The 115,343-nt window shown below is 36.3% G+C and carries 109 protein-coding genes and 17 tRNA genes (2 of these 126 cut by a window edge); 41 read left to right on the forward strand and 85 right to left on the reverse strand.

What is annotated here, in order from left to right:
- From LIV57_RS08625 to recG, 5 genes are all read left to right on the forward strand, one after another.
- On the forward strand, positions 1 to 1,609 hold the 3' portion of the coding sequence (locus tag LIV57_RS08625) for a peptide MFS transporter (protein ID WP_227942289.1). Its footprint begins 146 nt before the window's first position; the window shows 1,609 of its 1,755 coding nt (coding positions 147-1,755); its start codon lies beyond the left edge, outside the window; it ends in the stop codon at positions 1,607 to 1,609.
- Positions 1,610 to 1,666: 57 nt separating this feature from the next.
- On the forward strand, positions 1,667 to 2,653 hold the full coding sequence (locus LIV57_RS08630; protein WP_227942290.1) for a YhcG family protein: 987 nt from the start codon (positions 1,667 to 1,669) through the stop codon (positions 2,651 to 2,653).
- Positions 2,654 to 2,676: 23 nt separating this feature from the next.
- Positions 2,677 to 4,212, forward strand: coding sequence for a peptide MFS transporter (locus LIV57_RS08635; RefSeq protein ID WP_227942291.1), 1,536 nt, complete (start codon positions 2,677 to 2,679; stop codon positions 4,210 to 4,212).
- A 41-nt stretch (positions 4,213 to 4,253) separates the two neighbouring features.
- Complete coding sequence (locus LIV57_RS08640; RefSeq protein ID WP_227942292.1) at positions 4,254 to 4,787, forward strand: thioredoxin family protein; 534 nt, start codon at positions 4,254 to 4,256, stop codon at positions 4,785 to 4,787.
- 167 nt (positions 4,788 to 4,954) lie between these two features.
- A complete protein-coding gene (recG, locus tag LIV57_RS08645; protein WP_227942293.1) occupies positions 4,955 to 7,042 on the forward strand; it encodes an ATP-dependent DNA helicase RecG in 2,088 nt (695 codons plus the stop codon).
- 613 nt (positions 7,043 to 7,655) lie between these two features.
- On the opposite strand, the gene LIV57_RS08650 is transcribed toward recG, so the two are convergent.
- From LIV57_RS08650 to dapA, 4 genes are all read right to left on the reverse strand, one after another.
- Entirely contained in the window at positions 7,656 to 8,102 is a 447-nt protein-coding gene (locus LIV57_RS08650; RefSeq protein ID WP_227942294.1) for a response regulator, read from the reverse strand.
- A complete protein-coding gene (locus LIV57_RS08655; protein ID WP_110009546.1) occupies positions 8,095 to 8,676 on the reverse strand; it encodes a helix-turn-helix domain-containing protein in 582 nt (193 codons plus the stop codon). Before LIV57_RS08655 ends, LIV57_RS08650 begins: the two co-directional genes overlap by 8 nt.
- Positions 8,677 to 8,969: 293 nt before the next feature.
- Positions 8,970 to 9,473 (reverse strand): GNAT family N-acetyltransferase, encoded by a 504-nt coding sequence (locus LIV57_RS08660; protein WP_227942295.1) that lies wholly within the window; start codon positions 9,471 to 9,473, stop codon positions 8,970 to 8,972.
- Between the two features lie 190 nt (positions 9,474 to 9,663).
- Positions 9,664 to 10,536: a 4-hydroxy-tetrahydrodipicolinate synthase gene (dapA, locus tag LIV57_RS08665; RefSeq protein ID WP_227942296.1), complete on the reverse strand. Its 873-nt coding sequence runs from the start codon at positions 10,534 to 10,536 to the stop codon at positions 9,664 to 9,666.
- Between the two features lie 107 nt (positions 10,537 to 10,643).
- On the opposite strand from dapA, the gene LIV57_RS08670 reads away from it, so the two are divergent.
- From LIV57_RS08670 to recO, 4 genes are read left to right on the forward strand one after another with little or no spacing between them, the layout of a single operon-like run.
- Positions 10,644 to 11,399 carry a 5'-nucleotidase C-terminal domain-containing protein gene (locus LIV57_RS08670; protein ID WP_227942297.1) on the forward strand — a complete coding sequence of 252 codons (756 nt, stop codon included), beginning with the start codon at positions 10,644 to 10,646 and terminating at the stop codon, positions 11,397 to 11,399.
- Positions 11,400 to 11,401: 2 nt separating this feature from the next.
- Entirely contained in the window at positions 11,402 to 12,352 is a 951-nt protein-coding gene (locus LIV57_RS08675; protein WP_227942298.1) for a bifunctional metallophosphatase/5'-nucleotidase, read from the forward strand.
- Position 12,353: 1 nt separating this feature from the next.
- The gene (locus LIV57_RS08680; RefSeq protein ID WP_227942299.1) at positions 12,354 to 14,618 is read left to right on the forward strand and encodes a T9SS type A sorting domain-containing protein; all 2,265 of its coding nucleotides are present in this window, start codon (positions 12,354 to 12,356) and stop codon (positions 14,616 to 14,618) included.
- On the forward strand, positions 14,618 to 15,304 hold the full coding sequence (recO, locus tag LIV57_RS08685; RefSeq protein WP_227942300.1) for a DNA repair protein RecO: 687 nt from the start codon (positions 14,618 to 14,620) through the stop codon (positions 15,302 to 15,304). The genes LIV57_RS08680 and recO overlap by 1 nt, the downstream gene beginning before the upstream one ends.
- Positions 15,305 to 15,310: 6 nt before the next feature.
- Here recO and LIV57_RS08690 read toward each other — a convergent pair whose 3' ends face one another.
- From LIV57_RS08690 to LIV57_RS08705, 4 genes are all read right to left on the reverse strand, one after another.
- The gene (locus LIV57_RS08690; protein WP_227942301.1) at positions 15,311 to 17,971 is read right to left on the reverse strand and encodes an MGH1-like glycoside hydrolase domain-containing protein; all 2,661 of its coding nucleotides are present in this window, start codon (positions 17,969 to 17,971) and stop codon (positions 15,311 to 15,313) included.
- Positions 17,972 to 18,106: 135 nt separating this feature from the next.
- The gene (locus tag LIV57_RS08695; protein ID WP_227942302.1) at positions 18,107 to 18,916 is read right to left on the reverse strand and encodes a glucose 1-dehydrogenase; all 810 of its coding nucleotides are present in this window, start codon (positions 18,914 to 18,916) and stop codon (positions 18,107 to 18,109) included.
- A gap of 73 nt (positions 18,917 to 18,989) precedes the next feature.
- Positions 18,990 to 19,463, reverse strand: a complete 474-nt coding sequence (locus LIV57_RS08700) for a GNAT family N-acetyltransferase (RefSeq protein ID WP_227942303.1) — start codon at positions 19,461 to 19,463, stop codon at positions 18,990 to 18,992.
- A 4-nt stretch (positions 19,464 to 19,467) separates the two neighbouring features.
- Positions 19,468 to 20,085, reverse strand: a complete 618-nt coding sequence (locus LIV57_RS08705) for a DUF1684 domain-containing protein (RefSeq protein ID WP_227942304.1) — start codon at positions 20,083 to 20,085, stop codon at positions 19,468 to 19,470.
- A gap of 130 nt (positions 20,086 to 20,215) precedes the next feature.
- Here LIV57_RS08705 and LIV57_RS08710 point away from each other — a divergent pair, with 130 nt between their 5' ends.
- Positions 20,216 to 21,796: a GMC family oxidoreductase N-terminal domain-containing protein gene (locus tag LIV57_RS08710; RefSeq protein WP_227942305.1), complete on the forward strand. Its 1,581-nt coding sequence runs from the start codon at positions 20,216 to 20,218 to the stop codon at positions 21,794 to 21,796.
- 2 nt (positions 21,797 to 21,798) lie between these two features.
- Here LIV57_RS08710 and LIV57_RS08715 read toward each other — a convergent pair whose 3' ends face one another.
- The 4 genes from LIV57_RS08715 to LIV57_RS08730 all read right to left on the reverse strand — a co-directional run bounded on the left by LIV57_RS08715 (position 21,799) and on the right by LIV57_RS08730 (position 25,939).
- A complete protein-coding gene (locus LIV57_RS08715; RefSeq protein ID WP_227942306.1) occupies positions 21,799 to 22,665 on the reverse strand; it encodes an AadS family aminoglycoside 6-adenylyltransferase in 867 nt (288 codons plus the stop codon).
- A gap of 6 nt (positions 22,666 to 22,671) precedes the next feature.
- A complete protein-coding gene (locus tag LIV57_RS08720) occupies positions 22,672 to 23,073 on the reverse strand; it encodes a hypothetical protein (RefSeq protein ID WP_114820683.1) in 402 nt (133 codons plus the stop codon).
- Positions 23,074 to 23,136: 63 nt separating this feature from the next.
- Positions 23,137 to 24,642 carry a malate dehydrogenase (quinone) gene (mqo, locus tag LIV57_RS08725; RefSeq protein ID WP_227942307.1) on the reverse strand — a complete coding sequence of 502 codons (1,506 nt, stop codon included), beginning with the start codon at positions 24,640 to 24,642 and terminating at the stop codon, positions 23,137 to 23,139.
- A gap of 256 nt (positions 24,643 to 24,898) precedes the next feature.
- A complete protein-coding gene (locus tag LIV57_RS08730) occupies positions 24,899 to 25,939 on the reverse strand; it encodes an NAD(P)H-dependent glycerol-3-phosphate dehydrogenase (protein ID WP_227942308.1) in 1,041 nt (346 codons plus the stop codon).
- 225 nt (positions 25,940 to 26,164) lie between these two features.
- Between LIV57_RS08730 and LIV57_RS08735 the strand changes: the two genes are divergently transcribed.
- Positions 26,165 to 27,196: a M23 family metallopeptidase gene (locus LIV57_RS08735; RefSeq protein ID WP_227942309.1), complete on the forward strand. Its 1,032-nt coding sequence runs from the start codon at positions 26,165 to 26,167 to the stop codon at positions 27,194 to 27,196.
- Between the two features lie 304 nt (positions 27,197 to 27,500).
- On the opposite strand, the gene LIV57_RS08740 is transcribed toward LIV57_RS08735, so the two are convergent.
- The 5 genes from LIV57_RS08740 to LIV57_RS08760 form a co-directional block, all read right to left on the reverse strand.
- Positions 27,501 to 28,673, reverse strand: coding sequence for an MBL fold metallo-hydrolase (locus tag LIV57_RS08740; RefSeq protein WP_227942310.1), 1,173 nt, complete (start codon positions 28,671 to 28,673; stop codon positions 27,501 to 27,503).
- A 17-nt stretch (positions 28,674 to 28,690) separates the two neighbouring features.
- Positions 28,691 to 29,344 carry an NAD(P)-dependent oxidoreductase gene (locus LIV57_RS08745; RefSeq protein ID WP_227942311.1) on the reverse strand — a complete coding sequence of 218 codons (654 nt, stop codon included), beginning with the start codon at positions 29,342 to 29,344 and terminating at the stop codon, positions 28,691 to 28,693.
- Positions 29,345 to 29,403: 59 nt separating this feature from the next.
- Positions 29,404 to 29,814: an Rrf2 family transcriptional regulator gene (locus LIV57_RS08750; protein ID WP_227942312.1), complete on the reverse strand. Its 411-nt coding sequence runs from the start codon at positions 29,812 to 29,814 to the stop codon at positions 29,404 to 29,406.
- Positions 29,815 to 29,879: 65 nt separating this feature from the next.
- The gene (locus tag LIV57_RS08755; RefSeq protein ID WP_110009569.1) at positions 29,880 to 30,830 is read right to left on the reverse strand and encodes a hypothetical protein; all 951 of its coding nucleotides are present in this window, start codon (positions 30,828 to 30,830) and stop codon (positions 29,880 to 29,882) included.
- A gap of 134 nt (positions 30,831 to 30,964) precedes the next feature.
- Positions 30,965 to 31,399 (reverse strand): FKBP-type peptidyl-prolyl cis-trans isomerase, encoded by a 435-nt coding sequence (locus LIV57_RS08760; protein WP_052198510.1) that lies wholly within the window; start codon positions 31,397 to 31,399, stop codon positions 30,965 to 30,967.
- A gap of 296 nt (positions 31,400 to 31,695) precedes the next feature.
- On the opposite strand from LIV57_RS08760, the gene LIV57_RS08765 reads away from it, so the two are divergent.
- Positions 31,696 to 32,703: a catalase gene (locus LIV57_RS08765; protein WP_227942313.1), complete on the forward strand. Its 1,008-nt coding sequence runs from the start codon at positions 31,696 to 31,698 to the stop codon at positions 32,701 to 32,703.
- Positions 32,704 to 33,314: 611 nt separating this feature from the next.
- Here LIV57_RS08765 and LIV57_RS08770 read toward each other — a convergent pair.
- The 10 genes from LIV57_RS08770 to LIV57_RS08815 all read right to left on the reverse strand — a co-directional run bounded on the left by LIV57_RS08770 (position 33,315) and on the right by LIV57_RS08815 (position 42,579).
- Entirely contained in the window at positions 33,315 to 33,728 is a 414-nt protein-coding gene (locus LIV57_RS08770) for a DUF1348 family protein (protein ID WP_227942314.1), read from the reverse strand.
- Positions 33,729 to 33,731: 3 nt separating this feature from the next.
- Positions 33,732 to 34,259 carry a TetR/AcrR family transcriptional regulator gene (locus LIV57_RS08775; RefSeq protein ID WP_227942315.1) on the reverse strand — a complete coding sequence of 176 codons (528 nt, stop codon included), beginning with the start codon at positions 34,257 to 34,259 and terminating at the stop codon, positions 33,732 to 33,734.
- 364 nt (positions 34,260 to 34,623) lie between these two features.
- Positions 34,624 to 35,664 carry a TerC/Alx family metal homeostasis membrane protein gene (locus LIV57_RS08780; RefSeq protein WP_227942316.1) on the reverse strand — a complete coding sequence of 347 codons (1,041 nt, stop codon included), beginning with the start codon at positions 35,662 to 35,664 and terminating at the stop codon, positions 34,624 to 34,626.
- An 85-nt stretch (positions 35,665 to 35,749) separates the two neighbouring features.
- The gene (locus LIV57_RS08785; protein ID WP_047428248.1) at positions 35,750 to 36,358 is read right to left on the reverse strand and encodes a TerD family protein; all 609 of its coding nucleotides are present in this window, start codon (positions 36,356 to 36,358) and stop codon (positions 35,750 to 35,752) included.
- Positions 36,359 to 36,427: 69 nt separating this feature from the next.
- Complete coding sequence (locus LIV57_RS08790; RefSeq protein ID WP_110009575.1) at positions 36,428 to 37,375, reverse strand: hypothetical protein; 948 nt, start codon at positions 37,373 to 37,375, stop codon at positions 36,428 to 36,430.
- Between the two features lie 16 nt (positions 37,376 to 37,391).
- A complete protein-coding gene (locus LIV57_RS08795; RefSeq protein ID WP_227942318.1) occupies positions 37,392 to 38,567 on the reverse strand; it encodes a toxic anion resistance protein in 1,176 nt (391 codons plus the stop codon).
- A gap of 2 nt (positions 38,568 to 38,569) precedes the next feature.
- Positions 38,570 to 39,127, reverse strand: a complete 558-nt coding sequence (locus LIV57_RS08800) for a TerD family protein (RefSeq protein WP_202843564.1) — start codon at positions 39,125 to 39,127, stop codon at positions 38,570 to 38,572.
- Complete coding sequence (locus tag LIV57_RS08805; RefSeq protein ID WP_227942319.1) at positions 39,117 to 39,941, reverse strand: phosphoribosyltransferase family protein; 825 nt, start codon at positions 39,939 to 39,941, stop codon at positions 39,117 to 39,119. Before LIV57_RS08805 ends, LIV57_RS08800 begins: the two co-directional genes overlap by 11 nt.
- Positions 39,942 to 39,949: 8 nt before the next feature.
- Positions 39,950 to 40,618, reverse strand: a complete 669-nt coding sequence (locus LIV57_RS08810) for an HAD family hydrolase (protein WP_227942320.1) — start codon at positions 40,616 to 40,618, stop codon at positions 39,950 to 39,952.
- 422 nt (positions 40,619 to 41,040) lie between these two features.
- Positions 41,041 to 42,579, reverse strand: a complete 1,539-nt coding sequence (locus LIV57_RS08815) for a SulP family inorganic anion transporter (protein ID WP_227942321.1) — start codon at positions 42,577 to 42,579, stop codon at positions 41,041 to 41,043.
- Positions 42,580 to 43,207: 628 nt separating this feature from the next.
- Between LIV57_RS08815 and LIV57_RS08820 the strand changes: the two genes are divergently transcribed.
- Both LIV57_RS08820 and LIV57_RS08825 read left to right on the forward strand, forming a co-directional pair.
- Positions 43,208 to 43,633 (forward strand): transposase, encoded by a 426-nt coding sequence (locus LIV57_RS08820; protein WP_110009579.1) that lies wholly within the window; start codon positions 43,208 to 43,210, stop codon positions 43,631 to 43,633.
- A 14-nt stretch (positions 43,634 to 43,647) separates the two neighbouring features.
- Positions 43,648 to 43,986, forward strand: a complete 339-nt coding sequence (locus LIV57_RS08825; protein WP_110009580.1) for a hypothetical protein — start codon at positions 43,648 to 43,650, stop codon at positions 43,984 to 43,986.
- A gap of 427 nt (positions 43,987 to 44,413) precedes the next feature.
- Here LIV57_RS08825 and LIV57_RS08830 read toward each other — a convergent pair whose 3' ends face one another.
- The 5 genes from LIV57_RS08830 to LIV57_RS08850 all read right to left on the reverse strand — a co-directional run bounded on the left by LIV57_RS08830 (position 44,414) and on the right by LIV57_RS08850 (position 49,289).
- Complete coding sequence (locus tag LIV57_RS08830) at positions 44,414 to 45,253, reverse strand: hypothetical protein (RefSeq protein ID WP_227942322.1); 840 nt, start codon at positions 45,251 to 45,253, stop codon at positions 44,414 to 44,416.
- A gap of 883 nt (positions 45,254 to 46,136) precedes the next feature.
- A complete protein-coding gene (locus LIV57_RS08835; RefSeq protein ID WP_227942323.1) occupies positions 46,137 to 46,358 on the reverse strand; it encodes a phosphate ABC transporter substrate-binding protein in 222 nt (73 codons plus the stop codon).
- Positions 46,359 to 46,483: 125 nt separating this feature from the next.
- On the reverse strand, positions 46,484 to 47,011 hold the full coding sequence (locus tag LIV57_RS08840; RefSeq protein ID WP_227942324.1) for a DUF6584 family protein: 528 nt from the start codon (positions 47,009 to 47,011) through the stop codon (positions 46,484 to 46,486).
- 28 nt (positions 47,012 to 47,039) lie between these two features.
- Positions 47,040 to 47,723, reverse strand: coding sequence for a hypothetical protein (locus tag LIV57_RS08845; RefSeq protein ID WP_227942325.1), 684 nt, complete (start codon positions 47,721 to 47,723; stop codon positions 47,040 to 47,042).
- Between the two features lie 48 nt (positions 47,724 to 47,771).
- Positions 47,772 to 49,289, reverse strand: coding sequence for a TROVE domain-containing protein (locus tag LIV57_RS08850; protein ID WP_227942326.1), 1,518 nt, complete (start codon positions 49,287 to 49,289; stop codon positions 47,772 to 47,774).
- 420 nt (positions 49,290 to 49,709) lie between these two features.
- On the opposite strand from LIV57_RS08850, the gene LIV57_RS08855 reads away from it, so the two are divergent.
- Complete coding sequence (locus tag LIV57_RS08855) at positions 49,710 to 50,162, forward strand: VOC family protein (protein ID WP_227942327.1); 453 nt, start codon at positions 49,710 to 49,712, stop codon at positions 50,160 to 50,162.
- An 80-nt stretch (positions 50,163 to 50,242) separates the two neighbouring features.
- Here LIV57_RS08855 and LIV57_RS08860 read toward each other — a convergent pair whose 3' ends face one another.
- Genes LIV57_RS08860 through LIV57_RS08870 form a run of 3 tightly spaced genes read right to left on the reverse strand, consistent with a single transcriptional unit; the run spans position 50,243 to position 54,606 of the window.
- Entirely contained in the window at positions 50,243 to 51,586 is a 1,344-nt protein-coding gene (locus tag LIV57_RS08860; RefSeq protein ID WP_227942328.1) for an SWIM zinc finger family protein, read from the reverse strand.
- 3 nt (positions 51,587 to 51,589) lie between these two features.
- Positions 51,590 to 54,286, reverse strand: a complete 2,697-nt coding sequence (locus tag LIV57_RS08865; RefSeq protein WP_227942329.1) for a DUF6493 family protein — start codon at positions 54,284 to 54,286, stop codon at positions 51,590 to 51,592.
- Between the two features lie 5 nt (positions 54,287 to 54,291).
- Positions 54,292 to 54,606, reverse strand: coding sequence for a hypothetical protein (locus LIV57_RS08870; RefSeq protein ID WP_227942330.1), 315 nt, complete (start codon positions 54,604 to 54,606; stop codon positions 54,292 to 54,294).
- Positions 54,607 to 55,290: 684 nt separating this feature from the next.
- On the opposite strand from LIV57_RS08870, the gene LIV57_RS08875 reads away from it, so the two are divergent.
- From LIV57_RS08875 to LIV57_RS08890, 4 genes are read left to right on the forward strand one after another with little or no spacing between them, the layout of a single operon-like run.
- Positions 55,291 to 55,716, forward strand: coding sequence for a MarR family winged helix-turn-helix transcriptional regulator (locus LIV57_RS08875; protein ID WP_202843587.1), 426 nt, complete (start codon positions 55,291 to 55,293; stop codon positions 55,714 to 55,716).
- 7 nt (positions 55,717 to 55,723) lie between these two features.
- Positions 55,724 to 56,062, forward strand: a complete 339-nt coding sequence (locus LIV57_RS08880; protein ID WP_227942331.1) for a GIY-YIG nuclease family protein — start codon at positions 55,724 to 55,726, stop codon at positions 56,060 to 56,062.
- Between the two features lie 4 nt (positions 56,063 to 56,066).
- The gene (locus LIV57_RS08885; protein WP_202843591.1) at positions 56,067 to 56,504 is read left to right on the forward strand and encodes a DUF1330 domain-containing protein; all 438 of its coding nucleotides are present in this window, start codon (positions 56,067 to 56,069) and stop codon (positions 56,502 to 56,504) included.
- A complete protein-coding gene (locus tag LIV57_RS08890; protein ID WP_227942332.1) occupies positions 56,505 to 57,389 on the forward strand; it encodes an alpha/beta fold hydrolase in 885 nt (294 codons plus the stop codon). It abuts the gene before it with no gap.
- 64 nt (positions 57,390 to 57,453) lie between these two features.
- Here the strand turns inward: LIV57_RS08890 and LIV57_RS08895 are convergent, their stop codons facing one another.
- The 33 genes from LIV57_RS08895 to LIV57_RS09055 form a co-directional block, all read right to left on the reverse strand.
- Positions 57,454 to 58,005, reverse strand: a complete 552-nt coding sequence (locus tag LIV57_RS08895) for an exonuclease domain-containing protein (protein WP_227942333.1) — start codon at positions 58,003 to 58,005, stop codon at positions 57,454 to 57,456.
- Positions 58,006 to 58,118: 113 nt separating this feature from the next.
- Positions 58,119 to 58,661 carry a 3'-5' exonuclease gene (locus LIV57_RS08900; RefSeq protein WP_202843597.1) on the reverse strand — a complete coding sequence of 181 codons (543 nt, stop codon included), beginning with the start codon at positions 58,659 to 58,661 and terminating at the stop codon, positions 58,119 to 58,121.
- A 98-nt stretch (positions 58,662 to 58,759) separates the two neighbouring features.
- Positions 58,760 to 59,323, reverse strand: a complete 564-nt coding sequence (locus LIV57_RS08905; RefSeq protein ID WP_227942334.1) for a metallophosphoesterase family protein — start codon at positions 59,321 to 59,323, stop codon at positions 58,760 to 58,762.
- A 193-nt stretch (positions 59,324 to 59,516) separates the two neighbouring features.
- A complete protein-coding gene (locus tag LIV57_RS08910; RefSeq protein ID WP_227942335.1) occupies positions 59,517 to 60,533 on the reverse strand; it encodes an RNA ligase, Rnl2 family in 1,017 nt (338 codons plus the stop codon).
- A gap of 5 nt (positions 60,534 to 60,538) precedes the next feature.
- Positions 60,539 to 61,102: a DinB family protein gene (locus LIV57_RS08915; RefSeq protein ID WP_227942336.1), complete on the reverse strand. Its 564-nt coding sequence runs from the start codon at positions 61,100 to 61,102 to the stop codon at positions 60,539 to 60,541.
- Positions 61,102 to 61,473: a cyclic-phosphate processing receiver domain-containing protein gene (locus tag LIV57_RS08920; protein ID WP_227942337.1), complete on the reverse strand. Its 372-nt coding sequence runs from the start codon at positions 61,471 to 61,473 to the stop codon at positions 61,102 to 61,104. Before LIV57_RS08920 ends, LIV57_RS08915 begins: the two co-directional genes overlap by 1 nt.
- Positions 61,474 to 61,532: 59 nt before the next feature.
- Positions 61,533 to 62,018, reverse strand: a complete 486-nt coding sequence (locus LIV57_RS08925; RefSeq protein WP_227942338.1) for a ribonuclease H-like YkuK family protein — start codon at positions 62,016 to 62,018, stop codon at positions 61,533 to 61,535.
- 122 nt (positions 62,019 to 62,140) lie between these two features.
- Positions 62,141 to 62,214 (reverse strand) — tRNA-Trp (locus LIV57_RS08930).
- Positions 62,215 to 62,221: 7 nt separating this feature from the next.
- Positions 62,222 to 62,292 (reverse strand) — tRNA-Gln (locus LIV57_RS08935).
- A 97-nt stretch (positions 62,293 to 62,389) separates the two neighbouring features.
- Positions 62,390 to 62,462: transfer RNA gene (locus tag LIV57_RS08940), tRNA-Phe, on the reverse strand.
- 87 nt (positions 62,463 to 62,549) lie between these two features.
- Positions 62,550 to 62,625 (reverse strand) — tRNA-Leu (locus LIV57_RS08945).
- A 75-nt stretch (positions 62,626 to 62,700) separates the two neighbouring features.
- Positions 62,701 to 62,774, reverse strand: a tRNA-Leu gene (locus LIV57_RS08950).
- Positions 62,775 to 63,139: 365 nt separating this feature from the next.
- A tRNA-Glu gene (locus tag LIV57_RS08955) sits at positions 63,140 to 63,211 on the reverse strand.
- A gap of 77 nt (positions 63,212 to 63,288) precedes the next feature.
- Positions 63,289 to 63,375, reverse strand: a tRNA-Tyr gene (locus LIV57_RS08960).
- Between the two features lie 206 nt (positions 63,376 to 63,581).
- A tRNA-Cys gene (locus tag LIV57_RS08965) sits at positions 63,582 to 63,663 on the reverse strand.
- A 217-nt stretch (positions 63,664 to 63,880) separates the two neighbouring features.
- Positions 63,881 to 63,952, reverse strand: a tRNA-Asn gene (locus tag LIV57_RS08970).
- 4 nt (positions 63,953 to 63,956) lie between these two features.
- A tRNA-Ile gene (locus LIV57_RS08975) sits at positions 63,957 to 64,030 on the reverse strand.
- Between the two features lie 5 nt (positions 64,031 to 64,035).
- A tRNA-Glu gene (locus tag LIV57_RS08980) sits at positions 64,036 to 64,107 on the reverse strand.
- A 6-nt stretch (positions 64,108 to 64,113) separates the two neighbouring features.
- Positions 64,114 to 64,185: transfer RNA gene (locus tag LIV57_RS08985), tRNA-Pro, on the reverse strand.
- A 67-nt stretch (positions 64,186 to 64,252) separates the two neighbouring features.
- Positions 64,253 to 64,326, reverse strand: a tRNA-Arg gene (locus LIV57_RS08990).
- A 7-nt stretch (positions 64,327 to 64,333) separates the two neighbouring features.
- Positions 64,334 to 64,407, reverse strand: a tRNA-Lys gene (locus LIV57_RS08995).
- Between the two features lie 68 nt (positions 64,408 to 64,475).
- Positions 64,476 to 64,549: transfer RNA gene (locus LIV57_RS09000), tRNA-Arg, on the reverse strand.
- Between the two features lie 8 nt (positions 64,550 to 64,557).
- Positions 64,558 to 64,625, reverse strand: a tRNA-His gene (locus tag LIV57_RS09005).
- Between the two features lie 568 nt (positions 64,626 to 65,193).
- Positions 65,194 to 65,331, reverse strand: coding sequence for a penicillin-binding protein (locus LIV57_RS09010; protein ID WP_227942339.1), 138 nt, complete (start codon positions 65,329 to 65,331; stop codon positions 65,194 to 65,196).
- A 220-nt stretch (positions 65,332 to 65,551) separates the two neighbouring features.
- Positions 65,552 to 65,812 (reverse strand): hypothetical protein, encoded by a 261-nt coding sequence (locus tag LIV57_RS09015; protein ID WP_227942340.1) that lies wholly within the window; start codon positions 65,810 to 65,812, stop codon positions 65,552 to 65,554.
- A gap of 12 nt (positions 65,813 to 65,824) precedes the next feature.
- A complete protein-coding gene (locus LIV57_RS09020; RefSeq protein ID WP_227942341.1) occupies positions 65,825 to 66,844 on the reverse strand; it encodes a soluble NSF attachment family protein in 1,020 nt (339 codons plus the stop codon).
- Positions 66,837 to 68,534, reverse strand: a complete 1,698-nt coding sequence (locus tag LIV57_RS09025; protein ID WP_227942342.1) for an APC family permease — start codon at positions 68,532 to 68,534, stop codon at positions 66,837 to 66,839. The genes LIV57_RS09020 and LIV57_RS09025 overlap by 8 nt, the downstream gene beginning before the upstream one ends.
- Positions 68,524 to 70,902: a hypothetical protein gene (locus LIV57_RS09030; protein WP_227942343.1), complete on the reverse strand. Its 2,379-nt coding sequence runs from the start codon at positions 70,900 to 70,902 to the stop codon at positions 68,524 to 68,526. The genes LIV57_RS09025 and LIV57_RS09030 overlap by 11 nt, the downstream gene beginning before the upstream one ends.
- Positions 70,893 to 71,633, reverse strand: coding sequence for a hypothetical protein (locus tag LIV57_RS09035; RefSeq protein ID WP_227942344.1), 741 nt, complete (start codon positions 71,631 to 71,633; stop codon positions 70,893 to 70,895). Before LIV57_RS09035 ends, LIV57_RS09030 begins: the two co-directional genes overlap by 10 nt.
- On the reverse strand, positions 71,606 to 72,739 hold the full coding sequence (locus LIV57_RS09040) for an AAA family ATPase (protein WP_227942345.1): 1,134 nt from the start codon (positions 72,737 to 72,739) through the stop codon (positions 71,606 to 71,608). Before LIV57_RS09040 ends, LIV57_RS09035 begins: the two co-directional genes overlap by 28 nt.
- Positions 72,740 to 72,751: 12 nt before the next feature.
- On the reverse strand, positions 72,752 to 73,333 hold the full coding sequence (locus LIV57_RS09045; RefSeq protein ID WP_202843622.1) for a DUF4919 domain-containing protein: 582 nt from the start codon (positions 73,331 to 73,333) through the stop codon (positions 72,752 to 72,754).
- Positions 73,320 to 73,976 (reverse strand): hypothetical protein, encoded by a 657-nt coding sequence (locus tag LIV57_RS09050; RefSeq protein WP_227942346.1) that lies wholly within the window; start codon positions 73,974 to 73,976, stop codon positions 73,320 to 73,322. The genes LIV57_RS09045 and LIV57_RS09050 overlap by 14 nt, the downstream gene beginning before the upstream one ends.
- A gap of 258 nt (positions 73,977 to 74,234) precedes the next feature.
- On the reverse strand, positions 74,235 to 74,627 hold the full coding sequence (locus tag LIV57_RS09055) for a VOC family protein (protein WP_227942347.1): 393 nt from the start codon (positions 74,625 to 74,627) through the stop codon (positions 74,235 to 74,237).
- Between the two features lie 262 nt (positions 74,628 to 74,889).
- Between LIV57_RS09055 and deoD the strand changes: the two genes are divergently transcribed.
- Entirely contained in the window at positions 74,890 to 75,600 is a 711-nt protein-coding gene (gene deoD, locus LIV57_RS09060; protein ID WP_227942348.1) for a purine-nucleoside phosphorylase, read from the forward strand.
- 51 nt (positions 75,601 to 75,651) lie between these two features.
- Here deoD and LIV57_RS09065 read toward each other — a convergent pair whose 3' ends face one another.
- The 3 genes from LIV57_RS09065 to LIV57_RS09075 all read right to left on the reverse strand — a co-directional run bounded on the left by LIV57_RS09065 (position 75,652) and on the right by LIV57_RS09075 (position 77,998).
- Entirely contained in the window at positions 75,652 to 76,437 is a 786-nt protein-coding gene (locus tag LIV57_RS09065; RefSeq protein ID WP_227942349.1) for a TatD family hydrolase, read from the reverse strand.
- A gap of 194 nt (positions 76,438 to 76,631) precedes the next feature.
- Positions 76,632 to 77,282, reverse strand: coding sequence for a hypothetical protein (locus LIV57_RS09070; RefSeq protein WP_227942350.1), 651 nt, complete (start codon positions 77,280 to 77,282; stop codon positions 76,632 to 76,634).
- 2 nt (positions 77,283 to 77,284) lie between these two features.
- Positions 77,285 to 77,998 (reverse strand): DUF434 domain-containing protein, encoded by a 714-nt coding sequence (locus tag LIV57_RS09075; RefSeq protein ID WP_227942351.1) that lies wholly within the window; start codon positions 77,996 to 77,998, stop codon positions 77,285 to 77,287.
- A gap of 237 nt (positions 77,999 to 78,235) precedes the next feature.
- Here LIV57_RS09075 and LIV57_RS09080 point away from each other — a divergent pair, with 237 nt between their 5' ends.
- Positions 78,236 to 79,075, forward strand: a complete 840-nt coding sequence (locus LIV57_RS09080; RefSeq protein WP_227942352.1) for a DUF4822 domain-containing protein — start codon at positions 78,236 to 78,238, stop codon at positions 79,073 to 79,075.
- Positions 79,076 to 79,167: 92 nt separating this feature from the next.
- On the opposite strand, the gene LIV57_RS09085 is transcribed toward LIV57_RS09080, so the two are convergent.
- The 11 genes from LIV57_RS09085 to LIV57_RS09135 all read right to left on the reverse strand — a co-directional run bounded on the left by LIV57_RS09085 (position 79,168) and on the right by LIV57_RS09135 (position 91,313).
- A complete protein-coding gene (locus LIV57_RS09085) occupies positions 79,168 to 80,217 on the reverse strand; it encodes an MBL fold metallo-hydrolase (RefSeq protein ID WP_227942353.1) in 1,050 nt (349 codons plus the stop codon).
- A gap of 157 nt (positions 80,218 to 80,374) precedes the next feature.
- Positions 80,375 to 81,013 (reverse strand): hypothetical protein, encoded by a 639-nt coding sequence (locus LIV57_RS09090; protein WP_227942354.1) that lies wholly within the window; start codon positions 81,011 to 81,013, stop codon positions 80,375 to 80,377.
- Positions 81,014 to 81,353: 340 nt separating this feature from the next.
- On the reverse strand, positions 81,354 to 83,105 hold the full coding sequence (locus LIV57_RS09095; RefSeq protein WP_227942355.1) for an alkaline phosphatase D family protein: 1,752 nt from the start codon (positions 83,103 to 83,105) through the stop codon (positions 81,354 to 81,356).
- Positions 83,106 to 83,330: 225 nt separating this feature from the next.
- Complete coding sequence (locus LIV57_RS22950) at positions 83,331 to 85,517, reverse strand: peptidase domain-containing ABC transporter (protein WP_227942356.1); 2,187 nt, start codon at positions 85,515 to 85,517, stop codon at positions 83,331 to 83,333.
- A gap of 9 nt (positions 85,518 to 85,526) precedes the next feature.
- On the reverse strand, positions 85,527 to 86,444 hold the full coding sequence (locus LIV57_RS09105) for a hypothetical protein (protein ID WP_227942357.1): 918 nt from the start codon (positions 86,442 to 86,444) through the stop codon (positions 85,527 to 85,529).
- A gap of 10 nt (positions 86,445 to 86,454) precedes the next feature.
- Positions 86,455 to 87,810 (reverse strand): radical SAM/SPASM domain-containing protein, encoded by a 1,356-nt coding sequence (locus tag LIV57_RS09110; RefSeq protein WP_002983497.1) that lies wholly within the window; start codon positions 87,808 to 87,810, stop codon positions 86,455 to 86,457.
- A 56-nt stretch (positions 87,811 to 87,866) separates the two neighbouring features.
- Positions 87,867 to 88,043 (reverse strand): ecotin, encoded by a 177-nt coding sequence (locus tag LIV57_RS09115; protein ID WP_227942358.1) that lies wholly within the window; start codon positions 88,041 to 88,043, stop codon positions 87,867 to 87,869.
- Positions 88,044 to 88,158: 115 nt separating this feature from the next.
- The gene (locus LIV57_RS09120) at positions 88,159 to 88,359 is read right to left on the reverse strand and encodes a hypothetical protein (protein ID WP_002983500.1); all 201 of its coding nucleotides are present in this window, start codon (positions 88,357 to 88,359) and stop codon (positions 88,159 to 88,161) included.
- A gap of 329 nt (positions 88,360 to 88,688) precedes the next feature.
- A complete protein-coding gene (locus tag LIV57_RS09125; protein ID WP_202843656.1) occupies positions 88,689 to 88,895 on the reverse strand; it encodes an ecotin in 207 nt (68 codons plus the stop codon).
- A 69-nt stretch (positions 88,896 to 88,964) separates the two neighbouring features.
- Positions 88,965 to 89,156 carry an ecotin gene (locus LIV57_RS09130; protein ID WP_202843658.1) on the reverse strand — a complete coding sequence of 64 codons (192 nt, stop codon included), beginning with the start codon at positions 89,154 to 89,156 and terminating at the stop codon, positions 88,965 to 88,967.
- 30 nt (positions 89,157 to 89,186) lie between these two features.
- Positions 89,187 to 91,313, reverse strand: coding sequence for an outer membrane beta-barrel family protein (locus tag LIV57_RS09135; RefSeq protein WP_227942359.1), 2,127 nt, complete (start codon positions 91,311 to 91,313; stop codon positions 89,187 to 89,189).
- A 210-nt stretch (positions 91,314 to 91,523) separates the two neighbouring features.
- Here LIV57_RS09135 and LIV57_RS09140 point away from each other — a divergent pair, with 210 nt between their 5' ends.
- The 5 genes from LIV57_RS09140 (at position 91,524) to LIV57_RS09160 (ending at position 98,940) form a co-directional block, all read left to right on the forward strand.
- Entirely contained in the window at positions 91,524 to 93,254 is a 1,731-nt protein-coding gene (locus LIV57_RS09140; protein WP_227942360.1) for a helix-turn-helix domain-containing protein, read from the forward strand.
- Between the two features lie 200 nt (positions 93,255 to 93,454).
- Positions 93,455 to 93,598: a hypothetical protein gene (locus tag LIV57_RS09145; RefSeq protein WP_227942361.1), complete on the forward strand. Its 144-nt coding sequence runs from the start codon at positions 93,455 to 93,457 to the stop codon at positions 93,596 to 93,598.
- A 64-nt stretch (positions 93,599 to 93,662) separates the two neighbouring features.
- Positions 93,663 to 95,888 carry a CocE/NonD family hydrolase gene (locus tag LIV57_RS09150; protein ID WP_227942362.1) on the forward strand — a complete coding sequence of 742 codons (2,226 nt, stop codon included), beginning with the start codon at positions 93,663 to 93,665 and terminating at the stop codon, positions 95,886 to 95,888.
- Positions 95,888 to 98,083 (forward strand): lantibiotic dehydratase family protein, encoded by a 2,196-nt coding sequence (locus tag LIV57_RS09155; RefSeq protein ID WP_227942363.1) that lies wholly within the window; start codon positions 95,888 to 95,890, stop codon positions 98,081 to 98,083. Before LIV57_RS09150 ends, LIV57_RS09155 begins: the two co-directional genes overlap by 1 nt.
- 5 nt (positions 98,084 to 98,088) lie before the next feature.
- Positions 98,089 to 98,940 carry a thiopeptide-type bacteriocin biosynthesis protein gene (locus tag LIV57_RS09160; RefSeq protein WP_227942364.1) on the forward strand — a complete coding sequence of 284 codons (852 nt, stop codon included), beginning with the start codon at positions 98,089 to 98,091 and terminating at the stop codon, positions 98,938 to 98,940.
- 57 nt (positions 98,941 to 98,997) lie between these two features.
- On the opposite strand, the gene LIV57_RS09165 is transcribed toward LIV57_RS09160, so the two are convergent.
- Positions 98,998 to 99,071 (reverse strand) — tRNA-Ile (locus tag LIV57_RS09165).
- 62 nt (positions 99,072 to 99,133) lie between these two features.
- Positions 99,134 to 99,532, reverse strand: a complete 399-nt coding sequence (mce, locus tag LIV57_RS09170) for a methylmalonyl-CoA epimerase (protein ID WP_137905486.1) — start codon at positions 99,530 to 99,532, stop codon at positions 99,134 to 99,136.
- A 92-nt stretch (positions 99,533 to 99,624) separates the two neighbouring features.
- Between mce and rbfA the strand changes: the two genes are divergently transcribed.
- The 7 genes from rbfA (at position 99,625) to LIV57_RS09205 (ending at position 107,532) form a co-directional block, all read left to right on the forward strand.
- Complete coding sequence (rbfA, locus tag LIV57_RS09175) at positions 99,625 to 99,984, forward strand: 30S ribosome-binding factor RbfA (protein ID WP_002983518.1); 360 nt, start codon at positions 99,625 to 99,627, stop codon at positions 99,982 to 99,984.
- A 3-nt stretch (positions 99,985 to 99,987) separates the two neighbouring features.
- The gene (locus LIV57_RS09180; RefSeq protein WP_227942365.1) at positions 99,988 to 101,193 is read left to right on the forward strand and encodes an ABC transporter permease; all 1,206 of its coding nucleotides are present in this window, start codon (positions 99,988 to 99,990) and stop codon (positions 101,191 to 101,193) included.
- Between the two features lie 79 nt (positions 101,194 to 101,272).
- Entirely contained in the window at positions 101,273 to 103,066 is a 1,794-nt protein-coding gene (locus LIV57_RS09185) for an endonuclease (RefSeq protein ID WP_227942366.1), read from the forward strand.
- Positions 103,067 to 103,129: 63 nt separating this feature from the next.
- Complete coding sequence (locus LIV57_RS09190) at positions 103,130 to 103,867, forward strand: shikimate dehydrogenase family protein (protein ID WP_227942367.1); 738 nt, start codon at positions 103,130 to 103,132, stop codon at positions 103,865 to 103,867.
- 74 nt (positions 103,868 to 103,941) lie between these two features.
- Positions 103,942 to 105,741, forward strand: a complete 1,800-nt coding sequence (locus LIV57_RS09195) for a DUF349 domain-containing protein (RefSeq protein ID WP_227942368.1) — start codon at positions 103,942 to 103,944, stop codon at positions 105,739 to 105,741.
- A 64-nt stretch (positions 105,742 to 105,805) separates the two neighbouring features.
- Complete coding sequence (gene ribD, locus LIV57_RS09200) at positions 105,806 to 106,831, forward strand: bifunctional diaminohydroxyphosphoribosylaminopyrimidine deaminase/5-amino-6-(5-phosphoribosylamino)uracil reductase RibD (protein ID WP_227942369.1); 1,026 nt, start codon at positions 105,806 to 105,808, stop codon at positions 106,829 to 106,831.
- A gap of 95 nt (positions 106,832 to 106,926) precedes the next feature.
- Complete coding sequence (locus tag LIV57_RS09205) at positions 106,927 to 107,532, forward strand: IMPACT family protein (protein ID WP_227942420.1); 606 nt, start codon at positions 106,927 to 106,929, stop codon at positions 107,530 to 107,532.
- On the opposite strand, the gene LIV57_RS09210 is transcribed toward LIV57_RS09205, so the two are convergent.
- On the reverse strand, positions 107,529 to 108,239 hold the full coding sequence (locus tag LIV57_RS09210; RefSeq protein WP_171006330.1) for a zinc metallopeptidase: 711 nt from the start codon (positions 108,237 to 108,239) through the stop codon (positions 107,529 to 107,531). The two genes, LIV57_RS09205 and LIV57_RS09210, sit on opposite strands and share 4 nt — an antisense overlap.
- 104 nt (positions 108,240 to 108,343) lie before the next feature.
- On the opposite strand from LIV57_RS09210, the gene LIV57_RS09215 reads away from it, so the two are divergent.
- The 8 genes from LIV57_RS09215 to LIV57_RS09250 form a co-directional block, all read left to right on the forward strand.
- A complete protein-coding gene (locus LIV57_RS09215; RefSeq protein ID WP_227942370.1) occupies positions 108,344 to 109,471 on the forward strand; it encodes a GNAT family N-acetyltransferase in 1,128 nt (375 codons plus the stop codon).
- A 488-nt stretch (positions 109,472 to 109,959) separates the two neighbouring features.
- On the forward strand, positions 109,960 to 110,331 hold the full coding sequence (locus tag LIV57_RS09220; RefSeq protein WP_034693436.1) for an NADH-quinone oxidoreductase subunit A: 372 nt from the start codon (positions 109,960 to 109,962) through the stop codon (positions 110,329 to 110,331).
- 103 nt (positions 110,332 to 110,434) lie between these two features.
- On the forward strand, positions 110,435 to 110,995 hold the full coding sequence (locus LIV57_RS09225) for an NADH-quinone oxidoreductase subunit B (protein WP_002983540.1): 561 nt from the start codon (positions 110,435 to 110,437) through the stop codon (positions 110,993 to 110,995).
- Positions 110,996 to 111,001: 6 nt separating this feature from the next.
- A complete protein-coding gene (locus LIV57_RS09230; RefSeq protein WP_110009632.1) occupies positions 111,002 to 111,496 on the forward strand; it encodes an NADH-quinone oxidoreductase subunit C in 495 nt (164 codons plus the stop codon).
- A 62-nt stretch (positions 111,497 to 111,558) separates the two neighbouring features.
- Positions 111,559 to 112,782: an NADH dehydrogenase (quinone) subunit D gene (gene nuoD, locus LIV57_RS09235; protein WP_002983543.1), complete on the forward strand. Its 1,224-nt coding sequence runs from the start codon at positions 111,559 to 111,561 to the stop codon at positions 112,780 to 112,782.
- A 104-nt stretch (positions 112,783 to 112,886) separates the two neighbouring features.
- Complete coding sequence (nuoE, locus tag LIV57_RS09240; protein ID WP_062675585.1) at positions 112,887 to 113,396, forward strand: complex I 24 kDa subunit family protein; 510 nt, start codon at positions 112,887 to 112,889, stop codon at positions 113,394 to 113,396.
- Positions 113,397 to 113,498: 102 nt separating this feature from the next.
- A complete protein-coding gene (gene nuoF, locus LIV57_RS09245; RefSeq protein WP_089697000.1) occupies positions 113,499 to 114,857 on the forward strand; it encodes an NADH-quinone oxidoreductase subunit NuoF in 1,359 nt (452 codons plus the stop codon).
- Between the two features lie 7 nt (positions 114,858 to 114,864).
- On the forward strand, positions 114,865 to 115,343 hold the 5' portion of the coding sequence (locus LIV57_RS09250) for a hypothetical protein (RefSeq protein ID WP_137905480.1). Its footprint extends 433 nt past the window's final position; the window shows 479 of its 912 coding nt (coding positions 1-479); it begins with the start codon at positions 114,865 to 114,867; the stop codon falls past the right edge of the window.

Genomic DNA, 115,343 nt, shown 5'->3' on the forward strand with positions numbered 1-115,343 from the left:
CTTCATGGTAAATTCCTTATTAATAAAAGAAGCTGATGCAGCGATCATCTATGGTGGATTTCTAGCTTTATGTTATTTAACACCTCTTTTGGGAGGATTTATTGCTGATAAATATATCGGAAACAGATATGCGATCATCATTGGTGGATCGTTAATGGCTATTGGCCAGTTCTTATTATTCATCAGTGCCTCAACTTTTTCAGCGGATATTGGTAGTGCCAAACTTATCATGTGGCTGGCATTATTCGTGATCATTTTTGGTAACGGATTCTTCAAACCGAATATTTCTTCAATGGTGGGAAGCCTTTATCCAAAACAGGAAAAGTCTAAACTGGATTCTGCCTTCACTATTTTCTACATGGGGATCAACATCGGGGCTTTCCTTGGTCAGTTTATCTGTCCATACGTAGGAGACGTAAAAGATGCAGCAACAGGAGTAAGAGATATCTTCGCTTTCAAATGGGGATTCCTGGCAGCTTCTATCGCAATGGTTATCGGAACGGTAACATTCTTTATCCTTAAAAACAAATATGTAGTAACTCCGGAAGGAAGACCTATCGGAGGATTACCAAAAAATAATACAAGTGCTGACTTTGAAGAAGGAGAAACGCAGACTGCTAAATTCTCTGGCCAGGCTTTAGGAATCACTGGTGGAATATTTGTAGTTTTATTCTTCCTTTTCAGATATCTTCTTGTAGGTGAGTTTGGATTCAATTCTGTAGAAATGGGGCAATTGATTAAAGGAATCATTTATCCATTCATCTATTCAGCTGGTATTTCTCTTGCCTTCTTAATTATGTCTTCTGCTGAAAATAAGGTAGAAAGACAGAGAATCTGGGTAATCTATATCGTATCATTCTTTATTATTTTCTTCTGGGCTGCATTCGAACAGGCAGGATCTTCATTAACATTTATTGCAGATAACCAAACAGACAGAAACATTTTAGGATGGAATATGCCGCCTTCAATGGTTCAGATCTTCAACGGAATCTTCGTTGTTATTCTGGCAGTTCCTTTCAGTTTAATCTGGGATAAATTAAGAGCTAAAGGCAAAGAACCGGTATCTCCGTTCAAACAGGCAATGGGATTAGCTTTGATTGCTCTTTCTTATTTCATCATTGCACACAATGTAAAAGATCTTGGAAACTCAGGTTTATTAGCCATCAAATGGTTAATGCTACTATACTTCATCCAGACATGTGGTGAGCTTTGTCTTTCTCCGATTGGTTTATCATTGGTTGGTAAGCTGGCTCCGAAAAGATTTGCTTCATTACTATATGGTGTTTTCTTCATTTCTAACGCTGCCGGTTATGCATTAGCAGGTTCATTAGGAGCACTTATCCCTGCAACAGGTGATAAATTCAAAAAAGCTCAAGAAATGGGTGTTAATTTACAGGATGTTTTGGATAAAAAAGTAACCCTGACAGCTGATCAGGTTGCCGCTTTTGATAAAGCTCAGTTACCACTACACAACCCTACTTTTGTAGGATTTGAAATTCACAATCTATTCGAATTCTTCATGGTATTCGTAGTACTTTGTGGGATTGCTTCTGTAATTTTAGGATTAATTTCACCTATCTTAAAGAAAATGATGCATGGTGTAAACTAATGTATCAACAAAATATCATAAAACCTCTGCCAAGTCAGAGGTTTTTTTTATTTTCGTATGATGGAAATTTCCGAAGATTCTTTATTCCAATCCGTAAAGGAAATCATTAGACAATCGCGCGAAAAAGTGTTTCGTATAGCGAATTCTACTCTACTGCTCACGTACTGGCAGATTGGAAAGTTGATTGTTGAAGATGAACAACAGGGAAAAGAACGGGCAGAATACGGAAAATATACGCTGAAAAAACTTTCTCAGAAACTTACCTTAGAATTTGGGAAGGGATTTGATGAAAGTAACTTAAGAAACATGCGCTCTTTTTATCATGCATTTCCAATATGTGACGCATTGCGTCACGAATTGAGCTGGACCCATTACAGATTACTGATAAGGCTTGACAATGCTGATAAAATGAATTACTATCTCAATGAATCCGTTCAAAATAACTGGAATTACAGAGATCTTAAAAGACAAATCAATTCGCTTGCTTACGAAAGGGTTTTGGAACATAAAAAATCTTCTCCGGAAACTATTCACAGTGTTTTAAAAGATCCTTATATTTTTGAATTCCTTGGATTAAAAGCTGATGAACAATTTTCTGAAAAAGAAACAGCCATTATTGACCATATTCAAAAGTTTTTGCTTGAATTTGGGAAAGGATTCGCTTTTGTAGCCAGACAACAACATATTTCAACAGATACATCGGATTTTTATATCGACCTTGTCTTCTATAATTACATCTTAAAATGCTTTGTCATTATTGATTTAAAAACAGGAGAACTTTCTCATCAGGATATAGGACAGATTGATATGTATGTAAGAATGTATGATGATCTGAAACGCGGTGAAGGAGATAACCCAACCATCGGAATTTTATTATGTTCAGAAAAAGATGAGACCATTGTAAAATATTCCGTTTTGAATGATAAAAACAATTTATTTGCCAGCAAATACCTGCTGTACCTCCCCAAAGAAGAAGAATTAAAACAAATTATTGACCAGGACAGAATCCGTTTTGAACTGGATCAAGAAAATAAAAACCCTTAATTAGAACTTAATCATATATCATTATGAGCTTAACTTTAGATGAAATACAAAATTTCAAAGGAAAATATCCCAGACAGATCTGGAGTCTGTTTTTCTCTGAAATGTGGGAACGTTTCTGTTTCTACGGAATGCGTGGAATGCTGGTTTTCTTTATGATTTCACAGCTTAATTTCCATGAAAAAGAAGCCAACCTTCAATACGGTGCCACTCAGGCCTTTGTATATGCCTTTACCTTTGTAGGAGGTCTTTTTGCTGATAAAATTTTAGGATTCCGAAAATCCCTGTTCTGGGGCGGGCTGCTGATGATCGTAGGAAGTTTAATCCTGGCTACCGATCCCCATAAATTCTTTTTCTTAGGAATAGCTTTCACTGTCGTAGGAACAGGTTTCTTCAAACCTAATATTTCATCTATGGTAGGACAGCTTTACAAACCTAATGATTCAAGAGCAGATGCAGGTTTCTCACTTTTCTATGCGGGAATTAATCTTGGAGCTTTACTAGGTGGTTACGCTTGTATTTCTATTGGTAAAACTGGATATATAGAATTAGGAATATTACAATTAGGTAAAGGATTGATACCCGAAAACCTTCAATGGCATGTAGCTTTTGGTTTAGCGGCAATTGTAATGGTAATAAGTTTAATTAACTTCATTTTTACCCAACGAAGATTAGGACCAATTGGTTTACAGCCCGGACATCCTTTAGCAGAGGTAAAAGCAGCTCCAATTCCAAAATGGAAAGAATACGGAGTATATGTTTTGTCATTGGTTTTTGTACCCATCATCATGACCATGGTAGCCAAGACTGAGTATACAGATTATTTTATGTGGACCATCGGGCCTTTAACTTTGATCTATTTATTCTATGAAATGTCTAAAGTAACGGCTTCAGAGCGCAAAAAACTTTGGGCAGCTTTGGTTTTCATTATATTTTCAATCATATTTTGGGGAATCTATGAGCAAAGCGGAGGTTCTTTGAGCATTTTCGCAGCTAAAAACCTGAATAAGGATCTTTTTGGATTAGACCCAAATGGGGTGAATAACTCAGGAGGCGCTTTCTTCATTATTTTCCTTGCTCCATTGATCGGACTTCTATGGATCTGGCTGAACAAAAGAAAAATTGAACCCAACACGATTATCAAATTCGGATTAGGATTTATTTTCTTAGGATTAGGATATTATGTTTTATTTGCAACACGCCTGTTTGCAGACCTTCAGGGAATCACTTCACTGAATTTCTTTACCCTGGCACTGCTTATCATTACACTTGGAGAATTATGCCTCTCTCCTATCGGTTTATCCATCATGACCAAGCTTTCTACCAAGAATCTTCAGGGAATGATGATGGGAATGTGGTTCCTTGCATCGGCCTATGGACAGTACGTTGCCGGGATTATCGGGGCAAGTCTTGCTACTTCAAAAGAAGGTTCCACCAACTATGATGCTTTGATCACTTATACTGATGGATATAAACAATTGGGATTGTATGCAGTAATTGCCGGAGTGGTATTAATTTTGATATCTCCGTACGTGAAAAAATTAATGCAGGATGTAAAATAAAAAATAAGTAATTATGCTTATTTTTACATAAATATCACAATATGAAGAAAATTTTAAGCATAGTTCTCTTACTTTTATTAAATTTTAGTTTTGCGCAGGTAAAGTGGATGACCATCGAAGAAGCTTTAAAAGCTCAAAAAGAAAGTCCAAAAAAAATATTGATTGATTTCTACGCAGATTGGTGTGGTCCATGCAAAATCATGGATAAAAAAACGTACGGCCACCCTGTACTGGCTCAGATATTAAATGAGAATTATTATCCTGTAAAGTTTAATGCAGAAGAAAAAAAGAGCATTGAAATTTTCGGAAGAACATTTTCCAATCCCAATACTGAACATAGAAAGGGAAAAAATTCTCTGCATGAGTTTACCCAATATATGAATGTAGGAGCCGTTCCAAGTACAGTATTTCTGGATGAACATGGCGATCCCATCACCATTCTTCAGGGAGAATTGTCTGCCAAAGAACTGGAACCTTATCTGGAACTGATTTCCAAAGATCTGTTTAAAAAGATTAAGACCAGAGAACAATGGGAGGATTACCAGAAAAAATTCAAATCTAAAATCAAAAATTAATTCAGAACTTTGAAACACCGATTTTCTGTTTCAATGCTAAAAAATTCATTATAGAGACTTCCAATTTTTTTGGAAGTCTTTTTTATTTTACCGAAATTCGGACCTTTATTTTTATTATCCGAAATAAGAATCAAAAAGTTCGAAAAACAGTATCCTGAAACCTGACAATGAATCTCGAAACCTCCATAGAATATGTAAAAGGAATAGGTCCGGAAAGAGCCAAACTCATCAAAAGTGTGTTGGGCTTATCTACTGTAGAAGATATGTTGAATTTCTATCCTATCCGTTATCTGGACAAAAGTAAAATCTATACTGTTTCTCAGCTTAGAGAAGAAACCAGTCTGGAAATACAGCTGAAGGGAAGAATTACTCAGGTACAGGAAATTCAGACCGGGAAAACCAAAAGATTATCTGCAAAATTCAATGATGAAACCGGCAGTATGGATCTGGTTTGGTTTCAGTATTCCAAGTGGCTGAAAGAACAGCTTCCCATCAACAAGGAAGTTTATATTTTCGGAAAGATCAATGTTTTCAACCGCCAGTTTTCTATGCCGCATCCGGAAATTGAAGCGGAAGAGAGAAAAGAGGGCGACACCCGCCTCAAACCTATTTATCCAAGTTCTGAAAAACTGACCAAAAGAGGATTAAATCAACGATTTTTCCAGAATGCTTTAAGAAATATCTGCAGAGAGATTCCGAATCTTATTGAAGAAAATTTTCCGGAATACCTGATGAAAACCTTTAAATTCATGTCCAGGCAGCATGCTTTCCTGAATGTTCACTTTCCCAAAGATCAGGAACATTTCGATAAAGCGGATTACCGGCTGAAATTTGAAGAATCATTTTTCTTTCAGTTAGGATACGGCTTAAAGAAGCTTCATCATAAAACCCAGTCTCATGGTAATCCTTTCCCGATTATTGGAGACCATTTCAATGATTTTTATGAAAACCATCTTCCTTTTGAGCTTACCAATGCACAAAAAAGGGTTTTAAAGGAAATTCGTATGGATATGAAAAGGCCGATTCAGATGAACAGGCTTTTGCAGGGTGATGTAGGATCAGGAAAAACAATGGTTGCCCTTCTCACCATGCTTATCGCCATGGACAATGGGTTTCAGAGCTGCCTGATGGCTCCAACGGAGATTCTTGCCCAGCAGCATTACAATGGTATCAAAGAGCTGTTGGAAAAGACAGGAATCAATATCCGCCTCCTCACAGGTTCTACCAAAGCGGCAGAACGAAGAATTATCCATGAAGAACTGGAAAATGGTACACTTTCTATTTTAGTGGGAACCCATGCTGTTTTGGAAGATAAAGTTAAATTTAAAAATCTCGGATTGGCAATCATTGATGAGCAGCATAGATTCGGAGTGGCTCAAAGGGCTAAACTCTGGGCTAAAAATAAGATTCCGCCTCATATTCTGGTCATGACAGCCACACCTATTCCAAGAACTCTGGCCATGAGTTTTTATTCTGATCTGGATGTTTCGGTGATTGATGAAATGCCGGTGGGAAGAAAGCCTATTATTACCGCTCATCGTCGGGAAAAAGACAGATTATATGTCTATAACTTCTGTAAAGATGAAATTAAAAAGGGCAGGCAGATTTATTTTGTATATCCTTTGATTGAAGAATCTGAAACCCTGGATTATAAAAATCTTATGGAAGGTTTGGAGCATGTGATGGATTATTTTTCAGAGTATAATGTCACTATGCTTCACGGGAAAATGAAACCGGATGAAAAAGATGCTGCCATGGCTTATTTTGCTTCGGGAAAAGCTGAGATAATGGTTGCTACGACTGTTATTGAAGTTGGAGTAAACGTTCCGAATGCTTCTGTGATGGTGATTGAGAGTTCTGAAAGATTCGGGCTATCACAGCTTCACCAGCTCAGAGGGCGTGTAGGAAGAGGAGCAGAACAGAGTTACTGTATCCTGATGACTTCCGATAAATTATCAAAAGAAAGCAGAACACGTATCAAAACAATGACTGAAACCAATGATGGTTTTAAAATCTCTGAAGTGGATATGCAGCTTCGCGGTCCGGGAGATATATTGGGTACCCAGCAAAGCGGTGTGGTAGATTTTAAAAGACTGGATCTTATTAATGACTCGGCGATCATCAAAACCACAAAAAATACGGTAGAAAGAATACTGGAAGCAGATCCCATGCTTTCAAGACCTGACAATCTGATCATCAAAAATTATTATATCAGATACTACAAAGGAAAAAACAAGTGGAGTAAAATATCATAAAAAAACCGCAGAAAAAATTTCCTGCGGCCCCCTTATAAAACTGTTATTTAGAAGAAATTACTTTTTGGTATGTCCAAAAAAATTTATTTTAATAGTTCAGGTTTAATATTTTGTGATGTGGTGTGAAAATATTTATATAACAATATAATAATGAGCTAAAACCATTACTATTAAAATAAATTATAAAAAAACAAAATGAATTATTTTTTTCCAACTTGCTTATTATAAAAACTAACTGTGTTTCGGTGGAGATGAGGGAATGAAACGAATAAAAATATCTCCAACTACTTATTGAGTTTTCATGATTGTACCGTTTTGTTTAAAGATCTTCTGTGCTTTATAATTGGAAAATTAGTATAATCCATTTTGTTTAACTAACATCGTGATTTATATAATTTTTTATTTTTAGAAACAATTACTTCTCATTCATCTGTATCTTGTACTATATAATGAATTTGTGTCTGAGTTTACTTTTACAAATGTCCGTATATTAATTCAGATGCCTTTTATATTATTTTAATGATTAGTTATAAAATTTTCACCTATTTGTGAATAGTATGCAATAAATACGATTTTAAAATTATTAACATTAAATTAATAAATCCTTTATTCATCATACTTTCAGGATTAAATTATCTTTATTCAAACCTGAAGTGTGATACTGCCAGTTGATGGTAATAACTTCCGTAAGTACCTTTTTGAGCTTCTCAAAACAATCCGGTTTTTTCATAAAAATGTGAGCACCTTTCACAAAAATTTCTTCTACTTCATGTTCCGGAATGGGATCAGAAAAAATAGCTGTCACCATATTGTTGAATTTTGCATTCGAACTGATATCTTCCAGACATTCCATGCTCTCTTTTCCGGGAATCATATAATTTATAAAAACAAGTTCCGGAACTACGGCATCATCATTATTCAGGTATTCCATGAGGCTGTTCCCGTTACTGAAACATTGAACTTTTATAGAGATTTTCAGCTCTTTCAGAATTTTTTTAAAAAAAATCAAGGTGTTTTCATCGTTATCTGCTATTATTACGTTCAGAAATTCTTTATTCATACTGCATTTTAGGGTTTATTACCGTGCTTTGTACTCTTCTTCGCCTGCCTATAATTTTTTGAAACTGGGATGGAGTAATTCCTGTTGTATTTTTAAATTGGGTACTTAAATGCGCCACACTGGAATAGTTCAGCTTATGGGCAATTTCTGTAAGGCTTTGTTTGTTTCTTATGATAAGGGCCTTCGCATGCTCTATCTTCTGCAGAATAATAAAATTCTCAATAGAGGTAAAAGCAACTTCTGAAAACAGATTGGAAAGATATCCATAGCTGTGATTAAGTTTTTCAGAAATATAGATAGATGCTTTTACAGGTATAATTTCATCAGAAAAGACGAGCTCTACAATAGCATCTTTGATTTTCTGTACCAACGCGTTTTTTTGGCTTTCTATGATCTCGATACCATAATCTTCAAGATTTTTCTTGAAAAGATTGTGCTGTTCCTGCGTAAGGGGCTCATAGAATTCCACCTCACCGAAGTTCAGCAACCTGTACTTCAGCCCGTGTTCTTTAAGTTTCTCGTCCAATACCTTTTTACAAAGGGCATTGAAATCAAATTTAACATACATTTTCATCCTAGTATATATAAGCCAATTTATGGAGTAAATATAATAATTTATTTCAAGTAAATGTGAAATAGATGTATATTTTTAATATTTTACTATAAATACGAAAAAACTCCTGTATTTTAGAATACAGGAATTTAAACACTAAGGATGAAAAAAATATACTGATAAAAAGCTTTTCAGCTCAAAACCAAGCATATGAATGTATTGTATAAGTGATTTGGTTCTGAAGCAAAGATGAATCAAAAAAAGAAATCACCTGTTATAGAATTACAGGATAAAGTTACAAAATTTTAAGTCATTTATCTGTGAATTAGATATTCCATTTGATAATCATCCATTACAAAACCGTTTCCAATATCTAAAACCATCTCATTATATACTTTAAATTCCTGGGATTCGTAGAATTTTCTGGCATTATTTTCTTTGTTGACATTCAGGATAATTCTTGTGTCATTGCTTTCAGAAAGTTTCTTTTTCAGGAAATCAATAGCTCCTTTTCCGAACCCTTTACCTTTACTTTCCGGGACCAGATAAATTCTGTGCAGTTTTGTAGTATCGGGTTCATAGCTATGCTCATAACCAATAAAGCCTTCGAAAGAACCATTATTGTCGTCAAAAATTAAATAATAATGATAATTGGGGTTATCGAGGTGTTTTGAAATTTCATCCTGAGAATACATCTCTCCTAACATATAGTTGATCTGGTCATCTGAAATAATTCCCGCATATGCACTCTCCCACGATCTTCTTGCCAATTCCTGGATTAAAGGAATATCCTTTTCTTTCGCTTCTATTAATTTCATATTCTAAATTTTGTTTTTATTCTCATTTTCAAATGCAAAGTTGACAAAAATTTTTACTCCATATTTTTATACATCAAAGATGGAAATAAAAAAGGTGAAAGTAGATCACCTTTCACCTTAATATGTTTACTATAATGTTAAAATGTTACCGGAAAATTATCTTTCATTTTCCAGTAACTGTATTCATTATTTAAATTTTGGTCATTTCAGCTTTAATTTTTGCATGAAGACCTTCTGAAGCTTTTACCAAAGGAAGTCTGAGATAATTTTTGATGATTCCTTTTTCAGCCAATATTACTTTAATACCACAAGGGTTACCTTCAGCAAAAATCAGGCGGGTAATATCTACCAGTTTGTTGTGAATTTCATAAGCTTCTTTTACTTTACCTTCGAAAGCCAGCTGTACCATCGTAGAGAATTCTTTGGGATACGCCTGTCCGATTACGGAAATTACGCCATCTCCACCGGCTAATGTTACCGGCAATGTATACTCATCATCTCCGGAAACTAAGGAAAATCCTTCAGGTTTCTTTCTCAGGATGTCAAAATACTGAAGAATGTTAGGAGAAGCTTCTTTAATCAAAAACAAATTCGGGAATTCCTTGGCAAGACGAAGTGTAGTATCAGCTTCTACATTTTGCCCTGTTCTTGACGGAACATTATAAATGATAATATTTTTTCCTGTGGAAGCTAATGCCTTATAATGCTGATAAAGCCCTTCCTGGTTCGGTTTATTATAATATGGAGATACTGAAAGTACTGCTTCAAATGCAGAAAGATCTGCTTCTTCAATCTGTTTCTTGACTTCAAGAGTATTGTTGCCGCCAATTCCCAAAACCAAAGGAAGACGTTTATTATTCACCTTAATGATGTGCTCAATTACCTGTTTCTTCTCCTCTGCAGAAAGCGTTGCGGCTTCTGCCGTTGTTCCCAATACTACCAAATAATTGGTTCCGTTTTCGATATTGTACTCCACCAGTTTTGTTAAACTGTCGAAGTCTACGGATAAATCTTCATTAAAGGGCGTTACCAATGCAACACCTACTCCTTTTAAAATGCTCATCTGTTAGAATTATTTTTGCCAAATTTAATCATTTACGGTAAGAATTTGTAATAAATAATAATGTTTTATTATACATATAGTTATATTTGCATATACTAAAAGAGATTATGAAAAATAAATTCTTGTTATTAGGAATTGCCCTGGTGTCACTTACCGCATGCAAAACGGCTTCTGCGCCGCAGCTTGTGAATGTAAAGACCCAGAAAAATATTTCTATTAATAATGAGCTAAAGAATGATGAGGAGTTTGTAAAATTGATCGAACCTTATAAGCAGAAACTGGATCAAGAAATGAACCAGAAGATTTCACATACCAATGTGGATCTTACCAAACAGGGCGATAACAGCAATCTGGGTAATCTTTTAGCTGACTATACGTTTGAAGGAGGTAATGAGTGGATCAAAACTCATCTTAACCAAAATGTAGATGCTGCACTGATCAATATCGGAGGGATCCGTACCACTATCGGAAAGGGAGATATTTTACTTAAAAATGTATTTGAAGTAATGCCTTTCGAAAATGAAGTGGTGATTGTGAAAATGAAGGGAGCAGATTTACAGGGTCTTTTTGAGTATTATGCAAAAACGCAGGTCAACAATCCTGTTTCACATTTATATATTGAAACAAAAAACGGACAGGTAACAAAATCCTTAATCAACGGCAACACAGTAGATCCGGCTAAAGATTATTATATTGCCACTTCAGATTATCTTGCACTGGGCGGAGACAATATGAAATTCTTTGCTAAAGGAGAATCCATTGCAACAGGGATTAAAATGAGAGATATGTTTATCGATTATTTTAAAAAATCACCTGAAGTGGTGGTTAATTCGGATGTTCGTTTAAATTTTATCGGGAAGTAATAATGGATAGAAAAAGTTTTTTAAAAGCAATAGGAGGCGGATCTTTAGCAATGGCTTTAGCTCCCAATATGATGATGGCAGAGGAATTAAAAATTCTTAATTTAAAATCTGCAAATAAACTGACTATTCTTCATACCAATGATCAACATAGCAGAATAGAGCCTTTTGACGCGAGCTATACCAAAAATCCCAATCAGGGAGGTTTTGCAAGAAGGGCAACCTTAATCCAACAGATCAGAAGCCAGGAAAGCAATGTTCTTCTTCTTGATTCAGGGGATATTTTTCAGGGAACTCCTTATTTTAATTTCTTTGGAGGTGAGCTGGAGTTCAAATTAATGTCTATGATGAAATATGATGCCTCTACTATGGGGAATCATGATTTCGACAATGGACTTGATGGATTTTTAAAGGTGCTTCCTAATGCGAAGTTTCCATTTATCTGTTCCAATTATGATTTTAAAAATACTGTTCTTGACGGAAAAACTTCTCCCTACCAGATATTCAACAAAAATGGAATTAAAGTAGGGATTTTCGGGGTGGGAATCCAGCTGGATGGCCTTGTAGGTAAAAAACAGTACGGGGAAACCGTTTATTCCAACCCGATTGATGTTGCACAGCATTATTCCAATTTCCTGAAAAAAGATCAGAAATGTGATCTGGTGATTTGTCTTTCGCACATCGGCTACGACTACAGAGACGAACCGGATAAAATAAGTGATAAAATTTTAGCGGCCAATACAGAAAATATTGATATTATCTTAGGAGGCCATACTCATACATTCTTACCGGAACCGCAATCCTTTACCAACAGACAGGGCAAAAATGTTCTTGTCAATCAGGTGGGATGGGCTGGCCTTCTTTTAGGTAGGATAGATTTTTATTTTGATACAAACAAAAACGTACAGCATATTTCCTGGAACAATCAGGTGATAGATAGCAGCATAACCGCATAATATGAAAAAACTCTCTATAATTTCTCTTGGTATTTTAGCATCCCTGCAGCTGACAAAAGCACAGGTTATTTCATCAAAAAAATGGGCAGACCTGTTTTCCTATAATAATGTCTTAGCTATGAAAGAAGACAATGGAAAAATCATTGCAGCCACCCAAAACGGAATATTCTATTATACAATAGCAACAGGAGAAATTACGAAGTTATCTAAAGCCAACGGGCTTCATAATATCGGAATTACCGCTTTCGATTATAATCCACAGACTAAAACCGGACTTATCGGTTATGAAAACGGATCTATGGATGTTATTACGCCTCAGGAGATCAAATATATTGTTGATATTCCCATTGCTACAGGATATAATGGAGACAAAAAGATCAACCACATTTCCATAACCGGAGATCAGGCTGTCATTTCTGTTGGGTATGGAGTTTCCATCTTTAACCTTCAGAATAAAGAATTTGGTGATTCTGCATTTTTCCTGACCGGCGGGGTTTATCAGGCAAGTAATGAAGCCACCATATTCGGGAATAAAGTATATTCTGTAACGGATACAGGTTTGAAAAGCCATCAAATGAATACTACATTTCCTGTATTTTCTACCTGGACAACGGAAGCTCCCGGAGCTTTCAAACATATAGATTCAGAATCAGAACTGGTTTTCTCAACGGCAACAGCAGCTTATATTTATAATAACGGTACCCCGACACAACTTCCTACTACTTTTGAAAAGATCAGGGATGTTGTTATTACCTCCAATAGTATTGTGGTTACAGATAACAGAGTATATACTTACGGAATCAATGGAGTATCACAAAATGCGGTAAGTCTTGGTGAAGAATGCAATACTGCATTAACAGCTGGCGGAAAGATTTTAGGAGGAACGGTATTATCGGGAATTAAGGATGAAGGTAACAATACTTTTAAACCTTCCGGTCCCTACTTCAATTTTGCCTATAATATCAATCTTTTTGATAACGGTCAGCTCCTGGTTTCCTCTGGTGCCAGAGCCAATAACTACAACCATCCGTTTATTCAGCCACAAGAACCAGGATTTTATTATTTCAATGGTACGGAATGGATTTATCCTTCATTTTTCAATAAAAACAATCCAAACCGCCCAACCTTTATCAACGTACTGGATGCTATTATAAGTCCTTATAACAATAATGAAGTACTCTTTACCAATTATACCATGTTGGATAATGGAGTTTACAAAATGAAGTACAATGCTACCAGCAAAGATTTTGAACTGGTAAAATATTATAATCTGGGAGCACAGCCTTATTACAGACGCCCAGTAGGTTTTGCTACAGACGCTCAGAGCAATCTTTTTGTATCATTTGGTTTTAATGATGGAAACCCATCTATGGGAATTTATGATAAAGCAGCTGATGATTTTGTTATCAAAAAATTAGTTCTGGCCAGTGATGGTACTCAAAAACCGGTTTTCCACGAAAATATGTTGTGGACTCCGCTGCCGAGATCCAATAATTTCTGGGTGTATGATTATAAAAATGCCCTTAACCTTTCCGATGATTCAGATTATATCCTGGGAACATCTAATGGATTTAACAGTTCGGGAGGAATTTTATCTGTAGCCTTTGATAAGGCTGGTGATGCATGGATTGGTACGGACGGAGGTCTGAGGATCATGTCAAACGCAGCATCAGAAATAAAAAGTGCCCAGCCTAAGGTAGAACCTATAGTGATAGAGCAGAATGGTTTGGGTGAAGAGCTTTTCAGAGAATCAGCAATTCTTCAGATTGCAGTAGATGCAGGTGATTATAAATGGGTATCCGTTGACGGTGGTGGTGTTTACTATCTTTCTTCAGACGGTCAGAGAACCATAAAACATTTTACAAAGGAAAATTCACCCCTTCCTACCAATAGTGTTACTGATATCAAAATTGATAAAAAAACAGGCAAGGTGTATTTTGTAACGTATAATGGTATTGTAACATATCAGGGCGATGTTGCTGATGTGACATCCAATTTCGGTGATGTTGTAGTATATCCTAATCCTGTTGTGTATTCAAACTTCAAAGGAAAAGTAACGATAAAAGGTCTTGCAGAAAAAACCAATATAAGAATCGTGGATGCTGCAGGAAATGTAGTACACTCTGCCGTTGCAAGAGGAGGTTATTATGAATGGGATCTCAATAATCAGAAAGGAACAAGAGTAGCTTCAGGGATTTATTTTGTCCTGATGACGAATGAAGACGGATCTGATAAAGCTACCGCCAAAATAGGAGTGGTTAATTAATGAATTCACAAAACGGTTTTTTACTTTCATTTATCAAATACGGGGAAAATGATGCTGTATTGCATTGTTTTACAGAAGAAGAGGGTTTTCAAAGCTATTTTCTGAAAGGAATTTATTCCAAAAAGAACAAAAAGAAAGCCCTGCTTCAGCCGCTGAGCCAGCTCAATTTTTCAGTTAATCCATCACGGGGTAACGGAATCCCGACTGTTTCAAAATTCGAATTGGTAAAAAACAATGACATTTATACAGATATAAAGGTCAATACTGTCATTTTCTTTATCTCGGATTTTCTGAGTCATATTCTTAAGCATGAGAATAAAAATATTCCGGTCTATTCCGGTATTGATCATCTTATCAGTGAGCTGACCAATAGAAATTACCAGGCACATCTTCTGTTTTTGCTTGCTTTTTTAAAAATTCAGGGTGTAGCTCCATTATTGAGTGAAGGTAATTTTTTAGATCCGGAAACCGGAACTTTTTCTTCAGGAATAAGCCATCAGCTTTTCAATGAAGAGATTTCAATGGTATGGAAAGAAGCTCTTTGTGCAGAAGATTTTTATGCCACAAAAATCCGTTCTTCATTAAGAAAAGATTTCCTTGACAGTCTTTTGGTGTACTATCATTATCATATCACGGACTTCAAAACTCCGGCCTCACTTGAAATTATTCAGCAGATATTTGAATAAACCAGCTTATTGTTTTTCTGCATTATCCGGCATTTCAGTTTCGGATTCTGCCATTTCTTTTTTGGAAAATCTGGGCTGAAGAATCTTAGCAATAAGTCCCGTCCAGCCTGTCTGATGGGAAGCTCCTACTCCACGGCCGTTGTCTCCATGGAAATATTCATAGAAAAGGATATAATCTTTAAAACCCGGATCGGTCTGAAATCTTTCATACTGCCCATGAACCGGGCGTTTACCATTTTCATCCTTTAAAAATATTTTCGCTAGTCTTTTATTTAAAGCATCTGCAATCTGATCAAGGTCTGAATAATTACCGCTGCCCGTAGGATATTCTACCAAAAAATCCGGGCTGTAATAGAAGAAAAAACGCTGAAGACTGTCAATAATAAGAAAATTGATCGGAAACCACACCGGGCCGCGCCAGTTGCTGTTTCCGCCAAACAAGCCGCTGTCACTTTCCGCAGGGGTATATTTAACAGTAAAATCCGTTTCATTCAGAGTTAAAGTATAAGGATTTCTTTCATACTCTTTGGATAAGGCTCTTACTCCGTAATCACTTAGAAATTCATCCGGATTCAACATCCGGTTTAACAGCCTTTTCAGACGATGTCCCCGAAGCAGAGATAAAAGATGTTTTGAATCCTGTCCCTTCACTTCCCATCTTGAAACGAGAGAAGCGAGTTCAGGTTTATTATCCAGTACCCATTTCATTCTTTTCTTGAAGTTGGGAAGATTTTCGATCATTTCATCATCAATAACCTCAACAGCAAACATCGGAATCAACCCAACGATGGTTCTTAATTTCAGATACATATGAGTTCCGTCACTGGAAGTAATTGCATCATAGAAAAATTCATCCTGCTCATCCCAAAGACTGAAATTCTCATCTCCCATATTATCCAATGAATGGGCAATCGACAGGAAATGTTCAAAGAATTTCATCGCCATCTCTTCATACACCTTATTGTAAAGGGCCAGTTCCAGGGCAATTCTCATCATATTGAGGGCAAACATAGCCATCCAGCTCGTTCCATCCGACTGTTCCAGCTGTTCTCCGTTGGGTAAAACAGAATTCCTGTCAAAAACACCGATATTATCAAGTCCCAGGAATCCTCCTTCAAAGATATTATTACCGTTAAGGTCTTTTTTGTTAACCCACCAGGTAAAATTCATGAGCAGTTTTTGGAAAGCACTTTCGAGAAATTCCAGGTCTGGTTTGTCTTTTAAATACTCATCAATTTTAAATACCCTGAAAACCGCCCAGGCATGTACAGGAGGATTCACATCACTCAGGTTCCATTCGTAAGCAGGAAGCTGTCCGTTGGGATGCATATACCATTCAAACAGGAAAAGCTTTAACTGATGTTTGGCAAAATCCGGATCTATCAGTGAAAAGCTGATGGTGTGAAATGCAAGATCCCACGTTGCATACCACGGATATTCCCATTTATCCGGCATGGAAATAATATGTTCGTTGTTGAGATGCTTCCAGTCGTAATTTCTTATTGTTTCCCGGGACTTTGGCGGCGGCACTTCGGAAGGGTCACCTTTCAGCCATTTTTCCACATTGTAATGGTAAAACATTTTATTCCACAACATTCCGGCAAAAGCCTGCCTTTGAACCAGTTTTTCATCTTCCGAAGCAATTCCTTTCTGGATTTCTGCATAAAACTCATCTGCCTCTTTCTGTTTTTGTTCAAAAAGGCTATCAAAATCTTTAAAAGGTTCTCTAATATCTTTATCTGAAAGTCTGAAGTCAAATATTTTCGATTCCCCATCCTGAAAGTCCTCATCAATAAAGAAAGAAGCTTTGGTTCCTGCATTTTGTGGATTTACAGACTGGGAATTTCCCGTCATCACAAAATTATTGATCCCATCTTTACAGTATTTTGAATCATTAGAACATTGATAAAGCTTTTCATTATTGGTTTCATTGTTACAAAATAAGATCTTTAAGGACTGTTTTGCATACACATTTTTAATCTCAATATCCTGATGATTGACTTTAATATGGTCAGCATCTTCCGCAGACAATTGGGGTTTATAATCATCATATCCCCATTTCCAGGTATTTCTGAACCAAACTGTTGGTAAAATGACCAGAGATGCTTCTTTTTCAGATTTATTGATAATTGTTAATCTTACAAGAATATCATTCTGACTTTCCTTTGCATATTCTATAAAAATATCAAAATAGTCATTCTGATCAAAAATTCCTGTGTCAATCAGCTCATATTCCGGATCCTCTTTCCCTCTTGCTGCATTTGTTTTTATGAGATCTTCATAAGGAAATGCATTCTGAGGGTACTTATACAGCATCTTCATATAAGAATGGGTAGGAGTAGAATCAAGATAATAGAAATATTCCTTTACATCTTCACCATGATTTCCTTGTCCGTTGGTGAGTCCAAAGAACCGCTCTTTCACCATTTTGTCCTTTTTATTCCAGAAACCTACAGAGAATACAAGTTTCTGAAGATCGTCACAGATTCCGCATATCCCTTCTTCACCCCAACGGTATGCTTTGGCTTCTGCGGTATCGTGGCCTGTGTAATTCCAGGCATCTCCGTCTTCACTGTAGTCTTCACGAACGAGCCCCCATTCGCGGTTGCTTACATAAGGGCCCCATTTTTTCCATGAAACATCTGAAATTCTCTGTTTTTCCGACATAAGCGATAATTATGAGTAATGAGTAATAAGCAATGAGTAATATTTTGATTCCGTTTCAAACTCTAAGAACAACCTCAAAAACTTTAAACTTTAAACTTTAAACTTTAAACCTTGAACATTAAACTTTGAACTCCCCTATCCTCCCGTAGAAAAGCTCTCAAAGGTAGTCATCCCGCCATCTACGAAAATGCTTGTTCCGGTAATATAATCTGCAAGATCACTCGCAAGAAATGCTGCTAGGTTTCCGATATCCTGCGGCTGTCCGATCCTGTTATAAGGAATAAGGCTGAGAAGAGAATTAAGAGCTTCCGGAGTATCCCATGCATTCCGGTTAATCGGCGTCTGAATCGCTCCCGGACAAATGGAATTGACACGGATTTTGTCCGCACCATATTCCTGAGCAAGCGTTTGCATCAACATTCTGATTGCCCCTTTACTGGAAGCGTAATTAGCATGACCCGCCCACGGAATAATTTCATGCACTGAACTGATATGAATAATTTTTCCACAGGCAACAGACCGTGACGGATCTATTCCCCGTCGAAGAAATTCTTTAATGGCTTCTCTGGCGCATAGAAATTGTCCCGTCAGATTAACTCCTATGACAGCATTCCATTGGTCAAGAGTCATTTCAGTAAATTTCGCGTCTTTCTGAATCCCTGCATTATTGATCAGAATATCTACAGTCTGGTACTCAGCAATGACATCCTGAAACATTCTGATGACCTGATCTTCTTTGGAAACATCACATTGGTAGGTCATTCCTTTCCCTCCGGCCTCCGTTATTTCCTTTAAAACAGCTTTGGCTTCATCTGTAGATCTTTCTGAGGAATGGTTGACAATGACTGTTGCTCCTGCTGCGGCCAATGATTTTGCAATTCCTGAACCGATTCCACTGGAAGCTCCTGTGACTACAGCCACCTGGTTTTGAAGTGATATTTCCATGTTTTGTAATTTGATGTTACTCAAAGTTATGGAAAGATATCAGCAGATAAAAAATTATGATTTTAAAATTTTATTAAAGTTTTTTGTACATCAGATATTGAGGTCCGCTTCTTCCGATTCTGGTCTTACCGTCGTAAATGTATCCTGCCTTAAGGTAAATATGGTAAGCAGAATCGTTTTTCTGATTGACAGCCAATACAATTTCATCGCAGGTTTTAAAGTGGTTTCTGACAAAATGCCCCACTTCAAGCATCGCCGCTTTTCCAATTCCTTTGCCCTGCATCCCGGGATTCACAGATAGGGATCGTAACAATGTTGAGTTTTCATTATCAGTAATTTCCAGTTTATCTTTCCCGAAATCAAGGACAAAAAAGCCTGCAGGCTGATTGTTGTAAAATATAGTCACGGGAAATGCATCGTTATCATCCCGCTCACTGATGCTTTGCAAAGCCTGTTGAGCAGTCGCTGTAAATCTCATCTGATTTTCATCCAAAGCATAGCTGACCCCGGAAAGATCTTCTGGTTTAAAGAATTCTAAATGTATCATAGTATTAGTGATGGTAAATATCTTCATACATTACTCCTGCACGGATTTCCACGGGAAGCTTATTTTCCTCTGGAACAATCGGGCAGTTGTAATCATAAGCATTATAAGCACAAAACGGATGGTAAGATTGATTAAAATCCAGCACAATGGTATTTCCTTTCGGGATTTTAAGATCCATATATTTCCCTCCTCCATAGGTTTCTTTTTTATTGGTTGCATCACGGAACGGAAGGAAAAGATAGTCTTTGTATTTTTCCTGTTTGATCAGATCCAGGCTTTGGTATAACGTTACAGTATACGACTTACCATCCAATGTAAAGGTTGCTTTTCCATATTCCTGATACGTTTTTGTTTTCCCTGAAGACGTAGGAAGTTCAAAAGGTCGAGTATTTTCTGACTTAACAAATTGTGCAGTAACTCTGTATTTAGCATCAAAAGGGAAGAAAGGATGTCCTTTAAAATTTTTAAAATTATCACCTCTTAATGGAGTTTCCTTTGGGTTAAGATATTCTGCATTGAGTTCTTTCTGAAACTTCTGTACCTCTTTCTCTTCCTTTGACATCTTTTTCTGAGAAAAAACCCATAGAGGAAGCAGTAAAAAGAGTATGATATATTTTTTCATGAATTTAAAATTATAAGTAAAGCTATGAATTTTCATTCCAACAAAAGTTAAAATTGTAATAAAAAATATAATCTGTTTTAAATAAAATTAACCTTTGATAATCTAGCACACTTTTTGAAAAACAAAGCTCATGGACAGAAAAAGCTTCATAAAGACCAGTGTTCTGGCAATATCAGGATTTTATTTTCTTCAATCCGAATTATTTCATGCAGCGGAAAGAAGAAACAATCAGATCGTTGAAAACAACGATGTTCCGATTGTTATTATTGGCAGTGGATATGGCGGAGCGGTTTCAGCTTTGCGTCTTTGTGAAGCAGGAAAAAAAGTAGTGCTGCTGGAGATGGGTCTTAACTGGGAAAAAGCAGGAATTCCGTTTTCCAATCTGCTGAAACCCGGGAAAAGCTCTGCATGGCTGAAAAACAAAAGCATTGCTCCCTTTATGAATATTTTTTCTCTGACTCCTTTTACCGGAACTCTGGACCGTCTGGATTTTGATCATATTAAAATCTGGGTAGGAAGAGGGGTTGGCGGAGGTTCTCTGGTGAATGGCGGAATGGCTGTCACTCCCAAAGAAAGCTATTTCAGAGAGGTTTTCCCTGATCTTGATGCTGAAAAGTTTTATAATCATTATTTTCCTCTGGTACGGGAAGAACTCAGGGTAAATGTGATTGATGAACAGTTTCTGAAAGACTGTCCTTATTATAAATTCACCCGGGTAGGTGAAGCAGAAGCTCACAAAGCCGGTTTTAAAACCATTCGGGTTCCCAATGTATATGATTTTAAATACATGGAAAAAGAATTCAGGAATGAAGTTCCCCGCTCTGCTCTCAACACTGAAGTGATTTATGGAAATAACCACGGAAAAAACAGTTTAGATAAAACCTATCTCAGAAAAGCACTGGAAACAGGAAATTTAGAAATCCTTGACCTTCATCGTGTCCAGACTATTCAACTGAATGATGACAAAAGCTATACATTAAATATCCGGCAGACAGATACTTCCGGAGTTATGATTGCGGACAAAGTTTTCCACTGCAAAAAGCTGATTCTTTCCGCAGGAACAATGGGTACTTTGCAGCTTCTGTTACAGTCTCATGCAGAGAACGGATTTCCCATCCATGAAAAGATTGGTAAAAACTGGGGAAACAATGGAAATTTCATGACCGGAAGAAACTGGGTTAAGCCATTGTCTGGCGGCACCGGAGCTAAGCAATCCACTATTCCGGTAGGAGGAATTGATAACTGGGATGATCCGGAACATCCGTTTTTCACAGAAATTGCTCCTCTGCCCATGGGAATGGATGTGGCTACTGCTTTATATCTGCTCATCAACAGGGTTGATAAAAAGGGAGAAGTTGCCTATCATAAAGCCAGCCAATCCCTGACATTAAACTGGGATGAAAGCAATACCGCTAAAATGAGAGAAAATGCCCAATATTTTACCCGTAAAATGAATAAGGCTAATGGCGGTACAAGAAGCCATTTACTTTTTAATAATGGGTTTGGGGCAGATATCTGTTATCATCCGCTTGGAGGGTGTGTTCTTGGTGAAGCTACCAACGAATATGGAAAGCTAAAAGATCACGAAAATCTGTATGTGCTGGATGGTTCTTTAATTCCGGGAACCATTGGTGTTAATCCGTTTGTTACGATTACTGCGATTGCTGAATATTGTATTGAAAATCTTATTAAACAGAATGAATTTGCCTGAAATTAAGGCATCTTTCTTACTTCGTTAAGATAGTTCCTGATATCATGCTCCAACTTTGAAGGGTACATACAATGAAGCTTTTCTGCCAGTGAAGTTCCCAGCTCATGAACCACATCTGCATAGGCAAACAATGCATTCCAGTTTTCTTCAATATCGCTGCCGGAGAAAGTTTTTTCCACTTTATTCCATAAATCAGATGAGAGATATTTTTTGAAGAGTCTTCCGTGTTTATTGGTTGTGATATTATTCCAGTCATGATTTTCGGCAATATACCATTCAATCAAAGGGACAAGATAATCTGTACGCAGGATATTTTCAGACATAAATTTGGCGTAAAAAATGTCTCCGCGTTTCAGGCATTTTGCAACATAAGTTGTATCCCACCAGAAGTCATTCATCCGCTGCTGAAATTCTTTTTCTGTCGGCTGCTGAATCATTATTGACTGATAGGTAGGCGGTTTCATACTATTGGTCAGGTTATCTTTATCTATTAAAACCTTGTATCCTACATCCCAGTCTTCGGGAAGGTTTTCCTCATTGATTTCTTCAATAAATTCCGATACCTGATACAGCTTAAAATCAACTTTTACATGATCTTTATATAAGACCATTTTCATAGCATGCTTTCCGTCAAAAACACGATCATCTTCTTCAATCATGGAAATGGGTTCACCAAAAAGGCTGATCCATTTATTTTCCGACTCATAGGATGATCTGTTACCAAAAACAAGCTCCACATCAAGATCACTGAAATCATCTACAGGAGCGTAAGGATTTACCAATGAACTGGTCAGGAGAACAGCACGGATATCAGGATTGTTTTCAGCCCAGTGAATAATCTGTTTCAGTTTTTCTTCCCTTGCGCTCATACTTACTTAATAAGACTCTGATATCTTGACGCGATACACATCAGAAGAGTTTCTTTTAATTGATTCAACAAAAAAACCTCCTTCCTCAGGAATAACTTCTTTCAGATCAAAACTTTTGCAGTCTTTTGGCAGCCCGGAAAAGATCAGGGTAAACCAAAAGTCTTTCATAAAGGGAACCGGTGTCCAGTATGGAGAAATTGAAATGTTTTCCGCATGAATCATTTTGCTCCTGTGCTCAGACTGATTGTCAAAAAGATAGGTTGAATGCCAGATTCTGATCAGGTTTCCTAAGAATGGAGATGCCGGAAAGCAACAGTGTACAATAACCTGCCTCTCCTCTTCTGTTTTCGCCTGAAGAGATTCAAGGAGTTCCTTGGCAATGACTGGTTTTACAATTACTTCTTCCACCTTTTTATAAGTAATAAGTAATGAGCAATAAATAATAGGATTACTTATTGCTCATTATGGATGTTAATATTCTAATTCTAATTTTTCTTTGGTGTAATTTCTTACTTCCTGGGTCAGTTCAGGGTTATCAGCCAGTTTTTGACCATAGGAAGGAACCATTTCAAGCAGCTTTCCTTTCCATTCTCCATGCAGTTTTTCAGGGAAGCATTTTTCCAGCACATTCAGCATGGCATATACTGCTGTGGAAGCACCCGGTGAAGCTCCCAGCAGAGAAGCAATCGTTCCGCTCTTGTTTACGACCACCTCAGTTCCGAATTCCAGTTTACCACCTTCTTTTTCGTCTTTTTTGATGATCTGAACTCTCTGTCCTGCTACTTTCAGTTCCCAGTCTTCTTCTTTAGCATCTTTGATAAATTCTCTCAAATGCTGCATTCTCTGAGACTTTGTCATGGCAACCTGCTGAATAAGATATTTTGTAAGTGGAATATTATGCCACCATGCTCCAAAAAGTGACCTTAAATTCTTCGTATTTACACTTTCAGGAAGGTCAAGATAACTTCCTTCTCTTAGAAATTTGGTTGAGAATCCTGCAAAAGGTCCGAAAAGAAGCGCTTTTTTTCCATCAATAATCCTAAGATCAAGGTGTGGAACAGACATTGGCGGAGCATCTACCGTAGCCTGAGTATATACTTTAGCATGGTGCTTTTCTACCAGTTCCTGATTATGACTTACCAGCCACTGCCCTGAAACCGGGAAGCCTCCGTATCCTTCACTTTCTTTAATATCTGAGCTGTCCAGTAACGGAAGCGCATATCCTCCCGCACCGATAAATACAAAATCTGCTACCACTTCCTGTTTGTGGCTATGGATTCTGTCTTTCACTTTCATTTCCCATGTACCGTTTTCTCTGGGGCTGATATCTTTCACCTCGTGGTATAAGAAAACCTCAACATTAGAATCTTCCAGAAGATGTCTTCCCATTTTTCTCGTCAATGTTCCGAAGTTTACATCTGTTCCCATATCCATCTTCGTTGCAGCCATAACTTCAGACTGATTTCTTTTACTCATTATCAGAGGAATCCATTCTTTCAGTTTTTCATGATCTGTAGAAAATTCCATTCCTGAAAAAAGAACAGACTCTGCCATTTTATCGTGGCGTTTTTTAAGGTATTCAGCATCTTTTTCTCCGAATACCAGACTCATATGAGCACAGGAATTGATAAATTCTTTAGGTTCACGGATATATCCTTTGGTAATCAGATAAGACCAGAATTGTTTTGAAATTTCAAACTGCTCTGCAATGCTTTCGGCTTTGGTAATATCAATAGATCCGTCCGGTTTTTCAGGGGTATAGTTGAGCTCACAAAAAGCGGAGTGGCCTGTTCCGGCGTTGTTCCATGCAGCTGTACTTTCTTTGGCAAACCTTCCGAGTCTTTCGAAGATAGCGATTTCAAGATTTGGATCAAATTCATGAAGCAGCGTTGCTAAAGTGGCGCTCATGATTCCGCCGCCTATCAGTACAACGTCGTATTTAGGTTTCGGTGTTCTGCTTGTAAGCGATTGTGACATAATTTTAAAATTTTACTTCAAATTTCGGGAAAAGTTTTAAAAATCAGCACGATTTAATCCGTTATTTTTTTGCTCAGAAGACTTCTTGAGTACACAACAAAAAACCATGGAAAATTTCAATAAAGTACCATTGAAATGATTGATAATATAAAATAGCAGTACGAGCCGCTGCCAGGATTAGTCAATAAAAAAACTTAAGCATTTACTGCCTAAGTTTTTCTATGTATGTTTAACGGGCTTTTATTCCAGCTCCATTTTAATTCAATTTTGCGGTCAGTTTTTTAAACTGCTTTTCAGCATTTTTACCTTCATACAAAATAGCATATACCGTATCAATAATCGGGAGTTTAAGGTTTTTCTGTTTCGCTGTCTTATAAATGGAATCTGCTGCGTAATATCCTTCTGCTACCATGTTCATGGACTGAATGGCAGATTTTACGGTATATCCTTTTCCGATCAGGTTTCCAAGGTTTCTGTTTCTTGAGAAAAGTGAATACGCCGTTACCAAAAGGTCACCCAGATAGGCGCTTTCGTTCACATCTCTTGGTGCTTCATAAATCGCTTCCAGGAAAGTTTCCATTTCACGTATTGCGTTGGAAACAAATACGGCTGCAAAGTTATCTCCATATCCTAATCCACTGGCAATTCCTGCTCCGATGGCAAAAATGTTCTTAAGGATCGCACTGTACTCATTTCCTAAAATATCTTTGCTTGTATGCACTTTGATGAAATCTGAACTGAATATTCCTTCAAGTTTTTCAGCGGTTTCATCTTCTACTGCTGCAATCGTAAGATAAGAAAGTCTTTCCATGGCTACCTCTTCGGCATGACAAGGTCCTGCAATAACAGCCTGGTTTCTGAAACCGATTTTAAACTCATCACGCAGATAATGCGCCACTACATCATTTACTTTTGGAATAATTCCTTTAATTGCAGAGATAAAGATCTTGTCTGAATAATCGCACGTCATTTTATCCAGTGTATCAGACAGGTAAATAGACGGCGTTGCCAGCACAATAACATCACAGGCAGAAACCAGTTCGTTAATATCTGTTGTCAGTTTTAAACTTTTAAGATTAAAATGTGCCGCCGTAAGATAGGTTGGGTTATGCCCACGAAGCTCAATAGCCCCTTTTACAAATTCATTTCTTACGCACCAGTGTACAACTTTGCAGTTTTCAACAAGCATTTTTACGATAGCGGTTGCAAAACTTCCGCTTCCTACAACTCCTACAGAAATATCCTTTTTATTCTTTTTTGGATTCGAAGATTCTGAAATAATTTTCTTTTTAGCCATAATTGGAATGTGAACTGCAAAGATATTAAAACAAAGACGTAACGCGGGCTTTGAAACTATGATAAAAGCCATTTTCTGAAAAAATTAACACTTCAACACAATTAAATAGTTAATTAGCCGTTAAATACAGAAAAAACTGAATTTTAAATAAAAATAACTCACAAAACTTATTTTTATTTAAATTTGCAGCTTCAAAACCGTTTTAAATTGACTAAGAGAAGAAATATGAAAAAATTTCTAAGCAGCAAGAAGAACGTAAACATTCTCCTGGGAGGACTTTTACTAGTAGTTTTTGCACAGGGTGTCTTCATTGCCAAGCTCTTTTCTGAAAGAGATGACAAAACCTACGAAGTGAACCTTGTAAAAATAAACACTGAAAAAGACAGTGTAGATTATCTAAAAATGAAAACTGATCTTACTCTTGTAGATCAGACAGTTGCCCAGCTCAACTCCTTCCTGAAGTCCAAAGACATTACCAACGAAAAGCTGATGATGCTCAACCAGGACAGTATTTCCAATTCTATTTATCTTTCCAAGCAGGCTAACCGATACAGCCAGTATCTGATGGATCTTCAGAAAAAACTGATGCAGGTCCCTCTAGGAATGCCTACTGACGGCTATATTTCGTCCAATTTCGGGATAAGAAAAAATCCTATCCCATTCAAAACTGTTTTTGCTTCGGTAAAATCTGGTGCAGCGACTGAGACAAAGCCAGCTGCCGTTGCAGCTGCAAAACCAGAAGTAAAAGCCGAACCCGTTGAGAAAATTGTAGAACTTACTGACAGCTATGGAAATAAAAGAGAAGTAAAAGTAATGGTTACCCCAAAAGCGGCTCCTGTAGCTGCAACTTCTGCTCCTGCAACGACAACAAAAGCTGCTTCTGGAGCTCCTTCAACTAAAACTGCTGTTGCTGAAAAAAACAATCCACCTGCTGAAGCTGATCAGATGCAGTTTCATAAAGGACTGGATATTGCTGTTGCCTATGGTTCTGATGTAAGAGCTGCCGCTGCCGGAACAGTCATTTTCTCCGGACAAAAAGGAGGTTATGGAAACTGTGTAATTGTTTCTCATGGAAACGGACTGGCCACACTATACGGACATTTATCTGAACTTGTTGCTAAGGTGAACGATAAAGTGAAAGTAGGCCAGGTCATTGCCAAATCCGGAAACTCAGGGCGCTCCACCGGGCCCCATCTTCATTATGAAGTACACAAAAACAATACGCCGATTAACCCGAAATTGTTTATGAATCTATAAAAAGAAAACTGTCTCATGAGAGGCAGTTTTTTGGTTTTAAAAATTAAAGTATTCATTTAAAGGCCTTTCTTAAACACGAATAGTTTCACGAATATCACGAATCACGAATATAATTCTCATGATCATAGATCTGCAGAATCTGTAATATCTGCGAGAGGTTATTTTAACGCAAAGTTTTTAATTTGTTTTCTTTTGAGTCTAAGGAGGCAAAGTTGGAATCAGCAAGCTGATTTAACGAAGCTTAAGGATATTTTCATTGTTAATTCTTATGATATAAAAAACAGCTGCACTGGCAGCTGTTTTTTTACTTTAAGATTTTAAGAGTTCCTTTCGGATGGGTGAATGTACCGTCCGGACCTGCAATATTTGAATACACGATATTTTTATTATAATCCTGAATATGGGTCACATTGAAACCAAGGTGTGGCTCATGCCAGTAAACCATAAAAACATTCTTCGCAACTTCCACAGCGGTATATTCTACAGTGTCCGTACTGTTTTTTGAACTTCCGGCTGTTCCTGTGAATGTCATGGTTTTATTATCTTTAAAATCAAGAATGAATTTTATTTCTCCAAAGTCCACTTCCACTTTACTTCCGATTGCCGGATAGGGTGATTTAAGATCCCAGTCTATTTCTTTAAGATAAACCTTTACTCCCATTTCAAGTTCTTCTTTTCCTGGCAGATCAGGGTATTTTTTTACCATAAAATCTACAATGGCAGATGTAGTTTTGTTCTCTGTTACTGCCTGCTTGTAATTTTCCAGATAACCTTTCACAAAATCAAGAGACTGTGGTGATGTAGACAATTCTGCAAAATGAGAAGGAATAACTTTTTCCGGCTTCAAACCTTTCATAGCATCAATCTGCCCGATCCATTGATCAATGGCTTTTACATTCTGAGTGTCCGCCATCCAGAGATGTGAGCCTACAGAAACCGAAATCCCGCCGGCAATGGTTTTAATGGAAGGAATCCACAGAAAACTGTGTGCCGGATCTTCCGGGTTTTGTCTGATTTCAATTTTATTTCCTTCAAGATCAGGAATTGAAGTAACTGCTTCAGGAATTATAATTTCCGATGGTGCATCTGCCTTCAACTGTGGTTTCCACACTCCCATTTTATCATCTTTTGAAGCTGATATAAGATAAGCAGTCTGTGCGGTTGAGATAATTTTTGCATTAGGAAAAGCTTTTTTAATCACATCCAATCCAAAATAGAAATCAGGATCACTGTGAGAAATAAAGACTGTTTTCAGGTTCTTTCCTGTTGCTTTTATTTCTTTTACCAGCTGTTCTGCATATTGTTTCTGAAACTGAGCATCTATCAATATGGCATCTTTATCTCCATAAATAATGGTAGATGTAATAGGAAAAATAGCTTTGGTTCCCGGATTATAAACTTTCACTTTGAGATTCCCTGCAAATATGCTGATGAATCCCAGCAGTGCCACTAACGACCATAATTTTTTTTGTATCATTTCTGTTCTTTTATAGATTAGTAAGCTGCTGTGAAACGTTCACGGATGTGATTGTTCTGTTCCAATTCATCTACCAGCACTACCGCTACATCTTCTACAGAAAGACGGCTTCTTCCGTTTTCATCAAATACCGGAGTTTCCAGTGAAGTTCTGTATTTTCCTGTTCTTTCTCCTACATTAGCCTGATTCATTTCGATAGCAGGGCTGAAGAATGTCCAATCCAACGTATTATTCTCTTTGATCTTGTTTAAATAATCTCTTGCCGCTGTTGCTCCTGGTTTATAAGCTTCAGGGAAATCAGGAGTATCTACAATCTGTACGTTATCCGGTGTGTAAAGGCTTCCTGCTCCACCTACTACAATCAGTCTTTTTACTCCCGACTGTTCTACAGCTTTTTCAATGTTCTCGGAACCGTTTAAAAAATCGTTGTAAAGGTTAGGGTTGGTCCATCCTGCATTGAATGTACTGATTACGGCATCACTTCCTTTCAATGCTTCAGCCAGTTCGTTTACATTGTTTACATCAACACTTTTTGCAGTTACATTTTCCTGTGTTTTCACTTTTGATGCATCTCTTACCAATGCTTCCACCGCATATCCTCTGTCTGCTAATTCTGATACTACGTGTGCTCCTACAAATCCTGTTGCACCGATTACTGCTACTTTTTTCATAATGTTTTATTTTTAATTAAATTGTAATAATTTTTGTTACATTTAAGGCTAAAAAATTTTTATTCAAACTGGTCAGTGAATTCCTGTAATGACTTGTCTCCTAAAAAGTTTACCACCAATTGATCTGTTTCTTCAAATAATGTATTTAAATGATTGTTGATCTCTTTTCCAACACTGCATGCCGGATTAGGATTCTGATTTTTTTTGCCTAATACTTCTGTATTTTTTACTGCTTTATAGATCTCGGAAATAGTGATCGTTTCAGCATTCTTTGCAAGTTGGCTTCCTCCCTCTTTTCCCTGTCTGCTGATAATAAGGCCTGCTTCTCTCAATACGCTGATCTCCTTTCGGATAATCACCGGATTCACATTGATACTACCGGCCATCCAGTCAGAAGTAAGCCACTCCTGAGGACATTTCGCCAATAATGTCATAATATGTACTGCCGTAGCAAATCTTGTATTGTTCATTGTAATTACAGGGCAAAGATACACAATTTTTAAATGTAACAAAATTTATTACAGTTAAATTTTTCTTAAAGGATCAGTTTATCCAGATCCAGTAACAGATAATTGATATTCTGATTAATGGTACGGGTTGCCGACTGCATCTGATTCAGCATGGCTGCGCGGTTATGAAGATCATCAGCCCTGTAAAACCCGCCATCACTGAAAATCACAGATTTATCCGCCGCTTCCTTACTATCATCAAACTGATAATGCAGCCACCTCTGTTTCATATTCCCGATAATGGAATGCTCTTCTTTATTGGAAAACTTTTTCTCTGTGTACATATACCAGATAAAAGGGGGAAAATTGGGCGACTCCAGTTTTTCTCTCCAGATATCTCTCAAAAGATTTCTCTGGTGGATAAATTCTACTTTTTTACCTTTAGGATTAAGGGTAGCCAAACCAAAACCTGCTCCCAGAACCCCTCCGCCTATATCGATGGCATTACTCCATCCTTGATCATGTACAATTCCTCCTGCTATTGAAGCTGCTGCTCCTGCAACAATTGAATATAAAATAAGCTTATTATTTCTTGATGAATTTAAGTTATCCACATAATTTCCAATCTGGGCTACTCTTTCTCCTTCACAGTCGAACTCTGCGGCTACTGCATCCAGTTCCGTAAGAGCAATCGTTATTTTGCTGTTTATTTTTGTCTTCAACTGTAAAACCTTAACCTGGGAAGCAAGGGATGAATCTTTTTTAAGATCAATAATCTGATGAACTTCATCCAGATTATCCAATGCGTTTAAGATAAGAATACTCTGGTCAGAAAAGACCTCTTTTAATTCTTTATTGGCTGCCAGTATAGAATCTGAATTATAAGACGGAAGTTTGTTGCTGTAGTTATATTTGAACGGCGCTTTACAGTAGCTGTCCTTCAGGGTGAGAATATTCTGCTGAATAGCCTGATTCTTCCTGGAAACACAAGAAGTAAGAAGCCCGAAAACAATCAATAGGTAAAAAAGTTTTTTCATTCAGTGATTTTTTGTGTTATCAGGTATATTGCAATATAAATTTCTCCATTTTCACAATTCTCCTATACGAATATAATACAAATAAAAAAATTTACCTGAAATCAGGTAAATTTTTAATCTATTTTTAAGAAGGATTATTTAATATCCAGCAGTTCAACTTCAAAAACGAGCGTACTGTTAGGCCCGATTTCTTTGCTGATTTCCTGATCTCCATACGCTAAGTGCGGAGGAATGATTAATCTCCATTTGCTGCCAACAGGCATTAACTGAAGTGCTTCCGTCCATCCTGAAATCACTCTGTTCAAAGGGAAAGATGCAGGTGTACCTCTTTTTACAGAACTGTCGAATACTTTCCCGGAAATAGTAGTTCCGTGGTAGTGGCATTTTACAGTAGATTTGGGTCCTGGTTTCGGGCCGTCGCCTTCTGTAATGATTTCATACTGCAAGCCGCTTGGTAACTGCACAACGCTTTCTCTTTTACCATACTCTTCCATATATTCTTTACCATCTTTCAGGTTCTTTTCTGCTAATTCCTTTTTACGTTTAAATAACATATCTGCTACTCCCATATTATAATTTTTTACAAAGATAAGGCTTTTTGGGTTTGGAAGATGGGAGCACGATGAGGGAAGTTTAAAAGCCGGAAGTATTATCCTCTCAAAGAAAATGACTTTAATTCATTCTCATTAAAAATAAATAAACACTAATAATCAACAAGTTAAAAAGATTATTTTTCAATATTCATTAATCATATAGTCATACATTTTTGATTTTCAGAGAGCTTTTCCACAAAATTCAAACAATTGTAATACTTATTTAACACAGATTTCGAAACTTGGCGTTATAATTGGATTTTAAAAACTAAATGCCAAATCCACTAAAATATAATAAGAAGTTTGATGAACTGAATGAAGAGGAAAAAAAGCTTCTGGAAATCAATAAAAAAACAATAGCAGATTTTGTTGAACAATCCTCTTCCATCAGCGATGTCAACTATGCTACCAGAAATGCCCATGCCAAAACGTATGCGGCAGCAAAAGGTACATTCCACATAGAACCTGATATTCCGGAATCACTACAGCCTTTTTTTGATAAGGAAAAATTTGATTTGACCATACGATTTTCCAATGCTCAGCTGAAAATTAAGAATGCAAAAAAGGACATTCCTGCCTACGGCTTTGCTGTGCAGATCAAGGATGAAAGCGGTGGGCTTCTTGCCAATTATCCATTGGTGAATTTTCCCCTGTTTCCTATGAATTCTGTTTCAAATTTTTTGAAACTGTTTACGGCGGTCAACAGATTTTACACCAAAAAATGGAGCAGTTTGTTTACCCTGCTGCTTCAGATGATTAAAATGACTCCTTCCCTGCTAACAGCTGATATGGTTCGTAATATGATTCAACTTCTTCGTAAAAGAAATGATTTTATTCTTTCCTTCGACTATCATTCTATAGGAGCTTACCGGCTTGGAGATCATATCATCAAAATAAAACTGTCTCCTCAATCTGTGGATAAGAACATTGGAAAAAGGCAGAAGGTAAAAGATGCTTTAAAAAATTATCTGCAAACCCATGACTTTACTGCAGATGTCCTGATACAGATATGTTATGACTTGAAAGACCAGCCTGTCAACAAACTGAATGTGGAGTGGAAAAATTCTCCTTTTATCAAAATCGGTGAGGTTGCAATAAATAAAGGCTCTTTGCTGGATGAGCGGAACTGTACAAATGAGCTGTTATCATTCAATCCTTTTGAAAGTAAGATATTCTTTCAGCCTGTGGGAAAAATACAGAAGCTGCGAGATGAAGCGTATAAAATTTCTTTGCAGACGCGAAGGAAGATTAACAAACTGCTGCATGGGAAAAACAGCTAGATTAATGATGAATTATGAGTTTTAAATGATGAATTTTTGAGTGCAGCTATAAAGATTTTATCTAAAAAAAAGTATTTCTTGGGAGTGTCATTCTGAACACAGACTGAAAGTCTGCGAACACAGTTCAGAAATCCAGCCTCTTTTATTAAAGTTTAAAGCTTAGCGTTTCAACGGCGTCTTTCTCATTCATTTGTGCTGTTTCTTTCCTACTGTGTCATTCCGTAGGAATCCAGCCACATTGATTAGAGTTTTAAAGATTTAAAAAGTGAAGTAATACTTCAGTTATGTGCTAATACTTTGTTGAGACTCCTACGGAGTGACAATTGGAGTGTTACGTTGATGAATGATGAATGATAATGGTGAATTACTTATTACTTATGCTCATGTATTGGGTTGTGTTGGTATAGGTATAAAACAAAAAAATCCTTTATCGTTATGATAAAGGATTTTTTTAAAATAAAATAAAATAAAACTGGCGGCGACCTACTCTCCCCCCCGCGTTAGCAGTACCATCGGTGAAGAATCTCATATCAGTGTTTATCTTTAAGATTCTTCCTTCGTCAGAATGACAAAAACCAAATATTTGAATTTTGAGATAATTTCTTATTATTTTATCTGAACTTTCTATCTTCTTCTTTGATCGCCAGATCATTGATACTGGCGTATCTTTTTGCCATAAGCCCGTTTTCATCAAACTCCCAGTTTTCGTTTCCGTATGCTCTGAACCAGTTTCCTTCCTGGGTCTGATACTCATATTCAAAGCGAACGGCAATACGATTGTCGTTGTGTGCCCAATATTCTTTTTTAAGATGATAATGAAGTTCTTTTTCCCATTTTTTCTGAAGAAAAGCTACAATTTCTTCTCTTCCATTCACGAATGTATCTCTGTTTCTCCATTCGCTGTCAATGGTATATGCTTTGGAAACCTTTTCAGGATCCTGACTGTTCCAGGCATCTTCTGCCAGTTGAATTTTTTCCAGTGCCGTTTCAAGAGTGAAAGGCGGAAGCGGATGTTTTTGTTCCATAACTTATTGTATTAAATTGGTGACTATCTTTTTTGATTTTTCAATGAGTTCATTGGATTTGAAAAGCTGGCTTTCTATGATGCTACTTTCAAAAAGCATGTAGACATGATCGGAAAGCTCATCATTATTCAGCAATTCTGAAAAGAACTTTCTGAGATCGGCTTTATGAGACTGAATAACACTCAGAATTTTAGTATTATCCATCGGTATTTCCGAAAGAATATTCAGAAAGCTGCATCCTCTGAAATTTTCCTTTTCGTTCATATACACAAGGAAATCGAAAGCATTGATGATCTTGGATTTTAAGCTTTTTTCTTTTGCTACAAAGTGATTGAGTTCACCAAACCAATATTCATGTCTTACCTTCAGAAACGCTACACACAAATCTTCTTTGGATTTAAAATGCTGATAAAAGCTTGCCTTGGCAACTTCAGCTTCGGAAATAATCTGATTGACTCCGGTTGAGTTATAACCCTGTCTGGCAAACAATTGAAATGTAGTTTCTATGATTCTTTCTCTCGGAGATTTCATATGCTTTTCTTTTCTGGAACAAATGTATGAAAAAAAATTACATACAGACCAGTCTGTCTGTTTTTATTTTTAATTTTTTTTTTTTGAGAATTTTGGAAAGCGCAAAGGCGCTAAATTTTTATAGGTTTAACATATTTAAGGCGCAAAGATTTTATCTCCGATAAAACTTAATAATGCTAAGAAAGGCTTTGAATGAAACCGGTAATTGCGCAGTAATCTTGCTGAAAATCTTCGATTTTCTTGCGTCTTAAAAGCAGCATAATTTTTATCCTCTTTGCGCCTTTGCGTTGTCCAACTAAGAATATGAATAGAAAAAGCCTCCAGAAATAGATTCCAGAGGCTTGATAGTATATTTTAAATAGGATTACTCTTCCAGTTCTTCTTTCTTCTCCTCTTCTTTTTCAGGGAAGATAACGGATAAAAGAACAGAGATCACCAATACACCTCCTACGATTCCTAATGAAACCGGAGACGGAATATGGATCCATGGCGCAATAAGCATCTTAACTCCAATGAAGGAGAGGATAATCGCCAATCCGTATGGAAGTTTGCTGAACATATGAATAAAGTTCGCCAGCAGGAAGTATAAAGATCTTAATCCTAAAATAGCAAAGATATTCGATGTATAAAGGATGAACGGGTCATTTGAGATTGCAAAGATCGCCGGGATGGAATCTACAGCGAAAAGAACGTCTGTAAATTCAATAACCCCTACTACCACTAAAAGAGGAGTTGCCATTTTAATTCCGTTCTGAATGGTGAAGAATTTATCTCCATCATAGTTATCTGAAACTTTCCAGAAACTTTTAATCAGCCTTGCTCCTGCCGTATTGCTGTAATCTTCATCGTCATCATCGTCACCGTCACCCCAGGATTTGATTCCTGCATAGACAAGGAATAATCCGAATAAGGTCATGACCACATTTATTTTCACTGCCTCACCGAAGATATTCATTTCAGGAAGATAGGTAAGATTAATCAGTCCTACTCCTGCAAAGATGAATATGGCTCTGAAGATCAGCGCTCCGATAATCCCCCAGAAAAGGACTTTGTGATGAAGATATTTCGGAACTTTAAAGAACCCGAAAACAAGGATAAATACAAATAAATTATCCACAGACAGGGCTTTTTCAATCCAATAAGCAGCCTGATACTGCGTAAATTTTTCTACAGCCAAAGCATGGCTTTCAGGACTTCCATCGGTATTGAATACCCAATATACCACCCCTGAAAAAACCATGGAAAGCGAAATCCATATGATAGACCAGATGGTAGCTTCTTTGGAAGAGACTTCATGACTTTTTTTATTAAATACCCCTAAGTCCAGGAGCAGCATGATAACCACCGTTACTGCAAATCCCCACACCAGACCAGGGTGCAGTTCTAAAATACTTTGATGTTCCACTTGAGTTATGTTATTATATGATAAAAGCAATAGATGCACAGAGTACAAATATTGCTATTTTATTTATCTTTTGATTGACAATTGATTATAAGTAATTCATCTGCACTGTCTGAATCGTCTGCTCCAGTTTTTTATCCGCTGTAGGATCTCCGATCGCATTGAATTTCCATTCTCCGTTTCTCTTGTAGAAAACCCCCATTACCATGGCAACATGTCCGCTGAAAGAAGCATCATTCGCAATATCATATTTTGCAAAAACTTCTCTCACATTGGTAGGTGACCCTTCATAAATACGGATAGAAGCAAAAGGGATGGTTCCGAAATCCTGACCTCTGTAGCTGTTCAGTACCATTGCCACATGCTCCACATTTGGTTCCAGCTGGCTGAAATCTACCGTGATTACTTCATTATCCAATCCGTCATCTCCGTTTACGTCACCGGTAAGGTCGTCTCCGCTGTGTCTTACAGATCCGTTTCTGGACTTAAGATTTCCAAAGTAGATTACTTCAGTAACGTTTTTGTTTGAATCATATAAAATACAGCTTCCGTCTAAGTCTACTGCTTCTTTCTTTGTTCCGAAAAATCCTTTCTTTTCGATTGCTCCCCAGTTGATTCCTACACAGGCCTGGGAAAGCTCAGCTCCATTTTCTTTTTTAAGGTTAATTCTCTGACCTTTTTGTAAGTTGATAGCCATCTTTCTATGTTTAGTTGTTATTTACTTTTTTGCAAAAAAGGAAATCTTCTTTGCTTTTCAAATTTCGTTCTAATTATTATTCAAATTCAAATTAAGCATTGCCCGCAGAATATTTGTTTCTTCGTCGAAGTCAAATATCTTGCTCATAATATCCATATTTTCCAGGTTTTTAATATAATCTTTCAGAACTCCTTCCACTTCAGCTGGCAAAGTACGCTTTCTTTCGTTCATACTATGTTCCAGCTGCTCGTTTTTACTTCTCAGCTGATCAATAATGGAACTCTGATTAGACTGATTTTCGGAAATATCCAGCTTATCCAGTTCTTTGTCGAAAAGATACAATTTCTTTTCGTCTACACTGAAAATAAAATAATCATCAGACTGAAAGATTTTAAAAAGTTCATAATCGTGGGTTCCGATAAGGTAACCACATACGAAACGAACTTTAAATCCCTGTATATTAAGCCTTCCCAACAGTTTCCTTTCAATGGAATATTCTTTATACTGATAGGAAGGAAAAGGATCAGGTTTCAGCAGTGTTTCATCTGCCTCCGATCTGTAAAATTCCTGGGCATATTTTTTATGAAAGTACAGTACATTGTCCCAATTGGCCGTAAAACGATCTTCCGTCAGGTCTTTATACACTGTTTTTAAGTGCTGGGAAAAGACACCGCTGTACATTTTCCTGTCGGTCTCAAAACTATCTACCCTTCTTTCTTCAAAACCTGAAATATATTTGCTGTTGATGTTAATTTCATTGATGACCGCCAGCATGTCATTTTCCTTCTGTTTTTTAATTTTAGTCAGAAGTTCTATAAGGCTGTCGGTATACTGCAGGTGGAAAAGTTCCAGTTTATTATAATCTAAAGCTGTATTTTCCTGGAACAGATTGTGAATAATATCCGTTTTGATGTAAATAGATATAATATCAATATGTTCAAAAAAATTAGCGAGAAGTTTAAGCTTTGTTAACCTTCTTTTGCTTTGCGACAATATGGTTGCTGCATCATCCCCCACCTTGGTATCCTATAAATTAACCTCTGACATTTGCTTTTAGTTCGTGCTCCAATGTCTGAAGATCCTGATCCAGTTTTCTTCTGTTGTCAGCCCCTTGTTTCTGGATTTGTTTCACTTCATTCAATGTATTGATCAGCATTGATGTTGTTTCTCTCAATGTTTCCACAGATACGATAGTCTGCTCGTTGGCTCTGGCAACATTCACTGAATTCTGGCCAAGACGCTCTGCATTCTTTCTTAAAATCTCTTCTGTAGTAGAAGATACTTTTTGCTGGATTTCAATATTCTGCTGCTGTCTGTACATCGCTACCGCAAGGGAAAGCTGGTTTTTCCAAACCGGAAGTGTAGTGGTAAGAATCGTTTGTGCTTTTTCAGCGATAGAAACGTTGTTGTTCTGTACCAGTCTGATCTGAGGAAGTGACTGCATCATAATCACACGAACCACTTTAAGATCAGCCATTCTCCTGTCTAGCCTTGCAATGAAATCTCTTTTATCTGCAATCTGATAATCCTGGTAAATCTGCGGATTAGCTTCCATCTGAGCAAGCTCGCCTGCCGCTCTTTCCATTCTGATATTACCTGCAATGACAAGCTCTTCAATCTGCCTGATAGAATTCACATTGCTTTCAAAAATAGTCTGAAGTACAGCGTTATCTTTTGTAGAGGTGATAATTCCCGCATTTACTTTATAAGAAATCTGCTCGATATTGTTGATGATCTTATCGTATTTTGCAAAAAGATTTTCTACCTGAGTCATTACCTTTTTCATGAATGGCAATTTGCTCAGGAAACTTTTCACTTTATTTCCGTTAAGCTCTTCTACATCTACATAGTTAAGCTCTACCAAAAGGTCATTGATAAGCCCACCAACTTCTCCTGAGTTTGATCTTCTTACATTTCCTAAAAAGCTGTCACTCTGATTGGTTAATGTTTTCTGAAGCTCTGCCCCGAAATTCACGATGGAACCAGGGTTGGTCTCGTCAATAGAGTTCGCAAGAACTTCATATTTCTGACGTTCTTCTGACTGCAGCTGCGTCAGATTTACATTTCCCTCTCTGTCCACAAGAACTGCCGGCGCCGCATTCTGGGCGGGCTGAGCCGGAGTAGGAGGAGCCATTGGAGTCGGTTCAAAGGTTTTAAGAGGTTCTATTGATCCCAGCGGATCTATGGGTTGATTTTCCTGATTGTCCATGATTACTTTTGATAAATTGATACAAATTTCTCAAGGCCATCTCTCTGTCCTGCACCTACAGCCTCAAATTTCCATTCTCCGTTTCTGTTGTAGATTCTTCCGAATTCTACAGCGGTTTCGATTGAGAAATCTTCGTCTAATTCGTATTTTAAGATCTCTTCATTCGTATCTGTATTGAAAATTCTGATGAAAGAATTTCTTACCTGCCCAAAATTTTGCTTTCTTGAATCTGCTTCGTGAATTGTTACTACTACAGTAATTTCTTTAATAGCACTATCAATTTTAGTAAGATCAATTTTGATTTGCTCATCATCTCCCGCTCCTTCTCCTGTAAGGTTATCACCAGTGTGGATGACAGATTTGTCCGGAGACTCAAGGTTGTTATAGAAAATAAAGTGATTATCTGAAACTAATTTTTTGTCGTCCCCAAGCAAAAACAAAGAGGCATCAAGGTCGAAAGCGGTTCCTGTAGAAGTATTATTGATATCCCATCCTAAACCTACAGTAAATTTAGGTGCGTTAATGTTTTCTCTTTGTCCTTTTTGTAAGTTAATAGCCATAATATAATTCCGTTTGTGTTAAAGTATTGATGTTATTTTCGTATTCTTTTATTAAATGATAATTGTTACTGATCGCCAGTTCTAAAAGCAGATCCATCTGTTCCTTTTTTACTTGAGACGTAAGATAATCAAAATTACTTGATTCCAGGCCTAAAATATATTTTACAATCCTTGTATTGAACTGAAAACTTTCTTTATTCATCACTTCTGCAACATGATTTACATTTTTTACAGCATAGTAGTTGAAAAAGTTTTCAATTTTCGGGTCAAGGTCAAAATTCATCAGTTCTGCATAATACAGGAACATAAAGTCTGCCTCAACATTATATTCGTTAAGGATTCTGTTGACTGTATATTCATGACTTCCCGTGATTTTGATATCGTCTATAAAAATACAAAGTTTTCCTCTCAAAAAATCCTTATCGATATAATAAGTATCATTGGCGATCAGATTTTTGCGGTCTTCAAAATTGAGATTCCCGTAATCTGTGATATAGGTATGATTACGATTGATTTTCGACAGAATACTTGACTTTTTTCCTTTTTGAAACAGATAAAAATCAAGATGCTTCTTAAAGTAAAAACATAAGAAATTAGAGGCCGTAGGAATCGCCATATAAGGACTTGGAAGCACTACAATCTCTTTATCTGTATTTAAAAGCTCTTCATATGCGGAAATAAATCCGTCGAATAATTCTCTTGCAAATTTTTCAGCATACGACTTATCGCCATACTTGAAATAACTGTATTCCGCAGGTGAGAACGTAAACTCGTCTGCCGAATGAATGTGGTGTAAGCTGTATCTTTTATTCATGTTTATTTTTAGTGTTTAAGTAAATGGGCACTGAAGCCAAAGTTCTTTGCTCCCTGATAATCTGCCACCGGATTATCTCCGATATGCAGGATCTGATTCATCGCCAAATCCTGATCTTTAATCTTATTCTTCACTTCCTGAAAAATAAGCGGATTCGGTTTGGAACAGTTGATTTCATCAGAATAGATATGGAAATCTATGTACTGATCCAGGTTTTCATGAATCAGGAATTTCCTCATTGTTTTTCCTTTGATAAATCCAGTGTTGCTTAGAATATTTATGGTCTTTCCCTGATTTTTAATATTCTTAAAAAAATCGTGAATATTTTCAAAAATCACCACTGGCTTGTATTCCAGAAACAATTCTTCACTTTTGTTGTAAAACTCATTGAAATTTTCTTTATTCAATTGTTTTACATCCACATCCAGCGAACTGAGAATCATCAGATAGATCTCAAAAGTATCGATATTACCACCTGTTACTTCATTAATGGTATTGCAAAGATCATCATAATACTTTACAGTTTTCGCAACCTGTTCTATAGGCTTATCTACGTTAAAAAATGAGGAGAACAGCTCAACTCTTTTTGCTTTAAATTCAGGATGAGATTTGATTAAAGTGAGCCACAGGTCAAAGGAAAAATGACAGTGGTTATGGATGTCGATATCTGTTTTCAATAGGTTTTAAGTTAAAAGTTTTTATTTAGCTTCTTGAAAAAGATTTAAAATTTTCTAATCATCAAAAAGTGTTCACGATACTATTCTTCCCAAAGATAAAATATTTATCATAAAAGCATTACGTTCAAGATCTGTTTTAAGATATTTTTATGAAAGTTGACGAATCGGGCAGCCTCAATGAGAGAAAAACTACAGTGCTTTTCTGGTTATAGTATGTTTATTGTGAATATTCAATCGTCAATCCGCTGCGCTTGTCAATTTTTTTTACTATAAAAATTCACCATCCACTTGCGAAGCAAAATTCACTCATTGACTATGAAATTGTGAATAATGAATCGTCAATCCGCTGCGCTTGTCAATTTTTTTTTACTATAAAAATTCACCATTCACTTGCGAAGCAAAATTCACTCATTGACCTCTTCCTATTTTTCCGGCATCACCTTATAGGTAGGATCTTCCTGGATATTAACTTCCACTACTGCTTCTGCATTTTTTAATACTTTTCTGCAATCTTCGCTGAGATGACGCAGATATACCGTTTTATTCTGCTGCTTATAACGTTTGGACAATTTGTCCAAAGCATCTATAGCACTCATATCGACAATACGGCTTTCTTTAAAATCAATAACCACCTGATCCGGGTCATTCACGGGATCAAATTTATCCGTAAACGCTGTTACTGAACCAAAAAATAAAGGCCCATATATTTCATAGTATTTCACCCCGTTTTCATCCACATGTTTTCTGGCTCTGATTCTTTTAGCATTATCCCAGGCAAAAACCAATGCTGAAATGATCACTCCAACCAATACTGCTAAAGCAAGATTATGTAAAATCACAGTAATCAGCGCTACCGTAACGCCTACAAAAATGTCCGATTTCGGCATTTTATTCACAATCCTGATCGAAACCCACTGGAAAGTGCTGATAGCAACCATCATCATCACTCCTACCAGAGCAGCCATAGGAATTTTCTCTATGACAGGTGCACCAACCAGAATAATTATCAAAATAAGCAGTGATGCTACAATTCCTGATAGTCTTGCTCTGGAGCCTGCATTAAGATTTACCAATGTCTGTGCTACCATTGCACATCCACCCATTCCACCAAAAAAACCGTTGGTAATATTAGCCAATCCCTGAGCTACAGACTCTTTATTGGCACTTCCCTTGGTATTCGTAATTTCATCTACCATGGATAATGTCAGAAGAGATTCAATAAGACCTACTCCGGCCATAATTAAAGCATATGGAAAAATAATCTGTAAAGTTTCCAGAGAAAAAGGGACCTTCGGAATATGAAACCCCGGAAGATTTCCACTGATATGAGCAATATCTGCAACCGTTTTTGTTGGAATATTAAATCCGAGAACTATTGCAAATAAGATGATAATAGCTACCAGAGAGGCAGGAACCACTTTTGTGATTTTTGGAAAAAAGTAAACGATAGCAATTGTAAGGGCAGTTAAGCCAGCCATGATGTATAGAGGCATTCCCTGCAGCCAACTTACTCCTCCATTACTGTCTGTGATTTTGAACTGTTCAACCTGTGCCATGAAAATAATAATAGCCAATCCATTCAGAAATCCGTACATAACAGGTTGCGGAATCAGTCTTACAAATTTTCCAAGTTTAAAGATTCCTACCATCATCTGAAAGATTCCGGCAAGTGCTACAGTAGCAAACAGATATTCTGTTCCATGAGAATGTATCAAAGCAATCAGTACCACGATGGTTGCTCCTGCTCCTCCGGAAACCATACCTGGACGTCCTCCTAAAACTGCGGTTACAAGTCCCATCATAAATGCAGCATACAGTCCTGTAAGCGGAGACAAACCAGCCAGAATAGCAAATGAAAGGGATTCAGGAATCATAGTCATTGCTACCGTAAAGCCAGCCAGCAGTTCGTTCTTATAGTTGATTTTCTTCGAAAAGTCGAATAAGCTTATAGTATTTTTCATTGATATGCAAATGTATGGACTGTGCAAATGGTATACAATTTTTTCTTTTTATGACTTTTCATGATTACGGTGATCGCTTTAAACAATTTACATATCGACTTTTATAATATGTTAATTTTACTTAAAATAAACAGATAAAGTATGATTTTTACATTTCTAACTGTTTTTACTTCTTATTTTTGTTTACATTTGAAAACGAATAAGCGATTATTTGGTACTAATTAAAAGATTCGATGTGCAAAAAGCTGTTTATCAACACATCAACAGCCTCAGCTCACAGAATTCTATAAAAACCTTAATAGGTTATATATTATTTTACACAAATGGCAGGAAGAGAGTTTGAAAGAGAAGAAGAAAAGACCCCATTGAAAATAAAGAATATATCCAAATTATATTAAGGTGATCCCTACCCGCCAGTTTTACAATATTTGGTAAGTTACAATGCGTTTCTAAGATAGAGTCTTACGAAAGGTGTTTTTTGATATTTTTTGGTATTTTTCAATCATAATCCATTTTCTTCACCAATTTCAAGCTGTCATCAGCTATTTAACACCACACAAAATAATACACATCACCTATTTTCGTTTTTTATATATAAGTTTAAACAAAAGAATAATATTCAGTAAAAATGTTATATAAAGAAATCCATATTGGGAAATTTATTAAGGAGAGAGTTGATGAAAACGAAATAACAGTAGAGAGAATATGCAAATTTTTAGGCAAAGATGAGGAAACTGTTGAGATGATGTACGACAGCAGCTCAATGGATACTGATCTTCTTTTAAGATGGAGCAAATTACTGGAATATGATTTTTTCAGACTCTACAGTTCACATTTAATTTTATACGCACCGCCTTCTGCAATTAACAAAAACAGCCAAAAGTCTGAAAAGACGCCGTATTTCAGGAAAAACATTTACACTCAGGAAATCAAAGATTTTATCATGAAAAGGATTATTTCCGGTGAAATGACCCAAAGCGAAGTTATCAAGGAATATTCAATTCCAAAAAGTACGCTTCACAGATGGCTTCAGAAGAGCGATAATGCCAACTGATAAAGAGATAAAACATGCGCCCAAATTACAAAAGAATTTATCAGGATATGCTAAAGATGGAATATCCTGAAAAGCTGAAAGATCCGAAAATCAAAGAACTTCTTGAAAAGCTTCACACCAGTGATGATGTACTTAAGTTCAATGAAAAGCTGTTCAAGCAGTCCAGAGAAAATCAGAAACTGAAAACCTACGACAGGCAGACGATGTTAAAACTGCTTCAGTATCAGAAAAAACATGGCCACTCAACAAGCTATATGTCAAGGAAATATAAAATAAGCCGGACTACGCTTTCAAAATGGAAAGGAATGTTTGAAAAAGAGCTTGAAGATACAATGAAAAGTGCCGGTACATAATCTACCGGCATTTTTTAAAGGTAATAATAAGGAAAAAACCGGGCTGTCGTTTGCCGGAGTCGAACCGGATAACCTTGCCGGAGTAACCGGCTTCGCTATTCCTCCCGTCATTATAGTGCGATGTATTTTTTCCTGACGACACTTCAGATGGTCATATAAAGAAGCTGGAAGTGGAAAGAAGAAAGATGGCAAGCCTGAGATTCCTCCGGCTTTATAGAAAATTACGATACAAAGATCTTTCAACGTCCCACTTCCGGCTTCTTGTATGATAAAACAAGGCGAAAAACGAATAATGCAGTCGTGCTCTAACCAACTGAGCTACTCTTCCTATATAAACTGTGTTTTTTGTTGTGGAAGAGACGGGACTCGAACCCGTGACCCCGTCGTGATGAGCGAAGTAACATTTTTCTACGGCACTTGTTTGTTTTTATTTTTCTTCTTCAGCAATATATGTTTTGACAATAGGATGAATGCTGCCATTCTCTGAATAATAATTTAAACCGAAACTCCTCCATCCGGAAGACCAATAGAGAATCCTTTCTTTCAGGTAAGGAATATCTTTGGTTTCATCATACTTAAAATTTTCATCAAATATATACTTTACCTCATCAATAAGTTGCGTATAAAACATTTGGTCTTCTTCATCAAAGACCTCAATATGGATATTAAGATGGTTACCTATTTCATTTAATAAATAAGTTCTAAAATCCCAACCCATAACAATAATATCGGAAGATCCCATAGAAATAATCGGTTTCCATTTAAGATTCTCATCACTTACAATATATCGGAGACCAGTTAATGGTAAAAGAGCTGGAACATGAGAAAACCATTCTTCAAAAACTTCTATTCTCTTTTCCAAAGATGCAGATTTTATTCCCCATGAATTAAGCCACACCTGGCTCTTCTCATTCACATCGTGCTTCATCCAATTATAAGAACCTTTTATTATTTCCTCAACTTCCTTTTCATCAGCAAGCCAATTATAAAAAAAATCACGTTCTTCAGTAATTAATTCTCCATCATATTCATATTCAACAATTTCTTTTTTATCAATCGCATGAAGAATCTTTAAAAATTCTTTATGCTCAGGAATAAAACTGATCTTATATTTTCTCTCAACCTGATCAATCTGTTCTTCAGAAAGCCCTTGCCATCTGGCTCCGTAAAATCCTTTAGGACAATTTTCATCATCCACAGACCACAGTTTTTCTGTGCGTTCTTTGACCCAGTATAAAAATTCAGTCAGATTACTTGGTATATGCATGGTTATTCATTTTAAAATAAAAAAGAGGCAGGATTCGAAAAGACTTGTACAAGATCATTTTCATGACCTTCTGGAGTCGAACCAAATTAAACCGAAGTAGGCCTTTTCTACGGCACTCTTTTACAAATCAAGGTAATATTTTTCAGAATCTTCCGTGCATTTGCTCTACCTGCTGAGCTACCTCTCCTTTTCGGGGGAGAAGGCAGGATTCGAACCTGCGACCCAATGTTTACTCAATCTCGAAGTATGATTCTAAGACGACACTTGATTTTAATTATTCATGGTTATTAGTTTTCTTTTTACAAAATTATACTGCTACTACGTAATCTATTTACGTAGTATAATTTTATTTAAATATTTGTTCGTTTTGCCTTGAAGCAAAAGAACCAAAAGTTCAAGACCTGGAAACTCCGGCTAAAAATAACCTACACGCTCTAAAAATTCTAAAACTTGCGCGAATTTGCTATTACTTCTTCGTTTCGCTTTCTGTGTCGCGCTTCAAACAGTAGAATTTTCTTAACGTTTGTATAGTTTATTTTCTTAACACCTCCGTTTCCTATGTCGCATTTCCATTGTTCTCTTAGCTGAAAATTTCGACTTTTACTATTATTTTTTCATTGATGTATTTAAATAAAAGAGGCTAGATTCAAAAAGACTTTTACAAGATCATTTTCATGATCTGTTATGGAGTCGAACCAATATTATACCGAAGTAAGCCTTCTCTACGGCACTCTTTTATAGGATCAGGGCAAAAACGGCGGAATCTTTTCTTTTTCTTCTGCTCTATCGTTTGAGCTACATTCCGTTTACAACAGGAATGGCAGGAATTGAACCCACATCTGAAGACCTAACTCGAAGTATGATTCCAAAACGGCACCTGATTTTAATTTCTCCATTGGGTTTTTCTGTATTTCTTCCAGTTTCGCCGGAACTTTGTATACCTTGCATTCACCACTTCAAAACCATGTGGAAAGCAATATGAACAACCCATATTATCTCCGTAGATCAATCTTGAGATCTGTACGCCTGAAATTTTCTTTGGAAAGTCGATTAATCCATATTCGTTGAATCCGAATTTTTGTCTTAACGTTTTAGCTTTCTTCATAAGTATTGAGTATTAACCTCAATACAATGCTCCTTTTAAATTGGAATTATGATTTTTCATAGTTATTAGTTTTATTTTCACAAATTTATATCGATAGTACGCAATCTTTTTACGTAGTTTGATTTTTATTGAGAAAATAATGATAAGATCAATTCACCCAGTTTAAAAATCCCTAAAACCGGAAGTAAAATAATGAATCCGATCAATAAAAAGATTCCTATTTTACTTAAAAAGTCTGTTTTGTTTTCTGAATAACTTCCATTCTTTCTTGTTTTGGCTTTGAAAACAGGAATCTGTTTTGTGATTTTAAGACTATGCTGTTCAAGTTCCGTGATTACTTTCAATGCATATTCATCAAGCAGTTTTTTATTTCCTCTGAAAACAATATCTTTTAAAATGGTATTTCCTGAATTGCTTAAAGACTTTCTGTAAATCTCTACAGCATCTTCCATTTCATTATTCTCTGGTTTAGAAAGAATCCAGAACTTACCTGCTTCATCAAGAAATCCTGCTTCAAAATAAATCTGTCCTAATTTTCTTCTTAGGGAAAGGTCATCAGGAAATTGATTGATCATATTTCTTAATCTGTCGCATGCTTTTTTCTTTCGTCCTTCTTTAAGATCATGTTCAATTCTATATAATAAATTTCCCATAATTCATATTAAAATAAATTAATTCCCATTACAATAAATTAATTTTATCATTTAAATCTGGCATTATTTTCTTCGCTATTTCTATTAATTCTTGATTATTATTTTTTGATTTCTCTTGATCTAAAATTTTAATTAAAAACCATTCAAGATCATTAGTTATTTTTAAAAAATCAATTATCATTTCTGCTGTTTTATCCCCATCAAATTGAACAATAGTATTATAATACAATTCTAAGTTGTCACTAATATGTCCGCTAATGTTATTGCGGATAATACTCATTTTATTATCGTAGCTATATCTAATCTTGAAAGCTTTTATTGAGTTATTTATACATTTAAAATCTTCAATTATAGATATTGTTAAACCGCTGGAAACTTCATTAAGAAATTGTCTATATTTATTATATGTTTTAAATGTTTCAAAAATTGTTAAATATGCATTTTTAATACAGTATATTTTTTCCCAATTATTGGAAGCATTATATAAAAACTTACTTGTAACTGTTAAATCAAGATTAGAAATAGCAATTAATGAAGCAATATCATTTATCTTTTTAATAAAGTCAAATCCTTTAAGATCATCTTCACTAAATCTTATATTTAAACCCACTTTAATATCTTCAGTTATGCTATTCGATTTTTGAATGACATCTAAAAGATTTGTAAATACTTGAATTGAGTTATCTGCTGAATCATTAAAACTTTTGTTCATAATCTAATTATTAATAAAGTTATATTTTTATTTTAAAAGCAGTGCCTGTTACAGCACTACTTTCTGAATCATTTTTACTACAGACTTTTTGTCTTCCAACGCGTTCAGTACATCGAAAATTTTGTCTGACCAACCCGCAATAAGATGTACATCATTTTTTCTGATATCAAGCGGCTGTGTACCATAACCTGCAAGGTCAAAAATATACAGTTTTGCATGGGGAGCGATCGCTTTGTATCTGTTCCACAGGTTTTCAAAAGAATTTCTGTTTCCACTGCTGTCCCACAGCTGGGTATCGGTGAAAAGCATTACCTTATCCACCTGTTCTCCTCTTTTGATCAGATCTTCAATCACCAGATAACCATTGGTGGAATATCCTACTTCACCTTCACGTTTATAGAATGCATCCACGTTCCTTAAAATACCATTTTTTGGCATGGGAACTCTTAGCCAACGGTCACCGAAGATACCTGTCACCACATTTTTACATTGCGACTGCAGGATCATAGACATCAGCAAACCGATATCATACAGTAAAATCTTACTTTTACCGGAAACCGCTTTCTGCATGGAACCCGATACATCGGCTGCGATTACCACTGAAGTATCAAAACCAAAACCTTTGATATTTTTAGCACTTACCACTACAGCATCTTCCAATGCTTCCAATACTGACGACAGGTATGGTGAATCTATTGTTTTCAGTTCTCTGTAAGCCGCCAGGAATCGGAATGGGAGCTGTTTCGAGTTGGATACGGCTTTTTCATCCGAAAGATATCTGCAGACCTTATTCATTGCATCTGGTGATACACCTGCTTCCAGAATATTTCTCAGGTTTCTCATCGTTGCCATATACCCCAATTTGTTACTGAAGATCAGTTCTTCCCATTTGTTTTTGAAAGCCAGTTTTCTTTCTGCATCATTAGCAAACTTTGTCTGGCCCAGAACGGAAAGTTCAACTTCCCATGTATAAGGCGTTTCCAGTGTATTGTTGGCAATTTTGTTGAAAACTGCTTGTTGGTTTTCATCCTTAGCTTTCGGGTGAACCAGAAATAATGCATCTTTCAGCGTTACTTCTGCTTTTCTGTTGTACTTGGCAAACTGATATTCATCAAATTTATTGAATGATTTTACCAGTCCTTTCTGAATCTGCTTGGATAGTTTGTTCAGCTTCTTTGTATCGGTTCTTTTATTGGCAAGCTGGTAGTACGCCAGCAATTCTGTGATTTCATCCGCTCTCTGCACGACTCCATCTACAGTTTTGCTTACAAGGTCTGTCCCGGAAATCTGCTTTGCCAGTTCAGTTGTCAAAACCAATGGAATAGATCTTAAGTACATATCTTTTCTTGCATATACGGCCAGCTTTGCCACAAATTCAGGATCATTTTTTTTAATCAGAGACTGTATTCTTTCCAATCTGTCATTTCCCTTCTCATAGTTGGCATCTGACAGTCCTGTTGTAACAACAGCACTATACAATTCTTCTGCAGGTGTCATCGCATAGGCCCTGACACCTTCGTAGTTCGGTACTACTTTAGTTTCTTTTTTTAAAAAATTAAATTTCATGGTTACTGTTTTTATTGTTAAACATGGAAAGGATTGATACTTCCTCTCTGATTTCTGATGCAAAGTAAACACAGTATTACGCAATCTTTTTGCGCAGAAAATTTTTATTTGATTTTTTTTAATTTCTAATGATTCTCGCAGATTATGCACGATTATGCAGATTCAAAGTTTTGGTTAAAGCCGGATGAATGTGGCTGTTTATAAGGCGGGCTAAAGCCCACCTCTATTGAATAATGCTAAATAGATTTTTTTCCGCAAATTCCACAGATTTATACAGATGTTTGAGAAATACAACTGCATTCATCATTTCATCATTCATCATTATAAAATCCTTCTATCATTCGTTTTTATTAAAGAAATCATCTGTATTTAATTTTTCGCTAAGGCTTTTCTAGCTTTGCTATGATTAAAAATTAAGCTATGATTAAAGGAATATATGAAACCCATGTTCAGGTGAGCAATCTGGAAAATGCAATACAATTTTATACAGAAGTGCTGGGATTGAAACTTGCTCACAGAGATGAAACCAGGCCCATTGCTTTTTTATGGGTTGGAGAATGGAAAGAATTTATGCTCGGATTATGGGAGCAGAAGGAGAATCTTCAGACCAGACATTTTGCTTTTTCCTGCAGTAAGGAAGATATTTTGAATTATTCTATAGAGTTTCTTGAAAAAAAGAATTTAAAACCTTACAACTTCCTGAAAAACGGAAGTGCAGAGCCTATGGTATTTGCATGGATGCCTGCACTGGCTGTTTATTTTAATGATCCCGACGGAAACCAGCTTGAGTTTATTTCTGTTCTGGACGGTGAAGGGAGACCGGAATTAGGTGTACTCAGCTATGAAGAATGGATACAGCAGACTGGCCAATAATACAATTTTATAATACAGAGGCGTAGGATTTTTATGCCTCTGTATTATCAGCAAAATAATCGAATAAACATCAGCAACATTTAAGCATTGACCAGTTTTTTCACTGCCAGGACATGTTTACAGGGCCCTCTCTCACCCTGATATTTACTGAACCATTCACAAGTACAGCGTGCACGCTCATTTTCAATGATAACTGTGTGATGCACACCGGTTCCTTTTACTCTGGCTTCTGTTCTTGTTTTATGATGATTTAAAATTTCTACTTTTCCGTCTTCAATCAATCTTTCAGCATTTTTTATCCTGGGATTGAGTCCGATAATACGGCTTAATTTAAAAGGAAGCCTGCGATAGAAAAATTCCCTGTCATCAAGGTCGTAACCGAGTAATCCCATTGCAGCAAGCCTGCCGGTACTATTTTCAACTTTGTCAAAACTGATATTCTCTTCCAGAACAAGTGTGGCAGGATTGAAGGACTGGTTGGCATAGGCATATTTATCCAGGGCATCAATCCATTCGTCGGGAACATCCGAAATCAGGCTATCTAACACTGCGCCTTCCCCTGAGAAACCTCTCCAGCATTCTCTAGATAAAGAAAAACTGAAACGGATATTCCCCATACTGAGCTGCCATGTTACGGACTGCATATTGGCATGTGCAAATACCTGCATAGAATCAATATAAGGAAGAAGAGGCTCTAAAAGACGAAGCCTGTGAATTCCTCCTATACAAACAGAATCTGTAGATTGTACCGGAGAAAATATAGGTTTATTTCCGCGTACAATTAAGTAATAATCTGACTTTACCACTCCTTTCGGCATTCCTCTAAACAATTGCTGCGTCTGGATTCTATTGAAAGTGTAGCGTTTCACTGATTCTGATAAATAGACCTGAACGGTCCCCAATCCTTTGATCCATTTTACAGGCAATGGAACTTTTCTTTCTATTATTTTATTTTCTTCCTGATAAAGCCCAACTTCTTTTTGCCCTACAGAAAGCATAATTTTTCCATTCGGACGGATACTTCCCAAAGCATTTATCATAGGCTGATTGAAATCCACATTTGTTGTTCCGCTTTCAAGAAACTCACCATCCAATCCATCAGGCAGTACATCTACTCTGGCATACACTCCTGCACAATGAGAAAAGCCTTCAAATCGTACTCTTCCATTTCCTGCTGTCACTATAGGATCTTTAAGATGTGCCATCTGAAGCGGCGACAGATTAAAACTGGATTTCACAATGTTGGAAAGGGTGATCAGACATCGGGCCAAAATAAAGGGCTGCCCTACATTTCCCCAAAAGAAACAGGGAGCATCAGTATTTTTATATACCTCATTGTATTTGGCGAGGAACAGCTCTTCGAGCGCACCTGTCCTAACTAAAGAGGATGCACCTGAATAGTTGTAAATAAACGTATCTTCCATGATCTATTTTTTCAGGAGTAGATTACAGATTTTTTTAAGGCTGGAGTTTTCTTTCCAGTGGTTTAATTTTTCAAGTACTTCTTTAGGAACCAATGAATGATTCAATGCCAATACTTCATGGTAAATTTCCAGAATTCTTTTCAGATTGGTAACCGGTTCTTCCATTTGAAGTACAATATTGGTAATCAATTCCTCGAGAGCAGTATTATGATTTTTGCTTACATTCAGCATGTGATGCTGCATAAGATCTGTCAATCTTTTCACCGGCGCCCACTCCAGTTTTTCGTGCAGACCAATCACTCTTCCCAGCCTTGCGTTATCCATCATCTGACAGGAAACATGTTCAAGCCAGATTTCAGCAGCAGTTCCTCGGATGGTTTTATCACCATCCAGGAAAATAGTCCCAAGAAACAGATAACCAATTTCATCCAGAGGTTTCTTGATCTGATACAGTGTATTGGCAGTATTCAAAACAAGGTTTCTTTCAAAAACTTCTGCAATTCCTGAATAGAAAAGACAGTACTTGATAACTTTCGCCAGAGCATTGGCAGGCGTATTGGGAAAGCACAGCATCAGTGCAGGAATTTCATTAAGCTCTTTCTGCTCTGCTACAAAATATTCCAGGAACAAAGGTTCTTTTCTTTTTTCAAGATGATATTTTGGAATCGTAATATTCAACTCTACCGGATAGTATGAGTTTTTCTTATTGTCAATGGTCTTCCATTGGTAAGCCCCTGAAAAGAATTCCACAGGAATATTTTCATATCCGAAACTTCTGAATTCTTCAAAAACAGTGTCAGGTGAACGTGTAATTCCGGCTGTCATCCACCATGATGGGTGTATAAACTTGCCTTCCGGTTTTTCATTTTTACCAAAAAAGAAAAGCAGTAATTCTCTATATTCCCCTTTTAGTCTTTTCTCTGTTTCTGCAATAGCTTCTGAAGTATCATCCAAAGCACAGCGCTGCAGGGCCAGCTGAATATCCAGATGATGAGGCTCTGTATTATTATTCTGATAATTCTCCAGTCTCTCAACGAGAGTCACAGGGGAAATCCAGCATGGCGCATGGGTGATAGGAAATAACAAAGGCAGTTTATCCCCGGATTTTATTTTTTCAACAGCATATACAGCAATCTCTTTAAAAGCTTGTCTTGCAGGACAATCTGCTCCAACATCTTCTATCGGGCCCAGTTTCTTCTGATAATTGGAGTAAGACTCTCTTGTCATTTCTTCCTCCCTGGTTTTCTGATATATTTTTTCCAGATTCTTTAACTGAACCGGATATTTTTCCATTAAAGCCAGCCCATAATTGATAATAGCATTGCACAGCAAAACATTCAGATAAGGAACTTCCCATTTTGCAATGGTTTTACAGGCCTTTAAAAATACAGGTTCCATCAGTTTCACAGAATCTTCATCCACATCTCCGGCAAACCTGATAAATCCTGTCAAAGCAATATCACAATGATAGCTATACGGATCGTCCATTGCCAAAGGCAGATAGAACATCAGATCTTCAAAATTCTGAAGTACCTGCACTGCATTTTCATCTGCAGCCAGCAACCGTTTTTCAGAAGCTATAGCTTCCAGCTCCGGCTGTTTTTCTTCAATATATTTTACTAAAAGCGGACGTACATTCGTCAATATATTATCTGAATAGTGAGAAAGTGCCTCAATCATATTTTCTGAAGCCGGTATGTATTTAAGAATGATCTTTGCTGCTTTTGACTGTATGCCATCATCTTTATTAACAAATGCTGTACTTAAAGCCACTCCGAGCATATCCGGATCCACCTTCTTTCTCTGAAATATTTTTTCAGTAAGTCCGAGACTGGAAACCACCACTGTTTTTACTTCTGAGCTCAGCAAATTCGGAAGGTAATGCGAAAATTCTTCATTTTTAAATTCAGCAGCTCCAACAATTTTTTTCAGGTGGGATAATATCGTATTCACGGCTTTTGACTGTGAAGAAACAAGGCCTGCAAGCAGTTCATCCTGCAGATCAGATAATTCTTCTTCCGTTGGTTTTAATGATGTAAAAGCATCCATAAACCAGCCTGTGACATTTTTATTAAAGTTTCTGTTGGAAGCCAGAAGGCATTCTTTCAGGAATCTTTTTCTTTCAATTTTCTTCTCAGCAATGAGCTTTTGAACGATGGGAAACCATTCTTTACGGAAGGGTAAAGATTTGGAAGGAAATTCACATAAATACCAGAAATGTGTATTAAGTGTTTCAGGATAACGGTCAAGATCAGCCGGATAATTACTCAGGTGATGTCCCAATAATTCAGGTTTGGGCTGTACATATCCTTTCTCTGACCATCCTAAAATATCTTTATAATTGAAGGCTGTAAATTCTGCTTCAACCGATTCATTGATAAAGTCTGAAAACCAATCCGGGCATCCCCATTCCAATATCTGCTCGGTCTGTTCTGCATTGCGGAAAAGGCTCCAGTAATTTTTACCAAAATTCTTTTTGTCCATACATACAAAAGAAGCTATATCTATAATGGAATGCTGGTTCACAGATCCTGCCGTGTGGTAGGAGTTTTTAGTCATTACAATTTTACTGATCTCACGGTCCATTTTCTTGATAGAGGGTATCAGTGTTTTCCTTTCTTCAATGCTAAGCTCTTTTAGAAAGGGAATAATCTCATGTACTTTTTCCTCATTAAGGATCTCATAAAGTCTTTCTTTCATGGGCTTTAATTTGATGTATAAATTTGTTTCAGGTTATTCATTTTTTTCCATTCTTCAGGCAGTTTGATAAGAGCTTTCTCTGGTTCAAACCCATTATACTTTAACAGTTCATGATAGAGTCCGTACTTTTTGTTATTAAAAACCGTTTTCACAGCTGCTGAAAGAATGGAGGTCAGCAGTTTTCCTTTATATTTTTTAAAATGTTTTGAAGACCGTTTGTTAAAAAGGGTCTCAAAAGCTGTAACACAGGGAGTTTCATATTTATTAAACAGTCCTGAAGACAGAAATAAATAAGACCTCTCCATGAAAAGTAAATTCATCTTCATTTCAACATTTAAAATCATTTCAATCCTTCACTAGAACATTAATACACAGTATTTTATAACAGCAGTTTTTTCCTGTGAAAACAAAGTCTTTAAAACAGGAAGTCCTATATAAAATTGTCATCAGTCCATCATCTTAAAGATCCGGACAAAAATTGAATAAATTATTTAATAAAAAATGTTTTCAGGGATGTAACTTTTAAAGAATCCGATAGCAAAATCAAATGATATCTTGTCTATCCGGATTTTTTTGTACTGACGACCTGCTTTGCAGCCAAACAACAGTTTAAATATTTTACATCAAAACTTTCATTACCAAACATCAATTTATTCTCATTGGCTAAAATAAAAAAAAATGACTGACAGACAGTAAATTATCCCATAAAAGTGATTTTTTTAACAAATATTAAGTTAATAAAACAATAGTTGATAAAGCTCTCAGCACAATAAAAATAATTCCCTGTTTAAAGATATAAAATTAAAAAAAATAGCTAAAAGCTCTATATTGTGATATTTACACAACATTTGGTGTCTTATTTTTAGTATTGATGATGGCTTACAACAAAATTATCTTACCGTACCGATACGTTAATTTTATTTAAAATAATAAATAGAGGATAGCCATTCAATAAATTTTATATATTTGCAAAACAAAATACTTGACAACTCAAACACTTTTCAATGATAAGCACAGAATTATTACTTTTAATAAACATCAATAAACTACAGTCTGTAATTGCCAGAAAATTTGATTCTCTGAGTGTTCATGGCCTGGGATTCAACGACTTTGTTATTCTTTATGTGCTCTATTCTTCCTCTGAGAGCAGAATGAGGAGAATAGATCTTGCTGAAAGAATAGGTCTTACGGCATCGGGAGTCACCCGGTTATTGAATCCATTGGAAAAAATCGGACTGGTATCCAGAGAAAGCAACGAAAGAGATGCCCGCGTAAGTTATGTGGTCATCACTCCTAATGGTAAAAAGATATTTGAAGAAGCTAAGCTAAGCGCAGAAAATATTACTAAAGAAATTCTTTCTTCCAAAAAAGGTAAATCTCTACGCATGGTCAATGAGCTTTTATTTGATTTGGGAGGAAATATCCAATAATGAAAAGATGAAAAATGCATTAAAAAAACAACTAAGAGAAAAAGCAAAAGACCATACAACAACAATGGGAGTTCTTGCTGTTACTAACAAATTAAATGGTAAACAATATGTTCAGGCTTCTTTACATCTGGAAGCGCTGGTGAATAAGATGAAATTTCTGCTAAACGGAGGCATGTTTACAAATCCTCAGTTACAGAAGGAATGGACAGAATCGGGAAGTGATTATTTTACCTTTGAGTTTGCAGTTGTTGTTCCGGATCAGAACAATGAATTTATCAACTACCGAAAAGAGGTTCAAAAGGCTGAACAGTCTTATATTTCCGGACTCACTACAGGATTATATTAAAGTGATGTCAAAAAAATATCTATCTCCAACTTTTGAGGCAGGTAAACATCTGTTTACTAAAAATATAGAAGGAGCCATTATTAACCTCAATCTGATCAGATTAAAAAAAGAAGCAGATTATTCAGACTATCCGGATCTGAAGCCCAATGAAAAATCAAGCGGTTTGGATGCCTATCTTACCTATATCAGGGAAACCGAACCTTATTTAAAGGAAAGCGGCGGAGAAATTTTGTTTATTGGAAAAGGAGATCAGTTTCTGATAGGTCCTGAAAGTGAATATTGGGATCTGTGCCTCTTAATCAAACAAAAAAGTGTTAATGATTTTTTTGGTTTCGAAAAAAATGAAGCTTATATGAAAATAATGGGTCACAGAATGGCTGCAGTAGAGGATTCAAGGCTTTTACCATTGGAAGAAATAGTATTAAATACACAAAGGGATTAAATGAAAACAGTCAAAATGAATGAGGTGGAATTATGCTATGAGGTATTGGGTGAGAAAAATCCGGATACCATTGTATTGATTTCCGGATTGGGAAGTCAGATGATCTGTTGGGATCATACATTCTGTGATCTGTTGGTTGAAAAAGGATTCAGAGTTATTCGGTTTGATAACAGAGATTCGGGGAGTTCTGTTTTTAATTCGAAAAGGGAAATACCTTCTGACAAAAGCATTGAAGAGATTTTTGCGAAGCTCAGTAAAGAAGGGATTCCTTATTCTTTAATGGATATGGCGGATGATGTTATCGGTCTTCTTAATCATTTAAATATTGAAAAAGCTCATATTGCAGGACGTTCCATGGGAGGAATTATTGCACAGCTTTTAGGTTCCTATTATCCTGAAAGAGTTTTATCATTGACGATCATCATGTCTACTTCTATGAATCCTTCCCTTCCCAAGCCTGATCCGGAAGTGATGGCTATGTTGACACGGGTGTCTGCTGATCCTATTCTTCAGAAAGAAGAATATCTGAGAGAAAAGATCCATTTTGCAAAGAAAATATCGGGCTCTGGATATGTTTTTGATTCGAATCAGGAAAAAGCTTTGCTTGAAGAGGAACTTATACGCTCCAGAACCAAAAACGGAATCATCCGCCAGCTTTTAGCAATGGGTTCCTTTCAGTATAATCCTGAAGTGTTGAAGAAAATAACTGCTCCGGCTTTAATCATTCATGGAACAGACGATCTGATCTTTCATCCTGATTGCGGAAAAGATATTGCGGATTCTATTCCGGGTGCCGAATGGCTTCTTATTGAAGGGATGGGACATTCTATTCCGAGGAAGCTTTATGTCTTCATCATTGCAAGAATCTTTGATTTAACAAAATAAAAAAAGACTGCCTCATCATTTTGAGGCAGTCTTCATTTTTAAATATCTGTTTCTATTTCAGTATTTAATAATTCTTCAGGCACCAATGCAGAATCTTTGCAATGTTTTTGGCGTCATCTACTCCTCTGTGATGGGTACCTTCTAAAGTCATACCTAATTCGCCCAAAGCTCTGTTCATTCCGACACTTTTCCTGATGGTAGGATGAATTTCACCAAATAATGTCTTCACATTGATGTGATCATCACTCATGGGATAATCTGTGTAGAATCTTCTTGCCTGGTTTTGAAGCATATCCAGATCATAGTTTCCATAGCTTGCCCATGTCAGTTCTTCGGAATCATATTCTGCCCTCAGGATATCGAAAGCATCATCCAGCATAATGCCTTCATGATCCAGCATATTTTGGGTAATAGTAGTCAATTCCGTACAGAACGGACTCACTTTTGAATACTGGGGTTTTACTAAAATTCCTTCATTTTTAGAGATCTTACCCGTTTTTGCATTCATGATGCATACTCCGATTTCAATGATCTCACTTTCCTGACCTCTTGGCGGCCGGTTTTTCCAACATGTTGCTTCGAGGTCTACTATTAATATATTTTCTGTTGTTTTCACTTGTTTAAAATTTAATTGTTAAAGATTGGAAGAGAGATGCAGAAAGAGGAAAGTTTTAATAGTATCTCATTTACTTTCAGCCTCCAGCCTCTGTCCTCCAGCTTATTGACTATTTACAGAATCTTACTTAAAATTCTGGCTGTATTATAAGCATCGTCTGCTCCGCTGTGATGGGTGCCTTCAAAACTCATATTCAAATAACTTAAAGCTCTTTTAAGCCCTATTTGTTTATGTAATTTGAAATGTCTTTTAAATTCATGCATCACATTCATATAATTTTCTGAAAAAGGATTGGTTATCCCGAGCCAGTCACATTGTTCTATGATCTGCTCTCCGTCGAAGTTTCCATAACCTGCCCAGGTAAGCAGTACAGAATGGTATTGATCTCTGATTATTTCACAGGCTTCTTCGAAATAGATTCCTTTTTCTTCTATCAGTTGTGGGGTAATTCCTGTCAATTGTGTACAGAATCTGTTGATCTCTGACCGCTCCGGAATGACATAGATGCTTTGTTTCTGGGAAATCGCTTTTGATGTTAAGTTTAATTTGCAAATTCCTATTTCTATAATATCGACCTGCTGCCCAATGGGAATTCTGTCGTTTTCCCAGCATGTAGCTTCCAGATCGATAATGATTATCTCATTGGTTGTTTTCATGATTTTATTCTTAGAAATTAGAAGTTAGAAGTTAGAGGTTAGAATTTAGTTTGGTTTATACTTCTCATATCCTCAAGCTTCATTTTCATTGTTAATTGTTAATTCCTGGGAGCAAATGGAGGCGTCCATTTTTTTCTCTTCATTATTTCTTTAACTTCTTCGTAGGAAACCGGATAAAAATTGTGACAGTCTACCCCAACGTCAAAACTGAGTGCCATTTCATCATCCGGCAATGTTCCGTGCGAGTGACCGTATAATTGCCAGACCCCACGGTGGGAGCCATTCCAGGTACGCATGGCGTAATGGAAAAGAATGATTTTCTGTTTGCCATTATTTTGATCCGGTTCATCAATTCTCAGTTCGTGGTAATCTCTGATGGAAGCAAATCGTTTGGGATACGTTAAAGCAGCTCCTTCATGATTGCCTTTGATCAGATGGATATTACCATGTAAGCGATCTAGAATTTCTTTTGTAAAATCCGGTTTTCCTAAACTCATATCTCCTAAGTGGTATACCGTATCACCGGGCTCAATTTTCTCATTCCATCTTTTAATGAGTTCTTCATTCATATGGTCCAGAGATTCAAAAGGCCGCTCTGAAAATTTTATAATATTCTCATGACCAAAATGATGGTCTGCTGTAAAAAATATATTGGATTTCATTTTTTTAATTGTTTTTTCTTTTTTAAACCACCCCGTCAAAAATTCTATGAATTTTCGCCACCCCTCCAAAGGATGGGAATTGCCACACTTTTATGAGTCCTGTTTCTCTTTAATACAATGAAGTGTTTTTGTTCTTCTGACTTTGATGGTTGCTTATTATACATAAAAAAGTTTCGGTAAAAAATTACCGAAACTATACTTTGAGAGTCATCAACTCTTCTTTTATAAAATCAATGACTAAAGAATTCAACTTTTTGTTGATTCTTTTCTGCTCTTCTTTTTCAATAGCCGTAAAAGCTGCCGGGAAGTCTTTATCGAAGTCTTCTAAAATATCCTGCGCAAAAAGGCCAATCACTTTACCTATCATTTTAGGTTCGAATTCACCGATTTTGCTCACCACATTATTCAGTCTGTTGGCAGTAGCATATTGTTGAATTTCCTCCCAGATCTCCTGAGCTTTTTCACTGAAATGAACCTGTTTCTGAACAGTTTTTGCTTGTTTTTTAACCATTTTCGCTTTTTCGACCCATTTTTCATTCTTATTTTTCAGAATGATTCTTGCGCCGTTCCCAAAGTATTTCGTCTTCAAAGTTTTTACAATAGTTCCTTCACACCTATTGTTCTCTAATTCAGGTAGCCCAAGCCATGCCGGAATGTATGAATTGAAAACATTAGGGAATTTCAAAGCTTCTTCAAGACTTCCCTGAAACAAAATTTTAGCATAGAAAAATCCTGTCTCTTCAAAAATCTGATTGGCAAGGTCTGTATCCAGATAGGTGATTCCATTCAGTTTAATATCGAAAGCGTAAAATTCATTGTGAGGGGCATATTCAATACCTTTCTGTACTTTCACAGCATCTTTTACGGATTCTACTTCTTTATGCTGGTAACCGCCACCAAACAATTCACCGTAGATCACTACAGTTTCAACATCCGGGTGGATGGTTTTTACTTTCTGAAACACTTCTATTACATTATTTCTGTAGCGTTCCAAAACCTGATGGGCATTGAAAAATTTTTCATCTTTTTCGATGAAAGCAGTTCTCTTCGCGATTTTAATTTCCTTTCCGTCGGTAAAGAAAGAGAAATTAGCGCCGTGAACTTTTTCCTGTACGATGAAAACCTCATCCCCAAACCCCTGCATCCTGATCTGTTCGATCACTCGGGCCTGGTAAGCATTTTCTATAGCGTTATAGGTTTTAAAAATCATTTTGTTTAGTTTTTAATCATTTCTGATTCGTTTTTCTGCATCTGGGTAATATGTCTTTGAGCATGGAGTGACAGAAAATAAATATATTCATATACATTAATTTTCCCCAGTTCATTCACTGTCATTGTCGTTTTATACAAGAGTCCTTCGCCATTTTTCATTACTTCAAGATAGTGTACGCATTGAAGATATTGTTGGTTTATTAAGCTTCTTATTTCATCTAAGCTTAATTCTCCTTTCGGCTCCATATGTTCTGGTCTTATCCATTCAAAGGCACCGTGCTCCCCTACTTTGTCAAAAGTTTCTTTATTGAAACTGTAGTTTTTTATTTCAGATTCCAGATCAAGTTCTAAAGAATTCTTCATTGCTTTTTTGGACCCTTTTTCAATAAGGATGAGCAGATAAAAGTTAGTAAGATAAATGTGCTCTAAAATCTGCTGAATCGTCCAGCCTCCGTTTGAAGGCTGATGATTCAACGTTTTTTTATTTTTTTGAAACCATCCGTCTACATTATCAAATGTGAGCTTCAGATGTGCTTTTATATCTTCAATAAATCTAAAAATGTCCATTACAATTCTTTAAAGTTTTGCAGCAGGTTTAGGATATTTTCCTTTCCTACCGGATTCATGGAATGGCAATAGAATTCCGGAAGGTCCAGATAATTGTCCATGCAATATTCTATAAGCCATTTGGCGCAGTCGTATCCTGTTTTCTCAACAAATTCCTGAGAATTCTGTTTCAAATAGTGCTCGTCTGCAAGGTCATGGTCAAAAGATATCATTTCCGGGAGCCCTTTTTCCAAGATCCTGTTGACAAACTGTTCGTAATTCCGAACAATGTGCCAGTCGCTTCTGAGGAAAATATCCTGTTGGGTATAATGATAAGCCTCGATCGGATATCTTATATCATCCAGAAATAATAATCTTTTTGTTTTTTCCATGATTTAATTTTTATAAACTCTTTAAACTTCCAGCTCCCCACATCCCTCTTCCATCTTTCTTACACCATCATATCAGCACAATTGGAACTGGCGAAGGCAAAAGGCTTTGCTTTAAACACATATCCCATTCCCAGAATATATCCCATAGCATCTTTCAGTGCTACATTGGATTTAAAATCCGGGTCGGTATTAATGTCTGCGTGTACCTCCATTTCCACACCATAAGCATCCAGCACAGAACAGATCGCGTATGCAATTTCAACGGATTTGTTGACTTCATTCAGCATTCGCTCCTTGATACTGATACTCTGTATTTCTCTTTCTTTTCTGATAAAGGTAAACGCTCCTTTTCCTTCACGAATAAACACTACTGCCGTAGCATAGTTGATGGCATCTCCGTATACATGAGAGTCTGACCCCACACATACTTTCAGACGGTGTCCGTTGGCCTGTTCGCGAATGATGGCTTCTTCTACCAGCTGTGTGATAGAGTGCTGGAAAATTTTTCCACTCATATTCTGCCATGTTTGTTGTTGCGTTTCCATTTTTTCTACATGTTTTAAATTTTGTTTTAAATTAATTTGTGGATTGTGAATCGTCAATTAGTTTTCACTGCCAATATTTTTAAATTCATTTGCAAAGCAAAATTCACTATTGACTATTCACTTGGCACTCCGAACCGGACTTGAACCGATACCATCAGTTTTGGAGACTGAGATGCTATCATTACACCATCAGAGTAAAATTGTTGATTCATTAGGACTCGAACCTAAACTCCAAGAATCAAAATCTTGTGTGCTGCCATTACACTATGAATCAATTTCATGAGTAATAAGTAATTGGTAATGAGTAATATTATAAATCAGTCAGGTATCAATGATTGTTCATTGCTTATTACTTATCATTCATGTTTTTGCGGAACAGACAGGAATTGAACCTGTACCTTTAGTTTTTCAGACTAACGTGCAGACCTTCTACACCACTCTTCCGGATTTTATAAGTAATGAGTAATTGGTAATATGAAAATCTATGGCTAGCATTATTACTCATTGCTTATTATTTATTACTTATATTTTTGGTACGGGAAGAGGGACTCGAACCCCCAAAAGCTTGATCCTAAATCAAGAGTGTCTGCCATTCCACCATTCCCGCAGTTTTTTTAAGTAATGAGTAATATTTTCTATTTTCATTATTACTCATTGCTCATTACTTATTACTCATATTCTGTACCTCTCCCCAGATTCGAACTGGGACTTTACGGGGTTTAAAGCCGTTTTCTCTGCCAATTGGAATAGAGAGGCGTTATTTTTATGAGTAATGAGTAATTGGTAATAAGTAATATTTTCTATTTTCATTATTACTCATTGCTCATTGCTCATTACTTATGTTATGCTAGGTTTGAGAAAGCTCTGTCTGTTTATAAATTATGCCTGCTAGTATTTGTAAAGATCTTCTGCTCTCGACAAACCTTTCTCATTTCCTAATGTATTTTGTTTAAAAAAGTAAAAGGCTGTCTGTTTTTATTGACTAAAGATCTTCTGCGCTCGACAGTCCTTTTTTCTCTTTTCTTCTTTTTTGTGTGAATGATAACTGGCCAATTTTTAAAAACAATCTGAACTTTCATGGTATTAAATCAATTCAATATTGACCAGCTATTCACATCCAGTACTCTATAAGGGAATCGAACCCTTGTTTTCTGCTCGAAAGGCAGGCGTCCTCACCGTTAGACGAATAGAGCGTTAATCCACAAACCAGGAATCGAACCTGGACAACAAGAGTACATTTCCTGCATGCTGCCATTACATTATCTGTGGTTGGTGGAAGTAGTAGGATTCGAACCTACTCAGCAATGAAGCAACAGATTTACAGTCTGCCCCGACTCTCCAACTTCGGCGTACTTCCCTGTTTTATGAGCAATTAGTAATTCATAAGTAATTCCTCATTTTTCCTTTTTGAAAAGAAAAGGTCTGTCTTTATATTGAATGTTTGGTTAAAGATCTTCTGCGCTCGACAGCCTTTTTCTTTTATTAATAAAGGATATTCTTTGTTATAGATGATAAAAGATCATTGATAAATGATTCTTTATATCTCCTATAATTTTTACATTGAGATGGCTATGGGATTCAAACCCACTCAGTTGACACAACGGTTTTGCAGACCGTCCCGACTCTTCTACTTCGGCGAACCATCAGATTAAAAAATAAAGTCTGTCTTCATTTATTTGATAAAGAACTTCTGCGCCTGACAAACTTTATTTTACCTAAAAATTTATAAATGATATTCTTTAATTTTTAATTCATCCGGAGAGAAGAAAAGCCTGTCTGTATTTTTCGTGTTTGGCGTAAGATCTTCTGCTCTCGACAAACTTTTACTTTTTCTCCTGAAACAATTAACAATTAGTTACCTGCGATTCTGGAAAGACTCGAACTTTCAACTTCCGGTTTAACAGACCGGTGCTCTGCCATTGAGCTACAAAATCATTGTAATTCCGGAAGGACTCGAACCTTCAACCTTCGGTGTATCAGACCGACACTCTAACCACTTGAGCTACGAAATCATTTGTATTCCATAAGGGGATCGAACCCTTGTCGTCCGGTAGAAAGCCGGATGCACTTGCCACTATGCTAATGGAACAAATTGTCTGGAAAGCAAGATTCGAACTTGCGACCTCCCGCGTCCAAGACGGGTAAACAACCACCGTTATCTTTCCAGCTTTGGGGTTCACTTCTGTTTCTTTTCCGGGAGACAGCCGGATGGGAAATTTTCCATGAACCTTTTGTGATTCCGAGAGGACTCGAACCTCTAACCCTGGGTTTAGAAAACCCATGCTCTCTCCGGTTGAGCTACGGAACCATTTTTGTAACCCCAGAAAGATTTGAACTTTCAACCCCCGGTTTAAAAGACCGGTGCTCTAACCATTTGAGCTATGAGATTGTTTTAAAGTCGTGAATAGTCAATAATCAATTCGCTTCGCTTGTCAATTTTAAAATTCACATTCTTTGTAATCTCAGAAGGACTCGAACCTTCAACCTTCGGTGCCGTAAACCGACGCTCTATCCAATTGAGCCATGAGATTTTCTTCTTTGGGTATCTCCGGGGATCGAACCCTGTTCTCCGGTTCCACAGACCGGCGCTTTACCAAATAAGCTAAAGAAACCATAAAAAAAAGCGCCTCTTTTCGGGAGGCGCTTCATATATTTAAACGTAAGAGATCATTAGCTGACCCACGTATATAAGCACCTTTTATCCACAATTTCACTATCAAGAATACATGCAACACCTGTCGGTTCCTGTCCGAATAGTCTTGAATATTGATTGAATATGTTGTGTAACTGTTTCATTTTATTTTTGTTTGTTTCTAAATTATTTTTAACTGAATCCTGAAAACCTGTTGCTTTCAATTTTCGGTTGCAAAGTAAATATGAATTTTTGGAATCCGCAAATAAATTTTCAAATTAAAATACTGATAATCAATTTATTACGTATTGTTTTTAGCATAGAGAATTTCTGTCCGCAATATTTTGCAGATATCTTAATTACCTAAATGACTGTCTCTCACCGGGTTGCTTATCACTCTATTTTATCGTATTAAAGTTTCATTGTTAATTAAAAATTTTTCATGTTTATGGTTATTTTTTTTCATTCTAAATAATTTCTGACCTAAAAAACAAAAAACGCCTCGGTTTTCCGAGGCGTTTCTGTTGTATTTTGATTAATTTTTTACGGGTTTACAGTAAATAATTTTCCAAAGTCAGCACATTTCGCCTCATTCCATATCACCTCATCATATCCGAATAATCCTTTGTTAGAAGGACTTTCGCATAGTTCTGCATTGATATGTGCTCTTTGTATTGTCATAATTTTCTGGTGCAAAGATAAATCTTTTTTAATATTATTTTATAATATTCACAAGGAAGGGTAATAAAAAGGAAGTTTCTTATCCTTATATATAATGCTTTTGATCACGCAAAGTTTTATTTCAAAAGTTTCTTATTTTTAGAAAGCTAAGAAGAATCAATTAAAAATTGATTTGATGAAGCTACCTGCTAAAGTTTATCATGCAAAGTTTTCTATTCCATTAATTAACGTTGTTCTTTTCTTCATCAAATTTTTCAACTTGTTGAAATAACTCTCCCTGATAATCGTACAGACTTCTATGTTTTGAAGTTGCTATAACAAAAACTTCTTTAGCTTCCGTTAATGAAAATGCAGGAAACTTCTCTTTAATTTCTTTTATTACGTGCAGTGATGATTTACCTTTTGATATTATTTCCTGTGCAATTTCAAAAGGATTTCTACTTTCATATTGAAAATGAAGATATTTACCCGTATTATCCATTTTATTTTCTCTTTAATTCCTGAACATTTTATTTCTTGCTGTTTTGAATCTCGAAATATCCTTTAGAATCACGTCATCACCGGGATTAAAATATTTCAGTTCATTAACAATTTCTGAGCGGGTATCTACTTTTTCCGCGATGATTTCATAGGCTATATTTCTGATTGCGGCCTGTAATTCCGGATCTTTCTTGAATTCATACTTCATGGCTTCCAGGTAAGTGATCTTTTTATGATCCGGAGTTTTCTCATACAAATTCTTTATTTCTGATTCCAGCTTTTTAACATCAAAAATATTGGCAAAATAGTTATTCAGACAGTTGAAGGCATCTTTATCCTCTTCCCAACCCTTCAATAATATTTTCTGTGCCTCCTCCGGCTTTTCCATTTTCTTACGGTATACCAAAGAAGCTTTCACCATCTGATTATTTCCTGTATAATCATCTGCAACGATCTGATAATAATAATGGGCATTTTTAAGATCGTTTATTTCTTTGTAAAGATCTCCTACTTTTTCTTTCTGCTCCATTTCTTTATAAAGCTCAATTGCTTTTTTATGCTGCTTTGCCTTTTCATAGCAAACCGCGGCATCGGATTTATTATTCAGTTTTTTAAGATATACTACCGCTGCTTCATTATAAAGTCCACCATTTTCCAGTGTTTTTGCACCTCTGTAATTATCCTGCAGCAGGTTCATATAGACTCTTGCTGCTTTTTTATAATCTTTTTCGGCAATGTATTTTTCGGCAAGCTCTTCATATTTACTGCGAATTCTGTCGAAAAGTGAATTTTCCAGATAGAAACTGCCGCTGCCGCCTCTTTTTCCTGAAGAATTTCTCTTATTCTGCTCCTTATCTTTTAAAGAAGTGATCACCAGAAGAATGATGAAGGCAACCACCAGGAAAATGGCTAATGTACCCATCACACTCCAGAAGCTTTCATGGAATAACTGGGCAACAATTCCGACAACCTTAAACATCGCCAGCAGCACGAATGCTGCCATGAATTTGTCTATAAATTTCTGTCTATTCATCATCATCGGATTTTAAAATGGTTTTATCTTCCCTGAAAAGACGATAAAGGAGCAACAACACACAAATTACCAGAACCCACACAAACCAGTTGTATCCAAACATCTTGACCAGCGGATAAAATAAGTACACAAGCATGGCTAAAAGGATAGCAATTAAAATAACCTTCACCCAGACAGGGACATTATCACCACCCACATTCAAAGATTTATTTTTAAACAGGAAAGAATACAATCCTACTCCCGCAATCATCAGAATCACCATATACAGGATGTCCGAGACAGGAGCCTTTTTTTCCAATGGTGTACCTTCCGTACCTATTGCCTTTACTTTAGCTTTGTCAATGGACGCCGAAGACGGATCCATCATATCTAATGTCCCGTAAAGTTTCCCTAATGAATCAGCCATTAACGCCTTTCTCTTTTTCAGAAGATATTTTACAACATCACCATTCACAGGCTTTCCTTTGGTGTATTGCTTTAAAGAATCTGAAATTTTACGTTTCAGGTTTTCTGTTTTCTGTTCTAGGTGTTTTGTAATTTTTTTGGTGTAAATGATTTTAAGAGAATCTCTGCTCTGTTTTTCTTTATTGACTAGCTTTTCAATATCCTTTCCTATTTCGCCGACCTCTCTGCCGCCAGCTTTTTTATAATTCTCCTTGTCTTTTTTTGTTTTGGATTCTATGATTCCGGCGTGAATAAGTTCCTGGGATAATCCTTTTCTCTCCCGATGATACATTGAATCTATCTTCAGATCAATTTCAGAGGTTCCGGACTGGAAAGCAATCATATCTGAGGGAGCTTTTACCGCATTGCCAGCTATTTTTCCTGAAGAAGGAGTTTTTTCTTCCTGTACAGAATTACTTTTATCAGAGGGTAAGGCAACCCTTAACACAATCGCTGCAATAATGAGCGCCCAGAATACTCTTCGGAAATTTTTTGTTCCTGCACTTTCATTCTTTCCATTGGTGCCCCGACCAAATAATACTTCCAGCCATGTAAATTTAGCAAAACCATCTCCCCGGGAAGTTCCCATAACATCAAGAGAAACGCCTAGTTCTACTGCGCGTTCGGGATACTTTTCAATATACTGTAAATATTTTTCTATTTCTTTTTTGTTCCCTGCCATTACTTTTTTAAGGTCAAACGGCAGATTGTTCATCCATTCTTCTTCGGTTTGTTTGGGCTGTAATGCTTCCATAACCTGTTCATCATCCACTTCAACCGTATAGCTTTCTATTTTTTGAGGAATTGAAACACCATTCAATGGTTTTCTAATGGTTTCTTTGATCATTTCCGGATGTTGAATCAGAGAAAGCCAGTCAATTTCCTCAGACAGTTTTACCAGTCCGAATTCAGGATGCATAATCAGAAACCGGGAATCAAGCTGAGCCCAGTCTTCTGTGTTTATTTTAGGATAAAAGATGGTATTTTCCGGGATGAAAAGTCTGTCGTCCACACTTTGAAAGTAAGCGTTTCTGCCTATTTCCTGTGGAGCATGATCTTTAAAAACAAGAAAACAGCCATACAGCACATTGGGACGATCAGCCGGAACAGCAAAAGACTGTACCTGATTTAAATGAATCCCCAGCGTTTCCATTTCCTGAAGCCACACCACAGGCGAGGAGCCTCTGATCAGAAGTCCTTTTTTAGGATAGCTGTTTTTCGGGAAAGGTTTTATTCTAAGCTCCATAATCCACAATCTGTTCTATAAACGGTTTTAAAAACCTGTCACACATATCATCAATTGTTCTTACTTTCAACAGGGCATGTTCCGGAAGGTAATATTCTGATCCTCCAAATTCCGTATAAGTAGCCAGCGAGAGAAATCCTCCCAATGTAGAAGGAATGAAGAATTCTTCAATACTCTTGTTACTGCTTCGGAAAGTCAGCATTCCCCGTGAATCGGTAATAATTTCGCTTCCATCAGGAAATGTAAATTTATTTTTATTCTGCTCTGCAAAGATTCTGATATCATATTTATTCTTAGAAAAGTTCAGCGTATTTTCAGAAGCACTGTATAATTCATTTCCGGAAACGACCAGATTTTCATGCTGATTAATTCCGATTTTATTGAAATTATTGATGATCTTCAATCCGCTTCCTTTAAGCTTGGCGACTTCGGCTTCGGCTTTTATATTATTTTTTTCAAATTCTTTCTCTTTTCCGGTAATAGGTTCTACGGAAATATTTCCATCAATATTAATTTTGTAATGGGTAACATTATCAGGATGATGGAGATAAAAATTCCGTCCGAAATAGATCAGCTGAAAATATTCCGGAATATTCAGTCCTGTAAGGTTTTGGTCGGAATACTCTCCTGTATTAAGATTTAGCTTTGAAATCAGTTTCTGATCAGACTGATACTGACATAAAATAAAGTGCTGCTGCCTGTTTTTTGACAAGGCAAACTGTCCTTTGGGTTTTATGGAAATTTTATCAAACAACACTTCACAGCCATGATGGGTTTTATAATAATCATAGGAATGTCTGTCATAATAGTTATCGGAAAGATAAGTCTTCAGCAATTGTTTTTTTGAACTCAGAATGAAAAACTCTCCATCATACAGAAACTTAGCAATTTTATTAACAGGTGTCGGGAACAAGATCGGATAGTTTTGCGGAAGATCTGTTTTCTTTCCGTTGAAATTTTGAACGGATTGTTTTTGCTGCGGTGGATTGGCCCACAGTTCCTGCAATGGAAGTTTTATTTTCTGGATATGCTTTCTCGCTCCTTTGTGATGTTTGTAAAAATTGATTTCACCATCTGAGGCTGTCGTTACCAAAAACTTCAGTTGATCCCTGTTCTGATGTACAACCCGCTGAATCTTCTCATCAGCCATGTTATCCTGATGGGTAATGAAGAAAACTTCAATATCATTTTCTGAGTGGTTTTCATTAAAAAACTTCTCCAGTGCTTCTGAAACTTCCAGCACAGCACTTACCTGATTAAGGTTTTCCACTACTTCTTCCACTTTGTTCAGCGCAATGGGAGTAGCTGCCTGTCCTAAAGCGAAGATTTTACATTCAGAATGGGCTTTTGGGTGTTTGATAACCGCTATTGCCGAGGCGTAAGCTAATACTTTTGGAGTTCCCCAGTTTCTGAGGGAAGTGTCAATCAGGATAATTCTTTCAAAAATATTTTCTTCAGGCGGAATTTCTCTTTGCATATACAATGCCTCGTTATTCGCAACACGATTCATAAAGACATCATCTTCGTTGGCAAATTCGGAAAGAAGCATCCGGTGGAAATCACCTTTGTTGGTCATATCAGAAATTCCTCCGATAGGCTGTTCACCGGGAGAAAGATGGCGCATGGGAATTTTCAGCCCGCTCCATATTCTTTTGATCAGGCTTCCTATCTGAAAAGTCTTTGGTTCATCAGTTAATTCTTTGATAAAATCTTTATCCGTATCTGCTGTTGTCTCTTCTTGTACTACCTCATCATCCAGTTCCGGCTCATCAACCAGTCCTTTCATGGCATCGATGACAGACTGTACTGTAGGAAATTTTTCATTCAGATTCAAAGCACTCAGATCTTTGTTTAAAGCTATTGAACCTTCGTCTTGTTTTTCCGCACTGATCGCTAGTTCCTGAGGTCGTTTATAATAGATCTTTAAATAAATATCCGCATGAAGAGAGGCCACCCTGTTATGACTATTGCTGAACAAAGTCTGGAGCAATACAATTCTGTTCTGTTTCTCCTTATAAACTTTGGGTAGTGATTTTATTTTTTCAAGGAATTCAATTTGCTTTTCCACGTTGAACTCAAAATCTTCACCGCTATAAAACTCAGCTGTACGTCTTAGCGGGCCTGCAAAGTCCGTATATCCATCCTGCATCGCATACAAAACCATAAGCAATGCCCCGAACGGAGGCCATCCCTGCGGCTGAAGCTCTTTCAGGATCTCCATTAGATAAGGCCTGTAAGCTATGGCTCCTACTCCGGGAATGGAGAGGAGATTGTTTTCATGATAACCGGAATCACCGGGAACATCTTCATCAGTTTTCCATTCCCAAAAATAATTTTCATAGGACTGGAAATAAGCCTTTAATTCCATTCTCTTGATTTTTCTGTCAGGCGGAATGAGCTTACGGATAATGGACGGAAGTCTGTTTCTTTTATGGAAAGATAATTCCCATTTCCATCCCACAGCAGCCACCCTTCCTCTTGATTATATTTTTGCTGCAACAGTGTGCTTAGGTTTTTAAATTCAAAATCCAGACCTGCAGGCAATAAATGTCTGTCCTTTGTCCAGTAGGTCTTTCCGGGAAAGCTCAATAATGGAGTTCCCATAAACAGGGCTTTATCCCCCATAACGGTCCATTTTATTTTTTCAAGCTTAAACTTCGGTAACGCAGCGATACTTTCTTTAATATCGGCAATGTTGCTCAGCAAAGCGATAACCGGATGTTCTTCATTGCTTTCTTTTAGTTGTATCCGAACCTGTTCATAAATCCCAAAATAGTTTTGGTTTGAAGGTGGAAAACTAAGCTGCAATGCTTTGTCTATCGGAATCCAGAGCAAAGCTGTCCGCATTTTTTTGCTTGGAACCAAAGCATCTTTTCTGAATAAAAGCCCATCACGAAGTTCATACAGAATAAAGTCCGGCAATTGTTGTAGCTCCGGAGCTGCTGCCTGTTCATCGGTAAAGCCTTTCAGCCAGACCGTATCTCCATCCATGGCAATCAGAATATTTTTCCAGTCTCTGATGGAACCCAGAAAATCTTCATCAGAACGGGGAAGTTCTGCCCGGAATTCTTTTAAACGCTTTGAAGAATCTTCTGCCATAAGCTTTCAATTTCCTGCTGAATATATTGTTTCTGTTCCGGATTTCTGATCCAGTCGCAACGGGTCTGCAGATATCTCAGTTTATCTTTAATCACATTTTGCTCTTCAAAGCTCAGCATTCCGCCATCCCATTTCTCCACCAGAATTTTTACGTCTTTCATGACTTCTTCAGGGTTGGGAGTTTTGTTCTGCATAGCCTGAGGATGGGAATCCGGATGATTATCTTTCTCAATCGTTCTGTTGATAATTCCTTCCAGAATTTCAATCTGTTCTTCTGTATCCCAGATATGTTTCAAAACCCACAGATCGGAAAGTACAGCTTCTTTTCTTCCGCAGATCAGTGCACTTGCAGCAATCAGATTCTGAAGCTTCACCGCTCTACGATCGGAAATGGCAATACCTGTATTTCTAAGGTTCATAATGGTATTCAGGTAGACTTCATAGATGGGTTTCAGATCTATTGTTCTGCACAGCTTCTGAAGTTGTCTGATCTCATCAGCATGAATTTCCGGAATTTCCGTTTCTTCTTCATTTTCCAGCTTTCTCCCTGCCAAAAGTACTTGCTGTAAAAGTTCAGGATTCACATAGTCTACATTGATTCTTACCAGAAAACGGTCAAATAATGCATTCAGTGCTTCATCTTCCGGAAGAACGTTACTTGCTCCCACAAACATCAGTGCAGGTAAGTGCTTTGTTTCTTTTCCTCTTTTAAAAATCTTCTCATTGAGTGCCATCAAAAGGGAGTTCAGAATAGCAGAATTGGCATTGAAAATCTCATCCAGAAAAACCATGGAAGCCTCAGGCATCATTCCTTCCGTATTGGTAAGAAGTTCCCCCTCTTTCAATTTTCTGATATCAAAAGGTCCGAAAATCTCGTTCGGTTCTGTAAAACGGGTTAGTAAATATTCAAAGTTTTTTCCGTCTTTCACGGTTTTTGCCAGGGTTCTGACAATGGCTGATTTTGCAGTACCCGGAGGACCATATAAAAAGGCATTTTCTCTTGCCAAAAGGCAGATCCCCAACAGATCTACGACATCATTTTTGCCTACAAAAGTTTCTTTTACGTAGTTTAGAACTGTATTAAGCTGATTTATATTCTGGTTCATTGACTTAAAAAATTAAAATTTCCACCATTTTTTCTTTTGGGGTTTCTGTTCTTCTTTACTTTCTGCCTGTTCATTTCTTTTGCTGAATGAAAAGGCCATTCTCTTATAAGGATCTTTGATATCAAAGTACAATTGAGATCCGTCATCAAGAGTAAGTGCATCCATGATCTTATTTCCATCCCTGACCAGACTTTGTGAAATATCCTGTTTATTGAAATGATGTCTGATCAGATCTCTTTCGTCGGAAATTCTTGTAATAATATAGGGAGAATCCCTGGTTCCGTCTCCTGTTTTTTCAAGGCATTCAAAAATAAGCTGTGCTATTGTCATTTCAATACTTCGTCCTTTATCTTCGCCCAGTTCTTTGTACGCAAAATATTTATAAATATGGGCTCTCGGACTCAGCAAAATATTGACGTTTACATATTGTATAACCTCTTCAAACTTTCCTTCATTGAGTAAATCCTGCATGTTTTCAATATCTTCCGAATAGGGATCATATTCAGGATCATTGATTACTAACTCACGGCATTTCAGGAACGTTTCTTTGGTGGGGTCCGCTAAAAATTCAAATACTTTCTCATACGTTTTCATTATTATCTTCGGTTATAGTTTTTAATTCTCGCCAGAATGCGTCTTTGTGCATTCCGAATTCGGCAATCAGTTGTTTATTGATAAACGGAATTTCTGCCAGTTTATCATCTTTTTTTTCAACAATTCTTTCCAGATATAGCTTTCTGTAGGTACTGTCTTTCAGTTCTTCAGGCCAATTTACGTTTTTCAGATCAAGATCATATCCTATTCCGGAATAGTGAAACTGTGTCAGAATATTTTCCAGCATGGGGATTAAAGCATCTTCGGGATCCACAGTATGTAAAGCAGTCATTACCTGTGGCAAAAATCTGAGTGACATATCTGCGGATAAGATGGAAGGAATATCCCGTGTTCCTTTGAATCCGCGAATAAGATTTTCAATATCCTTTTCGGTATTTTCTCTGATGAGATAAAGCTGTGCGCTGTGATAGAGAATCTTGGCGGCCCATACGGCTGTCTGTTTGTTACAGATTAACCGGTCTGATAAAAATTCAAGTCTTTCTTTTTCGAATTCTGTTTCAAAATAATCTCCTGCTTCCGCCTCTTCCTGAGGGGAGATTTGCTGTAAGCTTGAAAAAAGAGTGATACATTCTTCCTTACGAAGCAAAAAGATCGTGTCTAAAAACGGTGACTTGGTTTCCATGATCTAACAAAAATAAAATTATTTCGGTGAGAATAAAATTTTTGTGGGGAAGATTCTTGTTAAATATGGATTCTTTGAAGTAATTATAAGGTTGGAAAGCGCAAAGGCGCAAAAGGTTATAAGCATTATGCTGTTTTTAAGGCGCAAGAAAATCAAAGATTTTCAGCAAGGTAAATCTTACCATCTAAACCTATAAGGTTTGAAATTACGTGTTCATTACTATTAAGATCAATTTGTCGCTAAAGCGACTCGCAATGACTACTGTGATACAATTTCAATGATATTATTTTCCGGATCAAGGATCACGCTTTCGTAATATCCGTCTCCAGTTGTACGTGGTTCTCCGGCAACGGTGTATCCGTCTTTTCTCAGCATTTCTGTAAGCTCGTCTACTTTATCTTTGCTACCAACAGAAAATGCGAGATGGATAATCCCATACTGTTGAGATTCGTAAGAGTTTTCAGTTTCTCTGATATCCGGTCTGGTCATAATTTCAAGGCGACAGCCGTTCTCAAAACTTAAAAAATAGGATTGAAAATTTTTAACAGGATTGTGATACTTTTCATTGGAAACGGCTCCGAAATATTTCTGATAAAATGCTCTGGATTTTTCAAGATCTTTCACCCAAATAGCGATATGTTCAATTGTCATAGTTTCAATTTTACGGTTTGATTGTTGCAAAAGTAGCCGCTGGCCTTCAACGATACCCGCTCCACATTATTCTTTTATTGTTCTGTATTTACCAGGTTAGGTTTTCGATTATACGAAGGTTTTTGTTAAAAATATTATTTAAAGCATTTATTAATAACATCTTATACATTTTATTAATAAGACGTCGTTTCATTGTTTCCATTTTCGTAATTACAGAAACAAACTAAAAGTTATTATCTTTGTCGCATTCAAAAAAAGTATTATGAGTATTCACATCAGTGCAAAAAAAGGAGAAATTGCCAAAGTAGTATTGCAGCCGGGGGATCCGCTTCGTGCACAGTATATTGCTGAAAATTATTTAGAAAATGCTAAACTGGTAAGCAAAACCAGAGGAATTTTTTATTATACAGGTCTTTATAAAGGAAAGGAAATCACTGTAGGAGCAAGTGGAATGGGTTTTCCAAGTATCGGAATCTATTCTTTTGAACTGTTCACAGAGTATGAAGTAGACACGATCATCAGAATCGGGACTTGTGGTGCTTACAATACAGATCTTCAACTTTTTGATATTTTAAATATTGATAAAGCTGCCAGCGAAAGTACGTACGCCAAATATGCATGGGGAATTGAAGAAGAAATCCTTTCTCACCAGGGGAATATCTTTAATACCATCAACGAAACGGCTAAAGATTTATCATTAAATGCTAAAGCCATCAATATCCACAGTAGTGATATTTTCTACAGAAAAGATCCTGCTACTCCTGAAATTGCTACCAAATATAACTGCCCTGCAGTAGAAATGGAAGCTTTCGGTTTGTTTGCCAATGCTCAGTACTTAGGAAAAAATGCTGCGACTATTCTTACGGTAACGGATATTATTCCTACCCACGAAAAAATCTCTGCTGATGAAAGAGAAACAGCTTTGAATCCAATGATGGAGCTGGCTTTGGAATCGGCGATAAAGAGTTTATAAGAACCAATATACTATAAGAAAAGAGCTTTACCTGATCAGTAGAGCTCTTTTTTATAGTCTGAAAAAATTTCTGGCCGTTTCTGTAGTCTCATCTGCCACTTCGGAAATGCTGATCTTCTTCAAGTGGGCAATCGTTTGTGCTACATAAGGTAAAAACGAAGGTTCATTTCTTCTGTTCTGCATTCTGGGCATATTTTTCGGAAGCATAAAGGGAGCATCGGTTTCAATCATCATTCTATCAAGAGGTACATATTGTATGACGTCTTCCAGATGTTTAAATCTTTTGTCATCACTTATGGCTCCGGTAAATCCTAAATAAAATCCTTTATCCAGATATGTTTTTGCTTCCTCCAATGTTCCGGTAAAGCAATGTACAACGGCTTCGGGTAATCGGGTAAGGTATTCATCCGTGATGTCATTAAACTTTTTAAATGCAGCTCTTTCATGAAGGAAAAGCGGTTTATTGATTTCTATCGCAAGCTCCAGCTGTGCTTTATAACATTTTTCCTGGATCGTTCTCGGAGAGAAATCACGGTCAAAATCCAGCCCGCATTCGCCTACTGAAACCACATGATCCTGCTTTAATAGTTTTCTGAGCTCATCAATACTTTGTCCATTAAAAGATTTGGCATCATGGGGATGAATTCCGGCTGTTGAAAATAAAATTTCGGGATATTCTTCGGCAATTTCAGAAGATTCTTTACTTCCTCTTACGCTGGTTCCGGTGAGAATCATATGCTCAACTCCGTGATCCAAGGCACGGTTAATAATTTCTTCGTGTTCATTATAGAACTGTTTATTGGTCAGATTAATGCCAATATCAATGTAAGTATTCATTTGTTTTTACTTTTTTATACCCGGTTGATTTTTTTGATCCGAGTGATTTATTTTGCAAAAATAGAAATCTGCTGCGCAGTGTTTTTACGCAGTAAAAAGAATAGAAAAAGACAAAGGATAGATATATGCTTCTTAATCGTCTGAAAGACTTTATTTCCTACAGATTTTGCACATGACACAGATGCCTGTTGTATTTATTCGTTGATAAATTTTTCGAGAAATCCGATCAGTTTTGTTCCGCCGTGGCTCCAGCGGATTCCGTGACCTTCTTTTTCCCGGACTTCAAAGACCAGCTCATGTTTGTAATGAAAAAAAACATTCCACCAGGTTTTATTGTCAAGAATTTCACGGATTTTTGCCATGACCTTCTCCTGTTTCTGCTGATTGTTTCCTTTTATTTCGCCCCAGAAATCGTCATCCATTCTTCCAATGTGTTTTTCCCAGGCTCTTTGTGCAATGGTAATTTCGTTATTGAAAGGTTCCTGACAGGCATTAATCAGCATGTTTTTCAACGGTGGAATACCATTTTCATCGCGGATGCTTGCAGAGGTTAATCTTTGTCCTAAAATATTCAGCCAGTGTTCAAAAGGAATTGTTTCCAGCAATGCTGCTTTTACCTCATCAGAATCGTTACTTTCCAGAATGGGAATAAATTTTCCAAAGCTTTCCTGCCTGTCAATGATTATTTCTTCATTAAAATAAGGCATCTGCAATTCTAAAGTATTCTGCTTAAATCTATGAATATTTTCCTCCAGAGTTTCCAGGTGTTCTTCTGCTAAAAGAGCTTTGTATTTACTTTTCCATACTTCTGAAAACAGTGGAATATAAGGTTCAAATATAGTCATACTTACTTTGTTTTGATAAGATTAACAGAAAGATTTTCTTCACTGATCAAATAACCAATCAGATTGAACCATTCTTTGCAGTGATCGAGAATCCAGGCATCTGAGGAAATAACGATGGCTGAACTTTCCGCCAGAAATTTATCAGGATTAAACTGAAGATCAGCTTCCCAGTTGAGTTGATTCTGCCCGGCATATTCAAGAACAAGCTGTTTGATTCTTCCACTGTTGGAAACCGGTTGATCAAAAATCCATACAAGTTTCCGAATATGATTTTTCCGGTAAAAAGAAGCAATCAATTCAACTGCTCTTAAGGTTTGATTAACTCTTTTATAAGTTCCATGCACGCCTGAAAGGTCACGGATACAGCCATCCAATCCTTCAAAAACATAAGCTTCAGAAAGCAGACTTTCCAATAAAATAATAACATTGAAACCATCAAGATATATTGTTTTCTCTTGTAAATCTGAAATATCAACATGCTTCAACTGTCTGTTATGAAGCTGTGCATCAGATGCCGACATTCCTCTCAAAGCTTGTATCTGACGGGTTTTCAGACGGTACCTGTTACCGACGAGATCCGAAGCCGCTTTTTCCGGGTAATCTCTGCTCAACAGGTACTGCATGTCTTCAACGGCCAGTTTCAGCTTACTGATCTGTTTCTCTGAACCGAATAAAGTATCATCGCCAGTATTTTTTCCACGGTTTCTGTTATTCATGTTCAAAAATAAAGTTTTTGGTGGATGTTAGAAACCACCCCGTCAAAAATTCTTTGAATTTTTGACACCCCTCCAAAGGATGGGAATTTCACACCTTTGATTGTTAAATTTGTCAATGATATCATTTTTCTCATTCTGAATTGGGATCTGTTATATTTTCTACAACAAAAGAGATATTTTGTACAACGCCGTGATATTTATTAGAAATAAGTTTGCAAAGACTTAAAAAATACCTTTATGAATACACTGAAAAAATTATGTTATCTGTCTGCAGCGGTGCTGTTATCAGCATCTTTCGTTTCATGCTCAAGCGATGATAATGAAATCATTATTGAACAGCAGACTCCCTCACAAATACTGTCTTCTACGCCGTGGGAAACTACCGGAGCTAAAGATAAAAACGGAAATAATGTTGCTCTTACTGATGCCAGTGTAGCCGGATATGTAGGGTTTGCTTATTTCAAGACAGACGGAAAGTTTGCGATCTACAACCTTACAGATGTATTGAGATCTATGGGAACATGGTCTGTAGATGCTCAGGGTAAAACAAGAACTATTGCTGCATTAAACCCGGATGGAACCACTATTTTCACCCGTGATGTTGAAATTCTTGTGTTGAACAGAAATGAATTCACCTACAGAATCCGTCCTAATTCCAGTGATCCGTCTGTGTATTATGACATTATCCATACGAAAACTTCTCACGCTGAGCCAACGAACGGGCAGCTTACTTTGGCTTCTACTCCATGGGAAACAACAGGTGCCAGGGATAAAAGCGGAAATAATGTTGCTCTTACTGATGCCAGTGTAGCCGGATATGTAGGATATTCTTACTTCAAAGCTAACGGAACTTTTAAAATTTTCGGTTTAAATGATGTACTGCGATCTGAAGGAACATGGTCTATTTCTCCAGACGGAAAGAAGAGAACGCTTACGACTCCAACTTTTACGCGTGTTGTGGATATTCTGCTTCTGAACGAAACAACATTTACTTACAGAATTACCCCAGATGCGGCTAACCCAGCTGTATTTTACGATATTATCCATACAAAGGTCAACCATAAGGAGCCTTTGTAATGATTATTTTTTTTTATAATAAGGAAGAACCTGCTCAGTAACGGGCAGGTTTTTATATGTTTTAATTAAAGGAATGTTCCGTTAGGAACTTATCATTTGTATTCTTCCCACCATTTTTTCCAGTTTACTTTTCCCAGCTGATCCAGATCTACTTTTTCCCCGATCATCGGAAGGGTAACCTGGATATTGTTTTCTTCAGCATGTTTTGAAGCCAGCTCTAAAGGTTCGTACCAGGTATGCTGTGCAAGCTTGAATTTGGAATTGTGTACCGGGATAAAGTTTTGGGCTTTTAATTCTTTTATTTCTTTCATCAGCTGGTCCGGTAATGTATGGATATAAGGCCACTTTTCGTTATACTGCCCATTTTCCATTACTGCCAGGTCAAATGGCCCGAATTTCTCTCCGATTTCTGTAAAATGATTCCCATAACCGCTGTCTCCTCCTAAAAACAGATTTTTGGAAGGCGTTTTTAAAACGAAGGAGGTCCAGAGCGAGATATTACGGTTCAGTAATCTTCCTGAAAAGTGTCTTGCCGGAGTAAGCGTGAGTCTGAAGCCTTCTGCAATGTCTATACTTTCCCACCAGTTCTTTTCAATGATTGTATCAAATGTCCAGCCCCAATATTCAAAATGCTGTCCGGTTCCCAGCCCGCAAATGACTTTTCCTACTTTATCCTTTAATTGCTGAACGGTTTTATAATCCAGATGATCCCAATGATCATGCGAAATGAGAAGGAAGTCGATCTCCGGCATATGTTCCGGTTTGTAATAATCGGATCCCTGAAAAGCTTTTATTGAGCCCGGCATGGGAGAAGCATTTCCACTGAAAACAGGATCTATTAAGAATGTCTTTCCATCAACTTGTATGAAATAAGAACTATGCCCAAACCATATCAGCACATTTTCATCCGGTTGAAGATTTTTAAGATCAGTCACTACAAAAGGGAGCGCTGTTTTGGGTGATGTATTCTCTATTTTGCACAGGCTTTGAAAGAGCAATTTAGTCATACTCTCTCCTTCTAACAGTGCCGGCGTTGTTAATATATTCTGAAACCGGCCGTTAAGATAATTGGGCAGTGTACTGAAATATTCTTTTCTTTTTTCATCGGGAAACTGTCCCAGCTGCTTTTTTAAACTTTTCATGTATTTTATTTTAAATCCAGACCGGTTTCTAAAGAAATGCTCTTTATCTTATTGGGTGTGAAACTTTACTATAAAATAAATATAAGCATAAGATTCTGAGATGTGAAAATAAAGGATGTGGAAATTTTAATTCTTTATGATTTAATGAAAACTATTCTTAAAAAATCCATTTAACCAGTCCAAGCACAAAGATTCCTAACACTATGCAACCTATTATCATTACAGCAAAAGTCTGCGCAAATTCTGTCCAATACTTTTTTTTATCGAAAGTAAAATCACTGGGGTTGATATAATAGACATCATATACCAAAGGATCTATGCGCAAATCCGGCCGAAAATGTACAATTCCCTGGATATATCTTCTTCGTAGAGCTTTTAAATTTCCGATATAGGAGCTGTAACCGGCATCAGTTCCGTCAAAATCTACGTCTGCTGCCGAACCATTGTACTTTACATTTAATACATACATCTTGTTTCTTGGGCTGACGCTTACATCATATACATCGGGAAGGTTATATTTTTCCAGATCATGATAAAGAATTTGATCTACCGTTCCATCGGCTCTTTCGTAATGAATTCCCTGATCATCAACCTGTATCTTTCGGACTACTCTTTTTCTGATTCTCTTCTGATACCTGAAGAAACGGTATAAACCAAAAGCAATAGCCGGATAGTATAATATTGCTACAATAATAAATATGAACAGTTTATCACTTACCACAACGGGTAATCCCAATACCAGCAGAAATGCCAGCAACAATAAAAGCACTCCAAAAGTTCTGGTTATCCAGGTCATGAACCACCATGTTTCGGATGTTAATGGCAAAAAATCTTTTCTTGAATCCTCTTGCATCTGTTTAATATACGAAAAAAGTAAATAACCTCAAGTAAAGAGGGAAGCTGGAAGAGGGAGGCAGGAGGTTACTGTTAGTCTGATAATTTCTGGCAGTTATTGTTAAATCCATGAAATTCCTATTAAAAAATGATAAATTGAGAAGTTTTTTATGATCTCAATACCTTTCCTCCTACTGCTTCCGGTTTCCAAACTACTTAATCAGATTAAATAATACAAAAGAGCCACAGCAGCACCATGACTCTTTTTACCAAATTGAAAATAAGATATAATTAAATTGAAACTATGAAATCGTATAGGTCTTTTCTGTTGTGGTATTGTAGGTATCGGAAATCACATTATCTACAAACCTCCACTCTGCAGTAGAGTTTCCGGTGGTAAATTTCACATGCAGATATCCTCTTTTATAAAGATTGGCATATTCCAGGTCATCAATCAATAATGAAAATGCCTGAGCCAGTTCTATTGCTTTTGCAGGATCCGAAGTGATTCCCAGATATCCTTCAAGGCCAGGAGAAGAAACGGAACTGCAGGCAAGCTCTGTCCCGATAAATTTACCCTGTGCATCGGTAAGCTTTCCTAACCATGCATTATGGGTATCTCCTGCCAGTACCACTACATTTTTTCCTGCAAGAACAGAATAAAGCTGTTCTCTTTCCATGAAATATCCATCCCATGCATCCAGATTGTAGGGTAAAGTAGTTGTAATTCTTGCAATTTCCTGCGGTGTCAATGTAGGATCCTGTTGTTGATGTCTTGTTTTAAGAATAATCAACTGAGTGATGGTATTCTGAAATGCCTGCATGGTAGCCGGCTGTGCACTTCCATACTGTTTAATTTCCGCAAGAATCTGATTCAGCAGCATCAAAAGCTCTGCAGGAACCATCATTTTCGTCATTAAAATCTGTTGTCCAAGCACTTTCCATTTGGCTGTATCACCATTGATCTGAGCATTCAGCCATGACATCTGCTCGTTTCCGATCAGTTTTCTGCTGGTGCTTAAGAAATCTGTTTTAAACTGTGTCTGATTAAAACTTCCTGTATTATCAAGATAATCCGAATATTCCATTTGTTTATCCCTTGCAATCACCCTTGTATCCATCATGTAAAGGGAAACGATATTCCCGAAGCTGAAACTTCTGTAAATTCTCATATCTTTCCCTGTTTTAAGAGGAATGTATTCGCTGTATGCCTGGAACGCAGCCATTTTTCTTGCCTGAAAATCTCCTTCACTGGGTTGATGGTTTTCTGCTCCTGTTTTATAGGTATCATTGGCAAACTCATGATCGTCCCAGACGCAGATGAAAGGCTTTTTCTGGTGAAGAAGCTGAAGGTTTTTATCTCCTCTGTACTGCCTGTATCGTTCCCTGTAATCATTGAGGGTAAGAATTTCCTTTGCCGGCTGATGCGCTCTTCCCAACTGATTGGTGTAAGGGTTTGTTCCGTATTGTCCGGGAGCATATTCATAAATATAGTCTCCAAGGTGTACTACAACATCTGCTTCAGATTTTGCAATCGCACCATACACATTGAAAAGTCCAGCAGGAAAGTTGGAACATGATACGACCGCCATTTTTACTTCACTTACAGCATCTGATTTTGAAGGTAAAGTAAGGGTTTCTCCCGTTACACTGACTTCCTTAGTTGTACTGTTATAAAATCTGTAGTAATATTTTGTATTGGAAGAAATATTCTGTACATCTACCGCTATAGTAAAATCATTGACCAGTGCAGCATTTGCCTGACCTCTTCTTACTACTTCTGAAAAATTGCTGTTTTTACTGATTTCCCATGTAATCTCTGCATCTGTTCCTTTTGAATACCGGGTCCAGATAATAATTCCTGTTGCGCTGGGATCAAAACTTGCTACCCCGGATTCAAAACCTCCGTTTTTAAGATCATCGGGGGCATTTCCGTTTTCAGTAAAATCGTCGCTGCAGCTTTCAATTAAAGGAGCTAAGAAAATTCCTCCGGCAGCTAATAGTGAATTTTTAAGAAATCTTCTTCTGTTGAGTGGGTTGTTGTTTTCCATCATTACTTTTTTTGCAAAGCAACGGTATCCGGAGAAGACGGCTGTTAACTGTGTTTTAAATATATTTTATGATTTTTTAAACAAATGTTTAATGTTATGCATAGGAAATTATTATGATACGTCTTGCTGTAATGGGCAAACACAAAAGGAAACCTTTCCGGCTTCCTTTTCAACAAGCTCCATAGAAGAAACTTTGTTTTCATCAAATATATTATTTAAGGTCTTCTTTTATTCTCCTAATTCCAGCTGGTTTCTGACCAAATTAAAATATTCTCCTTTTTTGGATACTAATTCCTGGTGGTTACCCTGCTCTACAACTTCGCCCTTTTTCAAAACAATAATATTGTCTGCACTTTTTACTGTGGATAAACGGTGTGCAATGATAACAACGGTTCTTCCTTTAAAAAACTCCTGTAAATTATCATGTATAATTTTTTCATTTTCTGCATCCAGTGCAGAAGTAGCTTCATCAAAGAAAATAAAATCCGGATTTTTGTATACAGCCCTTGCAATAAGAATACGTTGTTTCTGTCCTCCGCTTAAATCATCTCCTGCGGCTCCTATTTTGGTATCAAATCCTAAAGGAAGACTTTGAATCATTTCGTATATATTGGCTAATTTACAGGCACTGATCAATAATTTTTCATCTGCGTCTTCCTGCATGGCAATATTCTCTCTTATGGTTCCGCTGAATATGTATGAGTCCTGAAGAACAACTCCACAATTGCTTCTCCACCAATCATGATTGATCTGAAACAGCTCTTCCTGCCCGATGTTCAGATCTCCTTCTGAAGAGGGATAAAATCCCAGAAGAAGTTTGGATAATGTGGTTTTCCCACTTCCGCTTTCTCCAACTATGGCAAGAACTTTCCCGTTAGGAATTTTAAAATTGATGTTTTTTAAAACATAGGGCTGATGTCCCCCCGGATATTTGAACCATACATTATTTAAACTAATATCCTTACTCAGCAGAGCCTGATCCCCGTCTTTTAAATTCAGGTTTTCATCGGTTTGCTGTAGAATTTCCTGAACTCTTTTATACACTAAACTTGAATCCTGAAATGAGCGGAAAAACGCGACCAGATTTTCTATTGGAGCGGAAGCAATACCTATAATATATCCTATACTCAGCATCTCACCAACCGTCATTTTCCCAAGTGATACCCAATACACGCAAAAAAAGGTAGTTGAAAATATAAATAACTGTTTAATAATGCTGGTAACATTGGTTTGATAAATATCCAGGATAAGACTTTTTACTTTGGTCTTATATATTTTTTTCTGCAGCTCTTCCCACTTTGATATCCTTGAAATATGAGCATTACTAATTTTAACGGAAACCATCCCGGTAATCATCTCAACAAGATGATTTTTGCTTTCTGAATTTAATTTAAAGGCATAATAATCTATAATCCTTCTTTTATTATGAAACAAGTAAATCCATATAGTGGAAAAAACGGCAATTCCCAGAAACCCCAATGCTATATACTGGTTATATATTAAAAGCCTTATTATAAGTACAATCAGTAAAAAAACTGATAAAATATTAGATAGCAATTGCCTGGTTAATAACTGTTCTATTTTTGACTGTTCTTCTATTTTCTGTAATAGGTCTGTATATAATCTGTTTTCAAAAAAAGAGACGGGAAGTCTGACTGTTTTCTGCAGCAAGTCATTCAGCATTTTAATGCTTACCTGTGAGCTAAAGTGTACTCCTACAAAATTCTGAAGGATATTGATGAGTATCTGCCCTCCATACAAAAGCATCTGAAATCCAAAAATTCCAATGATCACTTTTCCTTCTTTCGACTTCATTCCTTCGTCAAACATCTTCTGAATCAGCTGAGGAAAGATATAGGAAATAACAGAACTTATTGTAATTAAAAAAATCAGCAGTCCAATTTTGAAATTTTGTTTTTCTAAAACTGAAAGAATATAGTTTTTGAAAATTTTTAAATCCTGCCGTTCAAAAGGAGGTTTAAACTCAACAAACTCTTCTTTCGGGATTAATTGTAATCCAATCCCTTCGTTATCTGCGGACGAAATCCAAAGCTTTACAAACTGCTCTTTTTTAAGCTTTAGTCTGCCATATTTGGGGTCTGAGATATAATAAAAATTATTTTTGATTTTATAGAGTACAACAAAATGCTCCTGCTCCCAATGTAAAATGCAGGGTAAATGAACATCCTCGTTCAGTGTAGACAAAGGAACCTTAAAGGGAGTTGTATGAAAATACAGCTTTTTACCGGCATCATTAATATCTGCCAGAGTAACCCCGGAGCGGGTAACTTCAGTAAGGTTTCTCAGATATACCAGGTCACAATCTTTACCGTAATATTTTAGAATAATCTTAAGGCAAACCGGACCGCAATCCATCTGTTCTATTTGGGAATAAAAAGGAAATTTGTTGAACACAATAATAAGTTAAATTGTTATGCCTAGTGTTTTTAGCTTTTTAGTAAATTCTTCATCATTTACTAATTGCTGGTTATTGGATATTTTATCTAAATAATTTTCTATTATAATTTTCACTAATTTTTGCGGAGAACTTTTGATATGAGAAAAATTCTCGTTCAGATAATCTAAAAAATCTTCATCTTCAATTTTGTCTATACAGCGCATGGTTATCAGTAAATTTTCCTGATCGCCTGAAAATTCATTTTGCTTTAGCAGAGCATTAAAGATCTGCTGAAATATCAGTCTTGTTTTTTTCTCATCCTGCGAAGATTTAAGAATGGCGATATAAGAGTTGTTTATAATATGTTTTATCATCCCCTGCTTATCAATAAGGGGAAGATCTTCAGCCAGATTTTTGCAGCTCTCGTTTTCATGTTGGCTAAACATGAAAAAAGCCAATATCTTCATGACTTCTGTCTTGTACCGCTCTTCATTTTGAGTACGTGCAAAAATTCTGATTTTATTAAGTGATTGTTCTCCAATAATTATGGCAAAATAAGGAAACGTGTTACTCTGAACTAAGGCACTTTCAATAGCCCTGTCAATATTTTCCTCTGCCAGTACAAAATCATTTTCCACGTAATTTTTATACGCAAGCAAAGCATAGTCTAAGCTTATCATCCCCTGATGAATAGGCTCTATGAAATAGGTATTCATACTTTGCATTTTTGAATAAAGGTAATTTCCTAAGGTAGTATTCCCTGTACGAAAAGCAGAAAGTGATTTTTCAGACAGGTTCATATAGTAAAACAATCCTGCCTGGATATCTTCCGGAATATCTTTTCTAAATTCTTCAATCAGATTTTCGAAAATATGTCTTGGTTTTTTCACCTCATATTCCCGGAATTCTACTGTTTTTATTTTGTCTAAAATTATTGTTTCCATACATCATCTATTAAGAAAGCACAGCTTGTTCATTAATATATCTCTGAAGAAGAATTCTGTCGTCAATATTAAATTTGAAGGAAGGACACGCCGGGATATTATCATACCAGTTTTTCGGACATGCTCCGCCACACAGAGGAAGGAATTTACAGCTTTTGCACCATGAGTTATTGTCCGGTATTTCATTAAACCAGTTTCTCATGACAACATTTTTGCTGTCTACATCTTTATCTTTCACAATGTTTCCGGCATAAAACTCAGAGTTATCATATTTTGGAGTGTACGGGATTTCCCAACATGTAGAGACATTTCCAAAAGCGTCAAATACTTCTGAGGTCTGGCTTACTACCATACAAGGTTTAGTAACTCTTTCAGGAATAATCTGTGTTTTAAATTTTGCTTTTGATTGCAGAAGCTTCATATAAACTTCTATTTCAAGCTCAGCAAATTCTTCTTTTGACACGCCTTTAATAGTAGCTTTGTTATCACCCCAGTCGTGGATAGGAGCAAGATAGAAACTTACGTGCTGAAGGATTCCTTCTGCTTCCAGATAATCAATAAAATCTATCACATTGTAGCTGTTCTCTTTATCCACATTACATCTGATATTGAAACTTGCTTCTTTTTGATATAATTCGGAATTAACAATTTCTTTGATATTTTTAATGATAATATCAAAACTGTTAGAACCATTTTTCAGATATCTTCTCTTATCATGGAATTCCTGAGTTCCGTCAATTGTGATCTGATATTCTGTAACCCTGTAATTTTTTACAAGTTTTTCAAAAAGAGAATATTTAAGGCTTAAAGCATTTGTAATAATTCTTGAAGAATATTTTAAATTTTTCTCTTCACAAAGGCTGATTAAACGGGTGGATAAATTAGAGATAGCCGAAAGACCTGTTAACGGCTCTCCTCCATACCATGTAATACTCAAATGCTCCAGATCGTTTGACAGACTTTCCATTTTAGTAATGATTCTGTCATAGGTAAGATCTAAAACTTCTTTTGACATACTTTTGTTAGTATGCAACTGGCCGCAATAGTGACATCCCAGCTGGCAGTTTCCTGAAGGCTGAATCACATAAGAAAGTGTTTTCAGATCCTGATGATCTACAGACATGATGTTATCTGAAAGGATTTCTCTTAACTCATCTTCAAACTCAGGTACATAAAATTCATTTTTTATCAGGTTGATAAAAATTTCTTCGGGAATCTGAGTGGTTTCAAGATTACATATTTTTTCGTATAACCCTTTTTTCACTTCAATGGATGTTCCGGAACGGGTAGAAAAAAGAATGACATGATCATCTAAAATTTCCTCGTTTTCTATGGTATGGATATATCTTGATAATTTGTATTTCATAATTATTTTATTTTAATACTAAATAGAGTAGCACGAATGCTACTCTACTTTTTACTTTAGTTGTAACTCCAACATTCGTTACCACTGCAAGTTTGTGTACCTCCGAATCCCCAGCAGTCATTCTGACTTGTGCACGTTGCCGCTAGCTCTAAAGGTAACTTACCTCCTTTGATTGTCTTTACTGAACTTTCGCTCATTCCCTGTAGCTTGTTTTCAGTGATTTTTTTAGACAATTCAAACAATTTTTTGTTTTTCATCACAATAAATCTTAGGTTAATTTTTTCTCTTGTAAAGTTTTAATTCCACACAAGACCCTGCAGAACATAAATTTGTGGAATCAGAGTTCTATTAGTTATAACTCCAGCAGCTGTTACCACTGCAAGTAGCTGTACCTCCGAATCCCCAGCAGCTGTTCTGACTTGTACAGTCTGCGGCTAATTCCAAAGGAAGTCTACCTCCTTTGATTGTCTTTACTGAATTCTCGCTCATTCCCTGTAGCTTGTTTTCAGTAATTTTTTTAGACAATTCAAACAATTTTTTGTTTTTCATGACAATAAATTTTCATGGTTAATAATTCTCCTGAACAGTTTTAATTCCACACAGGACTATACAGAATACAAATTTCTTTATGAAAAGCTCCAGCAATTAGGATCTACGTGCAGATCCGGCCTGCACCAACTACAGGTACATTGGCTACAATGGTAAGCGAGTAAGCCACCGGTAATAAATACAAGGCCCTCTTTTTGCAGTTTTTTCATTTTGACATTTGTGATTTTCTGAGAAATCATCTTAAGCTTTTTGTTTTTCATAGAAGTAAGTTTTTTATGTTTATTACGAATCTTAACTCTATAAAAATTAATCAAGCCTATGTGGGCGAATTATTGGTCAAAATAAGCCCAACAACTGTTTGATGCACATGGGCTGGTTCCATAACCCCAACATGCATTTGCACCGAAACATGCACAGTCTGATATAATCTCTTTTTGTATTCCTCCCTTAATAACTTCAACTGATTCTCTTTTCATTCCTGGGATTTTGTTCTCAGTAATTTTTTTAGACAATTCAAACAGCTTTTTGTTTTTCATCACAATAAGTTTTCATGGTTAATAGTTTGCTGAAAAGTTCTGGCTTCAGAGAAGGTTCAGTAAAAATTTTTATGAAAAGCTCCAACAATCATTCGTCGAGCAGATAAACGGACCACAGTATGTATTACAATCAGGATGTCCATAGCAATCTCCAGTAATATTCTTTCCTGCGTAGATTGTTAAAACTTCTTGTTTTTCTAATTTTTTGATCTTACCGAGGGTTATCTTTTTGGATAACTCCACAAGTTTTTTGTTTTTCATGGTTATTAGTTTTTAGTAAAAGTTGAAGGATTATAGTCGGGGGTTTTCATTTTGAGTTCTCCCCTTGTCTATATCTCCGGTATTCACCTTTTTTACTTTGTTGTTTCCGAATGTTTTGGATATGCTGAGTGATATGGATCTTAAATTTGATTGCGAAAGAGTTTCAATATATCCGTCATTATTATATAGTGTATTACGGGAGTTTGAAAGATTCAACAGATCTTTTACAGAAAGCTTGAACTTAAAATCTTTATAACTCTTTGAAACCTCAAGCTGATTATTGATAAAATAACCGTTTTTCTTATTAACTAATGTATATGGAGAGGTGTAACCAAAGTTATAGCTTATGTTCCAGCCTTTATTCCAAAGATTATTTCCACTAATTGTAACGGAAGAATTATTATACCAAGAACTAGGATGAACATCATAGATATCTGCATTATTGATATAATACATTCCTGTAGACAGATTGAACATCCATTTGTTTTCAAACAATGGTTTGTTATAGTTCAATCCCACATAAAGACGCTTTACATTACCTTCAAAGTTTTTGGGTCTTGTAATGGAAACATTATCTACAACCTCTGTATAAGGAAGAATAGGATTTTTTACAATTCCGAAATTACTTACAAACACCCAGGTTCTTTTTATACTGTAGCTCGCATTGAATAAATACATCTTTGCCACATTAAGGTCAGGATTTCCTGTTTCCCACCAGGTTTCATTATTTTTATAAATAAATGGGTTTAAATCATCTACATAAGGTCTCCATAATGCAGTTCTGTATCCCAGAGAAACTCTGTTGTTCTTATTGATCATATAAGAAAGGTTGATGCTGGGTACAATATTGTTGTAACTTCTGGAAAAGTTCTCGCTAACTGTGTTTTGTTTTGCGTTGATATTTGTGTTTTCATAACGCACCCCTAAGTTGACGTCCAGCACAGAAAAGATTTTTTTCTTAATATTAGTATATAACGCGTTTATATTTTCATGATAAGTAAAATTATTAGAAAACAGGGTATTCAATGTACCGTCTGCATTATAATAGGTATAAGGATTATCTGTAGAAAGCCAATTAAGCTTTCCTCCTGCTTCAAGACTTATTTTCAGTTTCTCGAAAGTTTTAGAATAATCTACCCTTACGGTGTAATTGTCTTTCTGATAATCATTATATATTAAGTTTGAATACGGGTTCGTCAAATTGAAAAACTCCGTCGTATTATCTCTGTGATGGGTGTAATAATCAAAGTTGATATCCAATCGCTTGGATTTTTTATCATCATTAAAGCTGTAATAAACATTTCCTCCGAAAAGGTTCAGCTTATCATTTTGTGTATTTACCGTTCTGTTTTCAAAAATTCCTCCTGTAGTATCATAGTATATATTCCTGTTTTCAAGTGAAGATTCAGGTGTTTTGTGGTAATATTCCAGAATACCTCCTATGCTGCTTCTTTCATTAAGCTCGTAATCAAAACCTGTATTTCCTCCAAAGTTGGTTTCTTTAATCAGCGTACTTCCTATAATCTGATTTCTGCTGAATTTTGAGCTATAATTATCAATACTGTTTCTTTGCAGGTCATTATTATTTTCAAAAAACAACATGGTATTATTTGAAAATCTGTTTTTATGATAATTTAAAGCAATATTCGCCTGCTGGCTGTTTTTTCTGTTTTGTTTATCTGTAATGGTAAAACTTCCTTTCAGTCCATCTGTTTCCAGTTTCTTCAGCTTCAGATTAATAATCATTGCATCCTCCAGATCATATTTTGAGGAAGGATTGGTAACCAGCTCTATCTTTACCAGATTAGAAGCCGGCATAGCATTAAGATATTGTATTAAATCTTTGCCTTTAAGAACTGATTTTCTGTCATTGATGTAAACAGAGGCGTTCGTTCCCAGAAGAGTTATTTTATTATCATCTAATTTTAATAATGGTGTTTGAGAGAGAACTTCGGATATGTGATTTCCTACAACCAAATCGCTATTTTCAACATTAAAAACAAAACGGTCATCCTTTTGTTCAAAAAAAGGTTTTTTACCATTCACTTTTATTTCTGCAATTTGTTTTTCTATAACTGTTTTAATGGAATCTTTCTTCTCTTGAGAGAAACCCAACAACGGAAGCAAAACACTTACACATATTACTATTTTCCTCATTTACTTTCAATATTTCTGATGCAAACATCATGATTATACCTAAGGTTTACAAGATTAGTAATCCGAGATTGATCAATATCGGTATATCTTTTTCCAAAAATTTACAAATTCACGATTCAAAGAGATCAATACACAACTGATAAACAACCTCTTATACTTCCATGATAAAAATCCGATGATAATTCATAAATTTGCAGTGTATTTAGAAATATGAAGAAGTTTCATTTAATTATTTTAACTGTTTTCCCTGTTTTTTTCTTTTCTCAAAGCATAAAGGGACTAAACATTCCAGACTCGTTAAAGAATAAAAGTTATAAGTATATTAATGATGCTTACAATAAAGTATTCCAGGTTGACAACGATAAAGCTGAGCTTCTAGCCAATTACATTCTATTAAAAGGAAAGAAAGAAAATAATAGGGACATCCTGTTTGATGGATATTATAATATAGCACGGGTAAAAAATCTGAAGAATGAAAACGGGCATCCCTTTGCAGATTCACTCATCTCTGCCTCAAAAAACGTTAATAACTACGATTACCCGGCAAAATCTTATATATTAAAGGGTATTTTATTCAACAATGAAGGGAAATACAAAGAAGCTTTAGATGAATATACTGTTGCTATCAATTTGAATAAGGCTGAAAACAAGGAACAATTTTATTATGTAAGCAAGCTTATTGCTATATTAAAAACTGCGACAGAGGAGTACGAGGAGGCTTTGCCACTTTTTATAAAATATTACAATTATGAAAAGGATAAAGTTAAAAATACAAACCTCGATGCTAAAAACTATATTTCGTCCATTTTTTCCTTAGCTAACATCTATACAAAATGCAAGGATTATAAAAAAAGTATCCGGTTTGCAGATCTCGGATTGGCAGAATGTAAAAAGTATAATGATTACTCCAATTACAATTATCTGCTTATGATAAAAGGAATCAGCCTTTTTTATTTAAAGGATTTTTCGTCATCTTATGTCATTTTATCCAACATTGAAAAAGGATTAATTAATAGTAAAGACTATATTAATTTAGGTATTTTATACTATTATCTTGGAAAAATAAAATATGAAAATCACAAAGAAGAAGAGGCTGTAGAGTATTTTAAAAAAGCAGATTCTATTTCCTTCAATTTTAACGGCTTCGAGGCCATAAAAAGAGATGGATATGAAATTCTAATTGATTTTTATAAAAAGAAAGGAGACCTCAAAAATCAGCTAAAGTACATTGACAACCTGATGTATAGTGATAGTATAATAGCTGTGAACCGAAAAAATCTTTCAAAAGAAATTCTGAAAAAGTATGATACCCCTTTACTTATGAAAGAAAAATTAAATATAATTGATAAACTGAACCATCAGAATATATGGTTAATAGTTTCTCTGTTATTTATTACTTTACTTTTCATATTTATTATCCGAAAAAACAGGAAAAAGATAAAAGAATATGAAAAACAGGCTAAAATACTGTTAGAAAAACCTGTAATAGTTCCTGCTCATGTATTTATAGAGGAAATTAAACCAGAAAGTAACACAGCTCCCTCTGCTTCTATTGAAAGAAAAGAAAAGACGACCAAGAATGATCTCTCTACCAACTCAAAATTTAAAATATTAATTGACAAAATTGAGGAATTTGAGAAGACAAATAGCTTCCTTGCGAAGAATATTACATTAGACTCTCTTTCAAAAGAGTTTGACACCAACAGAGACTATCTTTCTAAGCTCGTGAATGAATTAAAGGGTAAAAACTTTTCACAATATCTGAACGAACTTAGAATTAATTATATCGTCGAAGAATTAAAATCTAACGAGAAAATAAGAAAACATACCATTGCTGCAATTGCAAATGATATAGGCTACAACAACGCTGAATCTTTTACGAATGCTTTCAAAAAAATAACGGGGACTCTTCCTTCTTACTACATAAAAGCACTCAACTAAACCAAAACAACAACACATTAATTAACAATACGTTACCACCTGATCTTATCGAAATTTATCAATTTCGGCATGTATATTTTCGTTCTTAGCAAGATTAGAACTTTATTTGCACATCAATTTATTAAATCAATTTTAAATCATTTTTACTAGTGAAAAAGCTTAAGAAAACAGAAAAAAAATTATCTTTAAACAAACTTCAAATGTCTAAAATAACACGTGGACTGAATTCCATAAGGGGAGGTTTAGGTATAGACAACCCAGGTTTTGCAGGAGACAATGGAGCGAACGACACAGTTGTAAATAAAACACTTGATACGATCGATATCCAAACAGGAACAAACTAAAAATTTAATAACTACTTCAACATTTTATCAGTAATTTTGGAAAAAATTACTGATTTTTCATTCTATGAAATACATACTAATTGTACCTTTCTTTTTATCATGTACTATTATTTTTTCTCAGAAAATAAGTATTAAACATTTTAATGACTACAATATTGAAAAACTGCAGCCTTTGATTTTTTATTTGAATTCTGAAATACAAAAGAATTATAAAGAAAAAGACAAGGCGGTAAAGTATGATAATCTTTTTAGAGTAAGTATGGCAGCACAAAACTATGATATTGCTTTAAGTCAGCTTGATTCAGTACGCAGTGTTTACAGAAAAAGTAATCCCATTATTTCATATGCTATGGGAACACAGTATGAAATTTACATAAATGCTCAAAAAAATAAAGATTCGCACAAAAATTTTCAGGAAAAATATAAAGAAGAATTTCTCAAAAAATATGAAAGTCTGCCTATAAAAACACAGATCATACTTCCCCGCTATTTCAATGGTGATACCGAGAAAACAAAAAAAGAAATTCTGGCTACTCTTAAAAATGATTTTGAGAAAAAAGACAGCGTAGATCTGAAAAAAGCTTTACAACTATGCAGAAGTTATAACTCATATATAACAGGACCTACATTTGATATTGCTAAAAATTATTTAAAAGAACTCGACTCCAGGAACTTTGAGGTAAAAGACAGTTTATTAATCAATAATGAAATTAGTATAAGGGTTGTTTTAAATAAAAAAATAGCTAGTCCGGAATCTACCATCCTGGTCAATTCCATCTATCCTGATGCAGAAGATGCGAATGATCAAAAAGTACAGGCAAGCTATGGTTATCATTCTGTTTACATATATCCCAGAGGAAAATATACGAGTAACGCTGCCATAGAACCTTTTGAGCATGAGCAGGAAGATATAAATAAGGTTATAGACTGGGTGATAAAACAGCCATGGAGCAATGGCAAAGTAGGAATGATCGGAGGCAGTTATCTGGGATTCAGCCAATGGGCAGCCGCTAAAAATATTCATCCGGCTCTAAAAACTATTATTCCACAGGCATCTGTAGGAATTGGCGTAGTAGATTTCCCCATGAATAATAACATCTTTGCTTCCTATTCTCTTCGTTGGATTAACTATGTTACCAACAATAAAATGCTTGATGCAGGTTTTAAAGATGAAGATCAATGGAATTCTGTTTTTAAAAAATGGTATGAAGGTGGTGAGGCATTTAACAAGTTGGATTCTATTGCCGGTAAAAAAAATATCATATTTCAGCGCTGGTTAAAGCATCCGGCATTTGACAGCTATTGGCAGAAAATGATTCCCTACAAAAAGGAATATTCTAATATCAACATCCCGGTTTTAACCATTACGGGATATTATGATTCTGATCAGCTGGGAGCGTTATACTATTTCAGAAATCACTATAAATACAACAAAAACGCTAATCATTATTTGATTATCGGGCCCTATGATCATTCGGGAGCTCAGGGGTATATCAAAAACAATCTAAAAGGATATACTATTGATTCTGAAGCCAATATGGATATCGCAAATATAACAATGGAATGGTTTGATTATATTCTGAAGGGTAAATTAAAACCAGCTTTCTTAAAAGATAAAATTAATTATCAGGTAATGGGAACCAATGAATGGAAAAGTACCTCAAGCATTGATAATTTTGATAAAAATAAATTAAAATTCTATATCACAAACCAACATCAGCTTTCTCCAGCAAAAGATAGAGATAAAGACTTCACACCGCTTACGGTAGATTTAAAAGACCGTACCAATGCAGATGAGCTTTTTAAGCAAAAAGATAACGTGCTGGATAGTAAAATTTACAGTCCGGACGCCGTTGTATTTTCATCAGAGCCATTTGAAAAACCGGTGGAATTTACAGGAAACTTTGTGGGTAATCTGAAATTATCTGTCAATAAAAAGGATGTTGATGTATATATGAAACTTTATGAAAAGACCAAAGAAGGTAAATATTTTCTGTTATCCACCTATTATGGAAGAGCAAGCTATGCTAAAAGCTCAGAGAAAAGAAAATTGCTGCGTGAGAACAAAGAAACAAGTATAACTGTTACCAACAATGAATTTGTAAGTAAAAAAATGGAAAAAGGAAGTAAACTGGTTTTAGTATTAGGAGCTATAAAAAATCCGCTTATGCAGATCAACTATGGAACAGGAAAAGATGTAAGTGAAGAAACCATCAAGGATGCTGCAGTTCCTATGGAAATAAAATTTTACAATAACAGCTTTATAGAAATCCCTATTTCATTTAATTAATGCCACGTTTTCCATTTCAGTTTTTTGATACATTTGTTGTCAGATCACCTCTTTTTTCATACAAAGAATTTCAGGATAATTTCTCTGGTGAAAACATCGCCAAGGGATCTTTAGAAAAATATTGCAACCATACAATTTTTAGAGAAGCTATTTATTTAGCTTCTCTTTCCTTATATGATGAGATAGAGAAATTGACGGATCGTGAACATACAACATCTAATTTGCCAAATGAAAAAACAAAGATTTCATTATTAAAATATTATAACCGCTCAAGTACCCGCTGTACCCCATTTGGTTTATTTTCAGGAGTTAGTATAGGAAAATTTGAAAAAGAGACTCTATTTCCGATATTCTCAGAGCCTACAAAAGTAAGAGATACAAAGCTGGATATGCATTTTTTAGTAGCGCTATCAGAGCAACTTCTTTTAATTCCGTCCATTAAAAACAGTATCTCTTTTTTTCCTAACAACAGTATTCATAAGGTTGGAAATAAAATTCGCTTTGTAGAATATGAAAATACAGGAGGAAAAAGAGATTACATCATTTCTTCCGCTCCCATTTCCAAAGAGTTAGAACTTATACTACAGTTTTCAGAAACGGGTAAAACAATTGACCAGCTTGCCAGCTCTCTTGTTCATGAAGATATATCTTTTGAAGAAGCCCGGGAATTTATTGATGAGCTTATCGGAAATCAGGTTTTGATAAGTGAAATTAATCCAACAGTTTCGGGAGGAGATTTTCTGGAACGATTAATTTACATGCTAAACAACATTGGCAGACATCAGGAAAAAGATATTTTGGTGGCTATTAAAAACAAGATCAGTGAACTTGATTTACATTTTGGAAATACGGCAGAAGCATATTCTGAAATTGAAGAACTCATCAAAAAGCTGAATGTACAATATGAAAAGAAATATCTTTTTCAGACAGATCTTTATTTTGAAGATGAAACAAATTTATCCTATCAATGGAAAAAAGAACTGAAGAAAGGAATCTCTTTTCTGAATAAAATTGCTGTTCCTTACAAAGAATCTGCTTTAGAAAAATTCAAAAAAGCCTTTTATGAAAGATTTGACAATGAAGAAGTTCCATTATCTTATGCTTTAGATCCGGAAATAGGAATTGGCTATTTACAAGATATTCCGGCCAAAGGCGTTCATCCTTATATTGAAGATTTAATCCTGCCCTATTCTAATCAGAAAAAAGAAATTCAGGTAAATCTTAATCCGGTACAAATTATTCTCAATCGGAAATTACAAAAAGCTTATTGGAATAAAGATCATGTAATACATTTAACTGATGATGATTTTAATGGTTTTGAGGAACAGTGGAATCAACTGCCAGATACATTGTCCGTTATGACCGAAATCATTTCAGAAAATCAGCAGGAAAAATTATTTTTAAAATCTGCCGGTGGAAATGCCGGAAAATTATTGGGCAGATTCTGTTCAGAAAAATCATCTATAAAAGATTTGGTGAAAGCCATTGCTGAAAAAGAACAGGAACTTAATCCAGACAAAATTTTAGCAGAAATTGTACACTTACCCGAATCCAGAATTGGAAATGTGATCAGAAGACCTTCTATAAGAGAATATGAAATTCCTTATCTGGCGAGCTCTGCATTAGAAAAAGACAATCAAATTTTTGTGGAAGACTTGTACCTGTCCATAAAGAATAACCAGTTATTCCTAAGGTCAAAGAAGCACAATAAAGAAATTATTCCTCATCTTACGAATGCCCATAATTATTTAAACAACTCTTTACCTGTCTACCATTTTTTATGCGATTATAATAATCAGAATGTAAAACCTTATTTATCATTTAGCTGGGGTGGTTTATCCCAAATCTATGACTTCCTGCCAAGAGTTGAATATCAAAATATCATTTTGTCTAAAGCACAGTGGAAAATTGATCCTGAACAAATTCATTATTTTGATTCCATTCTTCAATCTGGTAAAAGAGATCTTCTGTTTCAAAATATTGAAGAGTGGAGAAAATTAAAACAAATTCCACAATGGATACAGTGGGTAAAAGGAGATAATACACTGGCGGTCAATCTGAAAAATTACGATTTAATTCAAATGTTTTTATCATCCGTAAAAACTGAGAAACTAATTTTTATTGAGGAGTTCCTGTATAATGATCAGTCAGATTATGTTCATCAATTCGTTTTTTCTCTTTATAAAGATCTATAAATAAGATGATAACCAGAAAATTTCATCCGGGAAGTGAATGGCTTTATTTCAAAGTTTACACCGGCATCAAAACTTCAGATACTATTTTACAGGAAGTTATAGAACCATTAGTTGAACAATTACAAATTCAAAACCTTATTGATCAATGGTTTTTTATACGATATAACGATCCTAAACCCCACCTGAGAATAAGATTAAACCTTAAAAATATAACTGCCTATAGTATTATCCTGGGAATGATCAATTCCTTATTTAAGGACTATCTGGAATCGGGAGAAGTCGCTTCTATCATTATGGATACCTACTCAAGAGAACTTGAACGTTATGGTGAAAACACAATAGAATATGCGGAAGACCTTTTTTTTAAAAGCAGCCAATTGATTTTGAATTTCCTGGAATACAGTGATGAAGAAAAGATCATTACTTCTTTATTTTATATAGATCAAATTTTATCAGCATTCAACCTATCTCCTGAAGAGAAAATAGAGTTTGCAAAGCGTTCTGAAAATGCTTTCAAATCAGAATTCAATGCAGATAAGAACTTAAATAATCAGTTAAAGAAAAAGTATAATGAGTTTTATCCTCATTACTTTGAATTTATTACCTCTGAGGAATATGAAGAAATCAGAAATTTAATAAAAAGTAATATCACTGAAATTGCATTTAAGCCTGAAGAACTTTCAAAATTAGAAAATGACAATGTATTAAAAATAAAACCAAAAGATTTCTTTAAAAGTGTTTTTCATATGCATATTAACCGATTGTTTATCTCCCATCAAAGATTATTCGAGATGGTGGTTTATGATCACTTATTCCGTCTTTATAAAACAAACAGAACCCATTCTCTGAAAAAATAAATTTGAATTTTGTAAAAAATAAACAACCGCTCACGTACGTAAGCGGTTGTTTTTCTGTGGTCCCACCTGGGCTCGAACCAGGGACCACCTGATTATGAGTCAGGTGCTCTAACCAACTGAGCTATAGGACCTCAAAACTTGGTTAAATTTTGTGTTTGCAAAAATAGTAAAATTTCTTTCACTACAAAATTTTTTATTGCTTTTCTTGGCAAAGTTCTACCAGCACGCCGTTGGTAGACTTCGGATGAAGGAATACAACTAATTTGTTATCAGCACCTTCTTTCGGTTCTTCAGAGATAAACTGAAATCCTTCTTTTTTTAATCTTTTTACTTCCTCAAGGATATTTTCAACCCCAAATGCGAGATGATGGATGCCTTCTCCCTTTTTATCAATAAATTTAGAGATCGGACTTTCAGGATTACTGGCTTCCAGAAGTTCAATTTTACTTTCTCCTGTTTCGTAAAAAGAAGTTACCACGCCTTCTCTTTCCACTGTTTCTTTTTTATAGGATTCTTTTCCTAATAGTTTTGTAAAAAGTTCATCAGAAACACCTAAAGACTTTACGGCAATACCAATATGTTCTAGCTTCATAAATAGTAATCAATATAATTAATCGTAAATTTGATACTACAGTTGAATTTCAAAGTATCAATTCAAACAAAAGTACTAAATTTGCAGAAATTATGGAAAGTAACAGACAAAGAAAAGTAGCACAGATCATTCAGGAAGACTTCGCGGAACTTTTCCGCAAACAGGCTGCAGAAAGCAAACAGAGCATATTGGTATCTGTTTCAGATGTAAAAGTAACTGCCGACTTAGGAATTGCCAAGATTTATTTAAGCATTTTTCCACAGGAATTCCGTACCGCTGTGATGAAGGAGATTGAAGAAAACAAACCTCAATACAGAAACTTTATTGGCCAGAAAATGGCAAAACAGGTGCGTATTATTCCACAACTTAACTTTTACCTAGATACCGCTCTTGATGATGTTGAAAGACTGGAAAGAGAATTAAGAGGCGAAGGCGACAATCCTGTTTTATAGATCTTGAAGAATATTGCATTTTACATAGCATCCAGATACCTTTTGGCTAAAAAAGGAAGTACTGCCGTTACGTTCATTACGTGGCTGGCCGTGGGTGCCATGACGGTTGCTGTGGCTGCAATGTTCGTCATTATTTCGGTATTTTCAGGACTTGAAGACCTGAATAAAGACCTTATTTCCAATCTTCATGCTGATCTTACTTTAAAAAGCACTTCCGGAAAAACAATTAAAAATCTGGATAATGTCACAAAAACTCTCATCAGCAACAAAGAAATCAGCAGTTTCTCCCGTGTTATTGAAGAAAAAGTATACATCAGCTTCAACGGAAAGGGCGATATTGCTTACTTAAGAGGTGTAGATTCTGCCTATGTGAAGGTAAATCCTATCAATAAAGAAGTATTCTACGGAACGTATCCAAGTTTCAGATACTCGAATGAGGTATTGATGGAGAACAGTCTGGATAACAGACTATCAATTCCTGTAGATTCTTCCAATCATTATGCAACAGTCTTCATGCCCAAACCGGGAACAGGGATTATCACCAAGGAAGAAGACATCTATAATAAACGAGATATTCTGGTAACGGGTGTTTTCCCCGGAAAAGACCAGCTGGACAATTATATCGTTTCTCCTATTGAGCTTACGGAAGAATTACTCAGTCTTCCTAAAAATTCGGCATACCAGATTGTTATTAAATTGAAAAATCCGGAAAATGCAGATGCAGTAAAACAAAGTCTGCTTTCTTCACTCGGAAAAAATATTGAGATCAAAACCAAGGAAGAAGAAAATGCTGCTTTCTGGAAAATGATCAACACTGAAAAGCTTTTTATTTACCTGATCTTTGCATTGGTCATCTTTATTACCACCTTTAATCTTGCCGGAGCCATTATCATCCTTCAGCTTGATAAAAAAGAGCAGGCAAAATCATTGATATCACTCGGCTTCCCTTTAAGCCATTTAAGAATGACCTATTTCTACACCGGACTACTGATCGTTATTTCCGGAGTAATTACCGGATTAATTTTTGGAACAGCACTTTGCTATTTCCAGCTTTACACAGAATTCTTCAGAGCCAATGAGGTTCTGCCATTCCCGGTAAAAATTGTTGGAAAGAACTATCTTATTGTAGCCCTTACGGCTTCCTTATTTGGAATCACTATTTCATGGTTCTTTTCAAAAATCAGCAAAGAATATATTACTAAAAGCTAATATTTTAAGTTTATATATTACACACAATTAATATACTTGGGTTTCATTTTTTCGTACCTTTACGCCCCAATTTTAAAAAATGAAACAAATTTTATCTTTTTTTCTTTTAAGCGTTGCATTTATGAGCGCTTTGGCACAGGCTCCGGCAGGATATTACAATCAATCGCCAACCTTAACAGGTGCAGCTCTGAAAACAGCTCTGAAAACCATTATCAGCAACGGACATATAGACAATGGCTATGGAGGTTTATGGACTGGCTATGCCACTACTGATCGTGATTACTTTTATGAAAATGACGGAACAATTCTGGATATTTATTCTGAAAACCCCAATGGAGCGGATCAGTATAATTTCACCCTGGGAACCAGTCAGTGCGGATCTGCCGGATATTCTAATGAAGGTGACTGCTACAACAGAGAGCACGTTGTTCCTCAAAGTTTGTTCAACAATGCTTCCCCAATGGTCGCTGACATTCATTTTATCCGTGCTACAGACGGAAAAGTAAACGGAATGAGATCCAACTATCCTTTCGGAATTGTAGGAACCCCTTCTTTCACCTCTAAAAACGGATCAAAACTAGGTACATCTGTATCTGCAGGATATGCAGGTACCGTATTTGAACCCATTGATGCTTTCAAAGGAGACATCGCAAGAATGATTCTTTATTTTGTAACAAGATATGAGGATAAACTTCCTAACTTCACTTCCGGTGATATGCTTGGCAACACAGCATTTCCGGGATTACAGCCCTGGGCACTTAATCAGTATTTAGCGTGGAATGCAATGGATCCGGTATCGCCGGAAGAAATTGCCAGAAACAATGCTTCTTATACTTATCAGGGAAACAGAAACCCTTTCATTGATCACCCTGAATATGTTACCCAGATCTGGGGAGCTCCGGTTATTGACAGCCAGGCCCCTACAGCAGCAACCAACCTTGTTGCCAGCAATCCAACTTCAAACTCTATTGCTTTAAGCTGGACAGCTGCAACAGATAATGTGGGAGTAACATCTTACCAGATTTACGCCAACGGAACATTAAAAGCTACTGTTTCAGGGACAACTACATCTACTATTGTTTCAGGATTATCTCCGCTTACTCAATATACATTCTATATCATTGCTAAAGATGCTTTCTCAAACTCTTCTCCACAAAGCACAACCGCTACAGAAACCACTCTTGATACACCTGCCGGAGGAGGAAGCTGCGGAACTGAAAATTTTGAAATGATCACCGGCCCTGTAAATACATACATGACAGTAAACTGGACCAACAATGGAATTTCATGGACTGCTACAGACGCAAGAGTTGACCAGACCATCAATAATAAAGCTATTACCATAAAAAATGGAACTTTAACAAGTTCAACTTTCTCAGGTGGAGTTCAGAGTTTAACATTAACAACTCAATTGAAATTCTCCGGAAGCGCAGGATACTTCAATGTTCTTGTAAACGACGTCAATGTAGGAACTATTCCTTACAGTAATGTTGTTACTACAACTACCATTAATAATATAAATGTAAGCGGAAATGCTGTCATTAAACTGACCAATTCTTCTCTTACCAACAGAGTGGCTCTGGATGACCTAAGCTGGACATGTTTCGGAACTACTTTGGCTACTGCTGAAAACCAAAATGATAAATCAGCGTTTACCATCTACCCTAACCCGATAAGAAATAATGAATTATTTGTAAAAGGAGAAAACCTTAATAAAATTTCAAAAGCTGATATCTATGATCTTTCCGGAAAATTAATTGAAACGATTGCCAATCCTTTCAGACATTCAAATAAGATCAGCCTTAAAGGTTTGCTTAAAGGAACTTACATTCTGAAAACAGATAATTTCTCTACTAAATTTATCGTAGATTAATTATTAAAAAATATTTCAAATTAAAAGACTGGATTTATCCGGTCTTTTTTTTACTTTTGATAGATGGATTCCAATAAAAAATTAGGATTGATAGGACGAAACATTTCCTATTCTTTTTCTAAAAAATTCTTCGAAAACAAGTTCCAAAAGCTCATGCTGAAGAACTTCTCCTACGATATTTTTGATCTGAACGAAATTAATGAAGTAGAAAAGCTTTTTGCTTCTCCGGACCTTTTAGGTTTCAATGTAACGATTCCTTACAAAGAAAAAATAATAGATTATCTGGATGAATTAAGTGATGAAGCGGAGAAAATAGGCGCCGTAAACTGCGTTCTTATTCAGGATGGTAAAAAAACCGGCTATAATACAGATGCATTCGGTTTTGAAAAGACGCTTCTTTTGCACAGAAAACCTTCACAGGATAAAGCCTTGATTTTAGGAAACGGAGGAGCTGCAAAAGCCGTCAAATATGCTTTGGACAAGCATAATATTCCTTCAGTCACCATTTCCAGAAGTACGGAAATCAATTTTGACAATCTTGAGCAGGAAACTGTTGCCGACCATAAAATTATCATTCAGTGTACTCCGGTAGGTACTTTCCCGAACGTGAAAGACTGTCTTAATTTTCCTTTTGACGGGCTTTCTTCAGATCATCTGGTTATCGACCTGATTTACAATCCCAACTACACCCAATTCATCATCAATGCCTCTGAAAATGGAGCAAAAACCGTGAATGGCTACTATATGCTTGAACAGCAAGCAGAAAAAGCCTGGGAAATTTGGAATTTTCAAAAAAAATAACATAAATTAGTACTTTAATTGGCCTTACAGCTATATTTAAAGGATATTAACGCCACTCACATAAAAGATTTGCTATGACTACAGAAAACAATCTTTCTGAAAACGAAGAAAAGAAAAATCCTAACGAAGTATCTCAGGACACATCAGAAAACACGGTTTCTCATGATGCAAACCACCATGACGATGATACAGAACACCTGGATGAACATGAAGAAGAAATTTCCCTTGCCGATGCTTTAAAGGAAATGGAAAAAATCATCAACACTCCCAACGCCGGTGAGAATTTCAAAAGATTCAATCAGCTGAAGGAAAAAGCAAGTCATTATATCCATGATGAAGTGGAAGATAAAAAGCATGAATATGTAGAAGCCGGAAATCCTGCTGAAAACTTCAGCTATGAACATCCATCTCAGGCAAAATATTCTGCATTGGTTAATATCTTCAAGGAAAAACATGATGACTACCAGAAAGGACAGGAAGAAGAACAAAAGAAGAATCTGGACCACCGCCAAAGTATTATCGAAAGACTTAAAAATCTATACACAAGCTCTGAACCGGGAATCAATCTTTTCAAATCTATTCGCGAGATTAAAGAAGACTGGTCAAAAGCCGGACAGGTTGCCAAGTCTGAATTCAAAATTCTTAATAATAATTATTTCCACCATCTGAATCAGTTTTATCAGATGCTGGATCTGAATAAAGAATTTCTGGAACAGGAATACAGCCACAACCTGGAAAAGAGAGAGCATATCATTGCCCGTGCTAAAGAGCTTGAAAATGAGCCTGTAATTCAGAAAGCGTTAAACGAGCTTCAATATCTTCATAAACTCTGGAAAGAAGAAGCAGAGCCTGTTGCTGAAGAGTTCCGCGAAAAAACATGGGAGGAATTCAAAGAAATTTCCAACAAAATTCACGAAAGGAAGTCTGAACTTTCCGCATCCATTGAAAAAGAACAGACTGTAAACCTTGAAAAGAAGAATGAGATCATCGCTGAGATCAAGAAACTGTCTGAACCTTCGGAAACACCCAACCACAACTACTGGCAGAATGCCATCAAAAGAGTGGAAGATCTGCGTTCTGAATTCTTAAAAACAGGAAGTGTTCCAAGAAAACTTTCCAATCAAAACTGGAATGATTTCAAAACGACACTAAGAGGCTTTAATACAACGAAAAATAATTACTACAAATCGTTGAAAGGTTCTCAACAGGCAAATCTTGAAGAAAAATTAAAACTGATCCAGACTGCACAGGACAATATGAATAACGAGGAATGGGATATCGCCGTTCCGTTATTCAAAAAACTTCAGGAAGACTGGAAAAAAATCGGCCACGTTCCAAAGAGCATGACCAATAAAATATGGGATGAATTCCGTGACGCCTGTAATGCATTCTTCAACAATTACAGAGAGAAGAGCAATACTTCTACCGACAACTGGAAGGAAAACTATAAAAACAAAAAAGCCCTTCTTGATGAACTGAAAGAAGTTTCCAATGAAGAAGGAAGCATCGAAAGAATTGAGCAGATCAAGACTTCATGGAATAACATCGGAAAAGTTCCGAGAGATAAAATTTCAATCAACTCTGAATTCAACAAAACATTAAGAGAGAAACTGAAAATAAATAAAATCAACGAGCTTGAGCTGAAAGAAGAAGGTTTATCTGAAAATCAGCTTACCGACAAAGCAAGAAAGATCAAAAATCAAATCTCTGATCTTGAGGCAGAAATTGTAAAACTGGAAAACAACCTTTCTTTCTTCAACAAACCGTCGAGAGAAAACCCTCTGTTGAAAGATACTTACAACACGATTGATGAGAAAAAAGCTCATCTTGAAACATTAAAACAAAATCTCCACAGCATTATCAGTGGAGAATAAAACATAACAAAATGAATAAAGGCGGAGCAAAGCAATTTGTCTTCGCTTTTTCTTTTTATAAAACATGAACAACGACGAACTTTATATTAAAAGATGTATCGAGCTGGCTCAAAAAGCTCTTGGCAACACTTACCCCAACCCTCTTGTGGGCAGTGTCATAGTACACAATGGAGAGATCATTGGCGAAGGATACCATCACAAAGCAGGAGAAAACCACGCAGAAATCAATGCCATCAATTCCGTTAAAAATAAAGATCTGATCCCGGAATCAACGATCTATGTATCTCTCGAACCGTGCGCCCATTATGGCAAGACACCGCCTTGTGCTTTAAAGATTAAAGAACTGGGCTTTAAAAAAGTGGTGATTGGTGCTATGGATTCTCATGACAAAGTGAACGGCAAGGGAAAAAAAATCATTCAGGATGCTGGAATTGAAGCCGTATCAGGAATTCTTGAAAAAGAATGCATTGAACTGAACAAAAGATTTTTCACCTACCACGAAAAGAAAAGATCCTATATCATTTTAAAATGGGCAGAATCCGGTGATGGTTTTCTTGATAAAGATTTTAAACCGACTGCTGTTTCAAACTCGTTAGTGAATCAGTTTGTTCACCAGTTAAGAGCTGACGAGCATGCCATTTTAGTAGGAACTCAAACTGCATTAAATGACAATCCAAGCCTTACCGTAAGAAATGCAGAAGGAGTAAACCCTGTCCGGATTTTAATTGATTTTGATTTAAAAGTTCCTGCCAGCTTCAATATTTATAACAATGAAGCAAGAACATTGGTTTTAAATTCTGTGAAAGAAGGTATTGAAGGACATATTCAATTCATTAAAATCAACAAGGCTGATTTTCTGGGTGAACTCACGGAGGTATTGTATAAAGAACAGATACAGTCAGTTATTATCGAGGGCGGCCGTTTTACGCTGCAGGAATTTATTAATGCAGGTCTCTGGGATGAAGCAATAGTGATAAAAAATGAAAATCTTATCCTTGAAATTGGTACAAAAGCCCCTGAATTCAATTATACACCTACTAAAGTTGAAAACTTCAGAGATAATACGATCTCATTTTTCAAACAAAAATAAAAGAAAAGCCGTCTAAACTGACGGCTTAATTTATGATCATGGTGCAGAATCGTAAAGCATTTAATATTTTTGCATCAACAAAGCAGGAACCTCCAATGACGTTTGAATATAAAACCATAGAAAAACCCATAGAAAATACTCTTTTAAAAGAAAAAGGGAGCAAATTCATCGGATTTGCTTTTCCGGTAACCAATGAAAAAGAATTAAAGAGTGCGCTGGAAAAGATCAGAGAAGAACATCCGAAAGCTACTCATCACTGCTATGCCTTCAGAATGGGATTGAATGGTGAAAATTACCGTGCCAATGATGATGGTGAGCCTTCCGGAAGTGCAGGTTTGCCAATTTACAACCAGCTTCTGGCTAATGAAATCACCAATGTACTTGTCATTGTTGTCCGTTATTACGGGGGAACCAAATTAGGGGTTTCAGGATTGGTAAAAACCTATAAAGAATCGGCAAAGATCACATTGGAAGAGGCCAGCATCATTACCAGAGAACTGGAAACAGAAGTAGAGATCCGGTTCAACTTCAATCAGCAGAACACGATTTTCACCTTGCTTTCAAAATTTGATGCTAAAGTTTTGAACTTCGATGCGAATGAAAACTGTATTCTTACCGCCTCACTGAAACTGGCACAAAAAGAAAGCATCTCAGAAAAGCTTTCCGAGATGCAATATGTTTCATTTGAATTTAATGATTAATCCCTCCTTCCACCAAGAAGCAAAGATGCCCAGTAAAGAAGTTGTGCCAGGGAGCCTAAGGCTGCCACCACGTAAGTTCTTGCTGCCCATTTCAGGCTGTCCTGTACCCCAACAAACTCTTCTGCAGTTACAGTTCCTGTATCTTTAAGCCACTTCATTGCCCTGTTACTTGCATCATATTCCACGGGAAGCGTTACAAAAGCAAAAAGAGTAGTCATTGCAAACATTGCTACTCCGATGGCAAGAACAGTCGTATTTCCATTTGGGTTTTCAATTGTTCTTGATGCCGCCATTACTGCGATACCCGCAATAAGAACAAACTGCATCAGATTAGAACTTATATTTACAATAGGAACCAGTTTTGAACGTAAATTCAGCATAGAATATCCTACCGCATGCTGCACTGCATGTCCGCACTCGTGAGCTGCTACTGCCGCTGCCGCTGCATTTCTCTGCATATAAACTCCTTCCGAAAGGTTCACTGTTTTATCTGCCGGATTATAGTGGTCCGTCAACTGCCCGGGTACTGATATTACCTGAACATCATTTATCCCGTTATCTCTCAACATCTTTTCCGCTACTTCTTTGCCTGAAAGGCCATTTCGAAGGTGTACATTGGAATAATATTCAAATTTCGATTTCAATCTGGACGAAACCCACCAGCTCACCAACATTGAAATACCAATAATGATATAATAACCCACCATTTTATATAAATTTTGTGTTTAATTTTACCCATAATCAAATAAAAACTGTGCCAAAGTATACGATATTATTATTTATATTTGTCCTTTAATTCCTCTCAAAAAACATGTCTACAGTTTCAATTATTGAAGTAAAAACAGCGGGTCAGCTCAAGCAATTCGTAAAGTTCCCGATGGATTTGTATAAAAACAATCCCTACTATGTTCCGTCTTTTATCAATGACGAAATCAACATCTGGAATGCTGATGAAAATCCTGCGCTTCAATATTCTGAGGCAAAACAATATCTGGCTTATAAGAATGATAAGATCGTTGGAAGAATTGCCGTTCTGATTAATCATAAGGAAGAGAGAGAATTAGGAATTAAAAAAGTTCGTTTCGGATGGATCGACTTTATTGATGATGCTGAAGTTTCAAAGGCATTGATTCAAAAAGCAGTTGATTACGCTAAAGAAAAAAGTATTGACAAAATTGAAGGGCCTATGGGCTTCACCAATCTTGACAAAGCCGGGATGCTGGTAAAAGGTTTCGACCAGCTTGCAACCATGATTGGAATTTACAACCATGCGTATTATCCTCAGCATCTTGAAAACCTGGGTTTAACCAAAGAAAAAGAATGGGTAGAATTTGAAATCATTTTCCCTGAAACGTTACCGGATAAAATTCATAAATTTAATCAGCTTATTTCTGAAAAGTACAAACTGAAAGTTTTAAAATTCAAAACGAAAGAAGAGATTATTCAGTATGTGGATCCTATGTTTGATCTTCTGGATGAGACTTATAAACATCTTTCCACGTATACCCCTATTTCGGATGAACAGCGCAAAACCTACAAAGAGAAATATTTCAAACTTATTGATAAAGATTTCATTGTTTGTATTGCTGATGAACACAACAATCTGATCTCATTCGCCATTACAATGCCCTCTTATTCCAAGGCGCTGCAGAAGTCCGGCGGAAAACTGCTTCCATTCGGCTGGTGGCATTTTTTACAGGCAGGAAAGAAAAATGACAGAGCCAATTTTTACCTGATCGGTATTCACCCTGATTATCAGAGAAGAGGGGTCACTTCCATTATTTTCAAAGAAATCTGGGATATTTTCAGAAAAAAAGGAGTAAAATACCTTGAAACCAATCCGGAGCTGGAAGAAAACAAAAGCATTCAGCTGCTATGGCAGGATTACGATCCGGTGAATCATAAAAGAAGAAGAACGTATTCAATGGAACTCAAGTAACTGATAATCTATCTTATAACACCTAAACTTTGAATTTTATGAAACCGCAGCTCATTATATTTGCTATTTTAATTGCTGGATTTATCAGTTATAATATCTTTTTCCAGTCACCTGATGACAAAACAAACACCGTAATCAATATCCTTTTTGCGAGTATTCTTTTTGGTTACATTTCCTTCATGGCTTATACTCTTCTTAAAAAAATGAAAAAATAAGATCATAAAACAACAACAGCACTGGTTTGTCATGTAAGCTCTTTCGGGTATTAAATAAATTCAAAATATTCCAAATGCAGGGAAAGAGAGTCCGTTTTTCCACAGTTACTACAAAAAATGGGGAAAAACACAGCAAAAAAATAATCATAAAAAGCTAATTTTTATTGATTCTAAATTACCGGTTTAACTCATTTTCATCCTACTTTTAAGCTGATAAATTTCATGCTTTCTTGTTTATTCGCTAAATTTGCAAATTGAGATAATAATGCAAAAATGAATTTACCTGAAAGTTATATTCCAATCCTTATCCAGGCTGGTGTAGCAGTAGGATTTGTAGCGGTTTCTTTGCTTGGGGCACATTTCTTAGGGCCACAGCAGAAAAAAGGAAACTCTGTAAAAAACCAAAGCTGGGAATGTGGGGTTCCTGTAGAAGGAAACGCCAGAACACCGTTTTCTATCAAGTACTTCCTGACTGCGGTATTGTTCGTACTATTCGATATTGAAATCGTATTCTTTTATCCTTATGCTGTAAACTTCAGAGAATTCGGTATGGAAGGATTCCTTGCCGTACTTACATTCGTTGCGATATTCTTCGTAGCGTTTTTCTATGTCTGGAAACGCGGTGCGCTGGATTGGGATAAATAAAGTAATTATAAATTTTAATTAAACATTTTAGATGGTGATTTTAAGTTATGCCATTAAGAATTAATTTAAAATCTAAAATTTAAAATCTAAAATCATCTACAAGATGTCAGATAAAAAACCAGTAATAAGAACAGATGCACCTGCTCCCGAAGGCTATGAAGGAGAAGGGTTTTTCGCAACAAAACTGAGCAGTGTAATCGGGATGGCAAGGAAGTTTTCGCTTTGGCCGTTACCCTTTGCAACCTCTTGTTGTGGTATCGAGTTTATGGCTACCCTGAACCCAACTTATGATGCTTCAAGATTTGGCATGGAAAGAAACTCTTTCTCTCCAAGACAGGCAGATATGCTGATGGTTTGCGGAACTATATCAAAGAAATTGGGACCTGTCCTGAAAGAAGTGTACACTCAGATGGCTGAGCCGAAATGGGTGGTAGCAGTTGGAGCTTGTGCTTCCAGCGGTGGTATTTTTGATACGTATTCTGTACTTCAGGGTATTGATAAAATTATTCCGGTAGACGTTTACGTTCCCGGATGCCCTCCAAGACCTGAGCAGATCATTGAAGGTGTAATGCAGGTACAGGCTCTTGCAGAAAGCGAAAGCATCAGAAGAAGAGACATGCCTGAATATCAGAAATTATTAGATTCTTACAACATAAGCAACTAAACGGAAATGACAAACGAATTTGTATTAGAAGCAATCACAAGAGAATTTCCGGAATCTGTTATTTCAAGTTCAGAACCTTATGGGATGCTGACGATTGAAGTGAAGAAAGAAGATATTAAGAAGATTATTCACTATCTGAAAGATTCATCTCTGGAATTTAATTTCCTTACGGATATCTGTGGTATTCATTATCCTGAATTCCCTGAAAAGGAAATTGGCGTTGTATACCATTTGCATAATATGATGGCCAATTTCAGATTACGTCTGAAAATCTTTATGTCCAGAGAAAATATTGAAGTAGACTCTCTTGTAGATCTGTATGTAGGAGCTAACTGGATGGAAAGAGAAACGTTTGATTTTTATGGGATTAAATTTAAAGGACACCCGGATCTGAGACCTATCCTGAATATGGAAGACCTGGGATACCACCCAATGTTGAAGGAATATCGCCTTGAAGACGGTACAAGAACCGACAAGAACGATAGCATGTTCGGAAGATAAAAAAGCGAATGGCCAATGGCAGCTAGCCAATAGCCAGAAGCAAATAGCTAAAAGCAATCATTATGAAAGATAACTCATTATCTAATATACTAAACCAGTACGAAAGTAAGGAACAGATTGACGGACAATTATATACCCTGAATCTGGGACCTACCCACCCTGCTACGCACGGGATTTTCCAGAATATCTTAACGATGGACGGAGAGAGAATCCTTCATGCTGAGCAAACCGTAGGATATATCCACAGAGCATTTGAGAAAATTTCTGAAAGAAGAAACTATTCTCAGATCACTACCCTTACGGACCGTATGAATTACTGTTCTGCACCCATCAATAACTTAGGCTGGCACATGACAGTAGAAAAACTGATTGGCGTAGAAGTTCCAAAACGTGTAGACTATATGCGTGTTATCCTGATGGAGCTTGCCAGAATCGGTGACCACCTGATCTGTAACGGGGTAACCGGGATGGACTCAGGAGCTATTACAGGTCTTACTTATATGTTCATCGAAAGAGAACGTATTTATGATATGTACGAACAGATCTGCGGAGCCAGAATGACTACCAATATGGGAAGAATCGGAGGTTTTGAAAGAGATTTCACTCCTAAATTCCATGAGCTGATCAAGGATTTCTTAAAAACATTCCCGCCAAGATTCAAAGAGTTCTGTACACTGTTAGAAAGAAACAGAATCTTTATGGACAGAACCATCGGTACAGGAGCTATTTCTGCCGAAAGAGCTTTAAGCTACGGTTTCACAGGTCCTAACTTACGTGCAGCAGGTGTAGATTACGATGTACGAGTTGCACAGCCTTATTCTTCATACCAGGATTTCGACTTCATTATTCCGGTAGGAACTTCAGGAGACACTTACGACCGTTTCATGGTTCGTCAGCAGGAAGTCTGGGAATCAATCAAAATTATCAAACAAGCATACGAAAATCTTCCGGAAGGACCATTCCATGCGGATGTCCCTGATTTCTATCTTCCTGAAAAGGCAGATGTATACCAGAAAATGGAAGCATTGATCTACCATTTCAAAATCGTAATGGGAGAAACCGATGTACCGAAAGGAGAAGTTTACCATGCTGTAGAAGGTGGAAACGGAGAATTAGGTTTCTATCTTGTGAGTGACGGAGGAAGAAGCCCTTACAGACTTCACTTCAGAAGACCATGCTTCATCTACTATCAGGCATACCCTGAAATGATTACAGGTTCTGTAATTTCAGATGCCATTGTAACGATGTGTAGTATGAATATTATTGCGGGAGAATTAGACGCATAAAAAGAAGATGTCAGACATCAGATTTCAGATGTTAGACTCTTCGCTTTATATATAAATTTAAAATCTGATGTCTGAAATCTGGCATCTGAAATCTTAGATAAAAAATGAGCGAAACAATAGCTTTTAAACCGGAAAGTTTAGCACAGGTACACAAAATTATCGCAAGATATCCTGAAGGAAGACAGAAATCGGCTCTTCTTCCTGTACTTCACCTGGCACAGAAAGAATTCGGAGGATGGTTAGATGTTCCTGTGATGGATTATGTTGCCGGACTATTAAGTATCCAACCGATCGAAGTATATGAAGTGGCTACTTTCTATACGATGTTCAATATGAAGCCGGTAGGTAAATATGTGCTGGAAGTTTGCAGAACAGGACCTTGTATGGTATGTGGAAGCGAAAAAATCCTGGATCATATCAGAACTAAACTGAACATTAAAGACGGAGAAACTACTGAAGACGGGATGTTCACATTAAAACCTGCTGAATGTCTTGGAGCATGTGGATACGCCCCTATGATGCAGCTGGGGAAATTCTTTCATGAAAATTTAACGATAGAAAAAGTAGACGAAATCCTTGATCTTTGCAGACAGGGACAAGTTGCTTTAGACTAATAGAAATTTTAAATTCTAGCTTTTAGATTTTAAATGATTCACTTAACGTTTAATCATAATTAATGCAAGAAGCCAAAAGCCTATTGCAATAAGCAAATAACAATGAGTAAAAAACTTTTACTTAAAGACGCACATATAGAAGGTATCCGCTACTTTGAAACTTACCGCAAACAGGGAGGTTACACAGCTGCTGAAAAAGCCTTGAAAATGACTCCTGACGAAATTCTTGAAGAAGTAAAAGCTTCGGGACTAAGAGGTCGTGGTGGAGCTGGATTCCCAACAGGAATGAAATGGAGCTTTCTGGCAAAGCCTGAAGGTGTTCCAAGACACCTTGTTGTGAATGCGGATGAATCTGAACCCGGAACGTTCAAGGACAGATATCTGATGGAGTTCCTTCCTCATTTATTGATCGAGGGAATGCTGATTTCTTCTTACTGTTTAGGTTCCAATACTTCTTATATCTACATCCGTGGCGAATATTCGTGGATTCCGGATATCCTTGAAGAAGCTATTGAAGAAGCTAAAGCAGCAGGATTTTTAGGTAAAAATATTTTAGGAACCGGTTTCGATCTTGAAATCTATGTACAGAGAGGTGGTGGCGCATACATCTGCGGTGAAGAAACTGCATTGCTTGAATCCCTTGAAGGAAAAAGAGGAAACCCAAGATTAAAACCGCCATTCCCAGCTGTGAAAGGTCTTTGGGAAAGACCAACGGTGGTAAACAACGTTGAGTCTATTGCAGCAGTAGTTCCGATCATTGATATTACAGGTGCTGAGTATGCTAAAATCGGGGTGGGAAGATCTACAGGTACGAAACTGATTTCTGCTTGTGGAAACATCAACAAACCGGGTGTATACGAAATCGATATGACGATCACTGTAGAGGAATTCATCTATTCTGATGAATATTGCGGTGGTATTAAAGATGGTAAAAAATTAAAGGCTTGTATTCCTGGAGGAAGTTCTGTTCCGATTGTTCCGGCTAACTTATTGTTGAGAACCGTGAACGGAGAGCCAAGATATATGAACTATGAATCATTGGCAGATGGTGGTTTTGCTACCGGAACCATGATGGGTTCAGGAGGTTTCATCGTTTTGGATGAAGACCAGTGTATTGTAGAACACACCATGACATTGGCAAGATTCTACAATCACGAAAGCTGCGGACAATGTACTCCTTGCCGTGAAGGAACGGGATGGATGTACAAGATTTTAAAGAAAATCGAGAAAGGAGAAGGAAAAATGGAAGATATCGATCTGCTTTGGGATATCCAGAGAAAAATCGAAGGAAATACGATTTGTCCGTTGGGTGATGCGGCAGCTTGGCCAGTTGCAGCAGCGATCCGTCACTTCAGAGATGAATTTGAGTGGCACGTGAAAAACCCAGAGTTGTCTCAGACACAAAATTATGGATTGGCACATTATGCTGACCCTATCCCGGCTGTTGAAAAGAACGCATAAGTAAAAGATGAAAAAATTATTGGTGGTCGGCTTAATGATGTCGAATTTTGTATTTGCACAGAATAAAAAAACTGATACTGCAAATTATAACAGATCCGTTGAAGAGGATTTATCATATTTAGTAAGTGAGAAAGAGCAGATTAAAGCTGAGAGAAAAGAAAAGCCTTTACCATTAAGCAAAAAAGGTCAGGTTTTCGTATTTTACGGTTGGAACAGAGCAGCTTACAGCAATTCTGATATCCACTTTACCGGAAATGGATACGACTTTCAACTGAACAATGTAACGGCACAGGACAGGCCTACAAAATTTGGAATTGTCTATTTTGATCCAAGCTGGTTTACTGTAACACAGTATAATTTCAGAATAGGATACTTTATTAAAGATAATTTAGCATTGGTACTTGGGATAGACCACATGAAATATGTAATGGATCAGAACCAGACTGTAGGTTTCAAAGGTCATATTTCAGATCCTGAGTATGCAGC

This window comes from Chryseobacterium sp. X308, from assembly GCF_020733145.1.
Taxonomy (GTDB): domain Bacteria; phylum Bacteroidota; class Bacteroidia; order Flavobacteriales; family Weeksellaceae; genus Chryseobacterium; species Chryseobacterium cupriresistens.

What these genes read in the sequence shown, in the direction of transcription:
- LIV57_RS09015 (WP_227942340.1), bottom strand. Translation starts at nt 65,812, where the DNA reads ATGGATAATACGGGTAAATATCTTCATTTTCAATATGAAAGTAGAAAT.
- LIV57_RS08735 (WP_227942309.1), top strand. Translation starts at nt 26,165, where the DNA reads ATGAAAAAATTTCTAAGCAGCAAGAAGAACGTAAACATTCTCCTGGGA.
- LIV57_RS09185 (WP_227942366.1), top strand. Translation starts at nt 101,273, where the DNA reads ATGAAACAAATTTTATCTTTTTTTCTTTTAAGCGTTGCATTTATGAGC.
- LIV57_RS08850 (WP_227942326.1), bottom strand. Translation starts at nt 49,289, where the DNA reads ATGAAATTTAATTTTTTAAAAAAAGAAACTAAAGTAGTACCGAACTAC.
- LIV57_RS08840 (WP_227942324.1), bottom strand. Translation starts at nt 47,011, where the DNA reads ATGGGAAATTTATTATATAGAATTGAACATGATCTTAAAGAAGGACGA.
- LIV57_RS08920 (WP_227942337.1), bottom strand. Translation starts at nt 61,473, where the DNA reads ATGGAAAAAACAAAAAGATTATTATTTCTGGATGATATAAGATATCCG.
- LIV57_RS08755 (WP_110009569.1), bottom strand. Translation starts at nt 30,830, where the DNA reads ATGAAAAAACTTTTTTACCTATTGATTGTTTTCGGGCTTCTTACTTCT.
- LIV57_RS09140 (WP_227942360.1), top strand. Translation starts at nt 91,524, where the DNA reads ATGAAGAAGTTTCATTTAATTATTTTAACTGTTTTCCCTGTTTTTTTC.
- LIV57_RS09220 (WP_034693436.1), top strand. Translation starts at nt 109,960, where the DNA reads ATGAATTTACCTGAAAGTTATATTCCAATCCTTATCCAGGCTGGTGTA.
- LIV57_RS08655 (WP_110009546.1), bottom strand. Translation starts at nt 8,676, where the DNA reads ATGAAAATGTATGTTAAATTTGATTTCAATGCCCTTTGTAAAAAGGTA.
- LIV57_RS08800 (WP_202843564.1), bottom strand. Translation starts at nt 39,127, where the DNA reads ATGGCTATTAACTTACAAAAAGGACAAAGAGAAAACATTAACGCACCT.
- nuoF (WP_089697000.1), top strand. Translation starts at nt 113,499, where the DNA reads ATGAGTAAAAAACTTTTACTTAAAGACGCACATATAGAAGGTATCCGC.
- LIV57_RS09195 (WP_227942368.1), top strand. Translation starts at nt 103,942, where the DNA reads ATGACTACAGAAAACAATCTTTCTGAAAACGAAGAAAAGAAAAATCCT.
- LIV57_RS09055 (WP_227942347.1), bottom strand. Translation starts at nt 74,627, where the DNA reads ATGACAATTGAACATATCGCTATTTGGGTGAAAGATCTTGAAAAATCC.
- LIV57_RS09215 (WP_227942370.1), top strand. Translation starts at nt 108,344, where the DNA reads ATGTCTACAGTTTCAATTATTGAAGTAAAAACAGCGGGTCAGCTCAAG.
- deoD (WP_227942348.1), top strand. Translation starts at nt 74,890, where the DNA reads ATGAGTATTCACATCAGTGCAAAAAAAGGAGAAATTGCCAAAGTAGTA.
- LIV57_RS08875 (WP_202843587.1), top strand. Translation starts at nt 55,291, where the DNA reads ATGATAAGCACAGAATTATTACTTTTAATAAACATCAATAAACTACAG.
- LIV57_RS09080 (WP_227942352.1), top strand. Translation starts at nt 78,236, where the DNA reads ATGAATACACTGAAAAAATTATGTTATCTGTCTGCAGCGGTGCTGTTA.
- LIV57_RS09050 (WP_227942346.1), bottom strand. Translation starts at nt 73,976, where the DNA reads ATGGAAACCAAGTCACCGTTTTTAGACACGATCTTTTTGCTTCGTAAG.
- LIV57_RS09065 (WP_227942349.1), bottom strand. Translation starts at nt 76,437, where the DNA reads ATGAATACTTACATTGATATTGGCATTAATCTGACCAATAAACAGTTC.
- ribD (WP_227942369.1), top strand. Translation starts at nt 105,806, where the DNA reads ATGAACAACGACGAACTTTATATTAAAAGATGTATCGAGCTGGCTCAA.
- LIV57_RS09150 (WP_227942362.1), top strand. Translation starts at nt 93,663, where the DNA reads ATGAAATACATACTAATTGTACCTTTCTTTTTATCATGTACTATTATT.
- LIV57_RS08925 (WP_227942338.1), bottom strand. Translation starts at nt 62,018, where the DNA reads ATGGAAACGCAACAACAAACATGGCAGAATATGAGTGGAAAAATTTTC.
- LIV57_RS08870 (WP_227942330.1), bottom strand. Translation starts at nt 54,606, where the DNA reads ATGAATTTACTTTTCATGGAGAGGTCTTATTTATTTCTGTCTTCAGGA.
- LIV57_RS09125 (WP_202843656.1), bottom strand. Translation starts at nt 88,895, where the DNA reads ATGAAAAACAAAAAGCTGTTTGAATTGTCTAAAAAAATTACTGAGAAC.
- mqo (WP_227942307.1), bottom strand. Translation starts at nt 24,642, where the DNA reads ATGTCACAATCGCTTACAAGCAGAACACCGAAACCTAAATACGACGTT.
- LIV57_RS08900 (WP_202843597.1), bottom strand. Translation starts at nt 58,661, where the DNA reads ATGAAAACAACCAATGAGATAATCATTATCGATCTGGAAGCTACATGC.
- LIV57_RS08680 (WP_227942299.1), top strand. Translation starts at nt 12,354, where the DNA reads ATGAAAAAACTCTCTATAATTTCTCTTGGTATTTTAGCATCCCTGCAG.
- LIV57_RS08700 (WP_227942303.1), bottom strand. Translation starts at nt 19,463, where the DNA reads ATGATACATTTAGAATTCTTTAAACCAGAAGATCTTTCCGGGGTCAGC.
- LIV57_RS09225 (WP_002983540.1), top strand. Translation starts at nt 110,435, where the DNA reads ATGTCAGATAAAAAACCAGTAATAAGAACAGATGCACCTGCTCCCGAA.
- LIV57_RS09190 (WP_227942367.1), top strand. Translation starts at nt 103,130, where the DNA reads ATGGATTCCAATAAAAAATTAGGATTGATAGGACGAAACATTTCCTAT.
- LIV57_RS09145 (WP_227942361.1), top strand. Translation starts at nt 93,455, where the DNA reads ATGTCTAAAATAACACGTGGACTGAATTCCATAAGGGGAGGTTTAGGT.
- LIV57_RS09030 (WP_227942343.1), bottom strand. Translation starts at nt 70,902, where the DNA reads ATGGAATTAAAGGCTTATTTCCAGTCCTATGAAAATTATTTTTGGGAA.
- rbfA (WP_002983518.1), top strand. Translation starts at nt 99,625, where the DNA reads ATGGAAAGTAACAGACAAAGAAAAGTAGCACAGATCATTCAGGAAGAC.
- LIV57_RS08880 (WP_227942331.1), top strand. Translation starts at nt 55,724, where the DNA reads ATGAAAAATGCATTAAAAAAACAACTAAGAGAAAAAGCAAAAGACCAT.
- LIV57_RS08730 (WP_227942308.1), bottom strand. Translation starts at nt 25,939, where the DNA reads ATGGCTAAAAAGAAAATTATTTCAGAATCTTCGAATCCAAAAAAGAAT.
- LIV57_RS08635 (WP_227942291.1), top strand. Translation starts at nt 2,677, where the DNA reads ATGAGCTTAACTTTAGATGAAATACAAAATTTCAAAGGAAAATATCCC.
- LIV57_RS08820 (WP_110009579.1), top strand. Translation starts at nt 43,208, where the DNA reads ATGTTATATAAAGAAATCCATATTGGGAAATTTATTAAGGAGAGAGTT.
- LIV57_RS08835 (WP_227942323.1), bottom strand. Translation starts at nt 46,358, where the DNA reads ATGAAGAAAGCTAAAACGTTAAGACAAAAATTCGGATTCAACGAATAT.
- LIV57_RS08630 (WP_227942290.1), top strand. Translation starts at nt 1,667, where the DNA reads ATGATGGAAATTTCCGAAGATTCTTTATTCCAATCCGTAAAGGAAATC.
- LIV57_RS08865 (WP_227942329.1), bottom strand. Translation starts at nt 54,286, where the DNA reads ATGAAAGAAAGACTTTATGAGATCCTTAATGAGGAAAAAGTACATGAG.
- LIV57_RS09085 (WP_227942353.1), bottom strand. Translation starts at nt 80,217, where the DNA reads ATGAAAAGTTTAAAAAAGCAGCTGGGACAGTTTCCCGATGAAAAAAGA.
- LIV57_RS09160 (WP_227942364.1), top strand. Translation starts at nt 98,089, where the DNA reads ATGATAACCAGAAAATTTCATCCGGGAAGTGAATGGCTTTATTTCAAA.
- LIV57_RS09045 (WP_202843622.1), bottom strand. Translation starts at nt 73,333, where the DNA reads ATGAAAACGTATGAGAAAGTATTTGAATTTTTAGCGGACCCCACCAAA.
- LIV57_RS08855 (WP_227942327.1), top strand. Translation starts at nt 49,710, where the DNA reads ATGATTAAAGGAATATATGAAACCCATGTTCAGGTGAGCAATCTGGAA.
- LIV57_RS09095 (WP_227942355.1), bottom strand. Translation starts at nt 83,105, where the DNA reads ATGATGGAAAACAACAACCCACTCAACAGAAGAAGATTTCTTAAAAAT.
- LIV57_RS09105 (WP_227942357.1), bottom strand. Translation starts at nt 86,444, where the DNA reads ATGGAAACAATAATTTTAGACAAAATAAAAACAGTAGAATTCCGGGAA.
- LIV57_RS09130 (WP_202843658.1), bottom strand. Translation starts at nt 89,156, where the DNA reads ATGAAAAACAAAAAACTTGTGGAGTTATCCAAAAAGATAACCCTCGGT.
- LIV57_RS09070 (WP_227942350.1), bottom strand. Translation starts at nt 77,282, where the DNA reads ATGACTATATTTGAACCTTATATTCCACTGTTTTCAGAAGTATGGAAA.
- LIV57_RS08830 (WP_227942322.1), bottom strand. Translation starts at nt 45,253, where the DNA reads ATGCATATACCAAGTAATCTGACTGAATTTTTATACTGGGTCAAAGAA.
- LIV57_RS09110 (WP_002983497.1), bottom strand. Translation starts at nt 87,810, where the DNA reads ATGAAATACAAATTATCAAGATATATCCATACCATAGAAAACGAGGAA.
- LIV57_RS09025 (WP_227942342.1), bottom strand. Translation starts at nt 68,534, where the DNA reads ATGGAGCTTAGAATAAAACCTTTCCCGAAAAACAGCTATCCTAAAAAA.
- LIV57_RS09020 (WP_227942341.1), bottom strand. Translation starts at nt 66,844, where the DNA reads ATGAATAGACAGAAATTTATAGACAAATTCATGGCAGCATTCGTGCTG.
- LIV57_RS08890 (WP_227942332.1), top strand. Translation starts at nt 56,505, where the DNA reads ATGAAAACAGTCAAAATGAATGAGGTGGAATTATGCTATGAGGTATTG.
- LIV57_RS08860 (WP_227942328.1), bottom strand. Translation starts at nt 51,586, where the DNA reads ATGGAAGATACGTTTATTTACAACTATTCAGGTGCATCCTCTTTAGTT.
- mce (WP_137905486.1), bottom strand. Translation starts at nt 99,532, where the DNA reads ATGAAGCTAGAACATATTGGTATTGCCGTAAAGTCTTTAGGTGTTTCT.
- LIV57_RS09010 (WP_227942339.1), bottom strand. Translation starts at nt 65,331, where the DNA reads ATGACAATACAAAGAGCACATATCAATGCAGAACTATGCGAAAGTCCT.
- LIV57_RS08775 (WP_227942315.1), bottom strand. Translation starts at nt 34,259, where the DNA reads ATGAAATCTCCGAGAGAAAGAATCATAGAAACTACATTTCAATTGTTT.
- LIV57_RS08910 (WP_227942335.1), bottom strand. Translation starts at nt 60,533, where the DNA reads ATGATTTTTAAAACCTATAACGCTATAGAAAATGCTTACCAGGCCCGA.
- dapA (WP_227942296.1), bottom strand. Translation starts at nt 10,536, where the DNA reads ATGAGCATTTTAAAAGGAGTAGGTGTTGCATTGGTAACGCCCTTTAAT.
- LIV57_RS08805 (WP_227942319.1), bottom strand. Translation starts at nt 39,941, where the DNA reads ATGAATAAAAGATACAGCTTACACCACATTCATTCGGCAGACGAGTTT.
- LIV57_RS09230 (WP_110009632.1), top strand. Translation starts at nt 111,002, where the DNA reads ATGACAAACGAATTTGTATTAGAAGCAATCACAAGAGAATTTCCGGAA.
- LIV57_RS08825 (WP_110009580.1), top strand. Translation starts at nt 43,648, where the DNA reads ATGCGCCCAAATTACAAAAGAATTTATCAGGATATGCTAAAGATGGAA.
- LIV57_RS08885 (WP_202843591.1), top strand. Translation starts at nt 56,067, where the DNA reads ATGTCAAAAAAATATCTATCTCCAACTTTTGAGGCAGGTAAACATCTG.
- LIV57_RS08650 (WP_227942294.1), bottom strand. Translation starts at nt 8,102, where the DNA reads ATGAATAAAGAATTTCTGAACGTAATAATAGCAGATAACGATGAAAAC.
- recO (WP_227942300.1), top strand. Translation starts at nt 14,618, where the DNA reads ATGAATTCACAAAACGGTTTTTTACTTTCATTTATCAAATACGGGGAA.
- LIV57_RS08675 (WP_227942298.1), top strand. Translation starts at nt 11,402, where the DNA reads ATGGATAGAAAAAGTTTTTTAAAAGCAATAGGAGGCGGATCTTTAGCA.
- LIV57_RS08670 (WP_227942297.1), top strand. Translation starts at nt 10,644, where the DNA reads ATGAAAAATAAATTCTTGTTATTAGGAATTGCCCTGGTGTCACTTACC.
- LIV57_RS08715 (WP_227942306.1), bottom strand. Translation starts at nt 22,665, where the DNA reads ATGAGCGCAAGGGAAGAAAAACTGAAACAGATTATTCACTGGGCTGAA.
- LIV57_RS08690 (WP_227942301.1), bottom strand. Translation starts at nt 17,971, where the DNA reads ATGTCGGAAAAACAGAGAATTTCAGATGTTTCATGGAAAAAATGGGGC.
- LIV57_RS08740 (WP_227942310.1), bottom strand. Translation starts at nt 28,673, where the DNA reads ATGATACAAAAAAAATTATGGTCGTTAGTGGCACTGCTGGGATTCATC.
- LIV57_RS08795 (WP_227942318.1), bottom strand. Translation starts at nt 38,567, where the DNA reads ATGGACAATCAGGAAAATCAACCCATAGATCCGCTGGGATCAATAGAA.
- LIV57_RS08640 (WP_227942292.1), top strand. Translation starts at nt 4,254, where the DNA reads ATGAAGAAAATTTTAAGCATAGTTCTCTTACTTTTATTAAATTTTAGT.
- LIV57_RS08905 (WP_227942334.1), bottom strand. Translation starts at nt 59,323, where the DNA reads ATGAAATCCAATATATTTTTTACAGCAGACCATCATTTTGGTCATGAG.
- LIV57_RS09155 (WP_227942363.1), top strand. Translation starts at nt 95,888, where the DNA reads ATGCCACGTTTTCCATTTCAGTTTTTTGATACATTTGTTGTCAGATCA.
- LIV57_RS09040 (WP_227942345.1), bottom strand. Translation starts at nt 72,739, where the DNA reads ATGAACCAGAATATAAATCAGCTTAATACAGTTCTAAACTACGTAAAA.
- recG (WP_227942293.1), top strand. Translation starts at nt 4,955, where the DNA reads ATGAATCTCGAAACCTCCATAGAATATGTAAAAGGAATAGGTCCGGAA.
- LIV57_RS08785 (WP_047428248.1), bottom strand. Translation starts at nt 36,358, where the DNA reads ATGGCTATCAACTTACAAAAAGGTCAGAGAATTAACCTTAAAAAAGAA.
- LIV57_RS08660 (WP_227942295.1), bottom strand. Translation starts at nt 9,473, where the DNA reads ATGAAATTAATAGAAGCGAAAGAAAAGGATATTCCTTTAATCCAGGAA.
- LIV57_RS08760 (WP_052198510.1), bottom strand. Translation starts at nt 31,399, where the DNA reads ATGGGAGTAGCAGATATGTTATTTAAACGTAAAAAGGAATTAGCAGAA.
- LIV57_RS08710 (WP_227942305.1), top strand. Translation starts at nt 20,216, where the DNA reads ATGGACAGAAAAAGCTTCATAAAGACCAGTGTTCTGGCAATATCAGGA.
- LIV57_RS09135 (WP_227942359.1), bottom strand. Translation starts at nt 91,313, where the DNA reads ATGAGGAAAATAGTAATATGTGTAAGTGTTTTGCTTCCGTTGTTGGGT.
- LIV57_RS08915 (WP_227942336.1), bottom strand. Translation starts at nt 61,102, where the DNA reads ATGGACATTTTTAGATTTATTGAAGATATAAAAGCACATCTGAAGCTC.
- nuoE (WP_062675585.1), top strand. Translation starts at nt 112,887, where the DNA reads ATGAGCGAAACAATAGCTTTTAAACCGGAAAGTTTAGCACAGGTACAC.
- LIV57_RS08845 (WP_227942325.1), bottom strand. Translation starts at nt 47,723, where the DNA reads ATGAACAAAAGTTTTAATGATTCAGCAGATAACTCAATTCAAGTATTT.
- LIV57_RS08765 (WP_227942313.1), top strand. Translation starts at nt 31,696, where the DNA reads ATGCCAAATCCACTAAAATATAATAAGAAGTTTGATGAACTGAATGAA.
- LIV57_RS09075 (WP_227942351.1), bottom strand. Translation starts at nt 77,998, where the DNA reads ATGAATAACAGAAACCGTGGAAAAAATACTGGCGATGATACTTTATTC.
- LIV57_RS08770 (WP_227942314.1), bottom strand. Translation starts at nt 33,728, where the DNA reads ATGGAACAAAAACATCCGCTTCCGCCTTTCACTCTTGAAACGGCACTG.
- nuoD (WP_002983543.1), top strand. Translation starts at nt 111,559, where the DNA reads ATGAAAGATAACTCATTATCTAATATACTAAACCAGTACGAAAGTAAG.
- LIV57_RS09090 (WP_227942354.1), bottom strand. Translation starts at nt 81,013, where the DNA reads ATGACCTGGATAACCAGAACTTTTGGAGTGCTTTTATTGTTGCTGGCA.
- LIV57_RS08815 (WP_227942321.1), bottom strand. Translation starts at nt 42,579, where the DNA reads ATGAAAAATACTATAAGCTTATTCGACTTTTCGAAGAAAATCAACTAT.
- LIV57_RS09210 (WP_171006330.1), bottom strand. Translation starts at nt 108,239, where the DNA reads ATGGTGGGTTATTATATCATTATTGGTATTTCAATGTTGGTGAGCTGG.
- LIV57_RS08695 (WP_227942302.1), bottom strand. Translation starts at nt 18,916, where the DNA reads ATGGAAATATCACTTCAAAACCAGGTGGCTGTAGTCACAGGAGCTTCC.
- LIV57_RS08745 (WP_227942311.1), bottom strand. Translation starts at nt 29,344, where the DNA reads ATGAAAAAAGTAGCAGTAATCGGTGCAACAGGATTTGTAGGAGCACAC.
- LIV57_RS09205 (WP_227942420.1), top strand. Translation starts at nt 106,927, where the DNA reads ATGACGTTTGAATATAAAACCATAGAAAAACCCATAGAAAATACTCTT.
- LIV57_RS08750 (WP_227942312.1), bottom strand. Translation starts at nt 29,814, where the DNA reads ATGAACAATACAAGATTTGCTACGGCAGTACATATTATGACATTATTG.
- LIV57_RS09120 (WP_002983500.1), bottom strand. Translation starts at nt 88,359, where the DNA reads ATGAAAAACAAAAAATTGTTTGAATTGTCTAAAAAAATTACTGAAAAC.
- LIV57_RS08705 (WP_227942304.1), bottom strand. Translation starts at nt 20,085, where the DNA reads ATGAAAAAATATATCATACTCTTTTTACTGCTTCCTCTATGGGTTTTT.
- LIV57_RS09035 (WP_227942344.1), bottom strand. Translation starts at nt 71,633, where the DNA reads ATGGCAGAAGATTCTTCAAAGCGTTTAAAAGAATTCCGGGCAGAACTT.